66 protein-coding genes (1 of these 66 cut by a window edge) are annotated in these 81,303 nt (G+C 64.8%); 15 read left to right on the forward strand and 51 right to left on the reverse strand.

Annotated elements, in window-relative coordinates:
- The 4 genes in view from KF724_11675 to KF724_11690 are tightly spaced (at most 18 nt apart) and all read right to left on the reverse strand, a layout consistent with a single transcriptional unit that may run on beyond the window.
- Nucleotides 1-2,025, reverse strand: partial view of a hypothetical protein gene (locus KF724_11675; GenBank protein ID MBX3356343.1) — the 5' portion only. The gene continues 1,215 nt to the left of window position 1, outside the view; 2,025 of the gene's 3,240 nt are visible here — the first part of the coding sequence; its start codon is at nt 2,023-2,025; its stop codon lies off the left edge, out of view.
- Between the two features lie 3 nt (nt 2,026-2,028).
- The gene (locus KF724_11680) at nt 2,029-7,206 is read right to left on the reverse strand and encodes a hypothetical protein (protein ID MBX3356344.1); all 5,178 of its coding nucleotides are present in this window, start codon (nt 7,204-7,206) and stop codon (nt 2,029-2,031) included.
- The gene (drmD, locus tag KF724_11685) at nt 7,206-10,475 is read right to left on the reverse strand and encodes a DISARM system SNF2-like helicase DrmD (GenBank protein ID MBX3356345.1); all 3,270 of its coding nucleotides are present in this window, start codon (nt 10,473-10,475) and stop codon (nt 7,206-7,208) included. The genes KF724_11680 and drmD overlap by 1 nt, the downstream gene beginning before the upstream one ends.
- A gap of 18 nt (nt 10,476-10,493) precedes the next feature.
- Nucleotides 10,494-10,739 carry a helix-turn-helix domain-containing protein gene (locus KF724_11690; protein ID MBX3356346.1) on the reverse strand — a complete coding sequence of 82 codons (246 nt, stop codon included), beginning with the start codon at nt 10,737-10,739 and terminating at the stop codon, nt 10,494-10,496.
- A 743-nt stretch (nt 10,740-11,482) separates the two neighbouring features.
- Here KF724_11690 and KF724_11695 point away from each other — a divergent pair.
- Nucleotides 11,483-11,962, forward strand: coding sequence for a hypothetical protein (locus KF724_11695; protein ID MBX3356347.1), 480 nt, complete (start codon nt 11,483-11,485; stop codon nt 11,960-11,962).
- 170 nt (nt 11,963-12,132) lie between these two features.
- On the opposite strand, the gene KF724_11700 is transcribed toward KF724_11695, so the two are convergent.
- On the reverse strand, nt 12,133-12,354 hold the full coding sequence (locus KF724_11700; protein ID MBX3356348.1) for a DUF2892 domain-containing protein: 222 nt from the start codon (nt 12,352-12,354) through the stop codon (nt 12,133-12,135).
- A gap of 211 nt (nt 12,355-12,565) precedes the next feature.
- Nucleotides 12,566-14,062 (reverse strand): asparagine--tRNA ligase, encoded by a 1,497-nt coding sequence (asnS, locus tag KF724_11705; protein ID MBX3356349.1) that lies wholly within the window; start codon nt 14,060-14,062, stop codon nt 12,566-12,568.
- Nucleotides 14,063-14,357: 295 nt separating this feature from the next.
- Between asnS and KF724_11710 the strand changes: the two genes are divergently transcribed.
- The 3 genes from KF724_11710 to groL all read left to right on the forward strand — a co-directional run bounded on the left by KF724_11710 (nt 14,358) and on the right by groL (nt 16,893).
- Nucleotides 14,358-14,822 carry a response regulator transcription factor gene (locus tag KF724_11710; GenBank protein ID MBX3356350.1) on the forward strand — a complete coding sequence of 155 codons (465 nt, stop codon included), beginning with the start codon at nt 14,358-14,360 and terminating at the stop codon, nt 14,820-14,822.
- A 49-nt stretch (nt 14,823-14,871) separates the two neighbouring features.
- The gene (locus KF724_11715; GenBank protein MBX3356351.1) at nt 14,872-15,165 is read left to right on the forward strand and encodes a co-chaperone GroES; all 294 of its coding nucleotides are present in this window, start codon (nt 14,872-14,874) and stop codon (nt 15,163-15,165) included.
- Between the two features lie 87 nt (nt 15,166-15,252).
- The gene (gene groL / locus KF724_11720; protein MBX3356352.1) at nt 15,253-16,893 is read left to right on the forward strand and encodes a chaperonin GroEL; all 1,641 of its coding nucleotides are present in this window, start codon (nt 15,253-15,255) and stop codon (nt 16,891-16,893) included.
- A 129-nt stretch (nt 16,894-17,022) separates the two neighbouring features.
- Here the strand turns inward: groL and KF724_11725 are convergent, their stop codons facing one another.
- From KF724_11725 to KF724_11740, 4 genes are all read right to left on the reverse strand, one after another.
- Complete coding sequence (locus KF724_11725) at nt 17,023-18,180, reverse strand: type II secretion system protein (GenBank protein ID MBX3356353.1); 1,158 nt, start codon at nt 18,178-18,180, stop codon at nt 17,023-17,025.
- A 425-nt stretch (nt 18,181-18,605) separates the two neighbouring features.
- Entirely contained in the window at nt 18,606-19,871 is a 1,266-nt protein-coding gene (locus KF724_11730) for a type II secretion system protein (GenBank protein MBX3356354.1), read from the reverse strand.
- Between the two features lie 458 nt (nt 19,872-20,329).
- Nucleotides 20,330-21,499 carry a 3-dehydroquinate synthase gene (locus KF724_11735; protein ID MBX3356355.1) on the reverse strand — a complete coding sequence of 390 codons (1,170 nt, stop codon included), beginning with the start codon at nt 21,497-21,499 and terminating at the stop codon, nt 20,330-20,332.
- A gap of 111 nt (nt 21,500-21,610) precedes the next feature.
- Nucleotides 21,611-22,858, reverse strand: coding sequence for a trypsin-like peptidase domain-containing protein (locus KF724_11740; GenBank protein ID MBX3356356.1), 1,248 nt, complete (start codon nt 22,856-22,858; stop codon nt 21,611-21,613).
- A gap of 650 nt (nt 22,859-23,508) precedes the next feature.
- Here KF724_11740 and KF724_11745 point away from each other — a divergent pair.
- Nucleotides 23,509-25,203: a choice-of-anchor I family protein gene (locus KF724_11745; protein MBX3356357.1), complete on the forward strand. Its 1,695-nt coding sequence runs from the start codon at nt 23,509-23,511 to the stop codon at nt 25,201-25,203.
- 70 nt (nt 25,204-25,273) lie between these two features.
- Nucleotides 25,274-26,275, forward strand: coding sequence for a hypothetical protein (locus KF724_11750; GenBank protein MBX3356358.1), 1,002 nt, complete (start codon nt 25,274-25,276; stop codon nt 26,273-26,275).
- Here the strand turns inward: KF724_11750 and KF724_11755 are convergent.
- Complete coding sequence (locus KF724_11755; GenBank protein MBX3356359.1) at nt 26,247-27,308, reverse strand: glycosyltransferase family 2 protein; 1,062 nt, start codon at nt 27,306-27,308, stop codon at nt 26,247-26,249. The two genes, KF724_11750 and KF724_11755, sit on opposite strands and share 29 nt — an antisense overlap.
- Before the next feature lie 108 nt (nt 27,309-27,416).
- On the opposite strand from KF724_11755, the gene KF724_11760 reads away from it, so the two are divergent.
- Entirely contained in the window at nt 27,417-28,244 is an 828-nt protein-coding gene (locus tag KF724_11760) for a glycosyltransferase family 2 protein (protein MBX3356360.1), read from the forward strand.
- On the opposite strand, the gene KF724_11765 is transcribed toward KF724_11760, so the two are convergent.
- The 4 genes from KF724_11765 to KF724_11780 form a co-directional block, all read right to left on the reverse strand.
- The gene (locus KF724_11765; GenBank protein MBX3356361.1) at nt 28,237-28,866 is read right to left on the reverse strand and encodes a cyclase family protein; all 630 of its coding nucleotides are present in this window, start codon (nt 28,864-28,866) and stop codon (nt 28,237-28,239) included. The genes KF724_11760 and KF724_11765 overlap by 8 nt on opposite strands.
- A 7-nt stretch (nt 28,867-28,873) precedes the next feature.
- Nucleotides 28,874-30,256 (reverse strand): FAD-dependent monooxygenase, encoded by a 1,383-nt coding sequence (locus tag KF724_11770; GenBank protein MBX3356362.1) that lies wholly within the window; start codon nt 30,254-30,256, stop codon nt 28,874-28,876.
- A gap of 97 nt (nt 30,257-30,353) precedes the next feature.
- Nucleotides 30,354-31,652 carry a kynureninase gene (kynU, locus tag KF724_11775; protein ID MBX3356363.1) on the reverse strand — a complete coding sequence of 433 codons (1,299 nt, stop codon included), beginning with the start codon at nt 31,650-31,652 and terminating at the stop codon, nt 30,354-30,356.
- Nucleotides 31,649-32,725 (reverse strand): amidohydrolase, encoded by a 1,077-nt coding sequence (locus KF724_11780; GenBank protein ID MBX3356364.1) that lies wholly within the window; start codon nt 32,723-32,725, stop codon nt 31,649-31,651. Before KF724_11780 ends, kynU begins: the two co-directional genes overlap by 4 nt.
- A gap of 134 nt (nt 32,726-32,859) precedes the next feature.
- Here KF724_11780 and KF724_11785 point away from each other — a divergent pair, with 134 nt between their 5' ends.
- On the forward strand, nt 32,860-34,728 hold the full coding sequence (locus KF724_11785) for a glycosyltransferase family 39 protein (protein MBX3356365.1): 1,869 nt from the start codon (nt 32,860-32,862) through the stop codon (nt 34,726-34,728).
- A gap of 57 nt (nt 34,729-34,785) precedes the next feature.
- On the opposite strand, the gene KF724_11790 is transcribed toward KF724_11785, so the two are convergent.
- The gene (locus tag KF724_11790; GenBank protein ID MBX3356366.1) at nt 34,786-36,753 is read right to left on the reverse strand and encodes a transketolase; all 1,968 of its coding nucleotides are present in this window, start codon (nt 36,751-36,753) and stop codon (nt 34,786-34,788) included.
- Between the two features lie 224 nt (nt 36,754-36,977).
- Here KF724_11790 and pdxA point away from each other — a divergent pair, with 224 nt between their 5' ends.
- Complete coding sequence (pdxA, locus tag KF724_11795; GenBank protein ID MBX3356367.1) at nt 36,978-38,513, forward strand: 4-hydroxythreonine-4-phosphate dehydrogenase PdxA; 1,536 nt, start codon at nt 36,978-36,980, stop codon at nt 38,511-38,513.
- A gap of 496 nt (nt 38,514-39,009) precedes the next feature.
- Here pdxA and KF724_11800 read toward each other — a convergent pair whose 3' ends face one another.
- Nucleotides 39,010-39,651, reverse strand: a complete 642-nt coding sequence (locus KF724_11800) for a hypothetical protein (GenBank protein ID MBX3356368.1) — start codon at nt 39,649-39,651, stop codon at nt 39,010-39,012.
- 213 nt (nt 39,652-39,864) lie between these two features.
- Between KF724_11800 and KF724_11805 the strand changes: the two genes are divergently transcribed.
- Together KF724_11805 and KF724_11810 are read left to right on the forward strand one after the other, a co-directional pair.
- Entirely contained in the window at nt 39,865-40,206 is a 342-nt protein-coding gene (locus tag KF724_11805) for a hypothetical protein (GenBank protein MBX3356369.1), read from the forward strand.
- A gap of 13 nt (nt 40,207-40,219) precedes the next feature.
- Entirely contained in the window at nt 40,220-40,783 is a 564-nt protein-coding gene (locus tag KF724_11810) for a hypothetical protein (protein ID MBX3356370.1), read from the forward strand.
- A 19-nt stretch (nt 40,784-40,802) separates the two neighbouring features.
- On the opposite strand, the gene KF724_11815 is transcribed toward KF724_11810, so the two are convergent.
- From KF724_11815 to KF724_11855, 9 genes are all read right to left on the reverse strand, one after another.
- Nucleotides 40,803-41,927: a cupin domain-containing protein gene (locus KF724_11815; protein MBX3356371.1), complete on the reverse strand. Its 1,125-nt coding sequence runs from the start codon at nt 41,925-41,927 to the stop codon at nt 40,803-40,805.
- 35 nt (nt 41,928-41,962) lie between these two features.
- Nucleotides 41,963-43,108 (reverse strand): hypothetical protein, encoded by a 1,146-nt coding sequence (locus tag KF724_11820; protein ID MBX3356372.1) that lies wholly within the window; start codon nt 43,106-43,108, stop codon nt 41,963-41,965.
- Nucleotides 43,105-43,989 carry a hypothetical protein gene (locus KF724_11825; GenBank protein MBX3356373.1) on the reverse strand — a complete coding sequence of 295 codons (885 nt, stop codon included), beginning with the start codon at nt 43,987-43,989 and terminating at the stop codon, nt 43,105-43,107. Before KF724_11825 ends, KF724_11820 begins: the two co-directional genes overlap by 4 nt.
- A gap of 3 nt (nt 43,990-43,992) precedes the next feature.
- Nucleotides 43,993-44,688, reverse strand: coding sequence for a hypothetical protein (locus KF724_11830; protein ID MBX3356374.1), 696 nt, complete (start codon nt 44,686-44,688; stop codon nt 43,993-43,995).
- Nucleotides 44,689-44,701: 13 nt separating this feature from the next.
- Nucleotides 44,702-46,081 carry a hypothetical protein gene (locus tag KF724_11835; GenBank protein ID MBX3356375.1) on the reverse strand — a complete coding sequence of 460 codons (1,380 nt, stop codon included), beginning with the start codon at nt 46,079-46,081 and terminating at the stop codon, nt 44,702-44,704.
- A gap of 19 nt (nt 46,082-46,100) precedes the next feature.
- A complete protein-coding gene (locus tag KF724_11840; GenBank protein ID MBX3356376.1) occupies nt 46,101-47,246 on the reverse strand; it encodes a hypothetical protein in 1,146 nt (381 codons plus the stop codon).
- Between the two features lie 236 nt (nt 47,247-47,482).
- On the reverse strand, nt 47,483-49,351 hold the full coding sequence (locus tag KF724_11845; GenBank protein MBX3356377.1) for a glutamate mutase L: 1,869 nt from the start codon (nt 49,349-49,351) through the stop codon (nt 47,483-47,485).
- 67 nt (nt 49,352-49,418) lie between these two features.
- On the reverse strand, nt 49,419-49,925 hold the full coding sequence (locus KF724_11850) for a hypothetical protein (protein ID MBX3356378.1): 507 nt from the start codon (nt 49,923-49,925) through the stop codon (nt 49,419-49,421).
- On the reverse strand, nt 49,922-50,485 hold the full coding sequence (locus tag KF724_11855; GenBank protein ID MBX3356379.1) for a hypothetical protein: 564 nt from the start codon (nt 50,483-50,485) through the stop codon (nt 49,922-49,924). Before KF724_11855 ends, KF724_11850 begins: the two co-directional genes overlap by 4 nt.
- A gap of 99 nt (nt 50,486-50,584) precedes the next feature.
- Between KF724_11855 and nbaC the strand changes: the two genes are divergently transcribed.
- The gene (gene nbaC / locus KF724_11860; GenBank protein ID MBX3356380.1) at nt 50,585-51,205 is read left to right on the forward strand and encodes a 3-hydroxyanthranilate 3,4-dioxygenase; all 621 of its coding nucleotides are present in this window, start codon (nt 50,585-50,587) and stop codon (nt 51,203-51,205) included.
- A gap of 2 nt (nt 51,206-51,207) precedes the next feature.
- Here nbaC and KF724_11865 read toward each other — a convergent pair whose 3' ends face one another.
- From KF724_11865 to KF724_11915, 11 genes are all read right to left on the reverse strand, one after another.
- Nucleotides 51,208-52,743 (reverse strand): DEAD/DEAH box helicase, encoded by a 1,536-nt coding sequence (locus KF724_11865; GenBank protein ID MBX3356381.1) that lies wholly within the window; start codon nt 52,741-52,743, stop codon nt 51,208-51,210.
- Between the two features lie 760 nt (nt 52,744-53,503).
- The gene (locus KF724_11870; GenBank protein MBX3356382.1) at nt 53,504-54,139 is read right to left on the reverse strand and encodes a hypothetical protein; all 636 of its coding nucleotides are present in this window, start codon (nt 54,137-54,139) and stop codon (nt 53,504-53,506) included.
- A 105-nt stretch (nt 54,140-54,244) separates the two neighbouring features.
- A complete protein-coding gene (locus tag KF724_11875) occupies nt 54,245-58,411 on the reverse strand; it encodes a DUF4011 domain-containing protein (protein MBX3356383.1) in 4,167 nt (1,388 codons plus the stop codon).
- A gap of 371 nt (nt 58,412-58,782) precedes the next feature.
- Nucleotides 58,783-59,193: a DIP1984 family protein gene (locus tag KF724_11880; protein ID MBX3356384.1), complete on the reverse strand. Its 411-nt coding sequence runs from the start codon at nt 59,191-59,193 to the stop codon at nt 58,783-58,785.
- A 284-nt stretch (nt 59,194-59,477) separates the two neighbouring features.
- Complete coding sequence (locus tag KF724_11885; GenBank protein MBX3356385.1) at nt 59,478-59,975, reverse strand: AAA family ATPase; 498 nt, start codon at nt 59,973-59,975, stop codon at nt 59,478-59,480.
- A 107-nt stretch (nt 59,976-60,082) separates the two neighbouring features.
- Nucleotides 60,083-60,361 (reverse strand): YdeI/OmpD-associated family protein, encoded by a 279-nt coding sequence (locus tag KF724_11890; protein MBX3356386.1) that lies wholly within the window; start codon nt 60,359-60,361, stop codon nt 60,083-60,085.
- Nucleotides 60,358-60,969, reverse strand: a complete 612-nt coding sequence (locus tag KF724_11895; GenBank protein ID MBX3356387.1) for a hypothetical protein — start codon at nt 60,967-60,969, stop codon at nt 60,358-60,360. The genes KF724_11890 and KF724_11895 overlap by 4 nt, the downstream gene beginning before the upstream one ends.
- Nucleotides 60,970-61,102: 133 nt before the next feature.
- Nucleotides 61,103-61,261 carry a homocysteine S-methyltransferase family protein gene (locus KF724_11900; protein MBX3356388.1) on the reverse strand — a complete coding sequence of 53 codons (159 nt, stop codon included), beginning with the start codon at nt 61,259-61,261 and terminating at the stop codon, nt 61,103-61,105.
- A 54-nt stretch (nt 61,262-61,315) separates the two neighbouring features.
- On the reverse strand, nt 61,316-61,633 hold the full coding sequence (locus KF724_11905) for a homocysteine S-methyltransferase family protein (protein ID MBX3356389.1): 318 nt from the start codon (nt 61,631-61,633) through the stop codon (nt 61,316-61,318).
- A gap of 163 nt (nt 61,634-61,796) precedes the next feature.
- A complete protein-coding gene (locus KF724_11910) occupies nt 61,797-62,180 on the reverse strand; it encodes a hypothetical protein (GenBank protein ID MBX3356390.1) in 384 nt (127 codons plus the stop codon).
- A 191-nt stretch (nt 62,181-62,371) separates the two neighbouring features.
- Nucleotides 62,372-62,872: a hypothetical protein gene (locus KF724_11915; GenBank protein ID MBX3356391.1), complete on the reverse strand. Its 501-nt coding sequence runs from the start codon at nt 62,870-62,872 to the stop codon at nt 62,372-62,374.
- 89 nt (nt 62,873-62,961) lie between these two features.
- On the opposite strand from KF724_11915, the gene KF724_11920 reads away from it, so the two are divergent.
- Nucleotides 62,962-63,660 carry a transposase family protein gene (locus KF724_11920; GenBank protein MBX3356392.1) on the forward strand — a complete coding sequence of 233 codons (699 nt, stop codon included), beginning with the start codon at nt 62,962-62,964 and terminating at the stop codon, nt 63,658-63,660.
- 92 nt (nt 63,661-63,752) lie between these two features.
- On the opposite strand, the gene KF724_11925 is transcribed toward KF724_11920, so the two are convergent.
- Together KF724_11925 and KF724_11930 are read right to left on the reverse strand one after the other, a co-directional pair.
- Nucleotides 63,753-64,187 (reverse strand): DUF1801 domain-containing protein, encoded by a 435-nt coding sequence (locus KF724_11925; protein MBX3356393.1) that lies wholly within the window; start codon nt 64,185-64,187, stop codon nt 63,753-63,755.
- 112 nt (nt 64,188-64,299) lie between these two features.
- On the reverse strand, nt 64,300-64,710 hold the full coding sequence (locus KF724_11930) for a nuclear transport factor 2 family protein (protein ID MBX3356394.1): 411 nt from the start codon (nt 64,708-64,710) through the stop codon (nt 64,300-64,302).
- A gap of 984 nt (nt 64,711-65,694) precedes the next feature.
- On the opposite strand from KF724_11930, the gene KF724_11935 reads away from it, so the two are divergent.
- Nucleotides 65,695-65,901, forward strand: a complete 207-nt coding sequence (locus KF724_11935) for a type II toxin-antitoxin system HicB family antitoxin (protein ID MBX3356395.1) — start codon at nt 65,695-65,697, stop codon at nt 65,899-65,901.
- On the forward strand, nt 65,898-66,107 hold the full coding sequence (locus KF724_11940; GenBank protein ID MBX3356396.1) for a type II toxin-antitoxin system HicA family toxin: 210 nt from the start codon (nt 65,898-65,900) through the stop codon (nt 66,105-66,107). Before KF724_11935 ends, KF724_11940 begins: the two co-directional genes overlap by 4 nt.
- A 131-nt stretch (nt 66,108-66,238) precedes the next feature.
- Here the strand turns inward: KF724_11940 and KF724_11945 are convergent, their stop codons facing one another.
- From KF724_11945 to KF724_12000, 12 genes are all read right to left on the reverse strand, one after another.
- On the reverse strand, nt 66,239-66,694 hold the full coding sequence (locus tag KF724_11945; protein ID MBX3356397.1) for a hypothetical protein: 456 nt from the start codon (nt 66,692-66,694) through the stop codon (nt 66,239-66,241).
- Between the two features lie 930 nt (nt 66,695-67,624).
- Nucleotides 67,625-68,353: a M48 family metallopeptidase gene (locus KF724_11950; GenBank protein ID MBX3356398.1), complete on the reverse strand. Its 729-nt coding sequence runs from the start codon at nt 68,351-68,353 to the stop codon at nt 67,625-67,627.
- Nucleotides 68,343-71,498 carry an HsdR family type I site-specific deoxyribonuclease gene (locus KF724_11955; protein MBX3356399.1) on the reverse strand — a complete coding sequence of 1,052 codons (3,156 nt, stop codon included), beginning with the start codon at nt 71,496-71,498 and terminating at the stop codon, nt 68,343-68,345. The genes KF724_11950 and KF724_11955 overlap by 11 nt, the downstream gene beginning before the upstream one ends.
- Entirely contained in the window at nt 71,495-72,835 is a 1,341-nt protein-coding gene (locus KF724_11960) for a restriction endonuclease subunit S (protein MBX3356400.1), read from the reverse strand. Before KF724_11960 ends, KF724_11955 begins: the two co-directional genes overlap by 4 nt.
- Nucleotides 72,832-75,282 carry an SAM-dependent DNA methyltransferase gene (locus KF724_11965; protein ID MBX3356401.1) on the reverse strand — a complete coding sequence of 817 codons (2,451 nt, stop codon included), beginning with the start codon at nt 75,280-75,282 and terminating at the stop codon, nt 72,832-72,834. Before KF724_11965 ends, KF724_11960 begins: the two co-directional genes overlap by 4 nt.
- A 171-nt stretch (nt 75,283-75,453) precedes the next feature.
- A complete protein-coding gene (locus KF724_11970; GenBank protein ID MBX3356402.1) occupies nt 75,454-75,741 on the reverse strand; it encodes a HigA family addiction module antidote protein in 288 nt (95 codons plus the stop codon).
- A gap of 12 nt (nt 75,742-75,753) precedes the next feature.
- Nucleotides 75,754-76,038 (reverse strand): type II toxin-antitoxin system RelE/ParE family toxin, encoded by a 285-nt coding sequence (locus KF724_11975; protein ID MBX3356403.1) that lies wholly within the window; start codon nt 76,036-76,038, stop codon nt 75,754-75,756.
- 187 nt (nt 76,039-76,225) lie between these two features.
- A complete protein-coding gene (locus KF724_11980) occupies nt 76,226-76,975 on the reverse strand; it encodes a DUF2071 domain-containing protein (GenBank protein MBX3356404.1) in 750 nt (249 codons plus the stop codon).
- Between the two features lie 415 nt (nt 76,976-77,390).
- Entirely contained in the window at nt 77,391-77,843 is a 453-nt protein-coding gene (locus KF724_11985; protein ID MBX3356405.1) for a DIP1984 family protein, read from the reverse strand.
- Nucleotides 77,844-77,940: 97 nt separating this feature from the next.
- Nucleotides 77,941-78,639, reverse strand: a complete 699-nt coding sequence (locus tag KF724_11990; protein MBX3356406.1) for a toll/interleukin-1 receptor domain-containing protein — start codon at nt 78,637-78,639, stop codon at nt 77,941-77,943.
- A 571-nt stretch (nt 78,640-79,210) separates the two neighbouring features.
- The gene (locus tag KF724_11995; GenBank protein ID MBX3356407.1) at nt 79,211-79,594 is read right to left on the reverse strand and encodes a hypothetical protein; all 384 of its coding nucleotides are present in this window, start codon (nt 79,592-79,594) and stop codon (nt 79,211-79,213) included.
- A gap of 575 nt (nt 79,595-80,169) precedes the next feature.
- On the reverse strand, nt 80,170-81,303 hold a 1,134-nt coding region (locus KF724_12000; protein ID MBX3356408.1), incomplete at its 5' end, for a toll/interleukin-1 receptor domain-containing protein.

The raw sequence follows: 81,303 nt of genomic DNA on the forward strand, positions 1-81,303 counted from the left end.
CGGGATGATTCGACTGTCCGCGTGATTGATCGCCTCCAAGATGCGCGAAATGGACTCACCCCCGTCTACCCAAGCCTCCACTCCTGCCTGTTCGGTGTCGAGTCGCGCTGGAGGGCCGCCGAGGTCGTGTCGGCAGAGCCGTTGGCACGAGGCCTGCAGCGACTCGGCATCGATGCCAACCTCCTGCAGGAGCCTCTGTCGCTCATGACTCAACTCGCCACGGTCCTCGGCACCGGACGGCCGACCTCCGATTGCGGCCCAGCGAATGACCGCCTCTCGCAGCTTGCGCGTCACATGCTCACGGAGCCGTGTCCACGCGCCTTCGAGCGAGCCGTTTGCATCGGCTTGGCTCGCTTGTTGACCATTCAGATCGACAGCCGTCGCTCGACTCTCAATGGTCTCAAGACACTCCAATGTGAGCCTGACAACCTGAAGAGCCGCCGCCCAATCTCCGCACATGACCGCGATTTCAAGCAACCGAGGGACTTGATCCCAGTGGTCGAAGAAGCGGTCCGCGCGCAAGATGTGGCTGCCCGCGAACTCGAACATCGCGTCGCGAATCCGGCTCCACTCGGGCGCGGGGAGGTCGTCGGCCAGTGTGCGCGCTTGTGCTAGCTGGACTGACCATCCGAAGCGCCGAATCGACGGTCCATCTGAGCGGCCGAGGCGATCCGGCGTCGTCGCCGGATCTGTACTGGCACTCAAGACCCGTGCGGCAATGGAGTGCGTCAGTTGGTCGGGATCTGGCAGCAGTCGTCGCTCGCTCGACAGCTCGCCGACTTCTCGCTCGATGACATCGATCAGGTCCCGCCCGGCATTGCCCTCGAGAACGAAGGCCCTCACTTTGTTTGGCTGGATGCGCAGGTCGGACTGACCTCCAAGCTGACCCAGATCAATTCGAAAGCTGTCGTCCGTCCCTTCGCTCAGCGTCACCGGCTCCATCCCAAGTCTCTCCCCGATGAACCTGAGCACCTCAGTCGCCGTCGTCCGATCGCCGGGGTCTGCCAGCACGAGCTGCATGTCATCCACATAACGCCCGTAGAACAGCGGAGACAGGCGCGTTCGAATCTGCCGGTCCCAAGGGGCGAGGAGGACATTCGCCATCACGCGCGCCGCGGTCAGCGCCAGCGGAAGGCCGCCCTGCTCCACATTGCCCCCGGCGGAGCGTATCCACATGCTGGCGCACTCACTCCAGCGGGAAAGGAAGCTGACCCATTCCTGTGTGAACCTGCGCTCGAACGAGTTCAAAGCGCCGTTGGCGTCGACGAGGAGCGGCTCTTTGGTATCCACTAGCCCGATCTGCCTATGAAATCTGTCCTTGGTGATGAATGACGGATCGATCGAGTGGTAGTAGCGGCGGATATCGAGATTGACGGCGATGATTCGTTGACCATCCTCGATCGCTCGGCGGCATGCTCGCAGTCCTCGTTCTCGCCACTTCGCGTATGCGAGAAAGTACGGCGGGAAGCTGCCGGTCGCCCACAGGTGGTACGGGCGATTGTTCGGCGCACCGTCATCGCCGAAGCGGCGGAGTCTCGCCCCATAGACATCGTCGCCCAGGCAAGCATCGAAGCGATGTCCGACGAGATTGGTCCAGAGTGCCGAGATGATGTACACCTCGATCGGGAACTCGCCGCTGACCCGGAGTTCTGCGGTCACTTTCGAGCTCTGAAAGGCGGCGTCCGCAGCGCGGCGCCGATCTGAGAACACAGCGGGGTGCGGAGGAACGCGATCAGGGTTCTCAGGTTCCAACTTGAGCTTCTTTGGCAGGACTACAAGCGTCTCGTCCAGCCTTACCTCGTCGAGCACCTTGGCAGCGCCCTGCTCTCGCAACCGATCAAGCAAGCCTACGAGGCGGTCCTCAATGTCCTGCTCGTACTCTGCGAACTGTTCGGCAACGCACAGTGACTGCTCGTAGAAGCAGTCGACCTTCGCCTTTCGGTAGGCGAGAATCATGTCGAGCATGGTCAGCTTGTGCCAACCGGATCGCCGGTACGGATCGCGTCGTGACTGCTTTGAGACCATGGCCTACGACTCCTTCATCTGGAACAACGGCGCATCGCCATCCTCGTCCGGCACCCGCCGTGCAGAGCGGGCGGTTGCTGCGGTCGCATCCGAACGAACATGCTCGGAATCGTCGCCGCTGATCTCGGACAGCAACCGCTGATAGCCCTCCTCGCCGAGGAGATTGCGAGCGTGAAGGTGGCACTCTCGCCAGGATTCCTCTGCGGTCTGGGCGAGTTGCCAGTCGTAGAAGCGCGGGCCGAAGTAGGAGCGGACGGGCTGGTGCTCTTTCGCGCGTTCGTCGTGGCCGAGGCCGTATTCGGCGAGGCGGAGCGTCTCGGGAAGCATCCAGCCCTCGCCGTCGTTCTGGTTGAGGAAGGACTCGATGCCCTTGTCGCGGTCACCCCCGCAGGCATCGATGTGGTTCATCAAGTCGTGGAATGCGATGAGCGTGAGGACGGTGTGGCGGTGCTCGGGGTGCTTGTCCTTGTCAACGCGCCAGAAGCCCTTGGGATCACCACCACCCCGCGCGCCCAGCGGTTGGTCACAGCCGCGCAGGACGAACTCGAGATCCGACAGGGCAAGTCCGAACTCCTGTGCCACGACTGCATCGAGGATTGAACGTATCCGAACTCGCTCATGCGCCGAATACGCGAACTGACCCGGATGGAGTCCGCGGTCCTCGTGAAGAAGTAGCTCTGGGCTCATCCTCGCGCCGGTCAGATTCAGCCTCGCCGCCAGCACCAGCCCTCTCGCCGAAATCCGCCCGGGTGACAACACTGGCAGCGCCTGCACGATGTGGAAATTCAACTGGGTCGCTGCCATCCGAACCCGCGTCGCCCAATCAAACACGAGCGACGTCACCTGGGTAATCAGATCGAGTCTGCCGCCAACTCCCCCAGCACCGACCAGCATGACCGGTGCTTTGTTGCCACAAGGCGAGTCTGGGATCAAGGCCGCCACGAACGAACGCTCATTGGTCGCGTTCGAGATGTCACGGAAGACAATCCGCGATGCTCCAGCGCCTCTTAGGCGACGGAGCTTCACGGGCAGCAGGTACCTGGGCGTCAGCTCCCGCGACTCGGAGGCTCGATTGGTGTCGCCGGAATAGGCCCAATCGTTCAGCCAGAACAGCGCCCCGGTGTAGACAGGCAGCGCAATCGATGGGTACGTGACCTCGATCTCCTGCCCGTCCGCATCCGTCTCGACTACCGTCTCCCGCTCTATCGCCCGTTCCTCGATCCACCGAAGTCCGTCGCGCGAGAGTATCACGCCCGGCGGCCCATCTGCTCGATGCGATCCGGGAGGGACCGGGCAATCACGGGTTCGGTCTCGCCAGCCACCCCTAACCCATCGACTGTACTCGTCGGGAACGAATCCGTCGCGCTCCCACCGATCAGTGGGAGGGAACAGCTTGGCATCGGTGTTCATCATGTACTCGAGGTGCATCTCGATGGCCCAACCGTCGCCCGAGCGGTTGCCAAGATGCATGCAAGATGAATAAATGCGCTCCACGAGTTGCAGGTCGCGAGCTTCACGGATCTCGAGCAGTGTTCGCGTCGCAGGGCTGAAGGCCTCGATCCTGCTTTTCGGATACAGGACCGCAAGCGACTCGGCTACCTCCCAATCGTTTATGTCGCGTCGCATGAATGCCGTGCGGATCGCGGACGTCTCTCCGCCCTTGGCGATGATGACGGGGTTGAACTTGAAGCGGCTATCGATGTCGAAGACCTTGTCTCGATTCTCAAACCCGAAGAGCCACTCCCAGCGACAGCGAGCGAGCAGGAGATCTCGGAGTGGTTGAGACCAAGCATCGCTGTAGAGCCCTGATGGGACGATCAGACCCAAGCGCCCATGCTCGCGGAGGAGCGATCGTGAGTGCTCGAGGAATAGCTTGTACGTGAAGATGCGGCCGACTTGGTACTCGAATGGGTGCTCGGAGTCCGCGTAGCCGATGGCTCGCTCGCGCTGCTGCTTCCAGAGCTCATGACGAGCATTGGATGAGGCGAAGGAACTTCGACCACGGTCACCGAGGTTGACGTCGTGAGTCGAGTGGCCGTTCGAGTCGACCGCGATGCGATTGCCGAAGGGATGGCCGACAGACCGCACCCAGTTGGAAAAGTCCTTGAACGATGCTTGGTACAGAAGCCACCTGCGCTCCTGATCCTCCGACTTAGCGAACAGTGACGACTGCCATCGCAGCTTGTCCACTCGAATGAACGACCGGAACAGCGGATTGACGTTCGAGAAGTACTCTTCCGAATTCGGCTGGAGGTTCTCCCATGGCGGGTTTCCGACGACGGCGTCGAAGCCGCCACATCCGGCGCGGAACACGTCAGGGAATTCGAGTTCCCAGTGGAAGAACCGCAGTGATCCGGCGAGCTCGCGCGCGATGGTGCGCGCGTCTTCGGTCGGCGCGGCGAACTCGGTCGGGAGCGGACAGTCGTCGATTCGATCACCCGGCCAGAACCAGATCGCGCACCAGAGGTCCAATGCGTCCTTGAGGCGCGTGAACGCTTGCGTCTCGCGGAGCGCCCGAAAGCGGCGCGAGCGTTCGGCCGTTTCATGGACCGGCAACTCGTGCAGCGCGCGCAGGGCACGCTCGGCCTCGTCGTGGGCTGTCGCCACAGCGGCCAGATCGGGCTTGAAGAGCATGTCGGCGCTGTCGATGAAGGCAATGAGGTCGGGCTTGACCACCTTCGACTTCCGCGTCGCGATCGCCTTCGTGAATGCCTCCTTCGCGAAGTGGACGCCGTTGGCGTGGCTCTTGTCGCCGCCTTCGCGCTCCCATGCCATGACCGGGTAGTGCAGGAACTGGTCGAACCAGGCGCCGACGAGCGAGTTGCCGCAGCGCACCTTGTGATCGAGGAACGAGAACGGCAGGTCGCGGTCCATCGTCTCGATCCAGAGGGCGAGTCGGCAGAGTTCGGCTGCGAGCGGATCGAGATCGACGCCGTAGATGCAGCGCTCGACGACATGCCGGCGCAGGACTGCCTTGAGGCGCTCCTCGAAGCGGTCATCCTCGGGGCGACAAGGCAGCTTCTCCTCGCGCAGCGGCTCGGCGCCGTTGTTCGCCGCGTGTGGCGCTGGCAGTCCGAGGATGTCGCGCAGTGGGCGGCCTATATCGCCCTCGAGGCGCCGGTGGTGCAGGATGGACTGGAAGAGAGCGTCGGTCAGGAACCGCAGCGCCGCGAGCGGGAACGAGCCCGAGCCACACGCCGGATCGCACACCTTGAGCGAGAGAATCTCTTCGGGCCTCTTCGGGACCCACCGGTGCGGAGCAGCGTCGGTGTCGGGTAGGCCGTCGGCGCCTGTCGGCGGATCGAACGCGAGCGGGCGCAGCGTGCGGTGCACCGTGGGGATGGCGAGCTGCGGCTTGGTATAGAAGGTTCCGGAACCCTTGCGCGTGCCGCCCCAGCGGACGAGGTACCACTCACGGGGAAGGATGACGCGATCGACGAGCGCGCGTGCGGCACGGGCGAGAGCGGCCTCGTGCTGGAGCTGCCTTTCCGGCGTGAGACGGCCGCGTGGCTTCGGCACGATCCCCGCAACTTCGCAGGCGCGTCGCGCCCACTGTTCGGCGCGCGAGCGGGTGGTGTGGCGAATGCCCTCGGATGCTTCGGCGTCGTCCGCAACCTCCGGCTGCTCCTCCTCGGCGGCTGAATCCGACTCGGGGTCGCTGTCCTCGGAGTCCGCTTCGGCCCCGTCATCATCGTCCGCCTCCTCGGCGGCATCGTCGCCCTCCTCCTCGTCCTCGCTCCCAGCCTGCTTCTTCTGCTTCATCTTCTCGAGGAGCGCCTTCAGCGCGGCATCATCCATCGCCTCGAGCGTCGCCAGTGGAAGCGCTGGCTGATCGCCCACATTGAGGAAGATGACCGGCTGATCGCCGGGCGCAGCGCGGAGCTCATAGTCGAGTAGGCCCTCGTAGAGGATGCCGATGTACTCGTTGTCGAGTTCGGAAAAGTTGACCGGCGCTGCGACGAGCGTGCTGGACCGGCCTTGTCGGATGCGCACCTTCGTGCGCGTCAGCAGATCGAGGATCGCGTGGACATCGCGATCGGGGATGACCTCGGCGTCGAAGCAGTCGGTCTCGAACAGGTGCACCGCACGAGAGACGCCGTCGGCGGAGGCCGGGTCGCCCGGCTCGAAGAGTTCGCCGCCGTAGCGCGGGACGGGCAGAGCCTCATGGGCGCATCCGTCGTGGATCAGGCGAAAGAGCGCGAGCAGGTGCGGCCACCCCGAATGACAGCGGGCGAGCCGTGCAGGCGAGCGAACAAACTCGCGCTCGAGCCGATCGCGCAGGCCGCGGACGCTGTAGGCGGTGTGGTAGATCTCGTTGTCGGCGGGCAGCAGTTCGCGGGACTCGGCAAACAGCGTGACGACGATGCGCATGATCATGCGCACCGCTGCGCGGTACAGATCGGACTGATCGATGGCACCGGCTCGTTCGTGCAGCGCCTGCTCGTGCGCCTGGGCAAGGATCTCAACGGCACGGCGAACGCGCTCGCCGAGGATGGCCGAGAGATCGGATTGACCCTTGCGGCTGTCAAGGATCGCGCGAAGGAGCGGCGAAGGCTGATCGCGCTCCGGCGGTGTCCAAATCGTCGGGTTCAGGAGTGAGCGAAGGCCCGTGAGGCGCCGCGAGACGCCGCCCTCCTCGAACCAAGACTCGACATCCCACTCGACGGATGCGTGGAAGTCGATGCCCGCAAAGATAAGCCGCCACTGCTCGCCGTTCGTGAGGATGGCGAGACGCTCTCCGCCGGCGCGAAGCCATTGGAGCACCTGGCTGACGGTGCGGCGACCTCGCCCGATTCCGACGCGGGCGCCAGGCTCAAAGAACACCGGAAGCACAGCGCCGCGCGGTCCACTCCACAAGTGCCGCGGCCGGATCGTCTCGCCCGCCGAGCCGAGGCGCGACCATTCCGCGGGGACACTCGAACCCCGCTGCCAGGAGCCGTCGCCGCCCGCAAAGCCGCAGACCTTCTCAAGCACGAGGGCGACGAACTCGCCCGTCGAGGCTTCGCCGCCGTCCTGGCGCGTCGTGACCGCGCGTCGCAGTTCCTGTTCGCGAAACGACGGAAGCGGCTCAGGGTCCTCGGCGACGAGGTCGCGCAGGCGCTGCATGTCGAGAAGCAGCCCCTCGTGGCGAAGGTCCTGCCACCAGGCAAGACGATCGATGCTCGACGCTTCGACGGGCATCAGCGACGGGCCTCCGTCTCGCGGAAGCGGACGTCGATCGCCACGGGAAAGACGCTCGCCTCGCCGTCGAGAGCAAAGCGACGGGGAATCAAGCGATTGAGAATGCGCTCGCGCTCAAGACCGAGCTGCTCACGAATCTCCTCGTAGTGCCGCTTGCGGCGTTCAAGCTCCTCCCGCTTCCGCTCGATGGAGCGGTCGACCTCGTCGATCTCGTGGGCCGCGAAGCCGAGCAGCCCCTGCTGGAGATCCCGCTTCATCGTCTCGATCTCTCGCTCGAGGCGAGCGAGCGTGTTCTCCTCGACGAGCTTCGACACCTCGCCCTGCCGGCTGCGGTATCGTTCATCCTCTTGTCGGCGCGCTTCCTCACGGTCGGTCTCGAGTTGCGCACGCAGATCGTTCGTCAGCGCTTCGGCGGCGCGGACGAGATACTCGCGCAGCCCGGGTTCCACGTCGGCGAGGATCTCGCGGGCCCGCTCGAGCAACCCTTCATCATGCACCGGCCGGGCGCCTCGCAGCGTTCGGGCCGCAGCAGGTGGGAGCGGATCGCCGAGGCGGTCGCCACGGACGGGGAGCGCGATGGTTTCGACCCAGTGATGAAACGTCTCGCGCAGCTCGTTGACAGCGAGCTGCTCCACGCTGAGCAGGATGAGAGCGTCGGTGCCGGAAGGGATCTCACCGAAGCGGACGGTCCATCGAGAGACCTGTTGGTCGCTCGGGAAACGCCGTCGGGTGAGCGAGCCGAGCGCCTGCCGCATCATCGGATGGGCCAAGCTAAGCATCACGGTGTCGGGACGAGGATTGAAGACCTGCCGCGGTCCGACCTGCTCGAGGAATGGCGCCTGGCCAAAGGCCAGCGCTCGGAGCGGTCCACGGTTCCCGGGGCGCGCGCGGCGGCGAAGCGTGTCGTCAATCGTGTCGCGCCATCCCGGCAGATCGGGATTCACGAGATCGAAGCGCCCGCCGTCTTGGGCGGAGGGCCGGATCTGCGGACGCCCGCCGCCGGGCGACATCGCCATCGCCGTCTCGAGCGTCTCGCGCATGGCGTCGCCGTCGAAGTCGATCGCCGCGGCGATTGCATCGAGATCGGCGACACTTCCGGCACGTTCCTCGGCGGGCGCTGTCGTGGCGTCGGCCTCGAACGACGCGCGGGTGCGGGCCTGCTCGATCTGGAAGTCGAGCGTCTTCTGCACCTCGACAAGCGGGGCACCTTCGATCAGACGCCGGTGCGTTGCCTCGTCGAAGAGTTCGCCCGTCGAGCCGAGGTCCTCGCGGATCTGGTCCACCTTGCGGATCACGTGATCGAGGAAGCGCAGGTCGTGATCGTCTTCACTCACGAAGTGGTGGATGGTCACGTCCCGCGCCTGACCATGGCGATCGAGCCGGCCGTTGCGCTGCTCGAGGCGCGACGGATTCCACGGGCAATCGAAGTGCAGCATGTAGCGCGCGGTGCGCTGGAGGTTCAGACCCTCTGCTGCCGCGTCGGTTGCGACAAGAACGCGCACCGGCTCGGCGGGATTGTTGAAGGCCTCCTTTACCGACTCGCGGAGCTCGTCCTCCATCCCGCCGAAGAGGGTGATGACTCGCTCGGTGTCGCCGTAGCGCTCGCACAGCCGCCGCACGAGGTAGTCGAGCGTGGTCTTGTACTCGGTGAAGACGATGAGGCGCTCGTCGTCGCGCCAGCGGCCATCGCTGCGAAGCAGGCGATCGATGAGTTGCGTGAGCGCGGTGAATCGCGCGTCCGCCGCGGGATCCTGCTCGGAGAGCGGCGGCCCCTCAAGATCAAGCCCAAGTGACGCGACAGCGCGATCGAGCGCGGCGATCTCGGGGGACAGTTCGTCGGCGAACGGTCTGAGCCACGCACCCACGATCGTCGAAGCGGTCGCCTCGCGGGACTGCGTCTCGCGATCGTCGGAAGAATCCTCGGTGACGCTCCGCTGCGCCGCGGCGACCTCGGAGTCCGCCGCAGCTTCGAGCTTGGCGAGGCCCTCCTTGCAGCGGCGCCATGAATCGGCGAGAGCGATCGGACAGCTGAGGAGGCGCTTCCCGAGAATCTCTACCGCGAACCAACCTGCTCGGCGGCGGCTTCGTGAGCCTGTCGCCACGAGCGATCGCACTCGGCTACGGAACGAGTCGAACGCCCGGGCCACCGCTCTCTCGTCGGGCGCAAAGTCCAGCATGATGGCCTGCGGCGGCAGCCGTCGGCAAAACTTCGGCGGATCGGTCCGTGCGTTGATCTCGCGCTTGAGACGGCGTACGACGACCTGCTCGATGCGGGTCCGGGCCGCAGGCCCCAATTCGTCGACTTGGCTGAACCTCACAGGATCGAGCGTCTCGAGCAGACCGGAGAACGATCGCGTATGGCCATTGTGCGGCGTAGCTGTCAGGAAGACGCGGTGCTCGAACTGGGGAGCGATCAGCCGCAGCATCCGGCAGAGGTCGCTGTCCTCGCCGAAGGGCGCCGGCATGAGATTGTGCGCCTCGTCGACGATGAGCAGGTCCCACGGCAGATGCGGAGAGTTCGGCGGCGTTCGGCACGCGGCGCGAAACTGCTCGTACACATCCGGCTGCCGCAGGTAGTGGTACGACGCGATGATCTTGGAGTAGGCCCGCCAGGGATTCGCGTCGGTTCCTGCCTGCCGCTTGAGCCGGTTGGTGGCCTCGCGATCGATTACGGTGAAATCGAGCGAGAACTTGTCCCACATCTCGTCGCGCCATTGGAGGCGAAGCGATGCGGGCGTCAGGATCAGCACTCGCTGGACGCGCCGGCGGAGAAGCAACTCGCTGAGGATGAGGCCCGCCTCGATGGTTTTGCCGAGGCCGACATCGTCGGCGATGAGCAGGCTGACGCGCGGCATGCGCAGCGCCTTAAGCAAGGGAACAAGCTGGTAGTCCTCGACCTGGACCGCGCTGTGAAACGGCGACGAGATCGGCTGCCGATCGAGTGGGCCCTTCGCGTCCGGGTCGACGTACGGGAAGATGGCATCCCATCGCGCGGATCGGACGAGTGCGTCGAAGTCGTCCGCCGGCATTGGGTCCGATCGCGAGGCATCGGGCAGCGCCGTGGGATTGACCACCGACTTCCGCGGCTCAAGCTCCCAGATCAGCCGCTCGGTGGACGGCTGCTGGTCGTCCTTGTACTCCACCTCGACGAGGTGAAGTCGGCCATCGTGACCGTCGAACGCCGTCGCTCCCGCGATGATCCCGCGTCGATTGCGCACCGTGGCAACCATGCCGACGCGGGGCTGAGATGTTGAAGGTGATGGTGCCATGGACAGAGCGTGCCGCGATCACGCGCTTGGTGCGGGTCCCGATCGGGGCGATGCGGTCGAATCGAGCCAACGATCGATCGTTTCCTTTCTGAACCGCCAGTGCCGCCCGACCTTCTGGCCCGGGATCTTGCGCTCCTGCGCGAGCTTGTAGACCGTCGACTTGGGGAGCTTCAGGTAGGCGACAAGGTCGTCGATGGTGAAGACGGCATCCGCCCCCGTCTTGGAGACTCGACGCGAGCGAGGTGATCTGCCCGAGGTGCCCACGAAGGCGAGTGGACTTACCCTGACAGTTGATGTCAATTGCTGGGGCCGTCGAGGGGGCGATGGCGCGGGGAGTCACCGCGTTCGGCAAGTAGAAACCGTGGCCAAACTCTGTCACGGCAGAATTCGGACAGGCGAAAGAAAGTCTGTCTACCCTTGCGGCTGTTCCCGCGGCCATGAGTAAGCGATCTCTGCGTGGTAGGACCCATGGCCGCCGGTCCCTGCCCCGTCTGACACTGACGGAACCCCTTCGCGCGGACTGGCCCACCGATTCGCACCACACCGCTCAGGCCGCGCCGCCGATCGCCACAAGGTTCCGTCGGTTGTGTCAGGCGTCAGAGCGGCGCGCTGTCCCACCTGTCGCGCACCGCGCGATTCCTGCCCGCCGTGGCCCACGCCGGGTCATCTTCGAGTGCCGGCACCCCGCGCTGCGCCCGGCGCTGCGCGCCCCGCGCACCCTCGCACTTCCGCCGCAGAATCGCGCCAGCGCCAGCGCCAGCACCTTCGACTCCCCTCATGACCGCGCCCCGGCCTCAGCGCATCGTGACGCCATCCGTCCGGGAGTGCCCGGCAGGCGGCGGCTCAGGGGCGACCGCGGCACCGGGTCAGAATCCGATTCGGGCATGGAATAGCCCTTGGAGACCGCTGTCCAGATGCCCGAACGGACCCCTCGTCCGGCACTGGGCCGGGCGAAGGAGATCCCAGGGATTGATGGACAGTTTCCGTCGTCCGAAAGGAGTGGACCCATGCGTCTTGCCTCACTGCTCTTGCTCGCCGCGCTCGCCATCCTGACGCGGCCCGCCTCGGCGGACTCGAAGTTCGCCTTCAGCATCAGCTTCGGAAATGGGTGGGCCACGCCAGCGCCAGTCGTCGCTCCGGTCTGTGCTCCCGTGGTCCCTGTCTGTCCGGCACCCGTGTACGCGCCGGTGGTCTACGCCCCCGTCGCCTACGCCCCGGTGAACTCATGCGGAGTGGCTCCGGTCACCGTGGTGCAGAGCACACCTGTCTTCGTCCAGCAGGGCTGGAGTCATGGCCGACGCGCACGCGTCGTGCAGAGCGGACCGCTGGTCGTGCAGCAGCCTGTGCTCGTGCAGCAGCCTGTGTTCGTGCAGCAGCCCGTCGTGGTGACTCATCCCGTCGTGGTCGCGCCCGCGGCGCCGGTCGTTCAGCCTGTCGCCCCCGTTCATGGCCAGTTTGCCCGAGCCTCCTTCGGCTGGCGACGCTGACCGGCAACCGCGCGGCGCACCTTCGGGTGACGCGCGACACTGATCAACACTCACGATCCTTCGAGGATTCCTCCTCTCAATGGGCCCGGATGAAAGTCCGGGCCCTTTCGCCGCGCGCGTGAGTGGCCGCGACGCAGTGAGCAAGCGTCGTCGGCACGAGCCTTGGCCGATCAGATCGGCGTCTTGAATCCCATGGCCCTCACTGCACACCACCCTGCGGCACCCTCGAAGATGCCGAAGGCGCCACCCGCGGTTGCACCGAGCCCGGTGTAGAGCGCCCACTCCGCGCCCTGCGTCCACCACCACCCGAGCAGTGCGAGGCCCGCCACGAGCGAGGCCGTTCCGATGAGAAGCCGCACAGCCTTGCCCTTCGCATTGATGTTGCATTGCATGAGGGGATCCTCGTTCGTGTGTGTCCGCGGTCGTCGCTTCGTTCGCTCGAGTGTCTCGTCGTTCGCGTCAGAACGCGTCGCGGCTTCACTGTCGGACTTGAGAGCCTGAACCGAAATGCAGGCCGCACGGGCGGACATTCGCGCGGCGGGTGATCCACGCTCGCGGCCCCCTCCTTCATCGGCACCGGGGCGCACGCCACGGCGCCGCTTCTCAGAAGAGGCAGTTCTTCGGTGTGCGCGGGAAGGGAATGCAGTCGCGGATGTTTCCGAGGCCGGTCGCGTAGGAGACGGTCCGTTCGAAGCCGAGCCCGAACCCTGCGTGCGGCACCGTTCCGTAGCGGCGCAGATCGCGGTACCACCAGTACGCCTCCTTCTCAAGCTTCATCTCGTCGATGCGGCGATCGAGCACATCCAAGCGCTCCTCGCGCTGACTGCCGCCGACGATCTCACCGATGCCCGGGGCGAGAATGTCCATCGCCGCGACAGTGCGCTCGTCGTCGTTCAGTCGCATGTAGAAGGCCTTGATCTCCTTCGGGTAGTTCATGACGACCACCGGGCGCCCGACGAGCGTCTCCGTCAGGTAGCGCTCGTGCTCGCTCTGGAGGTCGATGCCCCACTTCACGGGGAACTCGAAGGAGTGTCCGCCCGCCACCGCCTTCTCGAGCGCCTTGATCGCGTCGGTGTAATCCATGCGCTCGAAGCTCGCCTCGACGAACTTCTCCAGGCGCTCGATGCAGCCCTTGTCGACGCGCTCGGCGAAGAAGCGGAGATCATCGCCGCGCTCCTCAAGCAGCGCGCGGAAGATCGACTTGAGAAGGCCCTCGGCCAGCGCCGCATCGGCGGCGAGGTCGGCGAAGGCGATCTCCGGCTCGATCATCCAGAACTCGGCAAGATGACGGCTGGTATTCGAGTTCTCGGCGCGGAAAGTTGGACCGAAGGTGTACACCTTGGAGAGCGCCAGGCACCAGCACTCCACATTGAGCTGGCCGCTCACGGTCAAATGCGACTCGCGTCCGAAGAAGTCCTGCGAGAAGTCGACTCCTCCCTCCGGCGTGCGCGGCAGGTTGGCAAGGTCGAGCGTGGAGACGCGGAACATCTCTCCCGCTCCCTCGCAATCACTCGCGGTCACGATCGGCGTGTGAATCCAGAAGAAGCCGTTCTCGTGGAAGAAGCGGTGGGTCGCCTGAGCGAGCGAGTTTCGCACGCGACCGAGCGCACCGAAGGTGTTCGTGCGCGGACGCAGGTGCGCGACTTCGCGCAGGAACTCGTAGGTGTGCGCCTTCGGCTGAATCGGATAGGTGTCTGGGTTCTCCACCCAGCCGTGCACGCGAAGTTCATCGACTTGGAGTTCAAGCGCAGGGACCTTGCCCTGCCCCGCGACGAGTTTGCCCGCCGCTTCGATCGAACACCCCGCCGTCAGGCGCGCCACTTCGCCTGCATAGTTCGCCAGCGTGTTCGGGACCACCAGTTGCAGCGTGTCGAAGCAGCTTCCGTCGGAGAGGCTCACGAAGGAGATGCCCGCCTTCGAGTCGCGTCGCGTGCGAACCCATCCGCGGACCACCACGCGCGGCGGCTCGATCACGGTGGGGTTGCGCCTGATCTCCGCCACCGACAGCACCGGGAGCGATGGATCGATGGCCGCCGGAGACTCGGGGTGGCGGGTCACGGCGAGCGGTCGCGCGGCAACGGGGGGTGTGGCAGGGGTCATGGAACGACCATCTTGGAGGGTGACGGAATCGCCCGCAAGCATGAAGAGGCGAGCGGCCGAGCTCAGGTGTGCTTGGTCCGTTGCCGAGAACTTCCGCAGATGGGTGCGGGCCTGTCCGCCGTTTTGGCAGCCGCTCCGGGGCCTGCCCGCGCCACCATCATGCAGGGGCCTGTGCTCCTCCCGCGCAAGGCCATAGGAAGCGGAGGAAGTGGATTTCCTGGGCGCCCTTCATTGGGGCAGGGTGGCACGGCAGTTGCGTCTCGACCGGCTCATGCACTTCGGCTCCGGCCATTCGATGCCCGCCCCGACCTCGCCATCGAGGCTCAGTCTGCTCATTGCCGACGGGGCCTGGCAGGACGATAGCTTCGCCAGGCAGCTTCCACCGCTGCTGGCGCCGCTGGGCGTGCGCTGCGTTGCGGCTCGATCGGCCTCGGAGGCGGACCGTGTTGTTCGACGCGAGCCTGTGCACATTGCAGTCGTCGATCTCTCCATTCCCATCGATGATCCCCCGGGTCGGCACGAGGCCGCCGGTGGTCGCGTCATCGAATTGCTGCGCCGCATGCAGCGGCCGCCCGCGATGGTGGTGGTGCGGCCGAAGTCGCCCTCGCTCCGCGAGCATCGCCAGGGATTGATGGATGCACTCGCCTGGGGCGCGTTCGCGGTCGTCGATCGCCCCGTGCCCGTCGAGCAACTCCTCCATGTTCTGCACGCCGTGGTGGCGCGTCGCTTCGGCGACCGCTGGCCCGGCGAGATCGCGTGATTCGTCGTCACACCATTGAAGTCACTTTGCACCACCAGGAGATCTGAAGATGAAGGTTCGTCCGCTCGGAGACAAGATCCTCGTTCGTCGCGACGAGGCCGCCACCAAGACTGATTCGGGCATCTACCTGCCCGAGAGCGCCAAGGACAAGCCGAAGCAGGGCAAGATCATCGCCGTCGGCGATGGCAACCTGAATCGGGAGACCGGCACGCGCCTTCCGTTCACGGTGAAGAAGGGCGACAGCGTCATCTTCTCAAGCTACGCCGGCACCGAAGTGAAGATCGACGGAGAGAACTTCCTCATCATGACCGAGGACGACATCCTCGGCGTCATCGAGGGTTGAGTCGAGCATCCGCGCCGCGGTCGGACCCCGCACGGTCCCCGGCGCTTCGCATCCCACGCGCCTCTGGCGTATTCAAGGAACTGAACCATGGCAGCCAAGCAGATTGCATATGACAACGACGCGCGCGAGCGCATTCTTCGCGGCGTGCAGAAGCTCGCGAAGGCGGTGAAGGTCACCCTCGGCCCCTCAGGTCGCGTGGTGGTCCTTGAGAAGAGCTTCGGTGCACCGACCGTCACCAAGGACGGCGTCACCGTGGCCAAGGAGATTGAACTCGACGACGCCTATGAGAACATGGGCGCGCAGATGGTGAAGGAAGTTGCCAGCAAGTCCAGCAAGGACGCTGGCGACGGCACCACCACCGCCACGGTCTACGCCGAGGCGATCTTCCAGGAGGGCCTCAAGAACATCACCGCGGGCGCCAACGCGAACGCCGTGAAGCGCGGCATTGATGCTGCGGTCAAGACTGTGGTCGAGGAACTCGGCCGCCTCAGCAAGCCGATCAAGAACTCGACCGAGATCGCTCAGGTCGGCACCTGCTCAGCGAATCAGGACACCACCATCGGCAAGATCATCGCCGAGGCGATGGACAAGGTCGGCAAGGATGGCGTCATCACGGTCGAAGAGGGCAAGAGCCTTGAGACCGAGGTCGAGCTGCTCGAAGGCATGCAGTTCGACAAGGGCTGGCTGAGCCCGCACTTCGTGACCGATCCGGCCAGCATGGAATGCGTTCTCGAGGACGCCTATGTGCTCATCCACGAGAAGAAGATCTCGAGCGCGAAGGACCTCCTTCCGGTGCTCGGCAAGGTGGCCGAGAGCGGGAAGAGCATTCTGATCGTCGCCGAGGAGATCGAGGGCGAGGCGCTCGCAACGCTGGTGGTGAACCGGCTGCGCGGCGTGCTCAAGGTCTGCGCCGTCAAGGCACCGGGCTTCGGTGATCGTCGCAAGGCGATGCTCGAGGACATCGCGGTGCTGACCGGCGGTCAGCCGATCATGGAGGAGCTCGGCATCCAGCTTGAGAATGTCACGGTCTCCGAACTCGGCCGCGCCAAGAAGATCACCGTCTCGAAGGACGCGTGCACCATCGTCGAAGGTGCCGGCAAGACGAAGGACATTCAGGGCCGCATCGAGCAGATCAAGTCGCAGATCGAGGCGACCTCGAGCGACTATGACCGCGAGAAGCTCCAGGAGCGCCTGGCCAAGCTCGCCGGCGGCGTGGCGCAGATCAATGTCGGTGCCGCGACCGAGGTCGAGATGAAGGAGAAGAAGGCGCGCGTTGAAGACGCCCTGCACGCCTGCCGTGCAGCGGTCGAGGAGGGCATCCTCCCCGGCGGCGGCGTGGCCGTCCTGCGGGCCCGCAAGGCGCTCGAGAAGCTTCGCAAGAACCTCTCCGGCGATGAGCGCGTCGGTGTCGACATCGTGAATCGCGCCCTCGCGGCACCCATCAAGCAGATCGCCGCCAACGGTGGTCTCGACGGTTCAATCGTCGCGCAGAAGGTCGAGGAGTCGACCGACGCGAACTTCGGCTTCAACGCAGTCAGCGGAACCTACGGTGACCTGGTGAAGGCTGGAGTGATCGTTCCCACCAAGGTGGAGCGGGTCGCTCTTCAGAACGCCGCGAGCATCGCGGGCCTTCTGCTCACCACCGACTGCGCCATCACCGAGATCAAGGAGAAGAAGGCGAAGGCGGCGGCCCCGGCGGGCGGCGGCATGGATGACATGGACTACTGATCACCTGATCAGGAGATTCGCGAGGAGAGAAAAGGAAAGGGGCCAGCCACAAGGCTGGCCCCTTTGTCATGCGTGCTCGACGCGCTTCGAATCGGGCCCGAGAGGGGCGGACCCGATGTGTGTTCCGGTTCAGGAACCGGTGACGAAGTCGCGGCCCAGGATGCCATCCGTCGTGAAGACGTGATAGCTGGTGTTGACCTGGTCGTCGTAGCGGGCGGGCAGCGTGTAGTAGCCGCCGTATCCGGTCCACGGACCGGTCGGGATGTTGCGCACCCAGAGACCCGGGTTCACGATGCCGGGCTGACCCTGATTCTGGGCAAAGACCTGCTGATCGGCGTTCATCGCCGCCGCGACACCTTCAACGCGCACGCTGCCGTCGAAGAAGAGCGTGGCGGGCGCCGAGTTGTAGGCGAGGTTGAAATACCAGGGCTCCTGCGTGCCGGTGAAGTTGCCGTTGTACTCACCGCCCTGCTGATTCTGAAGCCAGTGATGCTCGAGCATGCGGGTCTTCAGGTCGGGGTAGGAGGCCTGGCTCACGCTCGGGCTGCGCCACGCCGACTTCGACTGTGAGCAGGGAATCCTGAAGCCCTTTGCTGAGAAGACATCGGGTGACCACATCGCCGCCGGGCTGAAGCAGTACGAGGTGAAGACGATGTTGTCCTGCACATCGGAGAGGTAGGTGAAGTCATCACCGCGGGCGAACGCGCACTCCGCGCGAGTCAGCAGCACCTTGTCCTTCGGTGCATAGAAGGTGCGGTCGTAGAACTTGCCGCCCACATAGTTGTTGAAGCTCTGGCAGTTGCCCATGCGCCAAGAGCCGAAGCCAGTGGCGTTCCCCACACCGCACTGCGTTCCAAACTGGAAGGGCCAGGTGACCACCCAGTTGCCAGCTAGGCCCACGCTGATGCCGCCGCACGGGAGCCAGTAGCCCCAGAGGCCGGCCTGACCGGTGGGCGGGCAGTATCCACCCCAACCGAGAACGGTGCTCGCGGGGCAGCCGCCGGTGGCCTGAACATACTCGGCAAAGCAGCAGGAGTTGCCGTACTGCCCGACATCGTCGGCCGAGAGGGTCCACTGCCGATCGTTCCAGGCTGCGCCATAGTTGGCGCACGCGGTACCCATGTTGCGGAGATTGCCGAGGCTCTGGGTGAGCATGGCCGCTTCGCGCGCCTTGCCGATGGCAGGCACGAGAAGCGCGATGAGCAGGGCGATGATCGTCACCACCACGAGCAACTCGATGATGGTGAAGCCGCCTGTGCGCCTTCGGTGCGAACGGGTTTCCAACATGATCAATGTCCTTTCTCGGCAGTGTGCGCAATGCAGCGCGAAGCCGAAGAAGAGAATCCTGGGCGACCCACGCCGACGCCCTGGCTCGCAGGATCGAGAAATGGTGGCGTTCCTGCGAAGTTCGACAGGCCCCCTCGCGGGGAGCCCGACGCCAAGACAAAGTGTATCTCCGGTCTCAATCAAAGCGAGGCTGGCCTCCTCAATTGAAGGAGGGAGACCCGCTCGGATTGGTGCTCACAGCGGTCCGACGGGATCGCCTCGATCGCACGGCGCACGAGTTATAAGGATCTGTTGTCTATGATCTTATGATCGAAGACCTTGGTTGCAACGAACAAGGGCCAGCCCGAAGGCTGGCCCCTGTGACATGCACTGCGAACGCGACTGGAACCGGGCCCGAGAGGGTCGAGCCCGGCTTGTCCACCGGTTCAGGAACCGGTGACGAAGTCGCGGCCCAGGATGCCATCCGTCGTGAAGACGTGATAGCTGGTGTTGACCTGGTCGTCGTAGCGGGCGGGCAGCGTGTAGTAGCCGCCGTACCCGGTCCACGGACCGGTCGGGATGTTGCGCACCCAGAGACCCGGGTTCACGATGCCGGGCTGACCCTGATTCTGGGCAAAGACCTGCTGATCGGCGTTCATCGCCGCCGCGACACCTTCAACTCGAATGCTGCCATCGAAGAAGAGCGTGGCTGGTGCCGAGTTGTAGGCGAGGTTGAAGTACCAGGGCTCCTGCGTGCCGGTGAAGTTGCCGTTGTACTCACCGCCCTGCTGATTCTGAAGCCAGTGATGCTCGAGCATGCGGGTCTTCAGGTCGGGATAGGAGGCCTGGCTCACGCTCGGGCTGCGCCACGCCGACTTCGACTGTGAGCAGGGAACCCTGAAGCCCTTGGCGGAGAAGACATCGGGTGACCACATTGCCGCCGGGCTGAAGCAGTACGAGGTGAAGACGATGCCATCGGCGATGTCGTTCAGGATGGTGAAGTCATCGCCGGTGCTGAAGGCACACTCCGCGCGAGAGAGCAGCACCTTGTCCTTGGGAGCGTAGAAGGTGCGGTCGTAGAACTTGCCATTCACATAGTTGTTGAAGCTCTGGCAGTTGGCCATGCGCCAAGAGCCGAAGCCGGTGGCGTTGCTCACGCCGCACTGCGTTCCGAACTGGAACGGCCAGGTGACCACCCAGTTCCCCGCATTGCCCGAGCTGATGCCGCCGCACGGCAGCCAGTAGCCCCAGAGGCCCTTCGTACCAGAGGGCGGGCACTGTCCACCCCAGCCAAGGACGGTGCTCGCGGGGCAGCCGCCGGTTGCGGCGACATATTCGGCGAAGCAGCAGGAGTTGCCGTACTGTCCGACATCGTCGGCCGAGAGGGTCCACTGCCGATCGTTCCAGGCTGCGCCATAGTTGGCGCACGCGGTGCCCATGTTGCGGAGGTTGCCGAGGCTCTGGGTGAGCATGGCCGCTTCGCGCGCCTTGCCGATGGCAGGCACGAGAAGCGCGATGAGCAGGGCGATGATCGTCACCACCACGAGCAACTCGATGATGGTGAAGCCGCCCCTCGAGCGGGGGTTCAGTCGAAGGTTTTCGTTCACGATGAGACTCCTCAAATGCGGCGCGATGGCCGTAGCACCAGCACGACGGCTGGCTGACTGACAGGATGCTCGATTGAGCACCGACACCTCGCAGGCGTGAGACATGACGGCAAACCTGCGGACACTCTCAGGCCTCAGTGGCAGAGGCCTGTTGCCGAGTTGAATGAAGGCGCCGAGCCTGACGACAGCTCGACTCAGACACCCCTATGTCCGAGCCCGGGCCATGCTCCGGTTGCACCCTTTACGCTGGCATGTGGAATCGGCTCCAAAGAGGGGTCGCTCCAGAGTTCCAGGACCCTTCTCGCTCGGTCACCCTTGCCGTCCTGCAAGATCTCAAGCGCCTTGGTGATCGCCACCCAGCGGTGGTCCGCAGCCGTGTTGGCCGACCCATGTGATCTCTGGAAACGGTCCATGAAGCCAGCAAGATCCAGCACTTTAGCCCTGTTTTCCACGAAGTATGCGTCCAAAACATCGCTTGCGGCTGGTCTATCCATAGTGTTCACCGGGATCGGTCAATTCTCGTCATCGAGCGCGATTCATCAGCCAAAGTAGGTCAAATGTCGTCAAGAAGCCTTCTTCAGGTGGCGATCGGTGATCTTCTCGAGGTCCCCGATCGCCTGACGGAGGGCCGAGCGATCGATGGAGTTGGCGTCGCGCGCGGCACCGATGCCTTGGAGGAGAGTCACGCAAAGCTCACCACCAAGGTGTTCTCGGAACTCATTGAGGCCAGCCTCGAGACTGGGCGCGAGCAAGAGCGGATGCCATGTCGGAAGCCCAAGCGCGGTCAGGCATGCGATGACGCGCACACCGTCACTCTCGGGAAGCCACCCTATCCGGACGGAGTAGAGCGTGTCGAGCGCTACTCCGATGGCCACCGCCTCGCCATGGGTGACCTGATGATTCGAAAGTTGCTCGAGCTTGTGCGCTGACCAGTGCCCGAAGTCGAGAGGTCGAGCTCGCTCCGACTCGAAGGGATCGCCGCCTTGCACGATGTGGTCAAGGTGGAGTTCGGCACAGCGCCGAATCACCGGAAGAGCCGCCTCTTCATCGCGGTCGCGAATGCGCCCCGCCTTCGCCTCGATCTCCTCGAAGAAGTCGCGGTCCTTCAGAAGCGCGATCTTCACCGCCTCGCTGAAACCACTCCGCCACTCTCGATCAGCGAGGGTCAACAGGAAGTCAGCATCGTTGAGCACGGCCCAAGGCACGGCGAAGGTGCCCTCGAAGTTCTTCTTGCCGAAGCGATTGATGGCGTTCTTCACTCCGAGGCCGGCATCATCCTGGGCCAGAACCGTCGTGGGGATCCGAACGAGCCGCACGCCTCGATGCGCCACCGCAGCGCCGTAGCCGACGGCATCTAGGACCGCGCCGCCACCGATGGCCAGCACCCAGCTCCGCCGACAGATATGGTGCTGATCGACCACCTGCACCACCAGGTCGGCTACGGAGCGATCGTTCTTGCTCGCTTCGCCGCCGGGCACGGGATAGAACCCGACCAGCCGTGGCGCAGAGGCGTCAAGCTCCAGTCGTTCACGAAGCTCGCGCTCGAGCGTGGGGCGGGCGCGAAGCACACCATCGTCCACGAAGGCGACGACCCTCGGCTCGCCCCCGTTGAGGGCCTGGGTGAGCGCGTCGTTCTCGGCGCGGAACAGCCCGCGGGTGAATGAGACCCGATGGGTGAACTTGACTGAGAAGGGGGAGTCCAAGAAGCGCTCGGGAAGCTGAATCTGATGAATGCGACGGAGTCGGTGCGAGACCGAGGGCGCTCCGCCAAGTGATGAGGATAGACGCGACTCATGCCGTCAGGCCGCGAGTCGCGCGGTCGTTGCGAAGAAGCCCGTGACAGTTCACTTGATCGGCGCAGCCCGCTCGCGCTTCCGGACAGAGCGCTCCCCATCGCTCGGGGCTTGGCCGCTCGCAGGCTCACGAACGCCAGGCTCGGGCGTGGCCGCTCCTGGGGCCTCGGCAGGTTCGGGACCCTCCGACGCATCTCGACGCGCTGGGGTCGGCCGCTCGCCGAGCACCGCGCGGGTTTGCACAGTGGTGCCCTGTCGCAGTGCCGTCACGACGATCTCACTTCGAGGCTGCCGCTCGCCAATCTCTCGAATGAACTCGGTCGGGTTCTCGACTTCGAAATCGTCGAGCTTCAGGATCAGGTCACCCGCGCGAAGTCCCGCGTTCCATGCAGGTGTGTTTGGCGCGACATGCGAGAGAAGCGCGCCCCGAAGCGCTCGATTGCCTTGCACGGCCGGGGCGACACCGACCCCGAGCCAGCCCCGCTGCACATGGCCTCGATCGATCAGTTCAGCAGCCACGCGCTCGACCATGGTCGCAGGAATCGCGAAGCCGACGCCATGATTGCCGCCGTCGGTGCTCGAGATCGCCGTGTTGATGCCGACAACACGGCCATCGAGATCCACCAGCGGTCCACCGCTGTTGCCGGGATTGATGGCCGCATCGGTCTGAAGGAAGTTCTCATAGGTCGCGAGTCCCATGCCGGAGCGACCCTTCGCGCTGATGATGCCTGCGGTCAGCGTCTGCTCGAGACCGAAGGGATTGCCGAGCGCGAGCACCCACTCGCCCGGCTCGATCGCCTCCGAATCACCGAAGCGGGCGGGCACGAGCCCGCTCGAATCGACCTTGAGCACGGCGAGATCGGTGTCGGGATCGACGCCAACGACGCTCGCCTGGAGCTCGCGGCGATCCATCAATCGAATAATGATCTCGCTTGCACCCCGCACCACATGGAAGTTGGTGACGATGAAGCCATCGTGCGTGATGATGACCCCGCTGCCCTGGCCTCGACGGTCGGGTGCGCGCTGTCCGGGCGGAAGGCCCGGCATGGAGCTCCGATCGATGGTGGTCACCGACACCACGGAGGGTGCCAGCTCACGCGCCACTTCACGAAAGGCGTGCGAGAGGGTTCGGGCGAAGCGGAGTTCTTCACGCGCGGAGCGGGGAGGATCGGCGGAGCTTCCGGCCGCTGCTGCGGAGGTGGTCGCCGCGCCTTGAATCGGGGGTGGTGCGTCGGGGGCCGCAAAAGCCAACCCGGAACCGATCGCCAGCATCGCGACGATCGGAACTGCACGCGGCATGTGTGCGGGCCGATAACTCTCGAACGGTGTGCGAGGAGGACGACCAGTCAAGCACTTGTTGTTCAGAGAGTTGGGCATCGTTCGGCACTCCTCTGGGCAGATTCCGACGGGAGCAAGGGTGGGAATCCTTCCGTTCCAGCGCGGACATCGTCATTACAGACATACGCCACTTGGGATTCCCCGGTGAGTGCCTTCAGGGGGGGCGGAGCGACGGCAGTGATGATGGCGTGACGAGCGCACCCGTTGCTCTCGGCTTCGTCCGCTGTTGTCGGAAGGGTGGCTGCCGCTCGGCCCATTCATTTGGATTCGATTCAGATTGTCATAGATCGAGCCAAGTCGATCTTCCCGACCTGCGATCGAGTGATGGGGTCAGTAGCGTGCCGAGCAGCATCGGCCCGCGGTTGTGTTGCTTTCGCACGGCAGTGCCTGGCGTTCAATGAGGTGAATGCCGCGCGCGAGCCAATGCCCGCGGGCGGTCCTGATTCACCCCCCGCAACTCCATCCCCCCATAGCCCCATTTCCCCCATCCCCCCTTGACGAGCAACCCGATGACCGAGTGCGGACATGAGCATGAAGCAGGAGAGAATCTTCCTCAGCGGCACAGCGCGCTCAAGCGGACAGAGTCGAACCGTCGTTGTACGAGCGGCGCGGTGAGTTTGGCGACGCGAGTGAGCGGCGCCGCGCTCACACGAGGGTTCGCTCGTTGCCGGAGTGCGACGGCGCCATGCGGCGCGATCGCGATGTGGATGATTGCGCTCACGATGCTGGCCAGCGCGCCGGCGTCGCCGCCCGTGGGTGACCCGCCACCGGGCTGGAGCAAGGGTGACACGGCTCGACTTCGCGTAGTCGGCCGTCACTCGAGCGGCCTCTTCGACAAGGCCAGTTCGGAAATCGCCGCGTATCACGCGCCCACGAGGCGGCTCTTTGTCGTCAACGGCACGGTCGGGCTCGATGTTCTGGACCTTGCGAATCCGGCGGAACCGGTGCGAGTCGATGCCATTCGCCTTCGCAGGCCAACCAGTGTCGCGGTGCACGGCGATCTCGTGGCGGTTGCGGCAATGGGACCAGCGCCTGGAGATCGCGGAAGCGTGAACTTCTACGACCCCTCGGCCCGCGTGCTGCGGCGCATGGTCGTCGGCTTCGGCCCGGACATGATCTGCTTCACTCGAGATGGCAAGACCCTGCTCGTCGCCTGCGAAGGCGAACCCTCGCTCCGCGATCGCGAAGTCGATCCGCCGGGGACAATCGCGTTCATCGATCTCTCCAAGGGTGTCGAGCAGGCGACGGTCACCGAGGCGGGATTCGGGGCGTTTGAGCCGCAGCGCCAGGCGCTGATCAATCGCGGGCTTCGCGTGGTCTCGCCAGGGCGGTCGCTGGCGCAGGACCTCGAGCCTGAGTACATCGCGCTCTCGCCGAACGACCGCTGGGCCTTCGTGACCTTGCAGGAGAACAACGCCATTGCCATCGTCGATGTCACGGAGCGGAAGGTGGTCTCGATCGAGCCTCTCGGCTTTCGCGATGCCATGACTCCAGGCATGGGACTTGACGCAATTGCCGACGGGGTCGCCAATCCAGCGCCGGTGCCGGTGCTCGCCATGTTCCAGCCCGATGCGCTGGTCGCCTTCGAACATGAGGGCGCACTCTGGCTGGCGACAGCGAATGAAGGCGAGGCGCGCGAGGGAACCATCGATGAGGCCATCACGCTCGATCAGGCGCGAGCGATGGCAAGCGGGGGCGAGGCGAAAGCGATTCCCGAAGGGAGATTGCTCGTCTCCAGTGTGCCTGCACCGGCGACATTCGGCGGCCGCTTCTGCGCATTCGGCACGCGCTCCATGTCCCTGTGGCGCGTGGATCTTGCCGCGATCGGTGCCGCACCCGAGCGTCCAGCGATTGTGTTGGCGTGGGATTCGGGTGAGATCATCGAGCGCATGGTCGCGGAGCGCACGCCGGCGCTCTTCAACGCCGATCACCGTCGAACGGCCAAGGTTGATGCGCGAAGCCTCTCCAAGGGGCCTGAGCCAGAGGGGGTGGCGCTTGCTGAGATCGATGGCCGACGCCTGCTCATCGTGACTCTCGAGCGCAGCAGCGGAGTGATGATCTTCGACGCGACCGATCCGGCCGCCCCGAAGTTCGCCGGGTACGCGAACCCGCGAGCGGCCGAGGTGGATCTCTCGATTGACCTCGATGGCGACGGAGTGCCGGACCACTTCGCCGCCGCGGGCGACCTCGGACCGGAGGGCGTTCACTTTCTACCCGCCAGCGTGAGCCCCACCGGTCGGCCACTCCTGATCGTCTGCAACGAAGTGAGCGGAACGACCACGCTCTTCGAGGTCATGGTCGAGTAGAGGCTGGATTCAATCGGTGGGCGGCCAGGACCCATCCCCGCGCCGCGGCTGCAGGGCCTACGCTCTCCCCGTGCTTCGATTCAACGCCGTCGGTGTGTCGCCCCTCGCCATCGCGCTGCTCTGCGCCGTTTCGCCGCTTCGCGCCGAGACCGTCACGCCGTTGGGCCAGGGCGAGCCATCTGCAGCACGGTCGAGCGGCTCACCAGACACCGCGGCTCATGACCAACCCGGGGGATCGAGTGAGACTCCCGCGACAGCGTTGATCGATTCTTCCAGCACCGCGGATCAGGAGCGGCCTGCGGGCGCGAGCGAGACGCCCGACACGGCAGCGCCCGCGACCGAGGCGCCGCCGGCGAAGGTCGATCCGCTCCGCGACGCGGGTGTGGCGCCGGAGGTCCGACGCGCCGCGATTGCCGAGCGCGCGAAGGCCAGCGGTCGCAGCGAGGTTGTCGAGACGCTCGCGGTCATCGAAGCCTGTGACGGCTGCCCCGGCCAGCGCGACCTCGTTCGGTTGCTGGCTCTTCGCGACGCCGCGGAACTTGCCGATGAAGTGGTGATGAAGGAGCTCATTGAAGCGGCATCCTCCGAGCGTCCCGAGCGCGTCAGGATCGCTGCGGCGCGCGCCATCAATGTCGTTCCCGAGGAAATGCGCCCGCCGGAAGCGGCGCGCTTCGCGGTGCAGCGCGTGGAGATCGTCTGCGTTCCCGGCCAGATGCGCTGGGAGCCGAAGGACATCTCTGTCACAGCAGGCACCGTCGTCGAGATCGCCATGCGCAACGACGACACGATGCAGCACAATCTTCTCATCATCGCGCCAAGTTCGCTCTCGGAGATCGGCGTGGCCGCGGATCGCATCGGTACGACGCTGGCGGGCAAGGAGCGCGAGTATGTGCCCGACTCCCCCAAGGTGCTGCATGTGATGGGGCTTGTCGATCCCGGCGAAACGGGTCTGCTCTGGTTCTTCGCACCGACGCGGCCGGCGACCTATCCGCTCGTCTGCACCTACCCCGGCCACTGGCGCTCGATGAACGGCCGAATGCGCGTCACGAGGCCGGCGATCGAGGCGCCGTGATGAGTGGCGCGCTCGGCGTGTGAGCGGCAAGCGGGCCTTCGCGATCAGTGGTCTCCTGGTGGGACTCGTCTCGCCGGCCCTCGATCGACTCACGGATGATCCAGCCCCGCGCCTGGACGCTCGCGTTGTAGGCGTCGCTGAGCAGTTCGAGGACGAAGCCACTCGCCAGCACGAAGAGCGCCGCGAGAAAGAGCATCACGGCGATCAGGAACGGCGGTCGGGTTCCCATGTCGATGCCATGCACCAGCCGCTGGTAAAGCAGTACTGGCATGATGATCGCGTCGATGGCGAGAAGCACCAGTGCAATTCGACCGAAGAGATACATCGGACGGCTCTTGAAGCTCGACTGGAACCAGAGCATCACGATGTCGATCAGCACATCGAGTGTGCGATTGAGACCGTAGTGGCTCTTGCCTCCGAAGCGCGGTGCGGCGTTGACATCCACTTCGAGCACGCGCCCGCCTCGAAGCCAGACCATCGCCGGCAGGAGTCGATGCTGCCCCGCTCGAAGTCGCAGCGAACGCGCGAGATCGCCACGCAGACACTTGAAGCCGCCCATGTCGCGGACGGGGCACCCGGTCACTCGCCGCAGGAGCCAGTTCGCCATGCGGCTCGGGACCATCCGAAAGAGCGTTGACTCGGGGCGCCCGCAGCGTCGACCGGAGACAAGATCGTTGCCCTGCTCGGCGTGGGCGATGAGCGTGGGAATGTCCTCGGGGCGATTCTGAAGGTCGCCATCGAGAACGACCACCCACTTTCCTCGGCTCTGCTGAATGCCCGCATCGATCGCCGCGCACTGGCCCATGTTGCGGGCGAGGCAGAAGGCTCGAAGCGCTGGATAGCGCTCGGCGAGTTGACGCAGCTTCGACTCCGTCGAATCCTTCGAGCCGTCACTGACGACGATGATCTCGTAGGAACGCCCAAGCGATTGGAGGGCCAAATCCGCGCGCCGCACAAACTCCTCGACGCACTCCTCCTCGTTGTACATGGGCGTCACCGTAGAGACGGTCGCGCGATCGCCAACAACGCTCATGCAGGAAGTTTACGCTCCGCGCACGGTCGAAGTGCGCGGCATCGATTGCCTCCGCGTTGCCGGGCGAAGGCCGCGCGGGCGTTGGAGCAGTCTCTTAGCATGGGAACCATGGCGCCCCCGTCCACCCAAACACCGCCGCGCGATCTCTGCGTGGCGGTGTGCACCTTCAACAGCATGCGGACGCTTCCGCGGCTCATCGATTCGGTGGACGGGTGGTCGGCGCGCGTGCTGCTGGTTGACTCAGGGTCAACCGATGGCACCGTCGACTACGGACGCGGGCGCGGCTGCGAGGTCGTGCACCGCGCGTGGGAAGGCATGTTGAGCCAGCGTGCATTCTGTCTCGAGCAGGCTGCGGCTCACGCGTGGATCCTCCTTCTTGACTCCGATGAGAGCGTGGAGCCCGATCTGCGTCAGGCGATCGAGCGGATGCTCAACGACGACGCAACTGGCGCCCCGGGCGCCGTGCCCTTCGATGCATTCGATCTCAATCGCAAGGTCTTCTTCGAGGGGGGGTGGCTCCACCACACCTTTCAACCGGAGTATCGAGTGCGCCTCGTCCGAGGTGGTCGCGGCCGCGTGGCTGGCAGTGGGCCGACCGGGCGCGGCATTCACGATCGAATCGAAGTGCAGGGTGGCGTCGGTCGACTGACCGGCACGCTGCGTCATGACTCGTGGTTCGATCTCGAGGACTTCTGGACCCGCTCCATCCGTTACTCGCGCGATGCGGCGCGGACCGGCGAGCGCGGCGGTGGTGTCTTCGACATTCTCATGCGCCCGAGTCTCGCGTTCCTGAAGCAGTATGTGCTGCGCCGCGGCTTTCTCGACGGCCGGCGCGGCTTCATGATGGCCTCGATGCTGGCGACCGGCAACGCCATGAAGCAGATCACCATCGCCATGCATCGGTGGCGCGGCACAGGGCACGACCGGATCACCTGAGAACGGCGCGGATCGGGCTGGCGTCGCAACCCTCGAGCTTCAGCGGAAGGCCGATGAACTCGTAGGTGCCCGCTGGCACCTCGCGAAGAACGAGCCCTTCGATGATGGCCATGGTCCGGGCCAAGCAGCGTGCATGCGCAGGGAGATCCTTCGAGTCTGCGGTATCGACCGAGGGCGTGTCGACTCCGAGCAACTTGACACCACGGTCGGCGAGATGATCGATGAGCGCGGGATCGATCCCGAGGAAGTTCGGTGCCCACTGTTCCGCGTCGGGCGACGAGCTCGTGCGCAGCAGAATGCGAGCCGCGTCGATGGGCGCGGAGCCGAGGTCGGCGATGGTCACCCGTGGGTGGCCTCGCGCGCCCGCGGCTGAGACATCGATGACGCGGCAGGGGCCGAGATAGAGATCGAGCGGCATCGCGTCGATGGTTGCGCCATCGCGACCGTAATGACTCACGGCATCGGCATGGGCGCCGAGATGCACGGTGCTGCGAATGGTCGAGAGCGTGATGTGATCGCCGCGCTGCATCTCCATGAGGACCTCGCGCGCAAATGGCGTGTCGCCGGGAAAGACGGCGAGCCTCGGCGAGATGAGCGGAGAGATGTCAATCAGCGGTCGCATATCAAGATCAGCTTCGAGCGAACACGGCCCACACGAAGAGCAGCAGGAGGAGCGCGATCACAAAGAGAACGGCCGAAGCGCCGATCATCAGCGCGCGATCCTGGCGTCGGGCCCGTTGCCGCGCGTCGTCGTACGGAATGGTCGAGAAGCTGACCATGTCGTAGAGCGGCTGATAGTGGTTCGGAAGAAGACCGTGCAGCGTGTGATCGATCTTCTTTCGAAGATGGAAGAGTCGGCTGGCCGTCTTGTCGCGCATCTCGATGAAGTTGGCCAGCGCCAGGTCGGCAATCGCATTCGCGTGGCGCATGCGACGCTCCTGATAGTGGGCGAGGGCCGAGGGGATGTCGTTCTTCGAGTCGTCGAGGGCCGCGACCAGTGCGACCGCGTCTTCAAAACCACAGTTCGCGCCCTGGCCATAAAAGGGCACGATGGCATGCGCCGCATCGCCGATCAGGGCGGTGCGTCCGTCCCAGACCCACGGCGCGCAGCGGATTGTCACCATGGTCCCGATCGGATTGGCGTCAAAGTCGCTTGCCAGGGTCGGCATCATGGTCAGCGCGTCGGGGTAGTGGGCTCGGAAGTACTCCGTTGCCGCCACACCGTTACGAATCGAATCGAACGATGGTTGATCGCTGCCGGCGGGTGAGCGGAAAGGCCAGAAGAGCGTGCAGGTGAAGCTCCCCTCGGGGTTGGGAAGTGCGATCATCATGCTGCCGCCGCGGGGCCAGATGTGAAGGGCCTGCGGCTCCATGGCAAAGGGCGCATGCGGTGCCACCGCATGGGCGTCGGCATCCTCGGCAAGCGCTGGAATCGTGAGCTCCTTGTAGCCGTGGGTCAGGAACGACTGCTGGTAGTCGAAGCGCTCATTGCGTTGCATGGCGGCGCGAATGGCGGAGTAGGCGCCGTCGGCGCCGATGACCATGTCCGCCTCGATGCGCTCCTGCGCCTGCGTCGGTTCGTGCAGGAAGCTCACCGCCGGTCGTGTGAAGTCGACTTCGAGCGCCCTCCGGTCGAAGCGAATCTCGACGGATGGCTGCGCCGCCGCGGCTTCAAGGAGGAGCATGTTGAGTCTCGAACGGCTCACGGAGTGGATCGCCCTCGTGGGATCGCGGCTGTAGGGCTGGAAGAAGGGAGCGCCCGTGTGTGGATGAATCATGCGCCCCGGCATCCGGATCGCACGCTCGCGGAGCCGGTCACCAAGCCCCGCGCGGTCGAGGGCGTCGAAGCCTCGTACGGAGATCGCGAGATTGATCGATCGACCCGCCACGGCACCTCGAGCGCGGGGGTCGGAGCGGCGCTCGACCAGCAGCACCTGCCAGCCGCGCGTGCCCAGTTCATGAGCCAGAAGCGCTCCAACGAGGCCGGCGCCGACGATCAGCACTCGGGGCATGGCGGCGGAGAATACGGGTGGGAGTGAGGCGGAGGGAAGCGCACGAAGTCACCAGAGAGAAGGAGCGAGCGCCAAGCGGCGCGGGCCCGAGCGCCACCTATTCGGCGGCGAGCGCGTCAACGAGTCGCCAGACTTCCTCGAATGAGTTGTAGAGCGGCACTGGTGCGGCGCGGAGAATGTCGGGCTCGCGCTTGTCCAGCCAGAAGCCCCGGTCCGCAAGATCTCTCTGGCGATCGGCGGCATCGCCTTGCACGCGCAGCGAGAGTTGGCAACCGCGAGCCTCGGCATCGGCGGGTGTGATGACGGTCACTCCGCGCGGCGCCCGCTCGCGGAGCAGGTAGTCGAAGTATCCGGTGAGCACGCGGCTCTTGCCACGGAGCGCCGCCACACCGCCGGCTTCATCGAAGAGCGCCAGTGATGCAATCACTGGAGCCATCGAGAGAATGGGCGGGTTCGAGAGCTGCCAGCCATCGGCGCTCGGTCGCGCGACGAACTCCGATTCCATGCGGAATCGCGTGTCCGGGTCATTGCCCCACCATCCGGCGTAGCGCGGAAGCGTCGTGTTCTGCGCATGTCGGCGATGAATGAACGCGCCAGCCACGGCGCCGGGACCCGAGTTCAAGTACTTGTAGCTGCACCAGCAGGCGAAGTCGACACCCCACTCGTGCAGTTGGAGAGGGACATTGCCGACAGCGTGAGCAAGGTCCCAGCCGGCGACAGCACCGACGCGCTGCGTCTGCCGCGTGATGGCCGGAATGTCGAACCACTGCCCCGTCGTGAATCCGACACCACCGAGAAGCACCAGCGCGAGTGAATCGCCGAGCCGCTCGATCTCCGCCACGATGTCCTCGGTGCGGAGCAACACTTCGCCCTGCCGTGGCGTGAGCTTCACCACGGTGCGCGCGGGGTCGAGGCCGCGCGACGCCACATGGGTCTCAATCGCGTAGTGATCACTCGGGAACGCGCTCGCCTCCATCAGGACCTTCGTGCGCGGCCCCGCTGGTCGATAGAAGCTCACCATCATCAGGTGGAGGTTCACGGTGAGCGTGTTCATCATCACGACTTCATCGGCGTGGCCGCCGACCAGCCGCGCTCCCGGCTCGGCGAGCGCCTCGTGGTAGCGGAGCCAGGGGCGTCGCCCCTCGAGGTGACCTTCGACACCGAGTTCGGCCCAATCCTCGAGCACCTCCGTCACCAGCGATCGGGCATCCACCGGCATCAGGCCGAGCGAATTCCCGGTGAAATACGCGACTCGGGAGCCATCGGGCCGGCGCGGACAGGCGAAGCGACCTCGCATGGATGCGAAGGGATCAATCGAATCCATGTGGCGGGCGAAGTCGCGCGAGACCTCGAAGTCTCGCGCCGCAATGTCGAGCGAAGCGGGCATCGTGGTCATCGTGGTGCGTCTCGCGGCGGGGCAGTGGTGGTCGTGTCGGGAGCGGGCGACGACCGCGGCGGCGCATCCATGGCAAGGAACTCAAGTGCCGTTCCACCGAGCATGCGAGCGAGGTCACCCTCGGGCAACTCCAGCGAGCGAAGGAGTTCGCCCGGACGCGCCTCTCCGAGCGGGAACGGGTAGTCGGATCCGAGGGCGAGGCGTCGAGGCCCTGCAACATCGATCAGGAACCGAAGGGCCCGCGCATCGTGCACGAGCGTGTCGAAGTAGAGGCGCCGCGCGGCCTCGCGCGGTGGCGTGGTCGTGTCCGTCTGGCACAGGTCGGGGCGCTCATCGAAACCCTTCTGAATGCGGCCGAGCGTAAAGGGGAAGCTGCCGCCACCATGCGCGAAGCAGAGGCGCAGCGTCGGGAGCGCATCGAGCATGCCGCTCATCACGACGCTCGCCACCGCCAGCGCCGTTTCCGCAGGCATGCCCACAAGCCATGGGAGCCAGTAGGTCGGCATGCGATCGCGGCCGACCATTTCCCACGGGTGAATGAAGATCGCGGCGCCGCGGACGGCCGCATGAGCGAAGAAGGGGCGCAGCAGCGGATCGCCGAGATTGGTGCCGTTCACATTCGAACCGATCTGCACCCCCGGGAGTCGAAGCTCGTCGAGGCATCGATCGAGTTCGCGGCAGGCGAGTTCGACATCCTGCATGGGGACCGTTCCAAGCGCGGCGAAGCGATTGGGGTGCGCGGCGACCACCCCCGCGATGTGATCGTTGAGCATCCGCGAGAGGTCAAGAGCGTCCGGCGCCTTTGCCCAGTAACTGAACATCACGGGCACGGTCGAGAGAACCTGGAGATCCACACCCGACTCTCGACAGTCCGCGAGGCGCCGCTCCGGACTCCAGCAGCGATCGTCAATCTGCCTGAAGACTCGATCGCCGACGATCATGTTCGCACGGCATGGCGCGACATGGTCCAGCCGAACGAACCCCGGGTAGCCGTACTTCCTTTCAAGGTCCTCCCAGTGCTCCGGGAGAATGTGCGTATGCAGGTCGACGGTGCATGGGCGAGAGCGACACACGGGAGAGCACAGCGTACGCATGAGGGCACTTGGCCGCATGTTCCAACGAGTGGTTCGCGGCCGCTCACGCGGGTCACGACTGGGACGACTCGGGTCCCTCGCTGCGTTACCCTCCGCGAATGGAATCGGGTCGAGTGTCGCCGCTGTCAACGGGTGACGTCGCGCCCCGCTCTGCGCTCCAAGGTCGCCGCGGTCCGCAATCGTGGCTGCCGTTCGTCGTCCTCGCGATGTCGATGCTCGTGCCGTGGTTGGGCGCGTGGGACCATCCGCTGCACTCGCCGGATGAGGGTCGATATGGCGTCGTCAGCGCCGGCATGGCTGAGAGCGATGAGTGGCTGGTGCCTCACTTTCGCGGTGCGCCGCACCTGACGAAGCCGCCCCTCATCTACTGGCTCCAGGGAGGCGTCATCGAGGTGATCGGGCGAAGCGAGCTGGCCCTTCGCGTGCCCTCACTCGTGGCCGGATCACTCGCGTGCCTGGTGCTCTTTCTCTTCGTGCGTCGACTTCGCGGCGTGGAGATGGCGATGTTGGCCGTCGCCCTCTATGGCGTCATGCCGCTGCCGCTCTTCTTCGCAAGAGTCGCCACGATCGATGGTGTGCTGAATGCGCTCTGGCTCGGGGGGCTGGTCTGCGCGGCGCTCGCGATCGACGGTCGTCGTCGCGGTGCAGTGAGCGCCCTCGGCTGGCTCGGTGGGGCGTGGGCGTGCGTCGCGGTGGCCGCACTCGCCAAGGGACCGATCGCGCCCGCGCCGATGGTGATCGTGGGAACCTGGCTCCTGCTCGGACGGCGTTGGAGCGATCTCCGCTGGTTCCTGAAGCACGCGCTGTGGGCGGCGCCACTGGCGCTCGCACCCATCGGCGCGTGGGTCGCGGTCATCGCCCAGCGCTTTCCCGAGGCGTGGGAGGTATGGCGCGTGCAGTTCCTCGATCGCTTCGCCGTGGGATTGCCGCCGCAGCCGCTCTTGGCGGACGCAGGGCCGCAGGAGATTCTCCGCGAGGCTGAACCACGGGAGCGCTTCTGGTTCTATCTCCCGATCTTCCTCATGGGCATGCTGCCGGCGACCTGCGCGCTGACCTTGCCGTGGTTCAACCTGCGCCTTCGCGACGCGATGCGAGCGTTCACGGCAGGCGATCTTCGCGCGCTCATGCTGGTGGCCGTCATGGGACCGCTGCTCTTCTTCTCGGTTGCGTCGGGGAAGATGCCGGCCTACATCGTTCCGATTGGTGCACCGACGGCGGTCCTGGTGGCGGGCATGCTGCTGCGGGTGGCGCTGGGGCGGCGAGCGGCCGACGGCGGCCTCGGAGACGCTCCGCTCCGAATCGATCGCGAGCCCGACATCCGATTGACCTACGCACTCGCGCTGAGCTTCGGCTGGGTTGGCGGAACGGTCGCGGCCGCGATCATGGGAGGTTCCTCATGGGTGCTTGAGGCGGTGCCGTTCCTGGTCGTGCCCGCTGCGGCATGGCTCGCCGTGTGGTGGTGGCCCGTGGAGAGGGGGCGTCGCGGTGCGGCGCTCGCGCTCCAGTGGCTGGCGATGGTCACGGTGATTCTTCTCATGCAGCGACTGGAGACGCGAGCGCTCGTGCAGCGCGACATGGGCGCACGGGCGATGATGGAGCGAGTCCGGGTGGCGACCGGAAGCACGCGGCCGCAGATGATCGTCTATGGGTTCAGGAACCCCACCATCGACTACTACTCGGAGTCGGTGCCGCAGATGATCTGGAGCGTGAGCGATCTTCGCGGACTCTGGCCGCGCCTCGAGCCGGACCATGCGATCCTGATCTTGAAGAAGACCTGGCTGTGGATCGAGCGCGAGTACCCGCTGCTCGCCAAGTCACTCGTGCCGCTCGTGCCCGAAGGCGACGGCGACGCGAATGAGCGCAGCGCATCGGTCTGGAACCGCTGGCCCGGGCGACCGACCATGCTCCTTCGCATGATTCACCCGCCGGGCGAGGACGAGTGGCGTGATGCGGCAACGATTTCACCCGAGCCGTCGGAGTGAGTGGCGGCGCGTCGACGCCCGCGCGACCCGTGGGTGGATGACCCCAATTCGCGAAACTCAGACGCCGACCCCGCAGATGGCGGCTGCGCGTGCCGCGATTGCCGTGTGATCGAGCCCGCACATGCGAAGGACTCCATCTTCATCGCGGGCGCTCTTCGGAATCCGGTCGACGAACATCTGCGCCAGCGTGAAGCCGTCACCGGACTCGGTCAGAGCATCGGCCAGAGCGCTGCCGAGACCACCGGCGTAGTTGTCCTCGACCGTGAGAATGTTGCCGCCGTTGTCGTTGGCCAGATCGAGCATCGCCTCCTGATCAAAGGGAATGCTGTAGAGGTCGACGAGCGTCGCATCGATGCCCTGCTTGTCGAGCAGGTCGATCGCCTTGTTGCACTCATGCACCATGAAGCCGGCGGTGACAATGAGGAGATCGCGTCCCTTGGTGAGCACCTCGAACTTGCCTAGGTTGAAGACGGTCTTGTCGTCGTAGATGAACTCGACATCGGGTCTCGCGGTGCGCATGTAGCAGCACCCCTCATGGTCGGCCATGGCGAGCGTGAGGCCGTAGGCAGCGAACGCGTCGGCAGGTTGAAGCAGGTAGAAGCCCGGATTGCCGCGATGGTCCCGCACGCGAGTGAAGGCGCGGAACCAGGAGACATCGGGAAGAGACATCTGGCTCGGCCCGTCGGCGGCGAGCGAGATGCCCGAGTGACTGCCGAGGATCTTCAGATTGGCGCCGGAGTTGAGCGCCATCTCCACCTGGTCGTACGCGCGAGTCACGAATTTGCTGAAGGTGGCGCAGAATGGAATCTTGCCGGCGGCGCTGAGCCCGCACGCGGCGCTGATCATGTTCTGCTCGGCGATCCGACATTCGACGAAGCGATCGGAGAGCTCCTTGTCGAGCGCGAACCACTCGGTGAAGGTGCTGTTACGGACATCGGCGTCGAGCACCATCACGCGCGGATGGGTGTGGCCGAGCGCCCGCAGCGCCAGTCCGGCGGCCTTTCGCGTGGCGAATCGACCGGTCGCGAGTGTCGAGGCCATGTCGTAGTTCTTCATGGCCTGCGAGAAGCTTGGTGGATCGCGAGGTTCCGCGGGCTCCGTCCATGTCCCGGTCGGCGGGAAGATGCGCAGCGTGTCATCCGACGCGAGCGCCGAGGTGAGGCGCACGCCGGTCGCGTCGAGTTCTTCGAGCGCCTTGGTCAACTTGGCTCCGGTCGCGGGCTTGCCGTGCCACCCGCCACCTTGCATGCTCGGAGCGCCCCAACCCTTCACCGTGACGGCGACGATCGCCATCGGCGCCGAGGTCTTCGGCCGCTTGGTGAATTCTTCGCACCCGGCGCGGAGGGCCGCGGGGTCATGGCCGTCGACCTGTCGCACATGGAAGCCGAACGCCTCGAGCTTCTTCGCGAGCGTGGCCGGTGATTGCTGCGGCGAGACCTTGTCGCTCTGGCCGTAGGCATTGCAGTTGAAGATGGGCAGCACCTGCGTGAGTCGGTGGTCAACAATGAAGTCGGCCGCCTCCCAGACCTGACCCTCGCGAGACTCGCCGTCGCCGATGATGCAGTAGATGCGACGGTCGATCTCGTCGTGCCGTGCGGCGAGCGCAAGGCCAGCGGCGATCGAGAGTCCCATGCCGAGCGATCCGGTTGCGGCGTCGAAGAAGGGAAAGCCCTCGGCCGGATTCGGATGGCCATCGACAGGGCTCTCGGCCTTGCGCAGGTTCATCGCGTCGTCGCGCGTCATGGGGCGCCGCGAGGCGGGATCCTTGCCGATCAGTACGCCGAGGTCGGCGCAGGCGGCGTAGATGATCGGACAAGCGTGTCCCTCGGAGAGCACGAGTCGATCGGAGAGCGGATGCTCGGGCGCATCCGGTGTCCAGCGCATCGCGTGGTACATGAGGACGGTGGTGATGTGGCCGAGGCTGAGGGCCGTCGTGGGGTGACCACTGCCGGCGGCAGCACACATTTCGAGGGCCATCTTGTCGAGCTGGATGGCCTTGGCATGGACAGCGGCATCAAAGGACACGGATCACCTCGGTGGGGTCATGGGCGAGCATCCGGCGAGCGCGCTGCTCAGCGGGAAGACTGGGCAGTATGGCGGAATGAGTCGATGGGGGCAATTCGCGGAAATCTGGGCTTGTGGCGGGGCGCGCCTGGCCCGCGGCTGACATGAGCCGATCGTGTCGAACCTATCCTGCTCGTTGGATCACGATGAATTCCCGCCCGCGATCAAGCTCGGATGGACCGCAGATGCCGCTCGACGGTGATCGTCGTGGAGAGGGTGTGGACCCCGACCGGCGTCCGGTGGTGGGCATCACGATGGGGGACCCCGCCGGGATCGGTGCGGAAGTGCTCGTGAAGGCCTTGGCCGACCTTCGATTGCAGCAGCGCGCGAGGTTCGTGATATACGGGCAGAACGAGGTGCTCCTCGAAGCGGCCGAGCGAGCGGGGATTCACCCGTTCTGGATGAGAGTCGCGGCGGCCAGTGAGCGGGCGGCGCAGGGGGTTCTCGTGGAGCCGGTGGTCTATGACTACGACGCGCCGACACTGACCCGAGGACCCGATGGAGTGGCCGCAAGGTCGAAGGTTCACGGGCAGTCGGGCGACGGCGACACTTCTCGCAGCGCTGGTGATCGGAGCGACGCAGGCTTGCGCGGCGGAAGTGGTCGGGGCGGCGCAGGTGGAGTGGGGTCGGGCGGTGCATCGCACACCACGCTTGGCGCGCCGGGAGCGCCTCAGGCGCCGGGAGGGGACGGAGCATCAGGAGCGCCCGGCGCGAGCGGAGCGCCGGGAGCGAGCGGAGCGCCGGGAGCGAGCGGAGCGCCAAGAGCGCCCGGCGCGAGAGGCGAAACGGGAGCGCCTGGAGCGGGGCGTGGGAGTTCGCGAGCCGTGCCCGGTGGCGCGCTCGGCGATGTGCTCGGCGGCGCCCCCCGCACAAGTGACGGCAGTTCAGTGGGTGGTTTCAATGGTCCCGGCTTCGATGACACCGGCGGCGCTTCGTCAGGCAGCGGAGTTGGGCTCTCAGGCCTGCTGCAACGACATGCACCTTCCGCTTTCGGTGGCGTGCTGTCCAAGGCCTTTGTTCAGGATGCGATCACCGACGCGCTGCGCCCCCAAGGTGAACGGCGGCGGATTGATGCCATCGTGACCGGTCCGATCAGCAAGGAGAGCTGGGCGATGTGCGGATTCCGGTGGCCGGGTCACACGGAGTTGCTCGCGGCGCGCAGTCGTGCGAGGCGTCACCTGATGCTCTTCTGGAGCCGGAAGCTCTGCGTGGCCCTGGCGACCGGCCACATCGGTCTCGCTGAAGTGGGCGATCATCTGACGATCGGGCGTGTCTTCGATCCCATTGAGATGGGCCATGACTTCCTGCGGAGGCTCGGCGTCAAGCAGCCTCGAATCGCCGTGTGCGGCGTCAATCCACACGCCGGTGAACATGGACTGTTCGGCAATGACGAAGAGCGCGTGATTCGGCCTGCAATCGAACTGGCGCGGCGGCAGGGAATCAATGTCCACGGGCCGTTCCCGGGAGACACCATCTTCATCGCCGCGCTGCGCGGGGAGTGGGATCTTGTCGTGGCGATGTATCACGATCAGGGTCTCATTCCGCTCAAGCTGGTGGCGCGGGATGAAGCGGTCAACTGCACGGTGGGACTCCCATTCGTCCGAACCAGCCCGGACCATGGAACGGCGTTCGACATCGCCGGTCGGAACACGGCGGATCCGGGAAGCATGCGCTCGGCCATCGAACTCGCGATCCGCCTTGCGACATCCGGGGCCGAGTGACGCGAGGTCGGGGCCGCTCCGCGCCGTACCGCGGGACTGCCGTCTGCTGATGCGGCTGCGGCGGTTGTGGCCGACGAGAGAGCGCAAGCCCATCGGCGACACGCGACGGCTCAACTCAGCGACCCGGCGCCGTCGCAAGAATCCGCTCCCGCCGTCATGATCGACGGGAGCGGATCCCGAGGAGAGAAGGTCGTTCTCCGGCTCATCGGATTCTCATCTCTCGGGACCGCGGCTCCCGAGGACCTGACGCTCCACCGTCCGAAGGCCACCGTCCACCACCACTGTCCACTGTTCGTCGTCCGCCGGTCGTCCCGAAAGAGCCGCGACGGCGCTCCCCGCGTGCGCCGCCGCGGCATCGATCCCGCCGCGCCATGCGGCTGATGCGCGTGTGTGGTGCGGGCTCGCAGGCGAGCGCTCGCGCATCGGATCGAGTTCCAAACCCCACCAGCGCGTGCCCCCTGATGACGCGTGATGGCTCGTTGTGCCCCGAAGGACCTCACTCCCTTCGTCGTCGTCCACAAAGACCGGCACAGCCCAAGAGCGCCAGCGCCGCAGGTGCGGGAATCGCGGTTGCCTCGATGCGGACATTGTCAACGCGGAAGTTGCCCTGCGCGCTCGTGGCGCCATCCAGCCGAAGCCGCAGAGAGGCCACGCCGTCGTTGAGGAACCCAAGACCGGAGAGGTCGAAGCTGGCGGTGGTCCAGACACTCCCAACGAGGGAGAAGCTTCCAACCGACTGCCAGTCTGCACCATTCCACGCCTCGATGACGCTGAGCATGTGTCCGGTCGCAGTCGCGCGCACGGCCATCGAAAGACTCAACCCCTCGTAGCCCGCAGAAGAAGTGGTGAACACCGCGGACTTGCCATTCAGGCTTGTGCCCGTGAAACCGAGCCCCTCGCCCGCAGGGTCACTGCCCCACGCATTCAGGCTCGAGCCAGGCTGCCACGCAAGTCCCGTCGTGAAGTCCGAAAGATCGAGCGACCCCGAACCATGCTGCGCGCTAATCGATGCGCCCACCGGCGCGTCAAGGCCATTGAAGTTCCATCCTGCAAGAAGATCCGCTGCGGCGCTTCCGGCCACCCCGCCGCCCGTCAGCGCGGCGATCACCGCGCACCCCGAAACAAAGCCCCGTTTCATCGTTCGTCCTTTCTCAAGTGATTGGGCCCCAGCGGCCCCTCGCTCGAATCAACTCCGATTCGAGGCGGGCAATCTAGAGGCTGTCACACACGCCTCGTCAATCCCATCCACTTTTTCCTGAGCCGCTTCGTCGGACTACGATCAATCTTCGATGGGCTCGTCAAGGCTCCTCTGCGCACTCGTGAGTGTCACCGCGTCCTGGGCATCGGTGCCATGGGCGACATCGTCGACTTCGTCGACACCGACATCAATGGAGCTCTCAAGGCCAGTGGCATCAGCGGCTTCATCGCCCGAATCGGCGGCATCGCCATGGTCGACTCCATCGCCATCAACCTCGACTTCATCATCAACCGCGACATCGCCATCCTCGCCATCATGGGCGTCTTCTTCACAATCGTCGACTTCGCCATCACCGGCTTCATGGGTCTCCCAGGTCGCGGCAGCGCCGCCCGGCGTCACAACTCCCGATACTCCGCCAGCGACTCGTCCAACTGCGCCGCCGCGGCCTGCATCGCTCATCTCCTGGAGCGCGGAGCGACCGCTCAAGTGGAGTGACTTTCAGGGGCCCGTGCCATCGAGCAACGAAGACGCCGACAGCTCGAGTGCCGAAGGCTCGCACGAGAGCGGCTGCCACCACGCAGCCATGACGGCGTGCACGCTCCAGATCCACTACTCCGATCGAGCCACCTCTGAGCAGCGCACTCGCGGTGGTTGGTGGACCTGCACCGTGCAACTTGCATCGGTCCGAACGGAAGCGCTCTTCGATCCGTCGAAGTCATGGGTCAAGGCAGATCTGAAGAGTGACGCTCTCCTCGCGCACGAGCAGATTCACTTCGATCTCGTGCACATCCAGGCCCGCCGGGCCGCGGCGCGGATTTCGCGCGAACTGGGTGCCAAGGCCTTCACGGCTGAAGCGGCCACGGAGCGCGAAGCGCGCGACCTCGCCCGAGCCAGGTGGATCGAGGAGATCGAGCGCCTCGTGGCGGAGGAGCGCGCGGAACTCAACGAGCGAAATCGGCTCTACGACGCCGAGACGGAGCACGGCACTCGGGCCGTGGAGCAGCAGCGCTGGGCGCGCCTGGTTGAACGGGAGCTGCGGGAACTCGGCATCCGCCGACCCGCGGCACGGTGAGGCGGCGCAGCCGAGCCGCCTACGCCTTCGGCCCCTCGGGCGGCGCAATGAAGACATCCTTCACGGGCATCTTCGCAAAGAGTGACGCAGGCTTGCCGAAGTTCGTCGCCAGCACATCGGCGGGATTCGCCGCGATCCACTGGGAGAGATCCACGGTCGCGTAGATGCCGGTGTTGAAGCCGATGAGAAGTCGCGCCGGGGTCGACCCGACATTCTCGATCGAATGGCCGTAACCCTGCGGGATGTACCCGACATCGCCCGCCTCGAGCCGCTCCACGCGATAGCGCCCATGTGAACCGAAGAGCGTCACGCTCACGGAGCCCTCGACGACATAGTGCCACTCATCGGAAGTGGGGTGCCAATGCAGTTCGCGCAGGGCGCCGGGCTCAAGGTCGAGCACCACGCCGGTCATCGTGCGCGAGATGGGGAAGTTCGTGCTGTCCACGCGCCACTCGCGTCCTCCATGAAAGACCCGGTGCGGCGGCTGTGCAAGCAGGCGATACCGATGAGTGAGCGGTGGTCGCGAGGCGCCCTGCAGCGCGGGCTTCGCAGGTTCGGGCGGCACCTCGCCAAAGGCAAAGTACGCCTCCTCCTTCGGAAACTCCTTGAAGGTCGAGGCGGCGACACCGAGGTTCTTCGCCAGAAGCTCAGGTGAAACATGACCGAGCCAATCGGTGATGCTGAATGTTCCAAACTCTGAGAAGTAGCCGTTATCGAAGATGAGGATGAATCGACACGGTTCCGTCCCGAGGCACTGGAGCATGTGCGGATGACCGCGCGGGAAGTACCAGACATCACCTGGATCGAAGTCGTTCGTCTCGGCGTTGCCGTCGGGATCGACCACCGTCGTGCGCACGCGGCCCGAGAGAACGAACGCCCACTCGGCGGCCGTTGCGTGCCAGTGCAGCTCGCGGATGCCGCCCGGCTCGATCCTCATCGAGACGCCGGCGAGCCCCTTGGAGATAGGCAACTGCGTGACCGTGGCTTCCTTGCCGTAGCTCGATCGCATCACCTTGCCGGCTGAGGCGTCGAGGCGGAACTTGAAGCTCGGCAGCTCGCTCCCTGAAAGCAGGGGATCCGGCGTGTTGTTCTGAAAGCTCGAGTCGCCGGAGAACGCCGGTGCCCAGGGGGTCGGGGGTGACATCGAGTGTGTCCTTTCTCGCTCGCGCGGAAGGGCGATCAGGCGCCGGCCACCACGCCCAAGATGGTGCTGACGAGCTGATGCACGCCGCGCGGGTCGATCAGCCAGAGCCAGTCGTCGAAGAGGAACTCAAATCGCTTGGCCAGCAGCGTGACACGGCCCATCACGGTGAATCCGAACACGGCGCCGAAGGTGATCATCAGGAACCACACGCCCACGCGCGCCACGCGCCCGGCGGCGCCCTTCTGCTCCATCGAGAAGAAGAAGTAGAAGAGCGTGCAGACCGTGCCGATGAGCAGCAGGGAGTTCTGGAGCGACGCGAGGAAACTTTGCCAGATCATCTCTCCGGTGCCCAGCGGCTGACCGGGAACGAGTTCCTTCACCACGACCAGCGGTGACTGCGCGGTGGCCGCCCGAAGCTGCCCGAGCAGATCGCTGTCGATGAAGGTGAAGAGCTTCAAACCCGCGAAGGTGCCGATGATGAAGGCGAGCGGCCAGACACCCATCCAGCGCACCTTCGGCACGAGCTGCATGAGCAGCATGACGCCCAGCACCAGCGCGGCCGCCATCGCCAGGCGATCCGCAAGGCTTGGATCCCGCAGGGTCGGCTGCACCACTTCGCGCACAACCCACGGCACGAGGGCGCCGAAGAGCTTCGGAACGAGCACATCCCAGAAGCCGACCACCATGTAGTACGCGGCGCTGGCGCCGACGACCACGCTCTCGGTGAACTTGTAGAACGGGTTGTCGCGATAGAGGAATGAGAACGCCGCGAGTGTGAAGAGCGCCGCCAGCCAGAGGCCGATGGTGCGCGGCCAACTCAGTCGACTTTCAGGCTCCCGCCCACCGGTTCGTAGGGCTTCCGCGCGCGCCTCGAACACCTCGGTGGCCTTGATCTCGCGCCACGAGGTCCAGCCGATGATCTTCGCGCCACTCTGATCCGTCTCCTGCCAGACTCCGCGCCGGTCGATTGCGCCTGCCGGCGGCGTGACGGGATTCCAGGTCGCGCGCGGTGGGCGGTCGCCCTGATCGGCCCATGGAATCGGATCGGCGGGAACTTCTTCAAACGCCTGCACCTTCGGCTCGACATAGATCCGACCCATCCGGCCGGCAAGTGCTCGGAAGGAGATGAACCCCACGAAGAGCAGTCCGATGAGCGCCCAGATGATCGTCTGACGACTCACGCGCCACCTCCGCGCCGACGGCTGGTGAAGTAGATGACATTCCCCAGGATGATGAGCGACACCATCAGCACATGGGCGACAAGCTGCGGGCCCATCCGGCGCACCGCTTCCTGGTACTTCGGTGGAATCGGAGCGCCGGGGTTCAGCTTCTCGACCTTGTCGTTCACGAGCGTCTCGTACTCCGCGGCGCCCTTGATGGCGCCAATCAGGCCATCAAGCTGGCCGGGGTAGTAGGGGAAGAGTTGCGGCGTCTGCACGCCGGTGCAGCCGACCACGGCCTTCAGCGGCGTGGCGCTCCCGCGCTCGGGAGTCACGACATACTGCACCCACTCCTTGCCGCCGGGATAGCCCGCGCTGACGGCGATCAGGCACGCGAAGTCGCGCGTCGTGCGGATGCCCGACATCATCGGAATCTGAGTGACGCTGATGCCGCGGACATCACGCGGGAAGGTCCGTAGGAAGTCCGACTTCGCCTGCTGCATGACGGCTTCATTGCCCGCCTGGAAGCCGAGGTTGACCCAATCCACCCCTTCCACGAGATGGGGGAAGTCCTCCTTCAGCACCTCGCGAATCTTGTCGGCGATCATCTGCGGTCCAAAGGGCCACAGGGTGATGAAGTACATCGAGTAGCCGCGCAGCGCGCAGTGCCGGACGAGCGAGGTCGCCATCGGCCCGAGCTCCGGCTCGCTCGCGGGATCGAAGTCGAAGGAGAGCAGGACTCGCGAACCATCGGGGAGATTGTTGATGGTGTTGAACGCGCGTTCCGCAACGGCCGTGGGCTTCTCGGGGAAGCGCGCCTCGAAGAGGATCGGCAGCGCCACGGCGAGGCCCATGGCCAGGAAAATCCACCGTCGATCAAGAGTCTGGAGGAATCGCAGCATCGCTTACTCTCCAGCCCCCAGATAGGAGCGATCGATCCCGAGCAGGATGCGAAGGCTGGTTGCGGCGACGCCCAGCGCGATGCCGATCATGATGGCGCGATTGCCCGCCGTGTTGAAGACCTGCATGATGTAGAGCGAGAGGTTCTCAAGCTTGAGGCCCTCGATGGCCGGCGGGAACCAGCCAGTCAGATACGCCGAGGCGGCGGTTCGACCCAGCAGGATGATGAAGGCGGTGCCCAGCAGGAGGCCTGCTTCAAGGTTCTTCGCGCGGAAGGCTCGGAACGCGGCGCTCGCCACGAAGAAGGCGAGCAGTGAGAAGAGCGCCGCGGTGATCGGCGCGATGAGGTACTCGTAGATCCACCAGATCGCGCCACCCGGCTCGCTGTAGCTGCCCGAGAAGGGCAGGTCAGGGGTGAGCGGCGCGGGCGCGACACCGACCTTCAGAAACCCCACCGCCAGCGTGGCGGCGAAACAGAGCAGCGTCACCACCGAGTAGCCCCAGCCGGGTCGCTTCGCCGAGACCTTCGTGAGATGAACCTTGGCGATGCTCGCGGCCCCAAGCACGAAGGCGACCGCCGCCAGCACATTGAACATCTCCGTCACGAGATCGCCGAACCCGAGCACCCTGGGGATGAAGTTCGACGCGATCACCGTGAATCCGGCGATGGCGGCAATCCAGAGTGGAAGAAGGCGTCTCACGAGTCGGTTCAGTTCAACTGGTCAGGATCGTGCGGATGAAGCTGGACACGGCGCTCCATGGGCCCGCAGGGAGCACTGCGGCAAGTGCGAGGCTGCCCGCGCCGATCAGAATGACGAGGATGGCGACGGCCTTGCCCACATCCTGGCCCTTGATGCTGCCGATCTGGTCGGGCTCGCCGGAGAGGTAGGCGCTCGCCGCGAAGAACTCCTCGCCGATCAGCGTGTAGTCGCAGGCCGCGACGAAGAAGGGCAACTGTGAACTCTCCGCCGTTCCGGCAATCTGAATCGCGCCGATCGAGTTGCCCGTTTCGGCAAGAATCAGGCTCTCGGCGAAGAAGCAGCCCATGTAGAAACAGGCGGCAGGCTTCTCGCGCACCATCCGACCGCCGACATAGGCGACAAAGCCGAACTGCTCGTCGGTGATGTAGTTGATGACATCAGGGTTGTAGCTCTCGGAGCGACCCGCCTGCATGTAGCTCGCCTGCACGGCTTCGCGCGACGCCTGCATGGTGAGCGATCGAGCCGTCGGCACCTCGATGGCGGCGTCATACTCGGCCACGGTCTTTGCCACGCGCGAGAGCACTGTGATGCCGGCGATGGTCTGGACATTGTCCATGTCCTGAATGCCGGGAATGAAGAGCACCGATCGGCCCATCTCCGTGGCACGGCCGACGGCTTCGTCGACCGCCTCAAGCGCCGCAATGCGCCTGATGCGCATCGGGCGACCTGCACGAGCCATGAGGATGAACGCGATGACGGACCCGCCGACGAGGACGATCCATGCCAGGAGGTACGCTCGCTGGCCGAAGAAGAGCCCCGGCCGTGGGCGCATGGGCGCGGTGGCCGAGGGCAGCTCCCCCACGATGCGATCGGGTGCCGTCGCCACGACCATGAATCGATAGTTCTGGTCCGATTCAAGTCCGTCCACCATGAAACGATGTTCGGCGCCAGGCTCGGTGGCAGGCACCACGCTCACCACCAGTGCGGCTTCGGGAGGAGGCTCGCCGTCGGCCGGGGTCGGAACCTTCCGATGGGCTTCGATTGCCGCCTGCGTTCTCGCCTCCTCCGGCGCGACGCCCTCGCTGGCCAGCCGCGCATACGCGTGCTCGTACACAAGTCGACGCTGCTCGAGTCGCGCCGCCTTCGCCTCGCTGCGCGAGAGTGAGCGGCTGATGATGAAGGCCTGCACCTGATGCCGAGCAGTGGCCGAGTCCACCCACTTCAGTTCGACCTCGCCGCCCCGGCCCAGGAGGGGCACCTTCGCGGTCACATCGCGCGGCTGCGGCGTTGTTGGCGGCACCTGTGCCGCAGCGCTCGCGAGCGACGCGGTCACCATCAGCATGCCCATGGCCATGCATGCCGTGCCCAGCCACGGTGGACGCCAGCGTGTCATGCGTTCTGGCCGCTCCCTGTCATCCCTCGATGAGCTCCACATTGGCGCGGGGAACGGTGATGCGACCTGCGTTCTCCACCGCCACCTCGAGCACGCGAGCCTTTGACCCGGAACCGAGGACCGCGGGCTGCTCAGGGAGCGCCGCGACGGTGCCGATCACGCCGAAGTGCGGATCTCGGATCACGCGGACAAGCGTACCGACTTCAAGCACGCCTGACTCATGCCCTGAGTCCTTGGCTGCCTCAAGCCCGGAGAGCTTTGACGGGTCCAATCCATCAAGCGGCACCACGAGCTCCGGTCGCATGACGCCCGCGCGGATCTGCGTGGCGCCGTTGACGCTGGCCGGTCGACCGGCATGAGCCGCCAGAAGGGCGAAGGTGCGACGCGCCATTGAGATCTCGCCGAAGCCCTCGGTGATGACGACCGTCAGTCCCGTCTTCTCGCTTCCCGTGATGGCGACGCCGAGGTCATACCCAAGAAAGTCGCGAAGGTCCTGGTCATCCATACCGCCGCTCACAACCGCCGCCGCGCCGACATCGCGGGCGCGCCGCACCGCCGTCGCGGTCATGCGGGCTCCACCAACGATCACGGCCCCCTTCATGGCCGGGGTGATCAGGTCCTCGTGCAGCTCCTCGTCGCGCGACTTGCATGCGAGGGCGATGGTGCCAAAGGTCTCGCCTCCGACGCCGAAAATGCCCTGCACCAGAGAGGCATCGTTCTCGATGACCACACCCTCGGCGGGAAGCACTTCGACAACTTGGCCCGGCATGTAGGCGAGCACGCGAATGGGCAGCTTCTCGCCCCGGATGATGGCCATGCCGCTCGAATCGCTGACGCTCTCGAGCACGCCGGTCGCGGCCGCCTTCACCTCCACCTTGCCGAAGCCGAAGATGCCCTTCGAGCGCGCGATCGGTTCGTCCTTCGTGACCGCGGCCCCGACCGGCTTGAGCATGAGCGAAGGGAGTTCCTTCGGCGTGCAGCCGAGGAGCGAGGCGAGTTTCATCGGCGTCAGATCGCCTTCGGTGAAGGTCTCGGCGACGACGGTGTCCGCGCTCACGCGATCGCCCTGCTTCACGCGCACCTCGCCGGGCACCGGCAGCAGTCGTCGGGCGCGATGCCGGGTTCGCGCGGAGACCTTCAATCCTGGTGTGTAGGCCTTGGCCATAGATGACTTGGAGTGACTTGAGGTGAGTCGGGATGATCAGGCTGGATCAGGCTGGATCAGGCTGGATCAGGCTGGATCAGGCTGGATCAGATTGGATCAGGCTGGATCAGATTGGATCAGGCTGGTCAGGGTGAACAGGTTGGTGCAGGTCGGTTCTGGATGATCAGGATGATCAGGCTGATCAGGCTGATCGGGGAGATGACGGTGGTTCAGGGTGATCGAGGGGTCAGCGTGAATCAGTCGGGGTAGAGCTCGAGCGCCTTCACCCAGCGGGCAATAGTGGCCCGTCGCTGCTGCGGATCTTCAGGAAGGGAGAGCGGTCGGCCCCGCGCATCAAGCACGAGCCCCACCGTGCCGCCGCGCACTTCGCGCGAGATGGGCTTCCCTGGACCCGCGCCGACATCGAAGCCGCGCTCGGGTGTGATCTCGGCGCGCGCGGTCTGACCCGCGGCCAGGCGCAGGAGCTTCACTTCGCCGTAGGCCATGGTGCCGCGCTCGGAGAGCCCGCCGCCGCTGATCGAATAGGAGAAGCACGCCTTGCCCAGCTTGCCGGTGCCCTTCGCAGCAATCGAAGTGCCCAGAAGAATCAGGCAGTCGCGCTCGAAGACTTCCATCGCCGCCTTTGAATGGACGCTCGCGAGCACGCCGAGGTGCGGCATCATGAAGATCGAGTCCTTGGCCAACTCCGTGAAGCCCTCGGGCTCGAAGCTGTCGACGAGCATCGCGGCGGTCTGCTCCATCCTCGGAGCGTGGGAGAGCACGCCGCCTGACGCGACCAGCAGGTCGAGCTTCATGTTGTCGACAATCGTTCGGCCCGCCTCCTGCTGGCTGAAGGCATCGCCCACGGTGCGCTGCTGCTGCACGCCCTTGAGCGTGGTGGCGAAGTCCTTGTGCTGCACATAGGCGAGCCGCAGCGCCTCACGCGCGACGGCCTGTTCGAAGACGAGCGCCTCACGGGTCTGCGGAATCGTCGTGGGGCGGATCATCTTGTTCTTCACGCGATTGCGCAACTCGCGCTCATCCATGTCCAGGTGCACCCAGCGGAGCACATTGGCCATGCCCGCCTCGGCGCAGACATTGGAGATGGAGTAGCTCATGCCGAGGTTCGCACTCACCGTTCGATTGAAGACGGGGCTGCCGGCATGGTCGAAGACGCTGAAGACATCGGTGGTGGCGCCGCCGATGTCGACGCCGACCGCGTTGATGCCGCGCTGTCGCGCGATCTCCTGGAGAATGTCGCCGACGGCGCCGGGAGTCGGCATGATCGGTGCATCGGTCCAGGCGATGAGCTTGTCATAGCCCGGCGCGTGGGCCATGACATGCTCGAGGAAGACATCGTGAATCTTCTCTCGCGCGGGACCGAGATTCTCGCGCTCGAGCACGGGACGGAGGTTGTCGACCACCGCAAGATCGAAGCCGGGGCCGTCGAAGACGCGACGAACCGCGGGCGCCGCCTCCTTGTTGCCGGCAAAGATGATGGGCAGCCGGTACTCGCTGCCGAAGCGAGGGCGCGGTTTCGCCGGGGCGATCAGCTCGGCGAGTTCCACCACCTTCTTTGAATCACCGCCATCGGTTCCGCCGGAAATGAGCACCATGTCGGGGCGAAGCTCGCGAATGCGCTGGATCTGCTCGTGCGGCTTCCGCTGGTCGTTCGCGGCAATCGTGTCCATCACGATCGCACCCGCGCCGAGCGCGGCGCGCTTCGCGCTCTCGGCGGTCATCTGCTTGACCACGCCGGCCACCATCATCTGCAGTCCGCCGCCGGCGCTCGAAGTGGAGATGTAGATGTCGCAGCCGTTGGGGTCGTCCGGCGAGGTCCGGCGAATGATGCAGCCATCGTCATCGACGAGCCGTCGACCGGAGAGCTCCTGGAGTTCCGTCACCGAGTTCGAGACGCCGATCGTGACATCGGCGAACGGCTCTTCGACGGTGGTCGGCGCTTCGCCGCGATGGGTTTGACGGTAGGAGCCGTCCGGCTGCTGCTGAATCAGAATGGCCTTGGTCGTGGTCGAGCCGCAATCGGTCGCGACCACGACACGAATGCGGTCGGGGGGCGGCGTGGGTCGCGCCGAGGCATGGCCGGCAGCGTGGGAAGGCGATGACACGGCTGCGAAAGGTAGCGGAAAGAGCGGGGGCCATGCTCGATGTGGCGCGCGTGCCAGACGGGGGGCGTCAAGGGGCGATTCGGCCGTTCGGGCACCGCAGCGGCGCGGTGTCAGGCGCGGCTGTAGGAGCAGTGGTGGGCGCGGCGGTGGGGGCAGAGGCGGGGGTCGTGCTCGGCGCTGCGCTCGAATCATGCGGCGAAGAAGGTGTGGTCGGCGCGCGGCTGGCGTCCGACGACGCGGTGCCATCGGAGTCGCCCGGCGATTGCAGCGCTTCCATCCGGTTGATGAGGTACTCCGCGGCGCCTCGCTTCTCCATGAAGCTGCTGAACAGCTTGTACGCGACCGGCTCGATCAGCACACTCATGAATGGGCTGAAGAAGTGCATCGCCTGGCTGCCGAGATAGGTCATCGGTCGCACCGACTCGAGGAAGATCGAGGCGGGCATGGTCATCTTTCGGCGCACGACCTCGCGCAGCACGCGATCGACCACTTCCGCCTCGGCGGGTGTGGGTTTCGCCGGACCGGGTTTCTCCACGGCGAAGGCGTGAGCGAGGATGGCGCGCCACCGCTTCATCGAGACTCGACGCCGCTCCTCGCGGTGTTCGGCGGACCATCAGAAGCACGGAGGCGAGCCGTCGAATCTGCTGGCGGACTGGTGGTGGCGGTGCGCTCGGCGGCAGCGCCATCCACGGGCTCAACCGACGCGGGAGGCGATATCGCGCGCCGATCGATCACTTCGCAGTGCGGCGCGGCGGCGGCACGAATCGCATCGATCACGATCCTGCGCCGGTCCGCATCGACGGGAAGATCGATGGAGAGCCGTGTGGCACCGCCGGAGAAGAGCACTCCCGAGTCGTCAAAGGCGATTCGACGAAGGCTCTCCCACTCGAGCGTGCGTCGACGAAGGGGATGGTCGATGACCAGCCCGTGCGGCTCTACCGCATAGCGGCTGACAAGGAAGGCGCGATTGAGTGCGATGCCGAGCGCGAGTGCGGCGATCAAGCCCCAAGTCATCTCCCCCGCGAAGAGGGCGACGGCGGTCGACAGCGCCGCCACTGCCGCCAGCGCTGCGAGTGCCCGGAACGGCCGCTCGATCACGGGATGAATCGCCCAGCGCACGCCTCGCGCATCCATGCAAGGAGCGTATCCTCACGAGGCGGGTTCTCGATGTCGGCATCAGCGCGTGACGCCACGCTTCCCGATCGCATGCACGCACCATCTCAGGAGTTTTCGATGAGCACAGTGACTCCAGGCACCTGCAGCAGCGGCGCCATGGCCGGCGCCGCCCTCGATGACCTCGGCAATCCGACCGGCTTGGCCGTGGATGGCTCGGTGGCGAGCGCGGTCGACCTCATGAAGTGGATCGGTGAGAACCGTCATCTCATGAAGCCGCCCGTCGGCAACAAGTATCTCTACTCGGGCAAGGACTTCTTCGTGATGATCATCGCGGGGCCCAATGCGCGCAATGACTTTCACATGACCGACAGCGAGGAGTTCTTCATCCAGTTGAAGGGCGACATCAAGGTCACCATCCGCGATGCGCACGGGGTCCGTGATGTACCGGTGCGCGAGGGTGAAGTCTTCTTCATCCCACCGGGCGTGCCGCACTCGCCGCAGCGCGGGCCCAACACACTCGGGCTCGTCGTTGAGCGACGCCGGCCGCCGCATGAGAAGGAGCACCTCATGTTCTTCTGCCCAAAGTGTCACGAGCTCGTCTACGACAAGGCATTTGCCTGTCGTGACATCGTGGAGCACTTCGCGCAGGCGATGGAGGAGTTCTGGGCGGACCCAAAGCTCAGCACCTGCACGAAGTGCGGGACGAGAATCACGAAGCCTGCAACGCCTGCCGGCTGAAATCAGCGACGCTTGGTTGGTCGATGCCAGCCGCGCGTGATCTGACGACCGGCGGGAGCCTCGGTGCCCGGCGACCGCGACGCGTGCGGTGCGCCACCCGTTGCTGATCCACGCGCGCCACGAGCGGGATGCTCGTGGCGATCCGGCTTCGAAGCGCGCGAGGGGCGCTCGTCGTGCGATCGCGCCTTCGGGCCTGATCGAGCGTCCCGGTGGCTGCCGCCGCGCGACGGTCCCGCATGGCGCGACGGGCCTGAGTGGCCCGCACCGCGCTTCGCATGGCCGCCTCGGCCGCGGCCGTGACCGCGGCGCGGCGAGCCATCGCTTCCGCCACCATGATCGGAAGTGAACTCGAGCGAGGCATCGCTTCCTTCAGCTCGATCGATCGGTGTTCCAATGAGCTTCTCGATCTGACGGAGCAGTCCGCGCTCATCGCGTCCGCAGAAGGCGATCGCCTCTCCCTCGGCGCCCGCTCGGCCGGTTCGACCGATGCGATGCACATACGCCTCCGGCTCGAAGGGCAGATCGAAGTTGAAGACATGGCTGACATCGTCGATGTCGATGCCGCGCGCGGCGACATCGGTGGCGACGAGAACCGGCATTCGACCGCTGCGGAACGCTTCAAGCGCCCGCTGGCGCGCGTTCTGCGCCTTGTTGCCGTGAATCGCGCCGGTGCGGAAGCCGCTCTTCTCGAGCCGCCGACAGAGCTTGTCGGCGCCATGCTTCGTGCGCACGAAGACGAGGGCACGCTCGGGCGTGAGCGCGTGAAGAAGGGTCTCGAGCAGGTCGACCTTCGCGCCCTGGTCAACGAGGTAGACGGCCTGGCGGATCTTCGGTGCAGCGCTCGCGACCGGTGCCACGGCGACGCGCACCGGGTCACGCAGAAGCGACTCGGCGAGACTCGCGACTTCGCGCGGCATGGTGGCCGAGAAGAGAAGCGTCTGACGCTTCGTCGGCACCGACGCGGCGATCTTGCGAACGGGATCGATGAATCCCATGTCGAGCATGCGATCGGCCTCGTCGAGCACGAGGACTTCGACCGAAGTGAGGTCGACTTCCTTCTGCTGCATCAGATCGAGCAGCCGCCCGGGGGTGGCCACCAGCACATCGACGCCGCGACGCAGCGCCTTCACCTGACGGAACTGGCTCACGCCGCCGAAGACGGTGGTGACCGAGATCTTCGCGTGGCGTCCGTAGGTGATGAAGCTGTCGGCGATCTGCACGGCGAGCTCGCGCGTCGGCGCAAGAATGAGGGCCCGCGGTGCCTTGCTGCGGCGCGGAGCCGCGAGCAATCGCTGAATGACCGGCAGTGCGAAGGCCGCCGTCTTGCCTGTTCCGGTCTGAGCGCAACCGAGAAGGTCTCGGCCCTCAAGCAGAACGGGAATCGACTGATGCTGAATCGGCGTGGGAACTTCATAGCCGCTGTCGCGCAGGGCGCGACGGATGGGCTCGGCAAGTCCCAAGCCATCAAAGGTGTGGTCCGAGTTCGAGTGCGGCCGCGTCGGGTTAACCGAAGGTGCCGCGTCGGCGGGAGGGGCCATGCCCGCACTATCGACGGAAACGCCGGGGCGAGCGGAGGAAAGCTTTGAAGGGGAGGGTGAGAGAACGGTCGTCGCAGACATGAACACGAAACAAAGACTCCTTGAGCGCCTCGACCGCTCCCACGCAGGGATGCGGCGACAACGCTCGCGCTCGAATCGCGCGGCATGAACCGCGCGAGCGGATCGGTTGCGGAAGATCACGACGCGCCGCTGGGCGGGTCGTCAGGCGAACCTGATGAAGAACGGTTCCGGCCGTCCTGGGTTGGAACGCTTCGCCTGCAAGAGTGATCCTGCGTGCGAGCGTTGCCGACAGTTTCCCAGGGCAATTCTGCCTTTGATGCGGGAGACGACCCGTCATCACATGCCTGACAATCCAGGCCCGAGGCTACCGGCGAAGTTCCTCATGATAGGCGATCCACCCGCTTTTGTGAAGCGGCTGCTCCCAAGTGAGGTCCAGATAGGTCAAGAGTGGCTCTGCGGAAGCGTCTTCGGTGCAGAATTCGACGAATCGCTTCAGAATCGCGACCTGACGCGACGGCCCTCGCCGCGGCATGGTCACGCACCCTGCGCGGGCGAGCGAAGCTCCGCATCGCAGAGTTCGAGAGCGAGATTGTCGCGTCTCTCCAGGTCGTCCGACGCTGCGAATTCGACGGTCCTCAGCAGAGCGGCGTCATCGAGACCTTTGTGATTCTGCTGATCCTGCGAAGCTCCGGGATTCGGCGTTCAGCGGATCGTGAGAACCCGCTGCCAGCGCAGGTGCTCAGGGGAACTGGCCTGTTGCGAGCATGGCGGGGACAAAGGGAAGCAGCAGCACAAGCTCGGGGTGTGCCTTCGTGGTGAAGGATCGTGTGAAGTCTCCCTCGATGTGGATGGGCCGCAAGTCCGAGGTCATCCCATGAAGCGCGACGCTGAGGTGGTAGCGCCCCTGTTTCTCATTGAGCGCGTGAATCCGCATGTGCCCTTGAAGCGGAGTGGCCTTCGGGTCATTGGCCTTGGCTTCGGGCTCGAGTGCAGCAAAGCGCTGCCACATCGTCTGTGCATTCTGGGGATAGACATACTCCGCGTAGGTCAGGTCAGTGAAGAGCCATGCTTCCAACTCACCCGATTCCGTCGTGATCGGCGCATCGACACAGGACGCCGGCGGCCGCGCGATCAGTAGAAGCGATTGAAGCGTGGCCACGGACGGTTCGCCCGACCTGAACGACGCGTCAAGGCCGATGATGAGCGTGCCATCCTCGGAATTGTCGGTCCAGTGTCGGTGCTGTCCCAAGTCCGTTGCGGCGCCGGGCCCGGGCTCAAGGTGCCCTTGGAACTTCGAGATGGGCGTGTGCGTGCAGCCGCTCAGAGCGCTGATCGCCATGACGGCCAGCAGTGAGCCGAGAGATGCGAACAACAAGTGGGGCCTGCGAGTCACGGTGCGTGGCTTCTGAGAAGTCCTTTCATCGGGCCGAGTTCCAGAAGCAAATGCCGCGAATTCCATCATCCAAGAAAATGCCATGGCTCACCGCTCGCGAAGTGATCGCGCCACACTCTCAAGTCGTTCCCTGATGCGCGGGCCGAGTCGTTGGAACGGGAGCACTTCAAAGAGGTCGCGGATGAGCTCCTCGTCAGTGCGAAGGAGCCCGTCGGACTGAATCCACACGGCAATCGTTCGGAGTTCCCGCTCGCTGTACTGATCGATCGACTCACGAGATGGAATGCGCGGTGCCGGGCCGCGCACTCGCGCCGAGGGGGTGGAGACCGGCGTCACGGTGTGATTGGCGGGTTCGGGTTGGTCGGGGCGGTTGGCGCGATCAACGCGATCGTTGGTCGCAGTGTTCCGCGGCATGGCGCCATCCGTGTCAAGAAGATCGGCGCGGCGCACCGCCTCATGAAAGGCCTCGACGGCGCGCTCGATCTCCTGTTCACGACGATAGAACCAGTCGGTGGACCAGATGCGATGAAAGCGCCAGCCGAGTCGCTCGAGGTTGCTTTGCCGTAAGCGATCCCGGTCCCGCGCAGTCGCGCTCGAGTGATAGGACGCCCCATCGCACTCGATGGCGAGCACAGGGCGGCCCGGCTTGGTCGGGTGCATGGCGACGAGATCGATGCGATAGCGGGAAGCGCCGAACTGCGGTCGAACCTTGATTCCGCGCCCTTCAAGGGCATCGCGGATGTCCGCCTCAAATGCGTTGAGCCCAACCTCTCCGGCGATCTCTTCGGTGGGGAGCCGCTGGCCGCCGCTCGCGGCGTATTCAAGGTACGCCTTCAGCAGTCTCACCCCTCGACTGCCCGACCGTTCGAGATCGACCTCGTGATGCGAGAAGGAACTGATGACGCCCATTCGGCGCTTTGCCCGAGTGATCGCCACATTCAGGCGCCGGTATCCCACTTCCTGGGTGAGCGGTCCGAAGCGGTGGGGGAGATCGCCATTGGCTGACTTGCCGTAGCCGATGGTGAGGATGATGGCATCACGCTCATCGCCCTGGACCGTCTCGAGGTTCTTGACGAAGAAGCGCTCATCACGATCGAGCGAGAAGAAGTCAGACAGCTCCGGCCGGTCCTCGAGGGCACGATCGAGCGCTGCCTGCACTCGATTGGCGTGCTTGATGCCCATCGTGATGACACCGAGCGACTCGTGAGGCCGGCTCTCCGCATGAGCGAGCACTTGGCGGACCACCTCCTCGACCTCACGCGAGGCGCTCTCCTCCTGCGCGCCGAGCGCCGGGTCATGCGGAACGAGCGTGTGGCGAATCGCATCATGGCCTCGCGCACTGGGAAAGGTCACCAGGCGCCCCGAGTAAATGTGCTCGTTGCTGAAGGAGATCAGCCGCTCGTCTTCACTGCGATAGTGCCACTCGAGAAGCCAGTTCGGAAGAAAGGCGTTGAGCGTGTCGAGCAGGCTCTCATAGCCGGAGATCGCCTCGGTGGCCGTGGCCATGGCGTCGCGCGTGTCGATGTCGTCATCATCGAGCTCATCCTCGCCTTCCACCGCAGTCGCAAAGAATGTTGTTGGCGGAAGCTGGTGCCGATCGCCAGCCACCACCACCTGCTCGGCGCGGTAGAGCGCGGGAATGGCCTCCTCCTGGAGGATCTGGCTGGCCTCGTCGAAGACGACGATGTCGAAGTGACGGCGGTCGCCGTCGAGCAACTGGCTGACTGAGAGAGGGCTTGCCACCCAGCAGGGCGTAATGCGCGTCAGCACATCGGGCGCGCGGGCGAGAAGATCCCGCACCGAAATGTGTCGGGACTTCTTGTTCGCCTCGCTGCGGACCAGGTTCGCCTGGTCGAAGTGGCTGTTCATTGCGCTGATCGCGCGCTCGGCATGCAGCCGGCGGACGCGAGCGGCCGCAAGACGAATCCGCTCGCGGTCGAGCCGAACGAACTCCGCGATGATCTGCTCCTGAGTCTTGCCACTGAACGCCGCAAGGGAGGGATCGGTGGCGAGCGCCTGGTCGAGGGCGGAGTGAAGCCAGATGAACTCAAAACGGGGAATCCACAACTCCGGATCAGTGCCGCGCGTGCGCAGGTCGTCGAGGAAGCGCTCGAACCCCATCGCGTGAAGTCGCGCGCGAAGGTCATGCACACCTGCAAGTCGATATGCGGTGTGGCGATCGTCCGCGAGGGCCTGCAATCGAGCGCGCATCGCGTTGAGCGACATGCTCCCGAAGGCCTCGCCCTTGACGATGTCGCCAAGTGCGGAGACCGCCTCGGTCAAGGCAATCAGCGAAGCCTCGAGTTGAGCCTCGCGACCGCACTCTGTCGGCGAGTCCGAAGCCGCGCCTGCGGCCCGCCACCGCGCGCGAAGGCTCTCTGCCGCGAGGGCCTCCTTGTGGAGGGTGGCGGCTGAAGCCGGAGAAGTTCGCAGCTCGATGAGCCGATGTCGCGCGGCGCGGTATGGGCCATTGCTGATGGCGGCCCAGCAACGAGCCAGTGCGCCTCGGGCCGCGGGCTCGAGCGATCGAGCCAACTCCCCCGGTGCCGAGGTGAAGATCCCTGGCTTGTAGCGCTCGCGGAGCTGGCGGATCGACTTCAGAAGTCCGACCAACTCGCCCGCTTCGTCGAGCGTGGCGGGCGGCCGAAGACCAAGCGCACGAATCACCTCGCTCAGGTGCTCACCAAAGTGCGGAGCGAGTTCGGTGGCCGCCTTCACCGAGAGGTCGGCAGCCTCCTGCGCGCGCAGGCCATCGGTGATGTCGGCGTGGATCCATGGAGACGAATCCGTGCGCAGAAGAAGTGATGGGTGGGACGCCCCCTCGCGCAAACACTGGCGAATCTCGTCGGCACGCTCGGGTGTGAGTGCTTCGAGCGGACCGCTTCGAAGTCGGAGCGTCGATCTCGCCGACGCCGGCAGCTTCAACAGCCTTCCGATCATCTGATTGATGGACAGCCCGGCCGGGGAGCGGACCATGTTGACTCGACGCGCGTGATCGTTGAGTTGCTTGCGGCGAGCTTCGAACTCGCGGTGCACGCCTTCGACTCCGTTCGCGGCGTCAGCCGTGCGGATCTGTTGCAGGGCATTTGCGAGTCGCGCCATCACCTCCTTGCGGGAGACCGACGCTCCGTGCAGATCGAGAACGAGATGTCCGAGCCCGACATCGGGATGACTCAGTCGCTTGATGACGGCATCGAGCGCGGCTCGCTTTTCCGCGACGAACAGCACGCGTCGACCCGACGCCACGCTCTGGGCGATTAGGTTCGAGATGGTCTGGCTCTTCCCTGTGCCCGGAGGCCCCTGGATCACGCCGCTCTGCCCCATGCCGACCAGCACGATGGCGCGATGCTGCGTCGAGTCCGCGTCGAGGACCAGAAAGTCGTCGGATGCGGGGCGTTCGTCAAGCTCCGCTGGCGAGATCTCGCCGCGCGGCGCGGCCAGCGTCTCGCGCGAGAGCGAATGACCGGCAATAGCGGCAACAATCGAACTCGATGCGATGAGCTCGCCGTTGCGCTTGAGGTCTTCGACCATGGCCATCTTCGCAAACTGGAAGTTGGCGAGGATGACCCGTGGAGTGATCGCAAAGCCCTGAATCGTCGCAGCGTCCTGAATGATGCGACCGAAGACGGCCTCCGGTTCGATGCGCCATTGGCCAGCATCATCCTCGCCCGCGCAGGCGGCCATGACCGCGGCACCATCGATGCGAATCGCGTGATTCTCAGCAAGGACATGGAGCAGGACGGGGTTGATCCGCGGTTCACCGACGATCGAGAGCCGAAGGTCCTGACCTCCTCGACCGCGAGATTCGATTCGCGCAGGAAGCAGGAGAACAGGCGATGCGTAGGGCCGACCTCCGTCGACTGCCGGCCAGCTCGCGAGCCCCACGGCGAAGTGGAGCGTCTCAATGCCCTTCTCTTCAAGGTTGCTTAGCGCCTTCCGCTGGAGTGCAAGAAGCGCGCCCTGCGTGCGCTGACGGAGCTCAGCTTCGGCCCGCGCGCGAGTGGCGGGATCGGAGCTCTGGGGAAGGCGACTCGCGACGCAGAGCGCGTCGACCTGGAGTTTCTCGCCGGCGAGCAGTCGATCAACCGCCGTGGTCTCGTCGGTCAGGTCGAGCGTGCCAACCTTGAGATCACGGAAGAACAGCAGCGAGTTCGTGCGCGAGAAGTCAATGAGCCGCCGGGTCCAGACGCCGCGTGCGGCATCAATGTGGCGCCGGGTCTCCTGGTTCAACGCTGTCGAGTGCGATTCGGACATCGAGCGCCTACCTCGTGATCCCAACGCTGAACGGTGCCTGGAATCGCGTGCTTCTGGAACGGCGGCTCTCGTCGGGCAGCGAAAGGCCAGTCACCGGCCATGCTCGCGCCCGGTGACGCCGGCTTCTTTGAGCAGGCCCGAGAGGTACCGGGAGACAAAGTGGGACGCCGTCAGCACTCGGTAGTGCGGATTGAAGTGTGCGTGTTCACGGGTGCAGAGTGTTGGGCTGCGATGTGACTTTGTCAGCGCCGCCCTTGGCGCCTCAGGGCCCAATACTCACGAACACCCCTTGGGCGGGGGGCATGTGCTCGCCCGGCGTCCCGCCGCAGTCTACAGCTGGACCTGCCAGTTGGCCTCCTGAATCCGCCCATTCACTCGCGAAGCTGTGCGGAGAAGTCCTCGGATTGCTTCTGGAGCTTGCTCACATCGATGGACGCCACCCACTTGATCTCGCGGGCGCTGTAGCGATCGGGGTCCTTCCTGGCCGCATGAAGCGCTGCGTCGAGCATGGAAATCCGCTGCGAGAGCGCGTCACGGTGCGCAATGGCGGCGGTCAGCGTGCGGCCGTCGGGGAGCCTGTGTGCAAGGTTCGCGGCATTGATGGCCGTGACCAGCTTTTCAAACTCATCCAGCACCCCTGCGGCCTCGGCAAGGAGCTTCAGCGGATCCTCGTGAGGTTGACTGCCCTCCTGCACAAGAATGTTGACCGCGATGCGCTCGCGGAGGGAGGCGAGCTTCTTCTGCATCGAACCGCGAAGGATGAGAGCCTCGGCAAGTTTCATCAAAGATCCCCTGGGTCAATACGCCGTTGGTCCACCGGTGAGTAATGGCATGGTCCCTCGCGCCGGTCCACCCCCGCGAGAGCGCGAACATCATGCCCCCGTCCGGCCTGTCCTTAGGCGCGAAGCGCTGCGTCGTCGCGGCCCCTCTCGATGCCCGCTCCTGCGCCCGCTCCCGGGCTCACCCTCGCGTCCTTCGCGAGCATCGGGCGTTCCGGGCCGGCAACACGCCTCGGCCCCCCACAAACCCTGAGCTTCGAGGACGAGTGACGGCAGCGCGCCGCCACTCACTCTGCGGGTCCGACGGGCTGGTAGTCGCGCGGGTCCGTGATCTCGCGCTTCCTTCCGGGATAGGAGTCGTAGAGCGCCCGGTGCCTGGCGAGGCCGTACTCATCCGTGCGCTCCTCGTACGATCGAACCCAATCGATCAGGAAATCGAGTTGCGCGTTCTGCTCCTGGCGTGACCGAAACTTCTCCGGCTCCCACGGCCGCGCGCGACAATGGGCCACGCATGCCGCGACACCCGGGTTGAGAAAGATGAGTTCATCACAGAAGTCGAGCAGCGGTTCGATGAGGTCGGCGTAGCAACCTTCGATGACCCAGCGGTCATGGAGGGCGATCCAGCGCTTGGCGGCGTCGACGCTCTCCCGCACGGCTCGCCGCTGGGTGCCGCCGTGAAACGCCACCTCGTCAAGTGAGAGACGGGCGGCCGCGGCGGTCGCCGCAAGTCGCTGCGCCAGGGTGCTCTTGCCTGCTCCAGCGTTTCCAAGAATGATGACTCTCATCGTGAGTCCGGCGGATCGGCCTCGCAGGTGGTGTCGCGGAAACCGGCCCTCCGCAGACGAACGCCGGCGGTGGCGCCGCTGAGTGGTGATCGTAGGCTCCGCGTCACTCAGGTGAGCGCGCGTCCCGCAGCACGCTCGCGGTGGGGACATCCCGGCCAGCAGCATGGCCTGCGCGTGCCCTTGGACATCTGGTCGATGCCGACCGCAATTCGGCGCGACCTCGTCTCGTCCCTCTTGGCCGAGGTGACCCAGCAGATCCACTCGTTTCGAGCCAGCGGCGTGATCTCCGTCCAGAGCGCTCGTGCGACGGGATTGGATGCGATCGCTTTCCGAAAGTCGGAGGGGAGAGGATGAACCGTTCCGCCGTCGATCTTCGAAGTCGTCATGAGTCACCCGGTGCCTTCGAGGAAGAACACCTGCTCGTGTCCTTGGGTCGCATGCAGGCAGGGTTCCAATCGCGTTGTGTCGCCTGCTGAAACAGTGCCACCGCGAAGACGAGTTCAGTGAATCCGCTCGCGAACGCCGCGACCGGTGGAGCGCCCCTGGCGACCGCCAGGCCGAGACCGAGTGCACAGAGCACCGCCCCGAGCGCCCGGAACAGGCGAAGGCCGTAGATGGTCTGGAATGTGAAGTAGCGACCTCCGATGAACAGCAACATGGCCGGAAGGAACCACTCCAGCCGAACGAGTTGCATCCCGTACGCCACGGCGACGGCAGCGAGGAGCCAGATCGTCCCTTCTGCGGCCAGGCGGCCGAGCGGGTTTCCCACCGTGTGCGAGCCGCGTCGCCCCAGTGCCTTGGTGGCCACGATGCTGAGCGGGAAGATGAACGCTCCACCGATGAGGAGCGCATACACCGCAGCCTGGTGCGAGAGCGTGACCGCCACAAGCCCCGCGGCCAGCCAGACGATGCCCGAAACCAGGACGCCGGGTGCTCCAGAGGCGTAGCCCTCGCGCATGCCTGCTTGCGCCTGCGAGAAGGAAATCTCGGACATGCTGAGGACTATACGAGGTGATGTAGTGCGGCTGAGCACCCGAGTCCAGCAGGCGTCCACAGGCGGCAGGCCCGGGTGCTGGAGCGCCGTCGGGACGAAGTGTTGAGTGCCGTTCGGGCACGGGCCGGAGGAGTCAGGCGAGAACCGACTTGCACATCGCCTCCACATGGCGCTGATCGGTGCCGCAGCACCCGCCGAGCACATTGAGTTGCGGAATCTGCGCTCGCAGGGTCTTGTGGTCTTGGCCGCACTGGTCGGGATCTCCTGCGTCAAGTGCCGCCGCTTCGTTCAGTTCGGCATGGCTCTTCTAAGAGGCATTCGTTCGCAGGCCTCGGACCCGGGCCACTTACTCTTCGGAGGATTCCAGCGACTCCCTGAAGTGCAGCGGATGCGCACCGTTGATCATGCAGTCGACGGGGTGGTTCGCCGTCGCGTCGTCGGTCCGCGCAATCGCCGCTCTCAAGCTGTGGCCGGCAGGAAGGCGGCCATCGGTCTCCACCGTGAACGAAGTGGCGATTGGCATGCCCGCAGAGTGAGCCGCCAGCGCTACCCCGAGGGCTTCCTCAACGGTGTTCATGGTCAGAGCCACGATCATGTCCGCCTCGGTCCGGGCCAATGTTCGGACCGGTGGGGTGTGGTCCTTCGTTGCCTCTTCGGTGACCATTCATCGAGATGGCACATGGCCATCGAACCTCGCGCCAATGCAGCCGCCGCTCACGACTCGCGTCGTGTGGGTGTCCTTGGTGTCACGGAGATTCGTCAGCAGTTCGACAGCTCGCATACCTCGCGATGGCGCACTTGACGCATGCACCGCTTTCAAACCCCTTCTAGTTCGCGAGAGCCCATGTGACCTCTTTCGCATCTGCGGAGAAAAGCCCCAGGCTTGGCAAGAGTTCTGAAACTCGTTGCTTTGTACCTAGAGTTACCGCCGGGTTGTTCAGGAGCGAAAGCAACACAGCCTTCGTGTCGCTGCTGAATCCGCCGGTGGCCTGCAGGACCTCCACAAGGTAGATCTGCTCTGCCTCGGTGATGTCAGGCCTGGCGGCGATGTCTCGAAGCGTCGATGCCCTGTCGCTGGAAAAGCCGATCGAGCCCGCCGCGTAGATCGCAGGACTGTATCGTCCTTCTGGCTTCGGAATCTTCGACAGCCGGGAAGAGGAGCATCCAGCGACTGCAATGATGGTGATGAGGGTGATGAGTGTGGTTTTCATGTGTGTTGCCAGGCGTTCAGCATCAGCGGCGGCCGCTGCATGCTGGTGTGTGTTGGCGGTCCGTACAGCCCGATCCCTCGCCCCATCATCCTCGCCTTCCTAGACCACCAACCACAATGACAGCGATCGATGTTGATACGCCTCCGGTGACAGCCTAACCGGCCTTCCCAACCAGGAGCTTCTGCGCCGCGTTAGATCATGGCCTCGCTCGCCGGGTGCTGGCCGCGCGTGTGAATGTCGATGTACTCGTCGTGAGACGCGACTCCCTGAGCGTCGGTCCTGCGGCCAGCGATGGCGGGCAGTACATGAGCGTCCCATGCGTGTTCAAGCACCTGTGTGAGGAACTCCAGAAGGGCGTCCTGCTCGCCGGCGCGAAACAGATGCCCAGGTGCGTCCTCCAAAGACCGGCGCTCGCCACGCCCGCCGCGGGCCGCGTAGTACCGCGGCCAATCCTCGCCGGACGGCCAGACACCCCACTCCGTGACCCAAAGCAGGCACTCGTCCCAGCTGCCCAGCGCTGCGATGCACTGCCGGGCGGCGTCCGCCTCATGACCGGAGCGCTTGCCTTGGGCGTACGGGATCCGCTCACGCCGAGTAGCCGCCGGCGGGCGGACCGGCCGAAGGCCGGGCGTGAGCTCGAACCCGTGCTCGGCACACCAGGTCCATGCCTCGTTGAACGATAGGAACTCCATGATTGTGACCTTCCCTCACTTTGCGTACCAAAGTCTATGAGTGTTCCTGCACCGTTGGGAGTGGCTGCCGGGACGACCGGAGCGCAGCGATGGATGCTCCAAACCGAGTCTGGTGCGCCGATTTCAAGGGCGAGTTCAAGACGCGCGACGGGAACTACTGCTATCCGCTGACGGTGACGGGCGGCTTCAGCCGCTTCCTGCTGGGGTGCCAGGGCCGCCGCTCGACGAAATGCAGCGAAGCGCGGCCTGTTTTCAAGCGACTGTTCGAGGAGTACGGATTGCCGGATCGGATCCGAGCGGACCATGGCGTTCCGTTCGCGACGAACTCGCTGGCGCGGCTGTCGAAGCTCTCTGAGTGGTGGGTGCGCCTGGGCATTCTGCCGGACCTGATCGAGCCGGCGAGTCCGCAGCAGAATGGAAGACACGAGCGGATGCATCGGACGCTGAAGGCGGAGACAGCGCGACCGCCGGCGTCAAGCATGCGATCGCAGCAGCGGAGCTTCGATCGATTTCGCGCCGAGTACAACGATGAGCGTCCGCACGAGGCGCTCGACCAGGCGACGCCGGGATCGCTCTATGAAGCTTCGTCGCGCCCGATGCCTTCGAAGGTGCCGGTGTTGGCGTACCCGTCGCACTACGAGCTGCAGTATGTGAGCGGGAACGGCGGGATGCGGTGGGGGAACCGCTGGGTGATTGTGAGCATCTGCTGCGTCGGCGAGTATGTGAGTCTGGAGGAGATCGACGACGGCGTGTGGGATGTGTGGTTCGGCAGGCTGACGCTCGGTTGACTGCTCGAAGAGCAGCTTCGAATCGAGGACCAGTTCGGTAAGCTTCGATGTGCAAAGGTGTGACCCATGGACCCGGACTAAGGTGCCACCGATCAGCCCGGCCGTTCACTGGTGCCGTAGCGGCGTTGGACTTCACGGACCGAACCGACAATGAGCTGCTCGAGAACTTGAGTGTCGAGGTCCGAGAGTCGCTTGAAGTACAGGCAAGACTTGCCCATCTCGTGCTTACCCAGGCGGGCCAGGAGTTCGGTCTGGTCCGATTCCTCACAGCTGAGATAGACGACCAGTTCCCGACCACGAACAGCGAAGCCGGCAAGGGGTGCTTGGCCCGAGTGGCCGCTCTTGTACCTATATGTGTACGACCCGAACCCGACGATGCTTGGTCCCCACATCTTGGGTGCCTGTTTGGTAGCGCGCTGGCACATGGCCGTGATGATTTTGCAGTCTGCTGCCTGCTCAGGACTGGCTCGCGAAGCAAGGTAATCGTCAATGCTTGCATCGGTGGGTTTGGTCTTGGCTTCCGCCATGCGGCAACTCCGGAGGGCGTTGGTGGGTAGGAAAGGTGTGAATGCGACGCCGAACGTTCGAGCTAACCGGCGCGCTGCCGCCTTGCCGCAGCGCGTCCGGTTGAGCGAGGGGTTAGGCAGGACTGCGCGCAGGGAAGCGGCTGAGGTGCTCGTGGACGATTCGAAACTTGCCTCCCTCGTGTGCGAGCACCCGGGTGCCTCGGCCTTGAATCTTGAACTCCCGGCCACCTTGGGCGCCTTCCCAGTTGTATGTGTAGGTTGCAGTTGCTGAAGCCCTGTCTGTCGTGAGCACTACGATGTCGGACAAGTAGAACCGGGTCTTCTTGACCGTGGGATCACCCTTCCACGTTCTCTCGAAGACGGCTTGGATCGACTGGCGGCCGACGAAGTCCCCGTCATTGAAGCGGAAGTAGGCTCGCTCGTCAATCATATCGTGGAGGAGGCGGAAGTCCTCCTTCATGGCAACCTCCTCAAAGTAACTGAGGAATCTTACGACCGAGTCTGCGGTGATGCTGTTGTCCACTCGTGGCGCCTCCTGAACTGCGGTCGTGCAGCCTGATACGTTGAACCCGACTGCGGATACTGCCGCGACAATGACCTCACGGCGTGTGTTCGTGTACATGAGATTGAACTGGCGGACCGCGGAAATGTGCCCCGTGCTGCCGAACGTCTTTGGCCATCAGCCGCCGGCCGCTTGGGGCCGGCCGGCTGCATGGACTTGTTGGGCGGGCGCCGAGCGAGCAATCGAACACGCCTTGACCTCCTCGGTCCACTCGGCGAACGGTTGAACGAACCGCTCCTGTCGAAACCAGTTGGGCTCCGATCAACCAATGTGTAGCACGCCCTCCCCGGTGATCCCGTGGTCGAACGCACCGCCGTCGATGCCGGGGTGCGCGATGACAAGCACCGGGGTGCCGCGAGAGTACGCGAGGGCGCCCTCGATCTGGTTCCACGGTAGGCGCACCGGAGGTTGTTCTGGAACTGCGCGCTCCTCCGAGCTTGATGCGAGAACTCGATCTGCGGATAGCCGAGGATCAACGCACCGCAACATTCGTTGATCAGAACGATCACCGCTCGCAGTGGCGGCTTCTTGGAGTAGTCACCACCACCAAGTCGCCGCAGCACCAGACCCAGTGAGACCAAGTACTGCCGAAAAGGCTCATAGGAAGCCTCGAACTCCGGACGCACCACGGTTGGTCGACTCACGAAGATGTTCATCAGTCACCAGTATTGACACGAAGAAAGGGCCCATGCCTGCGCCGCCTAACATTGTTGCTCAGCCGCAAAGGCCCCCGGCAGCGTCGCCGGGCAGTTGCCGACTGAGCGGACATCGGCAGCCTACCCACGGCTGCCTTGGATACCCTCGCCGACTCGACGGTGCCCGATCAGGGGCCTTTGGCAGCAGGAGCGTCTCGTTAGGTCGGTCGGGACGCTGTGGAAAGCCGACGGAAGCGGAGAATGCAACTCTCGGCATGAGAAAGCTGATCCGCGGAGTACAATGCTCTCCATGGAATTCACGATCGAGCTCGAGCGCGAGGATGACGGTCGCTGGATTGCGGAGGTCCCGTCGTTGCCCGGTGTACTTGCCTATGGCGGCAACCCCAACGAAGCCAGGTTCAAGGCCCAGGCGCTGGCGCTCCGCGTGGTGGCGGAGCGACTTGAGCATGGCGAAGCGGGCTCCGAGTTTCTGAGCATTAGTTTCAAGGCCGCATGAGCCAGTGGGGAAGCCAGCGAGCACGCCGAGTCTTGGCTGCTCTACTGAGAATCGGTTGGCAACTCAAGCGGCAAAGCGGATCGCACTGCACGCTCGCTCGTGAGGGCTCGCTCGTGAGGGATGGCCAGACTATGTGTTTGCATTCCACGACGCGGATGAGATCGGACCGAAGATGCTCTCGCGAATTGCGAAGGCGACCGGCCTGAAGCCTGAAGACCTGTAGGCCGGCCCCGATCAACCTAACGACCAAAACTCAGGGACCCGGCGCACGGGACGCATGGATTGCAAACCACGACGCCATGCCGGGTTCGCTGCAGCGCATGGTTAGGCCACACGGTCAAAATGGCCACCAGCCTTTCTTCTTGGGTGTCTTCCATTCGTCGTAGCGGCGATCAATGACCCGCCGCATTTTCTGGTAACTGTCTTCAGTGTAATCAACGTGAAACTCTGACGGCAAGCGGCCCTGCAAAGTCTCGATGTAGTCGTGAATGTAGCACCCGCGCTCGAAATCGAAATAGTGCATCGCAAACGCGTTCCCCTCTTCCGAGAGCATGTCGTCAACGAGACAGCCATCCCACCACCCGTAAACCTGGTGAATCGAAACCTCGCCGGTTCGAAACTGTCGAAGAATCCCCTCGGCCTCCTGCTCGAAAAACTCGCTCATCAGTCGACGCTCGATGAGCCAACGAAGGAAAACCACAGTGTGATTGGCGGCGTGCTCCTCTGAGAGACCGTGCTGCTCAATCGTCTCGTGGTGATACTTGGCCTTGTCGTAAACGTGCTGCGAACTCATGGGGTGCGCGTAGTGTGGCCTACCGTTGAGCTCAGCTGCAAGGGCCCGCTCGCCGGGCCCGCGACTGCTGAGCGGTGACTGCTGGGAAGTGGCAGCATACACCCCGGGTCATGGGGCCCTTGTCAACTGGAGCGCCTTTGCTAGGCGCCACAGTACTGGGCGCGGTGGCGATTTCCGCCAGCCGCACTCGCTGCAAGTGGACATCTCCTTCATTGGGTACCCGCATCGGGGGCAACCTCGCCTTTCCCGGCGCACAAACCTCCATTTGGTGACCGCGGCGACAAGCAACCATCCGAGTACGGCATACAGACAAGAGTTGGCAATGAGGCCCAACCAGAGCGGCCGGAGCGGAATAGTGAATGTGTCCGACCCCGCAATGCGCGCCGCAACCCAAGAGGGCACCGAAACGGTTACTCCCCAGAGCACGCGATTGTCCGACACGGGGAAGTCGGCCTCAGTGGTGCTGCAGTCGCGACTCAGTTCCGCCCCAAACGCGAGGAAGGGCCATCCAGCGGCCATGGCGTGTCGGTGAGAACGGTCCCAGGGAACTCCATTTGATGCAGGCGCGTGCCAGGGTTCCGCGAGTCCACTCCAAGGAAGCGGATGCGGCGATGATAGACCTGACAACGGGGTGTCACGATCATGGGCGCGAAAGTCAACCCTGTAACGTGTCAGTCCAGGACGCGCGTCGGTACTGATCCACCAGTCTAAGCCTGACGAGTGACCCTTGTTGACAACTCGGAGCGTGAGATCAGCGGGCGCCCCTCTAGCCAGCGCAAGCGACGCAGAGACCAAGAACGCGACCACGGCTCCGAAGGCGAGGAGAATGAGCGCACGTGGTCCGTGGGTCATGTGTGCGCCTAACGGGCAGCATCAGCTGCGGCGCGAAGCGCCGTCAGCTGCAACCGGTTGTTATGCAGAGCCGTTTCATCAGTAAGTCCACTCCTCGTGCGCGAGCGGCGCGCGGTTCAGCTCATCACGATGAACACGCCACGCAGGGAGCAACGTATCCATCCACTCCAGGAAGCGGTCGTTGTGATGCCGTTCGTGCAGATGCACAAGCTCATGGACCAGCACATATTCCAGGCACAGCACCGGCTTCTTGATGAGTTCCAGGTTCAGCCAGACGCGCCGTGCAGGGCCGTTGCAGCTTCCCCAGCGGGTTTTCATCTTCCTGATCCGCACCTCGGAGGCCGTCTTTCCAATCCTGGGCTCCCATTTCGCGAGTAGCGCCGGGAGTAGTGCTCTCAGCTGGCGGCGGTACCAGCGCTGCAACACAGCATCCCGTTGAGCATGGTCGAATCCGGGAGGGACGCGCAGTTCCATCGACGACTTGCCAACGAGCCGTACCTGCGCAGCACCATCGCACTCCTTCACAGCGAGCAGGTAGCGGCGTCCCTGGAAGTAGTGGCTCTCGCCCGTCACGATCTCTCGCTGCGACTGGCGATCCTGCCCTGCGAACTCCTTCTGCTTGCGGCGAGTCCACCCCAGGCGCGAAACCAATGCCAGCCGCACCGCTTCGTCATCGAAGCCCAGTGGGGCCGCCACCCGCACCCGGCCCGCGGGCGGGTAGACCCCTACGTGAAGGTGCTTGATCTCCTTACGCACCACCTCGACGGCGATGCCGGCGATCTGGATTTGGCTGCGATCAGTAGTCACGCTGTGCCTTCACAATCGCGAAGATTCGTTCGACCAGCTCGTCGTTCGCTCCAAGCTCGGCCTGAATCGCATTGCGAACCTCGCGCTCCTTGAACCGGTTGCCGCGCCAATCCGCCTTCTTGACGGCCAGGATGGCGCGATCCAGCGCGAGCGCAGTGCTCTCTCGGCTGCGCGGCGGCTGCGAGTCGTCCTGAGAGTCCGATGATTCCCGTACCGCGGACGCCATTGCCCCATCGAGGTTGTCATAGAGCGCACGCCGGGCCGGCGTGTTCACCGCTGAAGGGTATGAGGCATGGTTTTCGGGTGCCTTCGCCTTCTTCGTCAGCGCCACGACCTGTTTGAGGTAGTCCTGATAGCTCATCGCTTCGAGTTTGCGCTTCCGGATCAACGCATCGAGAAGCTCTGACATTTTTTCGTAGTACTTCGGGTTGACGGCCATCTCGTCGATGATCAGCCGGCGGACGTTGTTCTCGATCGTCTCCGCCATCGCTTCTCGGTTCCCGCGGATGCCGTCGGGCAGCGTGTCCACCGCTGCCTCGCCGCGCTCGACGATCAGCTCCACCAGCGTCAGGTCGTCGAAGGCCGAGACCTTCTCACTCTCCTCAGCGCGGATGTAGGTGTCGAGCAGGTGGCGCATGGCCGGCTCGAACACCTTCATGTCCACGTAGTCGCCGCTGGCGAGCTTCACCTCCTGCCGAACCTTCTCGTAGTGGTCCACCTCGCCCTTGATCGCCTCCTCCTCGGCGTCGGTGTAGCCGGCTTCCCGCATCTCGTTGGCCAGGTTGGCGAAGGCCCGCAGGTAGGCGGCGGCCAGCTTGTAGAGTGCCACGCGCTTCGGCTCGTTCTCCTTGAGCTGTTCGGCGTTGCCGCTCTCCAGGGCGCAGAAGTAGCGGACATAGGCGACGGTATCGCGCGGCGGATCGACCGGCTCGCACAGCGCCTTGACCGCCTCGCGCGCCACTTCCAGCCGCTCGCGACCCTGCTCAAGCCGGTCCTTCAGCAGCCCCTCGACGTCCGCCTTGTCATAGCCGCCGAAGGCCTCGCCCGTGTAGTCCTTGATCGCCCCCTCCAGCGAGCGGAACAGGTCCTTGTAGTCGATGATGTAGCCGTACTCCTTGTCGTCGCCATCGAGCCGGTTCACGCGGCAGATGGCCTGGAACAGGCCGTGGTCCTGCATGTTCTTGTCGATGTAGAGGTAGGTCGCGGGAGGCGCGTCGAAGCCGGTGAGCAGCTTGTCCACGACGATCAGCAGCTTCATCTGCCCCGGCTGCTCGATGAAGCGCTTCTTCACCTCCTGCTCGAACTGCTCCACCTTGTACATCGCCGTCTCTTCCGGCTCATTGAAGTGGGCGGCCAGCATCTTCCGGTAGATGTCGTACTGGCGCAGCCGCTCGGTCAGCCCCTCGCCGCTTTCTTCACCCTTGATGTCGGCGGGCTGCGGCCGGTAGGAGGTGACGATGGCGCACTTCCCGGCCAGGTCCGTCTGCTGGAACATCTCGAAGAAGCGGCAGGCCGAGTAGATGCTGCCCGAGACGAGCAGCGCGTTGCCATGCCCGCTCTTCAGCCGGTCGCGGGTGGCCATGTCCATCAGGATGTCGGCGACGATCTTCTCCAGCCGGTCGCGCGCGGAAAGCACCTTCTGCATCGTGCCCCAGCGCTGTTTGAGCTGGGCGCGGGCCACGTCGGTGAGCCCCTTCGTCTTCAACTCGAACCACTGGTCCACCTTCGCCGGCGAGGTGATGCTCTGGTCGATGTCGCGCGCCTCGTAGCGCAGGTCGAGCACCACGCCGTCGCGCACCGCTTCGTCGTACTTGTAGGTGTGGATGTAAGGGCCGAAGGTCTCGATGGAGCGGCGCTTGTCGCTCTTCAGCAGCGGCGTACCCGTGAAGCCGATCAGCATCGCACCGGGCAGTAGCGCCTTCATCGCATCGTGCAGCTTGCCCGACTGGGTGCGGTGGCATTCGTCCACGAAGACGAAGATCTCGCCCTTGGCGTGGAAGCCCTTGGGCAGGTGGCCCTGGATGTCCGCGAGGAAGGCGACGATGTCGCCCTCCTCCGAGGCGCTGAACTTGTGGATCAGCGAGCCGATCAGCCACTCCTCGCTGGCGTTCAGCACCCGCACCAGGTCCGCGCCGCTCTTGGTGCGGTGGATGCTCTCGCTCACGCCCTTGAACACCTTCTCGATCTGCTCGTCCAGCTCGGTGCGGTCGGTGAGGATGAGCACCCGCGCGTCCTTCACGTGCTCGCGGATCCATTTGGCGAGCCAGACCATGATCAGGCTCTTGCCGCTGCCCTGGGTGTGCCAGAGGATGCCGCCCTCGCGCGCGCGCACCCGGGCCTGGGCTGCGCGCACGCCGAAGTACTGGTTGTGGCGGCAGGTCTTCTTGATGCCGGCGTCGAAGACCATGAAGTCGTGGATGACTTCCAGCAGCCGCGCTTTGCCGCAAAGCTGGCCCAACTCGCGCAGCAGCGGGTTGTCACCGGCCGCCGCCAGCACCTCTGCGGGCGCCTCCGCCTCCTTCCAGCGCAGCCAGTACTTCTCCGGCGTCTCGATCACGCCGTAGCGCAGCCCCTCGGTGTCGTTGCCCGCCAGGACGAGCTGCACCGTGGTGTAGAAGGGGCGGATGAACTCCTTCTTCTGGCTGTCCAGGCTCTGGCGGATGCCCTCGCTCACGGAGACGATTGAGCGCTTCAGTTCCAGCACGCCCAGGGCGATGCCGTTCACGTAGAGAACGAGGTCGGGCCGCTTGGTGTGAACGCCATACACCGTCACCTCCTCGGCGACGGCGAAGTCGTTGTTCTCCGGATGCTCCCAGTCGATCAGCCAGACTGTGACGGTCTGCTCGCCGACCTCGGGCCTGACCTTCACGCCGTAGCGCAGCAGGCCGTAGACCTCGCGGTTGGCGTCGTAGAGCGTCCTGCTGCCGCCCAGCGCCGCGGCCTTGTTCAACTCGAAGAGCGCGCGGTTGATGAGCTTGTCGCCGTGCCCCTGCCGCTGGAGCCAGTCGATGAGGCGCTCCTCTTCGATGTTGCTGTTGCCCTCGCGGTCCTTCCAGTGGCCGAGGTAGGCGTAGCCGAGCGCGTCGCGCAAAAAGGCGTTTACCCGCTGCTGGGTCTTTATCTCGCGCTGTCCAACGCCGCTCATGCCGCAGCCTCCGGCTTCACAAGCCGCACGCGGCCGGTGAGGAGCTGCTGCATCATGCCCTGCTTGATGGCGCGGGTCTTGTCGCGGCGGGTTTCAAGCGCGGCGATTTCGGCGTCCATGTCGAAGAGGACGGTTGCGATGGCCCGCTGCTCATCAATAGGGGGCAGCCTTAGCGGGGCCTCGAGCACGTTTTGATTCTCGAAGTTAACCTGGCTCTCCGCCATTCCCGTAGTGCGCTCGTCAAGGAAGCGCTGCGTATGTTTGGAGCCAAGTGCGGCTGCTAGTACTAGCGGCACGGCCTTCTGTGCGTGTGGCCGTAGCCCAATCATCTTGCCCGAAACGATAATCCGGTCCGGTACGTAATCGACCCAGGCGGACACTCCAACGCGGTGTCTAGGCCCGGCCTTTGTGATGATCACATCTCCGACTCTGACCTTTTGATGCTCGCGGCCCCAATAGGCACGCGGAAGCGCTTTGTGTTGCCTCCAAGCCCACCCGTTCTCGACGGTCGCTGCCGTGGTTTTGAGAACACCCCACTCTTCTTCGCCACTGATGTTCCGTTCTTCACATGTCGGACTTGGCCCACAGAAATACCGGGTGATCACATCCCGAACTTGTCGACTCTCCCACTCCCCGCTGAAGCCCGGCAGGCGAGTCTTGCCGGTGAGGAGTTGCTGCATGGCGGCCTGCTTGATGGCCCGCTTCTTGGCGATCAGCGCCTCCAACGCCCCGAGCAACCCATCCACATCCGACAACGCCTCGGCGATGGCGCGTTGTTCAGCGTGAGGGGGGAGCGCGATCAGGAGCGAGCGGATAATCGCACCACTGAGATTCGGCTGCCCTCCCTGCGTGTACGTATCGATGATCTGCGTCTTCCGGTTGGCGAGGTGCTGGAACAGGTACTCGTGATCGCACACGTCGGTGCGAATCGCCAGTACTGCCTGATTGATCGCAGCATCGATCTCAGTAATCGCAACAACACCGGCCGTTGCACCATAAAGAGCAAGAACAAGATCGCCCCGCCGGACCATCTTCGCGGATGATGAGTTCAGGCCGTTCTTTGTGATGCGGCCCGCGACTTCGCGAACACGACCAGCATTCAGATCACCCGACGTAATCCAGGGAATCTCGCCGCCGTAAAAGTCCGGTCGAGATGTATCGGGAGTGCCTCCACTATAGGTTACGCATCTCTCATCAAGGCGTACGACCTCCCAACTCTCTGGAATGATTCCGAGCTCGGTACGCTTGTACCCTGGCCGCACGTCCTGCGCCTGTGCCTTCGCCTTCTTACCTCTGCAAGGCGAGGCGTCTCTGAATTGAGTCGCCTTAGTGCTCATCCCCACGCGAGCCCCATCTTCTTGAGGTGCCCCTCAACCTTCGCGCTGAGCCCCTCGACCTCGCGCTCCAGCTCGGGCAGCGGTCGGGCGTAGCGCTCCTCCAGGTCCTTCACGCGCCCGGTGAGCTGCTGCGTCACCCGCTGCACCTCGCCGTCGATGGCGGCCCGCAGCGATGCCAGCCACTTGTCCTCGACCACCAGCGCCTTGATCTCGGCCTCGGTGAGCTTGCCGTAGCGGGCCAGCACCTGCTCGTCGAGCGCGGCCTGGGCCTCCTTCACCGCCTTGCTGGCCTCGGACTCCGCGTCGATCAGGGCGAGGCAGCGTTCGAGGGCGTCGCGCTCTTCGTCGCTCTCCGCCTCGCCGTCGATGGCCTTGAGCCGGTCCTTGACGCCGCCCTTGGTGACCTTCCCCTTGTCGTTGGTGGCCTCGGCCAGCAGCCCCTCCTCGCCGCTGTGCTCCTCGACGAACTCCTCCAGCGCCTGCGCCGCGGCCTCCTGCTTCGCCTGCAACGCCTCGACGGCGGCCTGTTCCTTCGCGAAGTAGCGCGCGACGACGAGCGCGGGCGGCACCAGGTCCATCTTGTACTTCTTGCGCCCGATGGTGAGGTCTGGCGTCTCCTTGATGTTGCGCGCCTTGTCCTCGACGATCCCGCGCGGCCGGGCGGCCTCCTGCCAGCCGTCGGCGGCGATGAGATAGACGTCGTCCTGCATCGTCTCGGCCCAGTAGTCCATGAGCCGCTGGTAGACGTCGTAGCGGCTCACGAGCGGCAGGTCGGCGAAGCGGACGAGCAGGTCTTCGGACAGGGTGTGGATCAGCTCGCGGGGCCGGTCGTCGATCTTGATGCCCCGGAGCGCGGATTCGTGGGCGCCGCGCCAGCCCTCGAACACGTCCGCCACGCGTTCGGCGAAGGCCTTGAACTCCGGATGGCCAGTCACGGTGGCCTTGAGCGCGTGCGCGGGAACGCGCGGCTCGAGGTAGCCCTCGCGGCCGTTCTCCTGGAAGAGCGCCTTGCGCAGGGTCGGGAAGACGCGCCACCAGGCCTCCAGCGCGTCGATGTCACGGACCGGGATGCCGCCGTTCAGGTGCGCGTCGAGGTCGTGCAGGTCCTCGGGCTCACTCGCGTCGATGTAGCGCGGCAGGTTCAGGTTGTAGTCGTTGGCCGGGTTCGCGATCTCCGCCACCGGCACCATGCGCGAGTACCGCGGCAGCTCGATCTGGCGCGTGAACACGTCCACGATCTTGTGGATGTCCTGGCTGCGCAGGCGGTTCTTGTTGCCGTCCTTGAGGAAGGCCTTGCTCGCATCGACCATGAAGATGCCGGTGCGGGCTTGGGCGTGCTCCTTGTCGATCACCACGATGCAGGCCGGGATACCGGTGCCGTAGAACAGGTTGGCCGGCAGCCCGATGACGCCCTTGATCAGGCCGCGCTGGACGAGGTTCCTGCGGATGTCGGATTCCCGGTTGCCGCGGAACAGCACGCCGTGCGGCAGGATGATGGCGCCCTTGCCGGTGCTCTTGAGCGAAGCGACGAGGTGCAGCAGGAAGGCGTAGTCGCCATTCTTGGCCGGCGGGATGCCGTACTCGAAGCGCCCGAACTCGTCGTGGGCGGAGTCGAGGCCGCTCGACCACGCCTTGGCGGAGAAGGGCGGGTTGGCGACGGCGAAGTCGAAGGTCCGGAGGCTGCCGTTCTTGTTCTTGAAGTTCGGCGCGGAGAGCGTGTTGCCGCGCCACAGCTCGGCGGTCGGGTGGCCGTGCAGGATCATGTTCATGCGCGCCAGAGCCCAGGTGGCCACGTCCATCTCCTGGCCGTAGATGGCGAGCTTCGAGGTTCCGGCTTCGTCGGCCGCCTTGATGAGCAGCGAGCCGGATCCGCAGGTGGGGTCGTAGACGGTGGGCTCGCGCAGCTCGCCGGCCCGCTCGATGCCGATGACCTGCGCCATGATGCGCGAGACCTCGGCCGGGGTGTAGAACTGGCCCTTGCTCTTGCCACTCTCGGTGGCGAAGTGGCGCATCAGGTACTCGTAGGCGTCGCCCAGCAGGTCGTCGCCCTCGGCCCGGTTGGCGCGGAAGTCGAGCCCGTCGAAGATCGCCACCAACTTCGAGAGCCGGTCCTGCATCTCCTTGCCCGAGCCGAGCTTGCCCTCGTCGTTGAAGTCCGCCTGGTCGATGACGCCCTTGAGGTCGTTCGCTTCGGCGAGGCGGGCGATGATCTTGTTGATCTTGTCGCCGATCTCCTTGTCGCCCTTCAGCGCAACCATGTCGGCAAAGCTCGCACCCTTCGGAACATCGATCAGCGAGCCCCTCGCGCTCGCCGCCTTGTCCGACACGTACTTCATAAACAGCAGCGTCAGGACGTAGTCCTTGTACTGCGAGGCGTCCATGCCTCCGCGGAGTTCGTCGCAGGACTGCCAGAGGGAGGAGTAGAGCTGGGATTTCTTAAGAGCCATCAATCAGGGTCTCTGCCACGGCGGCATCACTTGGTGAGTCCTTCTGCATAACGATGTTGCTCAGCCGCAAAGGCCCCGTGACTGCGGCCAGTCCGCGGTCCGTGGGCCGCGGTTGAGCTTACAGAACTTCAAGTCTGCGCCCGAAGGGCCTTTGGCAGCTGGAGCGTTTCGTTAGCCAGCCCTGCGCAAACGAGGAACGCTCCGTTCAGGACGCGCTCTCGCCATGTCATGGTTGAGCTGGAGGTTGATCCAGAACTTAGCACTCGTCCCAAGCGCTTGCGAGAAGAGCCATGCGGTCTCCGGTGTCACTCCGCGCTTTCCGCGCGCGATCTCGTTGACGCGCTGGAGCGGAACGCCGATGTGCTCAGCGAACGCGACTTGCGTGACGCCGAGTGGCTTGAGGAACTCCTCAATGAGAATCTCGCCGGGATGGGTGGGGATGCGCTTGTCAGGAATCATGGATCAGCACTCTCAGTGGTAGTCGAGGATCTGAACCTCGCAGGCGTCACCGTCCGTCCAGCGGAACACAAGCCGCCATTGATCGTTGATGCGGACGCTGTGCATGCCGGCGAGTTGGCCTTTGAGTAGCTCGAGACGATTGCTGGGCGGCGAGCGAAGATCGATGAGCGCATCGGCAGCGTCGAGCATGTCGAGCTTGCGTAGCGCGGCAGCGACGAGTTCATGCGGGAATCGCCGCGGGGCTTGGCGCGTTCGGTAGAGCAACTCCGTGGCCCGGTCGGCGAAGCTGACGATCATGGATGCGTCAGAAGTCTAGCACATGCACGGATGCCGTGCAAGCATGTCTTTCGCAAAATGGGCGCACTCGGGTCCGGCTAGCGTGTGCTTCTGCTGTGGACGCTCCAATAGGAGGCCTGGGCCCTGCGGCCGCTAGGCCGCTCCGGCCCAGGCCATCCGCACCCGCAACCATCAGCAGCAAGCAGCGTTAGCCAGTACCCTGGCGGAGGTCCGCTGCCGCTAGCCGCCTGGGGCGAAACACGGTCACAGGTGACCCAACGGCGACGAACACCGAGTCTGGTGTGCCACTCAGGATTGCCCCGAAGGACTCGCCGTATGTGCGGCGAAGGTCGCCGTGCACGCGGAAGGCGGCGTTGCTCCACACGCGCCACGGCGGGTGCTCAACGCGATACTCGACCGTACCCCCGTCGCGCTGGGCGGTGTAACCCCAGTAGTGCTCCGTGATGAACTCCGCCTTCGATCCTGGTGTGAGCTCCTCCGCGGCTCCAGCGGCCTCGGCCGAGAAGCCTGTCCATCCGCCTCCGTCCTGCCATTCGTAGCACCACGTCGGTGCCGCGGCATCGGCACGATGCAGATGCCGCATCGGTAGCGCGCGATAGGGCTCGTTGTAGAGAGCGCGCGCCGTCCACGCGATCGCGCGTCGCGGTACAAGCTCCCGAATGAAGACCACCGCGCGCCGCGACCCAGACGCGAGCTCGCGGCGGACGTAGAAGCGAAGATTCACCTCGACGAAATCGCGGTGCAGGGGCACGGCGACGCCGAGCACGCGTGTCTCGACGAAACGGAATCCGACCAGGCTCACCAACGCCTGAGCTTGCCACAGGTCGAGGATCGTCCCGCGCGGAACGAGGGGTGTGAGGAGCGACGCGGGAACGCGGAAGTTGGCGATGACGAGATCACGCCACTCGGCGGTAAGGAAGGGTCGCGGGTCGCTCAATCGCCTGGCAATCTGTGAGGTTGCGCGTATCTGGCTAACGACAAAGCTCAGCCGCAAAGGCCCGGTCCGCGATCTCCAGATCGCGGGCGGGACTTGCGTCGCCAGTCTACTGGCGACGCACTGTTGAACGCGCTGACATGCCGCTCCGGAGTCGTGGCTGACTCACCGGTCGTGAAGGGCCATTGTCAGCTGGAGCGCCTCGTTAGCCGTCCAGTCAAACGCGATTAGACAGAAGAGTGGGGCGCCGTCAACGCGTCGGTGGTGAATAGTGCTCGTTGCGAAATGCAGGTTGACAGGTGATGGGCTGCAAAGTGAGTGATTGGTGGCGCTGCCCTCGGCGCCGTATCGGCCCAGTATGTTTTCCACCCCCTGGATCCGGGAGGGGTGTTGCGCTCGCCCGGCGCCCCGGAGGAGTCTACAGTTCGACCTGCCAGTTGGTTTCTTGAAGTCGGCCGTTCAGCTCACGGATCTTGCGGGCGATATCTTCGGATTGATTCTGAAGCTTGCTGACGTCGATGGCCGCGACCCACTTGATCTCTCGGACACTGTAGCGATCGGGCTCCTTATTGGTGGCGGCGAGCGCAGCCTGGAGGATTGAATGGCGAAGCGCGAGCGAATCCCGGTGCGCGATCGCAGCGGTGAGCGTGCGGCCGTCCGGAAGTTTGTGCGTGAGATTGGCAACGTTGATCGATGCGACGAGTGTCTCGAACTCACCGATCACCGCATTGGCCTCGGTGATGAGATCGTTGGGGTCCTCATGCGGCGTGTTGCCCTCCTGGACGAGCACGTTGCGTGTGATGCGTTCTCGAAGTGCCGCCAGCTTTCGCTGCATGTCACCACGAAGGAGTAGGGCCTCGGCAAGTTTCATTGGGTGTTCCGGTACGGCTAACGCTCCGCTTCAGCGGCGGGCCGCGCAGCGGGCCGTCCACTGCAACCGGTTGTTAGAGCGCATTTTGTGCTTTGACCTACATCGTCACCAACTCTGCGATCTTGCTAGCAATCACTGCCATTGAGTCTTCTGCAGAGTCCAGGCCGCTTCGCGACGCGAGTAATGGACTGACATTGCGGAGGGCCTCATAGGTTGTGTTGTGCACGATCGGAACAAGCCGATTGCGCGCCAGAAGAGCCGAGAGCTCCTTGTCGGCGACGCTTTCTTTGGGAAGACGGGCGATCAGCGCTGGGGTCACTAGAACGAGCCCGATGCGCGAGGCCGCCAACCCCTTGTCGATGGCGCGCATCATCGGCACGCCTAGCCCGAGGTCTTTTTCACTGAACCAGACTTTGACCCCCGCCGCCTCAAGCAAATCGTGTAGCTGCTTCGCCACTCCTTGTCGATCGTCCCACGCGTGGCACAGGAAGACGTCGCGAAGCTCAGGCTGCTCCGCGGCCTTCGTTTCAATGGCATTGCGGACTGGTGTCAGTGATTGCACTTGGGCCACTGAGTACGAGATAGACGAACCGGCACGCGACCATCTCGGCCTTGCGCTACTGCTCGACCCGCCGCCGCCGCTCCTTGACGAGGAGTAGGAAGGTGAGGAGTACGACGGGTAGCTGCCATACCCGCTGTATCCGCCGTAGCGGCCATAGCGGCTGCCGCATGCAGGGCAGTTGGCCGCGGCGCTCGCGGAGCGATGGCCTCTTACCGGTGCTGTGCATCTAGCCATGTCGTATTCCTCGAATCATACGGATGCCGTTTCTTGCGCTCTAACGTGAGGCCGATCAGCGGACGGAGCCGCGCCCCAGCAGCTTTCCAGCGAGAGAAACTACACCCGCGGCTCCGGTCCGCTGCATTGGCGGGTTATGCAGCGGACCGGAGCCGCACTCTTGATCAACCCACTTGACGACGTCCATGCCAAGACTCACGAGGGCGGGCGGTTTGCTGCGATGAAATCGCCGCTGTGCGATGTGACCGAGGCGAACACACCGCTCGACGTTCACTGGCGACGACTCCAGACACCGGCGGAAGTGTTTGGAATACCAAACCCCCTTGATCGCCCAATCCCAGTCCGCGTGCTGCCTCAGACAGTCCTCAAAGAATTTCTGGCAGATGGCAGCGCGCTTGACGAGTGCATCTCTCGTCAATGTGCGGTCGGGTTGCCAGATGCTCTGCTCGGGCTGCATAACGTAATGGCGATCAACGGCCGGGCCGGCGCATGCGCGGCTCACGACCACCAGTAACTAAACCGCCGGCGCGGTCCGTTGCATTGCCGGGTTATGCGACACGCCGGACCGCCGCTATTTGCTTTCGTTCGTCGTCGGCACCCGCATCGGCTCGTCGGGCGCGACTTCGGGAACTTCGAATCCTGCCGCCGTCTTGCGACCTGATCCCGCTGGTATTGCGAGCAGGACAATCGCGCCGGTTCCATCGAGCCGCTTGTCAGTCAAAAGCACCTCTCGCGCTCGGCGTTCTTCGCCTTCGGGAACGGAAACACCGCTATCGTCCACGGTCGCGTGAAGCCCCGTGTCGCTGAGAACTCGCGCGACCGTGTCTCGTACTTGCGGACGCTCGGGTTTGCCGTGCTGGCTCGCGATCAAGAATGACGGCCACATCGCGACAGGCACGCCATCGGCTCGTTCGGTGTGGACCGACTGGCAGCCCGTCACGCAGAAGACGATCAACGAGATGGCGAGTGCTGAGTGTCGCATAACGATGTTGCTCAGCCGCAAAGGCCCCGCTCGGGGGCCTTGAGCGGCTGATCCGCGGGCCAGTGTAGCCAGCCATCGCGATCCGCCCAACCCGCGGATGCCAGAGGGCCTTTGGCGGCTGCAGCAGCTGGTTAGCGCCGTGGCGGCCGCACTGATCGGAACGCTCGACTGCTCCGCGCCGCGTGATCTCGACCGCGGCCGCGTTTGGGAGGCGCCACGACGGAGCGACGAAGCATCCCGGGGCGGACCCGCACGAACCGGGAACGGCACAGGGCCTTGAGCGCGCCTTTGTGCTCGAGCGCGGCGCGACATCGATCGGCGCACTTGCGAGAACAATGCCGCGGCGCGACCGCCCCGGGTGCTGGACGCCGAACGGCAGATCGAGTTGAAGACGCGTTGCGGCCGACCACCCTCCTCAACCTGGAACTCGAAGGAAGCGTGGAACGGTGCCGGGGCTATGGCGCTAACGCTCCAGATCAGTGACCCGGCGCCACTGACACCCGATTGCAAACCGAAGCGCCATCGCCGGGTTCACTGCATCTGATTTGTTAGCTGCCCTTCTCTTTGAGGATCCAATCCACAAATCCCCGTACCGAGAACTCTTTTGCCCGTTTCTCGAACAGGAATGCGTACTTCGTCTCCAGTCCGATTTGAATCTCCTCCTCCGTGCAACGCACAGAGAGCTTGAGATCGTCAGGAAGCTCCACCTCAGCACCCTCGTGGGGATCCCACCCCAGAATGACGTGGTCGGCTTGCAGCCTTTCAAGGCTACGTTGTGGTAGATCGGGCCGAGGCGGCGACAGCAGGAACGAATAGACGACCCTGCTGACGCCGAGACTTGCAAGTTTCGTCGAGACTAGGTCTGCAAGCTTTCGCTCTTCTGGATTCAGTACCTCAACCTCCACGATCGAGCGCATCTTGAGCGTACCGACAATGTCGCCGCCAATCTCCACAATCCGTTCACTCAGGTTCCCGTTCGGAAACCGGAAGTACTCCGAGTTGAAGTCCATTTCGGACGCCGGAATGAAGTTGAGGAGGATCCCGTTCGCGCGCCTGCGAAGTGCACGAACGAGGTCAGTTGCTTCCTGTTGAACTCCTTCCTTGGTCTCGTCGTAGGTGATCCCGCCGTAGTACTTCACAGTCTCATCTTCGAGGCGGAGGCGAACGCTGGAAATGAGGAGGGCCGCTTCCTGCTTCGCGGGAGAAACCTGAGAATGAGCCCCGGTGCCGAGGTAGGAATCCACCGCCTGCTTCAGCTTCGGCTTCGCCTCGTCGAGGGAGTGCGTCACGTCAATGTAGAGGCGCCCAGCAAGCGCAGGCGGCAGTTGCGTGTCGGCAACGAGGACCGGGATTACCTTCGGGCGGCCGCGCGTCGTCTCGAGGGTAAGGGCGGTGTTTAGCTCGTGACGGACCCACTGCGACTTCACGGCTTCGGGAGACAGTGCCACGACGTACAGGTCAGACTTCTCGATGGCCTTGCTGACAGCGTCGATGATCGACTCGCCGCCCACTAAGTCCTTCGTGTCCATCCACACCTGGAGACCCAGACGACCCAAGTAGCTGGCGAGCGGAGCGATACGAGCCCGATCCTTGTGGGTGTAGCTGATGAATATCGAAGGACGCTCGGTCATCTCGTTCTCGGATTGTGGGTCATCGCTTCCGTCTCCTGGTGCAGCTAACGA

It is taken from the genome of Phycisphaeraceae bacterium (genome assembly GCA_019636735.1).
GTDB lineage: Bacteria > Planctomycetota > Phycisphaerae > Phycisphaerales > SM1A02 > VGXK01.

Bases quoted from the DNA above. Each gene is read 5' to 3' on its own strand.
- KF724_11680 (MBX3356344.1), bottom strand. From the start codon at position 7,206: ATGCCCGTCGAAGCGTCGAGCATCGATCGTCTTGCCTGGTGGCAGGAC.
- drmD (MBX3356345.1), bottom strand. From the start codon at position 10,475: ATGGCACCATCACCTTCAACATCTCAGCCCCGCGTCGGCATGGTTGCC.
- KF724_11695 (MBX3356347.1), top strand. From the start codon at position 11,483: ATGCGTCTTGCCTCACTGCTCTTGCTCGCCGCGCTCGCCATCCTGACG.
- KF724_11700 (MBX3356348.1), bottom strand. From the start codon at position 12,354: ATGCAATGCAACATCAATGCGAAGGGCAAGGCTGTGCGGCTTCTCATC.
- asnS (MBX3356349.1), bottom strand. From the start codon at position 14,062: ATGACCCCTGCCACACCCCCCGTTGCCGCGCGACCGCTCGCCGTGACC.
- KF724_11710 (MBX3356350.1), top strand. From the start codon at position 14,358: ATGCCCGCCCCGACCTCGCCATCGAGGCTCAGTCTGCTCATTGCCGAC.
- KF724_11715 (MBX3356351.1), top strand. From the start codon at position 14,872: ATGAAGGTTCGTCCGCTCGGAGACAAGATCCTCGTTCGTCGCGACGAG.
- groL (MBX3356352.1), top strand. From the start codon at position 15,253: ATGGCAGCCAAGCAGATTGCATATGACAACGACGCGCGCGAGCGCATT.
- KF724_11725 (MBX3356353.1), bottom strand. From the start codon at position 18,180: ATGTTGGAAACCCGTTCGCACCGAAGGCGCACAGGCGGCTTCACCATC.
- KF724_11730 (MBX3356354.1), bottom strand. From the start codon at position 19,871: ATGTCTCACGCCTGCGAGGTGTCGGTGCTCAATCGAGCATCCTGTCAG.
- KF724_11740 (MBX3356356.1), bottom strand. From the start codon at position 22,858: ATGCCGCGTGCAGTTCCGATCGTCGCGATGCTGGCGATCGGTTCCGGG.
- KF724_11755 (MBX3356359.1), bottom strand. From the start codon at position 27,308: ATGAGCGTTGTTGGCGATCGCGCGACCGTCTCTACGGTGACGCCCATG.
- KF724_11760 (MBX3356360.1), top strand. From the start codon at position 27,417: ATGGCGCCCCCGTCCACCCAAACACCGCCGCGCGATCTCTGCGTGGCG.
- KF724_11765 (MBX3356361.1), bottom strand. From the start codon at position 28,866: ATGCGACCGCTGATTGACATCTCTCCGCTCATCTCGCCGAGGCTCGCC.
- KF724_11770 (MBX3356362.1), bottom strand. From the start codon at position 30,256: ATGCCCCGAGTGCTGATCGTCGGCGCCGGCCTCGTTGGAGCGCTTCTG.
- kynU (MBX3356363.1), bottom strand. From the start codon at position 31,652: ATGACCACGATGCCCGCTTCGCTCGACATTGCGGCGCGAGACTTCGAG.
- pdxA (MBX3356367.1), top strand. From the start codon at position 36,978: ATGCCGCTCGACGGTGATCGTCGTGGAGAGGGTGTGGACCCCGACCGG.
- KF724_11800 (MBX3356368.1), bottom strand. From the start codon at position 39,651: ATGAAACGGGGCTTTGTTTCGGGGTGCGCGGTGATCGCCGCGCTGACG.
- KF724_11805 (MBX3356369.1), top strand. From the start codon at position 39,865: ATGGGCGACATCGTCGACTTCGTCGACACCGACATCAATGGAGCTCTC.
- KF724_11815 (MBX3356371.1), bottom strand. From the start codon at position 41,927: ATGTCACCCCCGACCCCCTGGGCACCGGCGTTCTCCGGCGACTCGAGC.
- KF724_11825 (MBX3356373.1), bottom strand. From the start codon at position 43,989: ATGCTGCGATTCCTCCAGACTCTTGATCGACGGTGGATTTTCCTGGCC.
- KF724_11835 (MBX3356375.1), bottom strand. From the start codon at position 46,081: ATGACACGCTGGCGTCCACCGTGGCTGGGCACGGCATGCATGGCCATG.
- KF724_11840 (MBX3356376.1), bottom strand. From the start codon at position 47,246: ATGGCCAAGGCCTACACACCAGGATTGAAGGTCTCCGCGCGAACCCGG.
- KF724_11850 (MBX3356378.1), bottom strand. From the start codon at position 49,925: ATGAAGCGGTGGCGCGCCATCCTCGCTCACGCCTTCGCCGTGGAGAAA.
- KF724_11855 (MBX3356379.1), bottom strand. From the start codon at position 50,485: ATGGATGCGCGAGGCGTGCGCTGGGCGATTCATCCCGTGATCGAGCGG.
- nbaC (MBX3356380.1), top strand. From the start codon at position 50,585: ATGAGCACAGTGACTCCAGGCACCTGCAGCAGCGGCGCCATGGCCGGC.
- KF724_11865 (MBX3356381.1), bottom strand. From the start codon at position 52,743: ATGGCCCCTCCCGCCGACGCGGCACCTTCGGTTAACCCGACGCGGCCG.
- KF724_11875 (MBX3356383.1), bottom strand. From the start codon at position 58,411: ATGTCCGAATCGCACTCGACAGCGTTGAACCAGGAGACCCGGCGCCAC.
- KF724_11880 (MBX3356384.1), bottom strand. From the start codon at position 59,193: ATGAAACTTGCCGAGGCTCTCATCCTTCGCGGTTCGATGCAGAAGAAG.
- KF724_11885 (MBX3356385.1), bottom strand. From the start codon at position 59,975: ATGAGAGTCATCATTCTTGGAAACGCTGGAGCAGGCAAGAGCACCCTG.
- KF724_11890 (MBX3356386.1), bottom strand. From the start codon at position 60,361: ATGACGACTTCGAAGATCGACGGCGGAACGGTTCATCCTCTCCCCTCC.
- KF724_11895 (MBX3356387.1), bottom strand. From the start codon at position 60,969: ATGTCCGAGATTTCCTTCTCGCAGGCGCAAGCAGGCATGCGCGAGGGC.
- KF724_11905 (MBX3356389.1), bottom strand. From the start codon at position 61,633: ATGGTCACCGAAGAGGCAACGAAGGACCACACCCCACCGGTCCGAACA.
- KF724_11910 (MBX3356390.1), bottom strand. From the start codon at position 62,180: ATGAAAACCACACTCATCACCCTCATCACCATCATTGCAGTCGCTGGA.
- KF724_11915 (MBX3356391.1), bottom strand. From the start codon at position 62,872: ATGGAGTTCCTATCGTTCAACGAGGCATGGACCTGGTGTGCCGAGCAC.
- KF724_11920 (MBX3356392.1), top strand. From the start codon at position 62,962: ATGGATGCTCCAAACCGAGTCTGGTGCGCCGATTTCAAGGGCGAGTTC.
- KF724_11925 (MBX3356393.1), bottom strand. From the start codon at position 64,187: ATGGCGGAAGCCAAGACCAAACCCACCGATGCAAGCATTGACGATTAC.
- KF724_11935 (MBX3356395.1), top strand. From the start codon at position 65,695: ATGGAATTCACGATCGAGCTCGAGCGCGAGGATGACGGTCGCTGGATT.
- KF724_11940 (MBX3356396.1), top strand. From the start codon at position 65,898: ATGAGCCAGTGGGGAAGCCAGCGAGCACGCCGAGTCTTGGCTGCTCTA.
- KF724_11945 (MBX3356397.1), bottom strand. From the start codon at position 66,694: ATGAGTTCGCAGCACGTTTACGACAAGGCCAAGTATCACCACGAGACG.
- KF724_11955 (MBX3356399.1), bottom strand. From the start codon at position 71,498: ATGAGCGGCGTTGGACAGCGCGAGATAAAGACCCAGCAGCGGGTAAAC.
- KF724_11960 (MBX3356400.1), bottom strand. From the start codon at position 72,835: ATGAGCACTAAGGCGACTCAATTCAGAGACGCCTCGCCTTGCAGAGGT.
- KF724_11965 (MBX3356401.1), bottom strand. From the start codon at position 75,282: ATGGCTCTTAAGAAATCCCAGCTCTACTCCTCCCTCTGGCAGTCCTGC.
- KF724_11970 (MBX3356402.1), bottom strand. From the start codon at position 75,741: ATGATTCCTGACAAGCGCATCCCCACCCATCCCGGCGAGATTCTCATT.
- KF724_11975 (MBX3356403.1), bottom strand. From the start codon at position 76,038: ATGATCGTCAGCTTCGCCGACCGGGCCACGGAGTTGCTCTACCGAACG.
- KF724_11985 (MBX3356405.1), bottom strand. From the start codon at position 77,843: ATGAAACTTGCCGAGGCCCTACTCCTTCGTGGTGACATGCAGCGAAAG.
- KF724_11990 (MBX3356406.1), bottom strand. From the start codon at position 78,639: ATGGCTAGATGCACAGCACCGGTAAGAGGCCATCGCTCCGCGAGCGCC.